The 113,248-nt window shown below is 63.9% G+C and carries 111 protein-coding genes, 2 tRNA genes, 1 other RNA gene and 1 pseudogene (1 of these 115 running past the window's edge); 51 read left to right on the top strand and 64 right to left on the bottom strand.

Going from position 1 to position 113,248, the window contains the following annotated elements:
• The first annotated feature begins 180 nt into the window (after positions 1–180).
• The gene (locus tag AAG591_RS01100; protein WP_342529055.1) at positions 181–399 is read left to right on the top strand and encodes a hypothetical protein; all 219 of its coding nucleotides are present in this window, start codon (positions 181–183) and stop codon (positions 397–399) included.
• Positions 400–606: 207 nt separating this feature from the next.
• On the opposite strand, the gene tatC is transcribed toward AAG591_RS01100, so the two are convergent.
• From tatC to AAG591_RS01055, 9 genes are all read right to left on the bottom strand, one after another.
• Positions 607–1,401, bottom strand: a complete 795-nt coding sequence (tatC, locus tag AAG591_RS01095; RefSeq protein ID WP_342529054.1) for a twin-arginine translocase subunit TatC — start codon at positions 1,399–1,401, stop codon at positions 607–609.
• Position 1,402: 1 nt separating this feature from the next.
• A complete protein-coding gene (gene tatB, locus AAG591_RS01090) occupies positions 1,403–1,864 on the bottom strand; it encodes a Sec-independent protein translocase protein TatB (RefSeq protein WP_342529053.1) in 462 nt (153 codons plus the stop codon).
• A gap of 36 nt (positions 1,865–1,900) precedes the next feature.
• Positions 1,901–2,161, bottom strand: a complete 261-nt coding sequence (tatA, locus tag AAG591_RS01085; RefSeq protein ID WP_342529961.1) for a twin-arginine translocase TatA/TatE family subunit — start codon at positions 2,159–2,161, stop codon at positions 1,901–1,903.
• Positions 2,162–2,257: 96 nt separating this feature from the next.
• The gene (gene scpB / locus AAG591_RS01080) at positions 2,258–2,860 is read right to left on the bottom strand and encodes an SMC-Scp complex subunit ScpB (RefSeq protein ID WP_342529052.1); all 603 of its coding nucleotides are present in this window, start codon (positions 2,858–2,860) and stop codon (positions 2,258–2,260) included.
• The gene (locus AAG591_RS01075; protein ID WP_425341621.1) at positions 2,857–3,684 is read right to left on the bottom strand and encodes a segregation and condensation protein A; all 828 of its coding nucleotides are present in this window, start codon (positions 3,682–3,684) and stop codon (positions 2,857–2,859) included. Before AAG591_RS01075 ends, scpB begins: the two co-directional genes overlap by 4 nt.
• Positions 3,681–4,703, bottom strand: coding sequence for a beta-N-acetylhexosaminidase (nagZ, locus tag AAG591_RS01070; protein WP_342529051.1), 1,023 nt, complete (start codon positions 4,701–4,703; stop codon positions 3,681–3,683). Before nagZ ends, AAG591_RS01075 begins: the two co-directional genes overlap by 4 nt.
• A gap of 97 nt (positions 4,704–4,800) precedes the next feature.
• Positions 4,801–5,862, bottom strand: a complete 1,062-nt coding sequence (locus tag AAG591_RS01065) for an SPOR domain-containing protein (protein WP_342529050.1) — start codon at positions 5,860–5,862, stop codon at positions 4,801–4,803.
• A 2-nt stretch (positions 5,863–5,864) separates the two neighbouring features.
• Entirely contained in the window at positions 5,865–7,625 is a 1,761-nt protein-coding gene (gene argS / locus AAG591_RS01060) for an arginine--tRNA ligase (RefSeq protein WP_342529049.1), read from the bottom strand.
• 66 nt (positions 7,626–7,691) lie between these two features.
• Entirely contained in the window at positions 7,692–8,342 is a 651-nt protein-coding gene (locus tag AAG591_RS01055) for a hypothetical protein (protein WP_342529048.1), read from the bottom strand.
• 85 nt (positions 8,343–8,427) lie between these two features.
• On the opposite strand from AAG591_RS01055, the gene ispH reads away from it, so the two are divergent.
• From ispH to rnhA, 3 genes are read left to right on the top strand one after another with little or no spacing between them, the layout of a single operon-like run.
• Positions 8,428–9,414: a 4-hydroxy-3-methylbut-2-enyl diphosphate reductase gene (ispH, locus tag AAG591_RS01050; protein WP_342529047.1), complete on the top strand. Its 987-nt coding sequence runs from the start codon at positions 8,428–8,430 to the stop codon at positions 9,412–9,414.
• Positions 9,415–9,433: 19 nt separating this feature from the next.
• Positions 9,434–10,405, top strand: coding sequence for a homoserine kinase (thrB, locus tag AAG591_RS01045; protein ID WP_342529046.1), 972 nt, complete (start codon positions 9,434–9,436; stop codon positions 10,403–10,405).
• Positions 10,402–10,836, top strand: coding sequence for a ribonuclease HI (rnhA, locus tag AAG591_RS01040; RefSeq protein ID WP_342529045.1), 435 nt, complete (start codon positions 10,402–10,404; stop codon positions 10,834–10,836). Before thrB ends, rnhA begins: the two co-directional genes overlap by 4 nt.
• Here rnhA and AAG591_RS01035 read toward each other — a convergent pair.
• The 3 genes from AAG591_RS01035 to AAG591_RS01025 all read right to left on the bottom strand — a co-directional run bounded on the left by AAG591_RS01035 (position 10,833) and on the right by AAG591_RS01025 (position 13,150).
• Positions 10,833–11,009, bottom strand: a complete 177-nt coding sequence (locus tag AAG591_RS01035) for a YegP family protein (protein ID WP_342529044.1) — start codon at positions 11,007–11,009, stop codon at positions 10,833–10,835. The genes rnhA and AAG591_RS01035 overlap by 4 nt on opposite strands.
• Before the next feature lie 65 nt (positions 11,010–11,074).
• Complete coding sequence (locus AAG591_RS01030; RefSeq protein WP_342529043.1) at positions 11,075–12,172, bottom strand: NAD(P)/FAD-dependent oxidoreductase; 1,098 nt, start codon at positions 12,170–12,172, stop codon at positions 11,075–11,077.
• 9 nt (positions 12,173–12,181) lie between these two features.
• Positions 12,182–13,150: an alpha/beta fold hydrolase gene (locus tag AAG591_RS01025; protein WP_342529959.1), complete on the bottom strand. Its 969-nt coding sequence runs from the start codon at positions 13,148–13,150 to the stop codon at positions 12,182–12,184.
• 97 nt (positions 13,151–13,247) lie between these two features.
• Between AAG591_RS01025 and AAG591_RS01020 the strand changes: the two genes are divergently transcribed.
• The 7 genes from AAG591_RS01020 (at position 13,248) to AAG591_RS00990 (ending at position 20,574) form a co-directional block, all read left to right on the top strand.
• On the top strand, positions 13,248–13,739 hold the full coding sequence (locus tag AAG591_RS01020; RefSeq protein WP_342529042.1) for an A24 family peptidase: 492 nt from the start codon (positions 13,248–13,250) through the stop codon (positions 13,737–13,739).
• A 98-nt stretch (positions 13,740–13,837) separates the two neighbouring features.
• Positions 13,838–14,923 (top strand): Flp pilus assembly protein CpaB, encoded by a 1,086-nt coding sequence (cpaB, locus tag AAG591_RS01015; RefSeq protein WP_342529041.1) that lies wholly within the window; start codon positions 13,838–13,840, stop codon positions 14,921–14,923.
• Between the two features lie 20 nt (positions 14,924–14,943).
• Positions 14,944–16,512 carry a type II and III secretion system protein family protein gene (locus AAG591_RS01010; protein ID WP_342529040.1) on the top strand — a complete coding sequence of 523 codons (1,569 nt, stop codon included), beginning with the start codon at positions 14,944–14,946 and terminating at the stop codon, positions 16,510–16,512.
• Positions 16,513–16,526: 14 nt separating this feature from the next.
• Positions 16,527–17,168 carry a CpaD family pilus assembly protein gene (locus AAG591_RS01005; protein ID WP_342529039.1) on the top strand — a complete coding sequence of 214 codons (642 nt, stop codon included), beginning with the start codon at positions 16,527–16,529 and terminating at the stop codon, positions 17,166–17,168.
• A gap of 25 nt (positions 17,169–17,193) precedes the next feature.
• A complete protein-coding gene (locus tag AAG591_RS01000; protein ID WP_342529038.1) occupies positions 17,194–18,513 on the top strand; it encodes a pilus assembly protein CpaE in 1,320 nt (439 codons plus the stop codon).
• A 61-nt stretch (positions 18,514–18,574) separates the two neighbouring features.
• Positions 18,575–19,546, top strand: coding sequence for a type II secretion system F family protein (locus AAG591_RS00995; RefSeq protein ID WP_342529037.1), 972 nt, complete (start codon positions 18,575–18,577; stop codon positions 19,544–19,546).
• Positions 19,546–20,574 carry a type II secretion system F family protein gene (locus AAG591_RS00990; protein ID WP_342529036.1) on the top strand — a complete coding sequence of 343 codons (1,029 nt, stop codon included), beginning with the start codon at positions 19,546–19,548 and terminating at the stop codon, positions 20,572–20,574. The genes AAG591_RS00995 and AAG591_RS00990 overlap by 1 nt, the downstream gene beginning before the upstream one ends.
• 155 nt (positions 20,575–20,729) lie before the next feature.
• On the opposite strand, the gene mtnP is transcribed toward AAG591_RS00990, so the two are convergent.
• The 4 genes from mtnP to AAG591_RS00970 form a co-directional block, all read right to left on the bottom strand.
• Positions 20,730–21,599, bottom strand: coding sequence for an S-methyl-5'-thioadenosine phosphorylase (mtnP, locus tag AAG591_RS00985; protein ID WP_342529035.1), 870 nt, complete (start codon positions 21,597–21,599; stop codon positions 20,730–20,732).
• The gene (locus AAG591_RS00980; RefSeq protein ID WP_342529034.1) at positions 21,596–22,483 is read right to left on the bottom strand and encodes a crotonase/enoyl-CoA hydratase family protein; all 888 of its coding nucleotides are present in this window, start codon (positions 22,481–22,483) and stop codon (positions 21,596–21,598) included. The genes mtnP and AAG591_RS00980 overlap by 4 nt, the downstream gene beginning before the upstream one ends.
• 242 nt (positions 22,484–22,725) lie before the next feature.
• Entirely contained in the window at positions 22,726–23,511 is a 786-nt protein-coding gene (locus tag AAG591_RS00975) for an SDR family NAD(P)-dependent oxidoreductase (protein WP_342529033.1), read from the bottom strand.
• Positions 23,512–23,639: 128 nt separating this feature from the next.
• On the bottom strand, positions 23,640–24,812 hold the full coding sequence (locus AAG591_RS00970; protein ID WP_342529032.1) for an acetyl-CoA C-acetyltransferase: 1,173 nt from the start codon (positions 24,810–24,812) through the stop codon (positions 23,640–23,642).
• A 423-nt stretch (positions 24,813–25,235) separates the two neighbouring features.
• On the opposite strand from AAG591_RS00970, the gene AAG591_RS00965 reads away from it, so the two are divergent.
• The gene (locus AAG591_RS00965) at positions 25,236–28,439 is read left to right on the top strand and encodes a TonB-dependent receptor (RefSeq protein WP_342529031.1); all 3,204 of its coding nucleotides are present in this window, start codon (positions 25,236–25,238) and stop codon (positions 28,437–28,439) included.
• A gap of 194 nt (positions 28,440–28,633) precedes the next feature.
• Here the strand turns inward: AAG591_RS00965 and AAG591_RS00960 are convergent, their stop codons facing one another.
• The 3 genes from AAG591_RS00960 to AAG591_RS00950 all read right to left on the bottom strand — a co-directional run bounded on the left by AAG591_RS00960 (position 28,634) and on the right by AAG591_RS00950 (position 33,872).
• Complete coding sequence (locus AAG591_RS00960) at positions 28,634–30,088, bottom strand: tetratricopeptide repeat-containing sulfotransferase family protein (RefSeq protein WP_342529030.1); 1,455 nt, start codon at positions 30,086–30,088, stop codon at positions 28,634–28,636.
• 60 nt (positions 30,089–30,148) lie between these two features.
• A complete protein-coding gene (clpB, locus tag AAG591_RS00955) occupies positions 30,149–32,728 on the bottom strand; it encodes an ATP-dependent chaperone ClpB (protein ID WP_342529029.1) in 2,580 nt (859 codons plus the stop codon).
• 76 nt (positions 32,729–32,804) lie between these two features.
• Positions 32,805–33,872: a glycosyltransferase gene (locus AAG591_RS00950; RefSeq protein ID WP_342529028.1), complete on the bottom strand. Its 1,068-nt coding sequence runs from the start codon at positions 33,870–33,872 to the stop codon at positions 32,805–32,807.
• 355 nt (positions 33,873–34,227) lie between these two features.
• Between AAG591_RS00950 and AAG591_RS00945 the strand changes: the two genes are divergently transcribed.
• The 5 genes from AAG591_RS00945 (at position 34,228) to AAG591_RS00925 (ending at position 41,547) form a co-directional block, all read left to right on the top strand.
• Entirely contained in the window at positions 34,228–35,163 is a 936-nt protein-coding gene (locus AAG591_RS00945) for a hypothetical protein (RefSeq protein WP_342529027.1), read from the top strand.
• The gene (locus AAG591_RS00940) at positions 35,160–37,385 is read left to right on the top strand and encodes an acylase (protein ID WP_342529026.1); all 2,226 of its coding nucleotides are present in this window, start codon (positions 35,160–35,162) and stop codon (positions 37,383–37,385) included. Before AAG591_RS00945 ends, AAG591_RS00940 begins: the two co-directional genes overlap by 4 nt.
• Before the next feature lie 55 nt (positions 37,386–37,440).
• Complete coding sequence (locus AAG591_RS00935) at positions 37,441–40,275, top strand: M16 family metallopeptidase (protein WP_342529025.1); 2,835 nt, start codon at positions 37,441–37,443, stop codon at positions 40,273–40,275.
• A 70-nt stretch (positions 40,276–40,345) separates the two neighbouring features.
• The gene (locus AAG591_RS00930) at positions 40,346–40,651 is read left to right on the top strand and encodes a hypothetical protein (RefSeq protein WP_342529024.1); all 306 of its coding nucleotides are present in this window, start codon (positions 40,346–40,348) and stop codon (positions 40,649–40,651) included.
• A 131-nt stretch (positions 40,652–40,782) separates the two neighbouring features.
• Positions 40,783–41,547, top strand: a complete 765-nt coding sequence (locus AAG591_RS00925) for an SH3 domain-containing protein (RefSeq protein ID WP_342529023.1) — start codon at positions 40,783–40,785, stop codon at positions 41,545–41,547.
• Here the strand turns inward: AAG591_RS00925 and AAG591_RS00920 are convergent.
• From AAG591_RS00920 to rpsU, 11 genes are all read right to left on the bottom strand, one after another.
• A complete protein-coding gene (locus AAG591_RS00920) occupies positions 41,537–42,019 on the bottom strand; it encodes a tRNA (cytidine(34)-2'-O)-methyltransferase (RefSeq protein ID WP_342529022.1) in 483 nt (160 codons plus the stop codon). The two genes, AAG591_RS00925 and AAG591_RS00920, sit on opposite strands and share 11 nt — an antisense overlap.
• 43 nt (positions 42,020–42,062) lie before the next feature.
• A complete protein-coding gene (locus AAG591_RS00915; protein ID WP_342529021.1) occupies positions 42,063–42,929 on the bottom strand; it encodes a hypothetical protein in 867 nt (288 codons plus the stop codon).
• An 87-nt stretch (positions 42,930–43,016) separates the two neighbouring features.
• On the bottom strand, positions 43,017–43,886 hold the full coding sequence (locus AAG591_RS00910) for an AraC family transcriptional regulator (protein ID WP_342529020.1): 870 nt from the start codon (positions 43,884–43,886) through the stop codon (positions 43,017–43,019).
• 85 nt (positions 43,887–43,971) lie between these two features.
• Positions 43,972–44,691 (bottom strand): hypothetical protein, encoded by a 720-nt coding sequence (locus AAG591_RS00905; protein ID WP_342529019.1) that lies wholly within the window; start codon positions 44,689–44,691, stop codon positions 43,972–43,974.
• A 35-nt stretch (positions 44,692–44,726) separates the two neighbouring features.
• On the bottom strand, positions 44,727–46,226 hold the full coding sequence (gene gatB / locus AAG591_RS00900; protein ID WP_342529018.1) for an Asp-tRNA(Asn)/Glu-tRNA(Gln) amidotransferase subunit GatB: 1,500 nt from the start codon (positions 46,224–46,226) through the stop codon (positions 44,727–44,729).
• Positions 46,226–46,402, bottom strand: a complete 177-nt coding sequence (locus AAG591_RS00895) for a hypothetical protein (protein WP_342529017.1) — start codon at positions 46,400–46,402, stop codon at positions 46,226–46,228. The genes gatB and AAG591_RS00895 overlap by 1 nt, the downstream gene beginning before the upstream one ends.
• Position 46,403: 1 nt before the next feature.
• On the bottom strand, positions 46,404–47,885 hold the full coding sequence (gatA, locus tag AAG591_RS00890) for an Asp-tRNA(Asn)/Glu-tRNA(Gln) amidotransferase subunit GatA (RefSeq protein ID WP_342529016.1): 1,482 nt from the start codon (positions 47,883–47,885) through the stop codon (positions 46,404–46,406).
• A gap of 127 nt (positions 47,886–48,012) precedes the next feature.
• Positions 48,013–48,315: an Asp-tRNA(Asn)/Glu-tRNA(Gln) amidotransferase subunit GatC gene (gene gatC, locus AAG591_RS00885; protein WP_197636814.1), complete on the bottom strand. Its 303-nt coding sequence runs from the start codon at positions 48,313–48,315 to the stop codon at positions 48,013–48,015.
• 57 nt (positions 48,316–48,372) lie between these two features.
• The gene (locus AAG591_RS00880) at positions 48,373–50,115 is read right to left on the bottom strand and encodes a DUF4153 domain-containing protein (RefSeq protein ID WP_342529015.1); all 1,743 of its coding nucleotides are present in this window, start codon (positions 50,113–50,115) and stop codon (positions 48,373–48,375) included.
• A gap of 38 nt (positions 50,116–50,153) precedes the next feature.
• A complete protein-coding gene (locus tag AAG591_RS00875; protein WP_342529014.1) occupies positions 50,154–50,741 on the bottom strand; it encodes an FKBP-type peptidyl-prolyl cis-trans isomerase in 588 nt (195 codons plus the stop codon).
• A gap of 145 nt (positions 50,742–50,886) precedes the next feature.
• Positions 50,887–51,090, bottom strand: coding sequence for a 30S ribosomal protein S21 (rpsU, locus tag AAG591_RS00870; protein WP_342516902.1), 204 nt, complete (start codon positions 51,088–51,090; stop codon positions 50,887–50,889).
• Positions 51,091–51,329: 239 nt separating this feature from the next.
• On the opposite strand from rpsU, the gene crcB reads away from it, so the two are divergent.
• The 6 genes from crcB to AAG591_RS00840 are packed head-to-tail and all read left to right on the top strand — an operon-like array spanning position 51,330 to position 55,083.
• Positions 51,330–51,740 (top strand): fluoride efflux transporter CrcB, encoded by a 411-nt coding sequence (gene crcB / locus AAG591_RS00865; RefSeq protein WP_342529013.1) that lies wholly within the window; start codon positions 51,330–51,332, stop codon positions 51,738–51,740.
• A 3-nt stretch (positions 51,741–51,743) separates the two neighbouring features.
• Positions 51,744–52,916, top strand: coding sequence for an RluA family pseudouridine synthase (locus AAG591_RS00860; RefSeq protein ID WP_342529012.1), 1,173 nt, complete (start codon positions 51,744–51,746; stop codon positions 52,914–52,916).
• Complete coding sequence (locus AAG591_RS00855) at positions 52,916–53,512, top strand: FMN-binding negative transcriptional regulator (protein WP_342529011.1); 597 nt, start codon at positions 52,916–52,918, stop codon at positions 53,510–53,512. The genes AAG591_RS00860 and AAG591_RS00855 overlap by 1 nt, the downstream gene beginning before the upstream one ends.
• Positions 53,512–54,165 carry an HAD-IA family hydrolase gene (locus tag AAG591_RS00850; RefSeq protein ID WP_342529010.1) on the top strand — a complete coding sequence of 218 codons (654 nt, stop codon included), beginning with the start codon at positions 53,512–53,514 and terminating at the stop codon, positions 54,163–54,165. The genes AAG591_RS00855 and AAG591_RS00850 overlap by 1 nt, the downstream gene beginning before the upstream one ends.
• The gene (locus AAG591_RS00845) at positions 54,155–54,385 is read left to right on the top strand and encodes a hypothetical protein (protein ID WP_342529009.1); all 231 of its coding nucleotides are present in this window, start codon (positions 54,155–54,157) and stop codon (positions 54,383–54,385) included. The genes AAG591_RS00850 and AAG591_RS00845 overlap by 11 nt, the downstream gene beginning before the upstream one ends.
• A complete protein-coding gene (locus AAG591_RS00840) occupies positions 54,382–55,083 on the top strand; it encodes an ATP12 family chaperone protein (RefSeq protein ID WP_342529008.1) in 702 nt (233 codons plus the stop codon). Before AAG591_RS00845 ends, AAG591_RS00840 begins: the two co-directional genes overlap by 4 nt.
• Positions 55,084–55,092: 9 nt before the next feature.
• Here AAG591_RS00840 and AAG591_RS00835 read toward each other — a convergent pair whose 3' ends face one another.
• The 4 genes from AAG591_RS00835 to AAG591_RS00820 are packed head-to-tail and all read right to left on the bottom strand — an operon-like array spanning position 55,093 to position 58,685.
• Positions 55,093–55,692 (bottom strand): ABC-type transport auxiliary lipoprotein family protein, encoded by a 600-nt coding sequence (locus AAG591_RS00835; protein ID WP_342529007.1) that lies wholly within the window; start codon positions 55,690–55,692, stop codon positions 55,093–55,095.
• Positions 55,693–55,697: 5 nt separating this feature from the next.
• The gene (locus AAG591_RS00830) at positions 55,698–56,651 is read right to left on the bottom strand and encodes an MlaD family protein (RefSeq protein WP_342529006.1); all 954 of its coding nucleotides are present in this window, start codon (positions 56,649–56,651) and stop codon (positions 55,698–55,700) included.
• A gap of 10 nt (positions 56,652–56,661) precedes the next feature.
• A complete protein-coding gene (locus tag AAG591_RS00825; protein ID WP_342529005.1) occupies positions 56,662–57,576 on the bottom strand; it encodes an ABC transporter ATP-binding protein in 915 nt (304 codons plus the stop codon).
• The gene (locus AAG591_RS00820; protein ID WP_342529004.1) at positions 57,573–58,685 is read right to left on the bottom strand and encodes an ABC transporter permease; all 1,113 of its coding nucleotides are present in this window, start codon (positions 58,683–58,685) and stop codon (positions 57,573–57,575) included. The genes AAG591_RS00825 and AAG591_RS00820 overlap by 4 nt, the downstream gene beginning before the upstream one ends.
• A 97-nt stretch (positions 58,686–58,782) precedes the next feature.
• Here AAG591_RS00820 and AAG591_RS00815 point away from each other — a divergent pair, with 97 nt between their 5' ends.
• From AAG591_RS00815 to AAG591_RS00800, 4 genes are all read left to right on the top strand, one after another.
• Positions 58,783–61,644, top strand: a complete 2,862-nt coding sequence (locus AAG591_RS00815; RefSeq protein ID WP_342529003.1) for a valine--tRNA ligase — start codon at positions 58,783–58,785, stop codon at positions 61,642–61,644.
• A gap of 6 nt (positions 61,645–61,650) precedes the next feature.
• A complete protein-coding gene (locus AAG591_RS00810; RefSeq protein WP_342529002.1) occupies positions 61,651–62,148 on the top strand; it encodes a DUF2262 domain-containing protein in 498 nt (165 codons plus the stop codon).
• Between the two features lie 94 nt (positions 62,149–62,242).
• The gene (locus AAG591_RS00805) at positions 62,243–63,058 is read left to right on the top strand and encodes a M90 family metallopeptidase (protein ID WP_342529001.1); all 816 of its coding nucleotides are present in this window, start codon (positions 62,243–62,245) and stop codon (positions 63,056–63,058) included.
• A gap of 181 nt (positions 63,059–63,239) precedes the next feature.
• A complete protein-coding gene (locus AAG591_RS00800; protein WP_342529000.1) occupies positions 63,240–63,974 on the top strand; it encodes a 7-carboxy-7-deazaguanine synthase QueE in 735 nt (244 codons plus the stop codon).
• 45 nt (positions 63,975–64,019) lie between these two features.
• Here AAG591_RS00800 and AAG591_RS00795 read toward each other — a convergent pair whose 3' ends face one another.
• The 5 genes from AAG591_RS00795 to AAG591_RS00775 form a co-directional block, all read right to left on the bottom strand.
• Positions 64,020–65,711 (bottom strand): ATP-binding protein, encoded by a 1,692-nt coding sequence (locus AAG591_RS00795; protein WP_342528999.1) that lies wholly within the window; start codon positions 65,709–65,711, stop codon positions 64,020–64,022.
• A 114-nt stretch (positions 65,712–65,825) separates the two neighbouring features.
• Positions 65,826–66,602 (bottom strand): TIGR02186 family protein, encoded by a 777-nt coding sequence (locus tag AAG591_RS00790; protein ID WP_425341620.1) that lies wholly within the window; start codon positions 66,600–66,602, stop codon positions 65,826–65,828.
• Positions 66,599–67,513: a sulfite exporter TauE/SafE family protein gene (locus tag AAG591_RS00785; protein ID WP_342528998.1), complete on the bottom strand. Its 915-nt coding sequence runs from the start codon at positions 67,511–67,513 to the stop codon at positions 66,599–66,601. Before AAG591_RS00785 ends, AAG591_RS00790 begins: the two co-directional genes overlap by 4 nt.
• 73 nt (positions 67,514–67,586) lie before the next feature.
• On the bottom strand, positions 67,587–68,213 hold the full coding sequence (locus tag AAG591_RS00780) for a hypothetical protein (protein WP_342528997.1): 627 nt from the start codon (positions 68,211–68,213) through the stop codon (positions 67,587–67,589).
• Between the two features lie 614 nt (positions 68,214–68,827).
• Positions 68,828–70,225, bottom strand: coding sequence for a glycosyl transferase family protein (locus AAG591_RS00775; RefSeq protein WP_342528996.1), 1,398 nt, complete (start codon positions 70,223–70,225; stop codon positions 68,828–68,830).
• Between the two features lie 88 nt (positions 70,226–70,313).
• Here AAG591_RS00775 and nhaA point away from each other — a divergent pair, with 88 nt between their 5' ends.
• The 3 genes from nhaA to AAG591_RS00760 all read left to right on the top strand — a co-directional run bounded on the left by nhaA (position 70,314) and on the right by AAG591_RS00760 (position 73,814).
• On the top strand, positions 70,314–71,546 hold the full coding sequence (gene nhaA, locus AAG591_RS00770) for a Na+/H+ antiporter NhaA (protein ID WP_342528995.1): 1,233 nt from the start codon (positions 70,314–70,316) through the stop codon (positions 71,544–71,546).
• Between the two features lie 110 nt (positions 71,547–71,656).
• Positions 71,657–72,478: a metallophosphoesterase family protein gene (locus AAG591_RS00765; RefSeq protein WP_342528994.1), complete on the top strand. Its 822-nt coding sequence runs from the start codon at positions 71,657–71,659 to the stop codon at positions 72,476–72,478.
• Between the two features lie 13 nt (positions 72,479–72,491).
• Complete coding sequence (locus tag AAG591_RS00760; protein WP_342528993.1) at positions 72,492–73,814, top strand: UDP-glucose dehydrogenase family protein; 1,323 nt, start codon at positions 72,492–72,494, stop codon at positions 73,812–73,814.
• Here the strand turns inward: AAG591_RS00760 and rnpB are convergent.
• From rnpB to AAG591_RS00740, 4 genes are all read right to left on the bottom strand, one after another.
• An RNA gene (rnpB, locus tag AAG591_RS00755) (RNase P RNA component class A) lies at positions 73,815–74,198 on the bottom strand. It abuts the gene before it with no gap.
• 54 nt (positions 74,199–74,252) lie between these two features.
• The gene (locus tag AAG591_RS00750; RefSeq protein ID WP_425341619.1) at positions 74,253–74,972 is read right to left on the bottom strand and encodes an N-acetylmuramoyl-L-alanine amidase; all 720 of its coding nucleotides are present in this window, start codon (positions 74,970–74,972) and stop codon (positions 74,253–74,255) included.
• A 10-nt stretch (positions 74,973–74,982) separates the two neighbouring features.
• A complete protein-coding gene (locus tag AAG591_RS00745; protein WP_342528992.1) occupies positions 74,983–75,630 on the bottom strand; it encodes a histidine phosphotransferase family protein in 648 nt (215 codons plus the stop codon).
• Positions 75,631–75,759: 129 nt separating this feature from the next.
• Positions 75,760–76,146, bottom strand: coding sequence for a M67 family metallopeptidase (locus AAG591_RS00740; RefSeq protein ID WP_342528991.1), 387 nt, complete (start codon positions 76,144–76,146; stop codon positions 75,760–75,762).
• A gap of 72 nt (positions 76,147–76,218) precedes the next feature.
• Between AAG591_RS00740 and AAG591_RS00735 the strand changes: the two are divergent.
• From AAG591_RS00735 to rpoH, 3 genes and pseudogenes are all read left to right on the top strand, one after another.
• A pseudogene (locus AAG591_RS00735) lies at positions 76,219–76,380 on the top strand (GIY-YIG nuclease family protein); the annotation flags it as partial.
• A gap of 204 nt (positions 76,381–76,584) precedes the next feature.
• Positions 76,585–77,529, top strand: coding sequence for an RluA family pseudouridine synthase (locus AAG591_RS00730; protein WP_342529956.1), 945 nt, complete (start codon positions 76,585–76,587; stop codon positions 77,527–77,529).
• A 134-nt stretch (positions 77,530–77,663) separates the two neighbouring features.
• Complete coding sequence (gene rpoH / locus AAG591_RS00725; protein WP_342528990.1) at positions 77,664–78,569, top strand: RNA polymerase sigma factor RpoH; 906 nt, start codon at positions 77,664–77,666, stop codon at positions 78,567–78,569.
• 68 nt (positions 78,570–78,637) lie between these two features.
• On the opposite strand, the gene AAG591_RS00720 is transcribed toward rpoH, so the two are convergent.
• Entirely contained in the window at positions 78,638–79,381 is a 744-nt protein-coding gene (locus tag AAG591_RS00720) for an SDR family oxidoreductase (RefSeq protein ID WP_342528989.1), read from the bottom strand.
• Positions 79,382–79,505: 124 nt separating this feature from the next.
• On the opposite strand from AAG591_RS00720, the gene mtgA reads away from it, so the two are divergent.
• The 5 genes from mtgA to AAG591_RS00695 all read left to right on the top strand — a co-directional run bounded on the left by mtgA (position 79,506) and on the right by AAG591_RS00695 (position 83,411).
• Positions 79,506–80,177, top strand: a complete 672-nt coding sequence (mtgA, locus tag AAG591_RS00715; protein WP_342528988.1) for a monofunctional biosynthetic peptidoglycan transglycosylase — start codon at positions 79,506–79,508, stop codon at positions 80,175–80,177.
• Between the two features lie 294 nt (positions 80,178–80,471).
• Positions 80,472–81,389, top strand: a complete 918-nt coding sequence (locus tag AAG591_RS00710; protein ID WP_342528987.1) for a cation diffusion facilitator family transporter — start codon at positions 80,472–80,474, stop codon at positions 81,387–81,389.
• 4 nt (positions 81,390–81,393) lie between these two features.
• Entirely contained in the window at positions 81,394–81,963 is a 570-nt protein-coding gene (locus tag AAG591_RS00705) for a sigma-70 family RNA polymerase sigma factor (RefSeq protein ID WP_342528986.1), read from the top strand.
• Positions 81,960–82,721, top strand: a complete 762-nt coding sequence (locus AAG591_RS00700; RefSeq protein WP_342528985.1) for an anti-sigma factor — start codon at positions 81,960–81,962, stop codon at positions 82,719–82,721. The genes AAG591_RS00705 and AAG591_RS00700 overlap by 4 nt, the downstream gene beginning before the upstream one ends.
• Before the next feature lie 99 nt (positions 82,722–82,820).
• Complete coding sequence (locus AAG591_RS00695) at positions 82,821–83,411, top strand: fasciclin domain-containing protein (protein ID WP_425341618.1); 591 nt, start codon at positions 82,821–82,823, stop codon at positions 83,409–83,411.
• 151 nt (positions 83,412–83,562) lie between these two features.
• Here AAG591_RS00695 and AAG591_RS00690 read toward each other — a convergent pair whose 3' ends face one another.
• The 3 genes from AAG591_RS00690 to AAG591_RS00680 form a co-directional block, all read right to left on the bottom strand.
• On the bottom strand, positions 83,563–84,426 hold the full coding sequence (locus AAG591_RS00690) for a glycosyltransferase family 8 protein (protein ID WP_342528984.1): 864 nt from the start codon (positions 84,424–84,426) through the stop codon (positions 83,563–83,565).
• 182 nt (positions 84,427–84,608) lie between these two features.
• Positions 84,609–85,880: an ATP-dependent Clp protease ATP-binding subunit ClpX gene (gene clpX, locus AAG591_RS00685; RefSeq protein ID WP_342528983.1), complete on the bottom strand. Its 1,272-nt coding sequence runs from the start codon at positions 85,878–85,880 to the stop codon at positions 84,609–84,611.
• A gap of 199 nt (positions 85,881–86,079) precedes the next feature.
• Entirely contained in the window at positions 86,080–86,766 is a 687-nt protein-coding gene (locus tag AAG591_RS00680; RefSeq protein ID WP_342528982.1) for an ATP-dependent Clp protease proteolytic subunit, read from the bottom strand.
• A 148-nt stretch (positions 86,767–86,914) separates the two neighbouring features.
• Here AAG591_RS00680 and AAG591_RS00675 point away from each other — a divergent pair, with 148 nt between their 5' ends.
• From AAG591_RS00675 to AAG591_RS00660, 4 genes are all read left to right on the top strand, one after another.
• Positions 86,915–87,538, top strand: coding sequence for an ATP-dependent Clp protease proteolytic subunit (locus tag AAG591_RS00675; protein WP_342528981.1), 624 nt, complete (start codon positions 86,915–86,917; stop codon positions 87,536–87,538).
• 226 nt (positions 87,539–87,764) lie between these two features.
• Positions 87,765–88,493: a TonB-dependent receptor plug domain-containing protein gene (locus AAG591_RS00670; RefSeq protein WP_342528980.1), complete on the top strand. Its 729-nt coding sequence runs from the start codon at positions 87,765–87,767 to the stop codon at positions 88,491–88,493.
• A gap of 45 nt (positions 88,494–88,538) precedes the next feature.
• Entirely contained in the window at positions 88,539–89,891 is a 1,353-nt protein-coding gene (locus AAG591_RS00665) for a TonB-dependent receptor domain-containing protein (RefSeq protein WP_342528979.1), read from the top strand.
• 72 nt (positions 89,892–89,963) lie between these two features.
• The gene (locus tag AAG591_RS00660; protein ID WP_342528978.1) at positions 89,964–91,523 is read left to right on the top strand and encodes an amidase; all 1,560 of its coding nucleotides are present in this window, start codon (positions 89,964–89,966) and stop codon (positions 91,521–91,523) included.
• On the opposite strand, the gene AAG591_RS00655 is transcribed toward AAG591_RS00660, so the two are convergent.
• The 3 genes from AAG591_RS00655 to AAG591_RS00645 all read right to left on the bottom strand — a co-directional run bounded on the left by AAG591_RS00655 (position 91,524) and on the right by AAG591_RS00645 (position 94,133).
• Entirely contained in the window at positions 91,524–92,156 is a 633-nt protein-coding gene (locus tag AAG591_RS00655) for a CPBP family intramembrane glutamic endopeptidase (protein WP_342528977.1), read from the bottom strand.
• A 174-nt stretch (positions 92,157–92,330) separates the two neighbouring features.
• On the bottom strand, positions 92,331–93,989 hold the full coding sequence (tig, locus tag AAG591_RS00650; RefSeq protein WP_342528976.1) for a trigger factor: 1,659 nt from the start codon (positions 93,987–93,989) through the stop codon (positions 92,331–92,333).
• A 59-nt stretch (positions 93,990–94,048) separates the two neighbouring features.
• A tRNA-Leu gene (locus AAG591_RS00645) sits at positions 94,049–94,133 on the bottom strand.
• A gap of 190 nt (positions 94,134–94,323) precedes the next feature.
• Here AAG591_RS00645 and AAG591_RS00640 point away from each other — a divergent pair.
• Together AAG591_RS00640 and AAG591_RS00635 are read left to right on the top strand one after the other, a co-directional pair.
• On the top strand, positions 94,324–94,551 hold the full coding sequence (locus AAG591_RS00640) for a hypothetical protein (RefSeq protein WP_342528975.1): 228 nt from the start codon (positions 94,324–94,326) through the stop codon (positions 94,549–94,551).
• A 60-nt stretch (positions 94,552–94,611) separates the two neighbouring features.
• Positions 94,612–94,944 carry a DUF3297 family protein gene (locus tag AAG591_RS00635; protein ID WP_342528974.1) on the top strand — a complete coding sequence of 111 codons (333 nt, stop codon included), beginning with the start codon at positions 94,612–94,614 and terminating at the stop codon, positions 94,942–94,944.
• Positions 94,945–94,977: 33 nt separating this feature from the next.
• Here the strand turns inward: AAG591_RS00635 and AAG591_RS00630 are convergent, their stop codons facing one another.
• Entirely contained in the window at positions 94,978–95,784 is an 807-nt protein-coding gene (locus AAG591_RS00630) for a CHAP domain-containing protein (RefSeq protein ID WP_342528973.1), read from the bottom strand.
• 141 nt (positions 95,785–95,925) lie between these two features.
• On the opposite strand from AAG591_RS00630, the gene der reads away from it, so the two are divergent.
• Together der and AAG591_RS00620 are read left to right on the top strand one after the other, a co-directional pair.
• Positions 95,926–97,320, top strand: coding sequence for a ribosome biogenesis GTPase Der (der, locus tag AAG591_RS00625; protein WP_342528972.1), 1,395 nt, complete (start codon positions 95,926–95,928; stop codon positions 97,318–97,320).
• Entirely contained in the window at positions 97,320–97,805 is a 486-nt protein-coding gene (locus AAG591_RS00620; protein WP_342528971.1) for a DUF2721 domain-containing protein, read from the top strand. The genes der and AAG591_RS00620 overlap by 1 nt, the downstream gene beginning before the upstream one ends.
• Position 97,806: 1 nt before the next feature.
• Here AAG591_RS00620 and bfr read toward each other — a convergent pair whose 3' ends face one another.
• The 5 genes from bfr to AAG591_RS00595 all read right to left on the bottom strand — a co-directional run bounded on the left by bfr (position 97,807) and on the right by AAG591_RS00595 (position 101,822).
• On the bottom strand, positions 97,807–98,310 hold the full coding sequence (gene bfr / locus AAG591_RS00615) for a bacterioferritin (RefSeq protein WP_342528970.1): 504 nt from the start codon (positions 98,308–98,310) through the stop codon (positions 97,807–97,809).
• 154 nt (positions 98,311–98,464) lie between these two features.
• Positions 98,465–98,653, bottom strand: a complete 189-nt coding sequence (locus tag AAG591_RS00610) for a (2Fe-2S)-binding protein (RefSeq protein ID WP_342528969.1) — start codon at positions 98,651–98,653, stop codon at positions 98,465–98,467.
• A gap of 111 nt (positions 98,654–98,764) precedes the next feature.
• On the bottom strand, positions 98,765–99,145 hold the full coding sequence (locus tag AAG591_RS00605) for a hypothetical protein (protein WP_342528968.1): 381 nt from the start codon (positions 99,143–99,145) through the stop codon (positions 98,765–98,767).
• Positions 99,142–100,470 (bottom strand): DUF418 domain-containing protein, encoded by a 1,329-nt coding sequence (locus tag AAG591_RS00600; protein WP_342528967.1) that lies wholly within the window; start codon positions 100,468–100,470, stop codon positions 99,142–99,144. Before AAG591_RS00600 ends, AAG591_RS00605 begins: the two co-directional genes overlap by 4 nt.
• A 113-nt stretch (positions 100,471–100,583) precedes the next feature.
• Positions 100,584–101,822 carry an SPOR domain-containing protein gene (locus AAG591_RS00595; RefSeq protein ID WP_342528966.1) on the bottom strand — a complete coding sequence of 413 codons (1,239 nt, stop codon included), beginning with the start codon at positions 101,820–101,822 and terminating at the stop codon, positions 100,584–100,586.
• A gap of 279 nt (positions 101,823–102,101) precedes the next feature.
• On the opposite strand from AAG591_RS00595, the gene AAG591_RS00590 reads away from it, so the two are divergent.
• From AAG591_RS00590 to AAG591_RS00580, 3 genes are read left to right on the top strand one after another with little or no spacing between them, the layout of a single operon-like run.
• Positions 102,102–102,815, top strand: a complete 714-nt coding sequence (locus AAG591_RS00590; protein WP_342528965.1) for an AAA family ATPase — start codon at positions 102,102–102,104, stop codon at positions 102,813–102,815.
• A gap of 13 nt (positions 102,816–102,828) precedes the next feature.
• Positions 102,829–103,419 (top strand): hypothetical protein, encoded by a 591-nt coding sequence (locus AAG591_RS00585; RefSeq protein ID WP_342528964.1) that lies wholly within the window; start codon positions 102,829–102,831, stop codon positions 103,417–103,419.
• A 4-nt stretch (positions 103,420–103,423) separates the two neighbouring features.
• Positions 103,424–104,782, top strand: a complete 1,359-nt coding sequence (locus tag AAG591_RS00580) for an SPOR domain-containing protein (RefSeq protein ID WP_342528963.1) — start codon at positions 103,424–103,426, stop codon at positions 104,780–104,782.
• Between the two features lie 21 nt (positions 104,783–104,803).
• Here the strand turns inward: AAG591_RS00580 and AAG591_RS00575 are convergent, their stop codons facing one another.
• Both AAG591_RS00575 and AAG591_RS00570 read right to left on the bottom strand, forming a co-directional pair.
• Entirely contained in the window at positions 104,804–106,033 is a 1,230-nt protein-coding gene (locus AAG591_RS00575) for a dihydroorotase (RefSeq protein WP_342528962.1), read from the bottom strand.
• A 10-nt stretch (positions 106,034–106,043) separates the two neighbouring features.
• Complete coding sequence (locus AAG591_RS00570; RefSeq protein ID WP_342528961.1) at positions 106,044–107,087, bottom strand: aspartate carbamoyltransferase catalytic subunit; 1,044 nt, start codon at positions 107,085–107,087, stop codon at positions 106,044–106,046.
• Between the two features lie 136 nt (positions 107,088–107,223).
• Between AAG591_RS00570 and sppA the strand changes: the two genes are divergently transcribed.
• Together sppA and AAG591_RS00560 are read left to right on the top strand one after the other, a co-directional pair.
• Complete coding sequence (gene sppA, locus AAG591_RS00565) at positions 107,224–109,122, top strand: signal peptide peptidase SppA (protein ID WP_342528960.1); 1,899 nt, start codon at positions 107,224–107,226, stop codon at positions 109,120–109,122.
• 61 nt (positions 109,123–109,183) lie between these two features.
• Positions 109,184–109,258: transfer RNA gene (locus AAG591_RS00560), tRNA-Val, on the top strand.
• 357 nt (positions 109,259–109,615) lie between these two features.
• Here the strand turns inward: AAG591_RS00560 and AAG591_RS00555 are convergent.
• The 6 genes from AAG591_RS00555 to AAG591_RS00530 form a co-directional block, all read right to left on the bottom strand.
• On the bottom strand, positions 109,616–109,963 hold the full coding sequence (locus tag AAG591_RS00555) for a hypothetical protein (RefSeq protein WP_342528959.1): 348 nt from the start codon (positions 109,961–109,963) through the stop codon (positions 109,616–109,618).
• 288 nt (positions 109,964–110,251) lie between these two features.
• Positions 110,252–110,659 (bottom strand): hypothetical protein, encoded by a 408-nt coding sequence (locus AAG591_RS00550; RefSeq protein WP_299309320.1) that lies wholly within the window; start codon positions 110,657–110,659, stop codon positions 110,252–110,254.
• A 14-nt stretch (positions 110,660–110,673) separates the two neighbouring features.
• Positions 110,674–111,345 carry a DUF2231 domain-containing protein gene (locus AAG591_RS00545; RefSeq protein ID WP_299309321.1) on the bottom strand — a complete coding sequence of 224 codons (672 nt, stop codon included), beginning with the start codon at positions 111,343–111,345 and terminating at the stop codon, positions 110,674–110,676.
• 231 nt (positions 111,346–111,576) lie between these two features.
• Positions 111,577–112,308 (bottom strand): PepSY domain-containing protein, encoded by a 732-nt coding sequence (locus AAG591_RS00540; protein WP_299309322.1) that lies wholly within the window; start codon positions 112,306–112,308, stop codon positions 111,577–111,579.
• A gap of 27 nt (positions 112,309–112,335) precedes the next feature.
• Entirely contained in the window at positions 112,336–112,854 is a 519-nt protein-coding gene (locus AAG591_RS00535; RefSeq protein WP_299309324.1) for a YybH family protein, read from the bottom strand.
• A 24-nt stretch (positions 112,855–112,878) separates the two neighbouring features.
• A protein-coding gene (locus tag AAG591_RS00530; RefSeq protein WP_299309325.1) for a copper resistance protein B crosses the window boundary here: on the bottom strand, positions 112,879–113,248 show its 3' portion. It continues 944 nt past the right edge of the window; the window shows 370 of its 1,314 coding nt (coding positions 945–1,314); its start codon lies beyond the right edge, outside the window — the gene reads right to left on this strand; it ends in the stop codon at positions 112,879–112,881.

The following is a 113,248-nucleotide window of genomic DNA, read 5'->3' as shown; positions in this document are numbered from 1 at the left end:
TTTGCACATTTGATCTGGTGGCTCGCGTCGACAGATCACCCCCTTCACGCGTTGCCATTTCGCTACACCTTCGCGGTCGTGGCCAACTGCCTTGCCCGTTCGACTTGTAAAGAACGGCCAACTCGGCCAGATGGTATCGAGACACGAATCACGTGGTCAGGGGCCACTAGGAGACTATAGATGAAAGCTCGCAACATTCTTGCCGGTGCCGCTGCACTGACTCTGGCCGCTGCGCCTGCAATCGCTGAGGTCAATCTGGATCGTGCGGCCGCTCCGGTTGCTGGTGAAAGCGAAGCGACTGGAACCGGCATCGTGCTCGGTATCCTTGCCCTCGCCGCGATCATCGCGGGCATCATCATCGCTGCTGACGGCAGTGATGACGTCCCGACCAGCGCATAAGCTGGTCGTACCAAGAGATTTCACGAAGGGCTCCCCTCGGGGAGCCCTTTTTTATGCTGGGTAACGCCCTTCTGGAGCCGACAAGACTCGATCGAATGATCAAGCTCCGCGCCTTCGTCTTCCTCGCTCGTCACCACTGCACCGGTGATCGCGACCTATAGGATGCAACCCACCAGCAGCGGATTCTGAAAGCCCGCAGCTGCGGACTCAGACCGGATCGGATGCTCCAGCATCCTCACCGTCAGGCTTGCGCTCGCGACGTTCGAGGATCAGCATCAAAAGAAGCGAGCCCTCGAATAGCAAGTAGAGCGGCACCGCGAGGATCAGCTGCGATCCGGGGTCAGGCGGGGTCGCCACGGCCGAAACGGCGAGCACCCCGACCACAACGTACGAGCGGACCTTCGACAGCGCCTTGCGGGAAACCAGCCCCGCCCTCTCCAGCAACAGAAGCAGGACGGGCAGCAGGAAGCACACCCCGAACGCCAGGATGAACTGCATCACCAGGCTCAGATAATCGCCTGCACTCGGCAGTGCCTCAATTGCCAAGTCGCCCGCATTTCCCTGAAAGCCAAGGAAAAAACGGAAGGCCGTTGGCATAACGACAAAGTACGCGAGGCTCGCGCCCGTCAGGAAAAGTACCGGCGTGGCAATCAGGAATGGAAGGAAGGCCTTCTTTTCCTTCGCATAGAGGCCCGGAGCCACGAAGGCCCACAGCTGGTTCGCGATGAAGGGAAAGCTGACGCAAAAGGCCGCGAACAGCGCGACCTTCATCTCTACGAAGAAGACTTCGTACAGCTTGGTGTAAACCAGTTTGCCTTGGCCGTCTGGAAAGGCGTTCGCTAGCGGGCGGGCCAGGAAAGCCAGGATCGGATCGGCGAAATAAAAACATACCCCAAATGCGATCGCGAGGACGAAGACCGATCGCAGCAGCCGCGTCCGAAGCTCGGCCAGATGGTCCATCAGAGGCGCCTGTGTTTCGTCGATATCGCGCAGCACACCCATATCAGGCCTCGCCCTTCTTTGCTGGGGATGCATCTTCAGAGGCGTCCCCGCCGAGAGGCAGTTGCGGCTCTTCCCCGTCTGCCGGCCTGTCCGTCGGGGCGGCAACGCGCGATTCTGCCGACGCGGATGGAACTGCCGGTGCGGGATCATCGGCCGACGGGTCATGTGAAGATTCGCTGCCTGGCGTGCCATCGGGGGGAGGAGCCGGAAGCGGGGTCATCTCTTCATTGGGATGCGCGCGCATGATCTGAGCGTTACGTTCCTGCCACTTCTTCTCCATCTCCTCCATTTCGGCCTCGCGGATCATCGCATCGATCCCCGATCGGAAATGGTTGGACATGCGCCGCAATTGCCCGATCCAGCGACCGGCAGTCCGCAGCGCCATAGGCATGTCCTTGGGCCCGATGACGAGAATCGCGGCAATCGCGATCACCAGCAGTTCGCCAGCGCCGATGTCAAACATGGCACGTATCGCGCATGGAGGATGTGCCTTTTGCGATCAGGATGCGCGGTCGGTCGGTTCGGCCGGTTTGCTCTCGCTCACAGTCTCACCTGCGGGCTTCGCATCGTGGCTCGGCCCCTCGATCCGCGCAGCGGGCTGATCCGCGTCCTTCTTTTCTTCTTCGTTCAGGCCCTGCTTGAAGCTTTTGATGCCCTTGCCGAAATCGCCCATCATTTCCGAAACGCGGCCTCTCCCGAAGAAAACGAGAATAACCACGGCAATGATGAGAATCTGCCAGATACCGACTTGTCCGAACATAAGCGCCTTCTGCGTAAGCCTGCTCAACCTTGAGTGGGATCGCTATAGGGATTGTGCAAGGCAAGTTCCAGACGCGACCCGCGTGGGCGGTATTGATTAGCTGTCACTCTCGCCAACACTGTCGGCGGATCCTGCCTCTGCCATTTCCGCCTCGAACGCATCGTCGACCGGATCGAGCATGCCGGTGGCGCGCAATTCGTCGATGCCTGGCAGGTCGCGCCGCGATTCGAGCCCGAAATGGCGGAGAAACTCGGGCGTGGTCGCGTAGATGACGGGGCGACCTGGCACTTCGCGGCGCCCAGCCGGCTTCACCCAGCCTGCCTCCATCAAAACGTCGAGCGTGCCGCCGGATGTCTGCACGCCACGTATCGATTCGATCTCCGCGCGGCTGACGGGTTCATGATAGGCGATGATCGCGAGGACCTCGGTCGCTGCGCGGCTCAGCTTCCGCAGCGACTCGCGTTCCTTGCGCAACAGGTGGGCGCAATCGGGCGCAGTCTGGAAATGCCAGCGCTTCGCTCGCTCTACCAGATGGATGCCCCGGTCGGAGTAGAATTCGGCCAGACGAGCGAGAGCATCGCGCAATTCGCCCTTGTCCACATCGCCGAGATAGGTGGCCAGCTGATCGACCGTCAGCGCATCCTCCGCAGCGAACAGCGCGGCCTCCAGCGCACGGTCGAGGGATTCGGGCTGGCTCATGCGCTCGCCCGCACCCGCCGCAAGCGTAGCGGGCCGAAGATATCGTCCTGCGAGAGCTCTGCGCGACCCGTGCGGGCCAGTTCGAGCGCGGCGACAAAACTGCTCGCCATCGCGGACTTGCGCAGCCGGGCATCCGCACCGGGGGGAAGAAACTCGCGCAATTCCAACCAGTCCAGACTCATCCCGAGCATTCCCGACACACGATCCAGCGCGCTTTCCAGCGTCATCACCTGCCGGTCCCGCACGGTATGGAAAGCAGGCGCATTGCGTGCCTTCACCTGTCCGTAGGCGCGGACGAGACCGTACCAGTCCGCCTGCCAGGCAATCGAGCGATCGATTCGCAATCCCTCCGGCGCACCGCGTAGAAAGACGTCGCGACCTACGCGATCGCGCGCCATCAGGCGGCTTGCGGCCTCTCGCATCGCACCCAGCCGCTGGAGCCGCAGGTGGAGGCGAAGCGCCAGTTCCTCGGGGCTCGGGTCTTCCTGCTCGTCCTTGGGTAGCAGCATCGCCGATTTGAGGTATGCCAGCCAAGCGGCCATCACGAGATAATCGGCTGCGATTTCGAGCGGCAGCTGCTCCGCACCGTCGATGAATTCGAGATACTGGTCCACCAGGTCGAGGATCGAAATCTGCCGTAGATCGACCTTCTGCTTGCGCGCCAGCTCCAGCAAAAGGTCGAGCGGCCCTTCCCAACCGTCCAGCGAAAGGTTCAATGCGGTTTCATCGCGTGCAGTGGATGCGGCTATTCCCTGCCATTCGCCGCCCGCTCCATCGAGATCGGCGAAGTCGGCCACGGTGCCGCCCTCGGGCAAGTCCGTCACAGCGAGAGCCCGGCTGCAGTAAACAGAGCATCGCGCATGGCGACCAGCGCATCGATGTCTGCAGGTTCGGCGGGGATGTCGACGCTTGCGAGCGCACGCTCCAGCCGCGCCGCGCTTTCTTCGCGTATAGGGCCGCAACGCTCGACGATGCCGGTCATGTCGTCGAGCTTGGCCCAACAGTTCAGCACCAGGTCGCACCCTGCGTCCAACGCACGCACCGATCGTTCGGGGATGCTTCCATCGAGCGCCTGCATGTCGATATCATCGGTCATCAGCAGTCCGTCGAAGCCGATCCGCTGGCGGATGATGTTCTCGATCACCCAGGGCGATTGCGTGGCGGGTCGATCCGCATCCCAATCGGTGAACACGATGTGCGCCGTCATGCCAACCGTCGCGCGACCCGCCAGGCTTTCAAAGGGCGCAGTGTCGATCTTCAGGTCCGCATCCGGCGCCTCGACCACGGGCAGGTCCTTGTGGCTGTCGGCGGTCGCGCGACCATGGCCCGGCATGTGTTTGAGGCAGCCGACGACACCCGCAGAGGCCATCCCTTCGAGGATCGCCCGCCCCAGGGCGGCAACCTGCATCGGCTCAGCACCCAGCGCGCGGTCCCCGATCACATCATCGGTTTCGGACCGCGCAACATCGCACGGCGCATGATAATCGACCGTAATTCCGGCTGCCGCCAGTTCCGTCCCCATCGCCTCGCTGTTGAGACGCATCGCCTCGATGCCCGATGCGGGTGCGTGTTCGAACAGTTCGCCAAAGCGAGCAGGTGCAGGCCACTTGCGCCAAGCTGGCGGACCGAGCCGGGCGACCCGCCCGCCTTCCTGGTCGATAGAGACCAGCAGCCGATCGCGACCGTGGATTTCGCGCAGGCTGTCCGTCAGCCGGCGCAGCTGTTCGGGGCTCTCGCAGTTTCGTTTGAACAGGATGTAGCCCGCAGGGTCGGCCTCGCGGAAGAACGCGCGTTCGTCGGCGGTCAATTCGAGGCCGGAACAGCCGAAGATTGCTGGCGTCATGACAATGGGAAGGTGGCGGGAAAACACACCCGCGGCAAGCACTTGGCCATCCGTGACGGTGGAAAGCCGGGCGAGTGCTCGCCCGCCCGGCTATCGCTTACTGCTTGATCTGGCTTGCCACACCGTCAGCCTTGAGCGCATCGCTCAGGCGGCGTGCGGCGGCCATGTCACCCGGCAAGGCCTGCAGTCGGTAGACGGTGCCGATATCGGCCTCGCCCTTCACGATCCGGTATTTCACGCCGGAAAGCGCGTCGGTCTGGCGAGAGAGCTGACGCCAGCCCGCCTCCGCAGTCGCTTCGTCGCGATAGGCGCCAACCTGCACCGCTATCCGGCTGTCCTGCCCACTCGAAGCACTTGGCTCGGGAGCGGGCTTTGCCGCCGGCTCCTCGCTTGCCCTGGCGACCGGCTCGGGCGTAGCGGAACTCTTCGCAAGGCGCCCTTCTCTGGTTTCGCCATCGCCGACTGCGGGGGCCATGTCGCCCGTGCCCTCGAATGTCTTGCCGCCGGGGTCTTCGGGACGTTCCTTGTATGGGCCTTCCGGCGCTTCGATCGTGCTGCCGTCGGCGAGCGGCGTGCCGTCGTTGCTGCGACTGGTGAAGTACCAGATTCCTCCAACCAGCAAGGCGAGCACGACCAAGCCAAGTACGACAAAGCCGGTAATCCTCCACGCATCGACGCTCTCGATCTCTTCGTAGTCCGAGGATTCGAGCCACGGCAGGGCGTCGTCGTCGCTCACCAGGCCCAGATCTTCGCCTTCGAAAGCGTGCTCGTCTTCTTCCTCGTCGAGAGCAGCGCCGTCGAACTCTCCATCTTCGGCGAGCGTTTCGGCTTCGGCCGTCCCTTCGGATTCGTCGCCGACTGCGGATTCTTCGGGAGATTCCGGCATATCGTTCCGGTTTTCCGATTGTTCATCGGGAGTATTGGCAACCGTCCCCCCCTCGTCGGAGCCAGCCTCCAGTTCCATCGCGGGCTGTTCTTCGGCAGGAGCCTGCGCGTCAACCGCCGGATCGGAATGATCCTGCCGGGCAGCCTCCTCGGGCCGATCGTCCACCGTCGTGTCACCCGCGTCAGTGCGGGATTCTTCGGCTGGTGGAGCCCCCTCCTCCGTGCGCGCCTCAGGATCGCGCCGCGCTTCGTCGTGATCGTCCCCATCGATCATCGTCACATCTCCTCAACGGCCTCCACACCGAGGAGACCAAGTCCATTCCGGATTACCTGACCTATTTGCGCGACCAGATAAAGCCTTGCACCGCTCAGGCTTCGATCCTGTGTCAGTATGACCCTTTTCGAAGGATCATCGTTGCCGGCATTCCAGAAGGCATGAAACGCGGCTGCGAGATCGTAGAGATAAAAGGCGATCCGGTGCGGTTCGCGTGCCTGCGCGGCCGATTCGACCAGCCGCGGATACTGCGCCGCCAACTTGACAAGCGCGATGTCGTCTTCGGTCAAGCTGTCCACAGCTTCGTCCGATGGCGCGAGGCCTTCTTCCGCCGCCTTGCGCATCGTGGAGCAAATGCGGGCATGCGCGTACTGCACATAGAAGACAGGGTTGTCCTTCGATGCTTCGACCACCTTGGCGAAATCGAAGTCCATCTGCGCTTCGGGCTTGCGCGTCAGCATGGTGAAGCGGACGACGTCTTTCCCCACCTCGTCGACCACGTCGGCGAGCGTCACGAAGTTGCCCGAGCGTTTCGACATCTTCACCGGTTCGCCATTTCGCATCAACTGGACCATCTGGACCAGTTTGACGTCGAACGGCACCGGCGTGCCCTTCCCCTCGCCCAGCGCGGCGACGGCGGCCTTGATCCGCTTCACCGTGCCCGCGTGGTCCGCGCCCCAGATGTCGATCAGCGCGTCGGCATTCTCCGCCTTTTGCATGTGATAGGCGAGGTCGGCGCCGAAATAGGTCCAGCTTCCATCCGACTTCTTGATCGGGCGATCCTGATCGTCGCCGAATTGCGTGCTGCGGAACAGCGGCAGCTCGACCGGCTCCCAGTCGTCTGGCGTTTTGCCCTTGGGCTTCTCCAGCTCGCCATCATAGACTAGGCCCTGTTCGCGCAGCCATTTCTCGGCTTCGGCGGGTTTGCCCGCAGCCTGTAATGCGGCCTCCGACGCGAAGATGTCGTGTGCGATGCCCAGCTTGGCGAGATCGGCGCGGATCAGGTCCATCATCGCCGCTACCGCCCGGGGGCGGAACAGCGGCAGCCAGTCGCTTTCGGGTGCAGAGACGTATTTGCCTCCGAATTCCTCGGCCAGCGCCTTGCCGACCGGGATCAGGTAGTCGCCGGGATAGAGCCCCTCGGGAATCTCCCCGACATCCTCGCCAAGCGCCTCGCGATAACGGACGTGTACGGAACGAGCGAGGACATCGACCTGCCCACCCGCATCGTTGACGTAGTACTCACGCGTAACCTTGTGACCGGTCGCAGCGAGCAGGCTGGCAAGCGCATCGCCCACCACCGCTCCGCGACAATGGCCCATGTGCATCGGCCCGGTCGGGTTGGCGGAAACATACTCGACATTGACGCGGGTGCTCTCGCCCATTGCGGACTGGCCGTAACCCTCGCCCAGCGTCGCAACCGCGCGCACTTCGTCGATCCAGGCGCGCCCGGCGATGCGCAGGTTGATAAAGCCCGGCCCGGCGATTTCGGCACTTTCGATATCGGGATCGCGATTCAGATGCGCGACGATCTTCTCGGCGAGCGCTCGCGGATTGGTTTTCGCCGCCTTGGCGAGCACCATGGCCGCATTGGTGGCGATATCGCCATGCGAAGGATCGCGCGGCGGCTCGACCGCGACATTGGCGCGGTTCGTATCTGCAGGCAGCGCGCCCTCCATCTCGAGCGCGTCGAGGATGGCGTCGATGCGCTCCGCAAAGGCGGCGTAGATGGTCTTGCTCTCGGACATGTTCGTATCGGTCATGCCCGACCGCTTAGCCGGTTTGTCCGCGCCCGCAAGGGAGCGCGCACGCCGGCTGCCCTTCGAAGATCAGCGAGTGGCGTTGTAGGCCAGCTGTTCCTCGGTCAGCTGGAAGCCGACCAGCATCTCGAACGTGGCGGCCTGCACCGCAGCGCGGACTTGCGGGTCCGCCATCGGGTCGAGTGCGGCATCGACGTCGCCCGCCTTGCGGCGGCGGGTGATCTTGTCGCGAACTTCGTCGGGCAAGGTGGCATCGGCACGGTTGATGAAAGCGCCAGCCTGGCCCTGTGCCGTCGCGCGGTCCTGCCCATCAGCAAAGGTCACACTTACGGTGCCAACGCGTTTGGTCACGACCGAACTGCCACCGCGCAGCACGACCGAGAAATAGGGCAGTTCGACTGTCCGGGCGCCACGCGTGTCGGCACGGCTGGCGTAAACGTCGAAGGTCGCATTCGCGTAGACTTTCTCTCCCGCCTCGTCACACGTCGTGCGCAGATTGGTGATTGTCGCCTCGATATCGAGATCGCTCGCCAGACGGCTATCGGGTGAGCGGAACGTCGTGATATCGCCGGTATAGTCCGGAATTCCCACGGCCGGGCACAGCGTCCTGACTGCCTGCACGCCGACGCCCTGGTCGAGCACCAGATCGCCTTTCTTCGAGCACCCGGTCAGCGCGAACACTGCGATGGCGGGGGCGGCGTAACGGAGCGCAGGATGCATCTTGGTCTGGTCCCTGATCGGTCTTTTCGTCGAACTCTTCCCGGCCACCTAGCGGCGCGCGAACAGAATGGCTAGATAGGGTGGCATGAACGCCGCCTTTCCCGCCGAGCAAATCCCTTCCGCTTCAAGATCGGACCTTCCGGGTCTGACGATCCTGATCGCTGCTCCGCGCGGGTTCTGCGCCGGGGTCGACCGCGCGATCGAGATCGTCGAGCGTGCGCTGGAAAAGTACGGCGCGCCAGTCTACGTCCGCCACGAAATCGTCCACAACCGCTATGTTGTCGAAGGCTTGAAGGCCAAGGGCGCGATTTTCGTCGAGGAGCTGGATGAAGTGCCCGACGACGCGCCGGTGGTCTTTAGTGCACACGGCGTGCCCAAGGCCGTCCCGGCAGAGGCTGAACGGCGCAAACTCCTCTACGTCGATGCCACCTGCCCGCTGGTGAGCAAGGTTCACCGCCAGGCGGAGCGCCTGCTCGAAAAGGACAGGCACATCCTCTTCATAGGCCACCGTGGCCACCCCGAAGTGATCGGCACGATGGGGCAGGTCGAACCGGGTCAGATGACGCTGGTCGAAACGGTTGAGGATGTCACGAACCTGCCGTTCGATAGCGAAGACAATCTTGCATTTCTGACCCAGACCACACTCTCGGTCGACGATACCGCGGAGATCATCCGCGCATTGCAGGAACGCTTCCCCTCGATCGCTGCACCGAAGGCGGAAGATATCTGCTACGCGACCTCCAACCGGCAGGCGGCGGTCAAGGAACTGGCGCCGGGCAGCGATCTGGTGCTGGTGATCGGCGCGCCCAACTCATCCAATTCGCTGCGGCTTGTCGAGGTCGCCGAACGGTGCGGCACGCCCGCACGGCTGATCCAGCGCGCGCAGGAAATCCAGCCCGAATGGCTCGAAGGCGTGGGCACCGTAGGGCTGACCGCGGGTGCATCTGCCCCGGAAACACTCGTGCGTGAAGTGGTCGCAAAGCTCTCCGAATGGCGCGAGATCGAGGAACGGCCGATCCTGGTCACCGAAGAAAAGATGACCTTCAAGCTACCTCGCGAACTGGTCGACTGACGCGCGCGGGGGGCGCGACATGGCAGTCTATACGCATCTCACAGCGGCCGAAATCGCGGAGTTTCTCGACGCATACGACGTTGGTGACCTGCGTTCGGCCAAGGGCATCGCGGAAGGCGTTTCCAACTCCAACTGGCTGATCGAAACCGAGCGCGCGCACGCCTCGCAGAGGTTTATCCTCACCGTGTTCGAAGCGCGCACCGAAGCGGACGACCTGCCCTACTTCCTATCGCTGCTCGATCATCTGGCAGCGAAAGGCCTGCCCGTCCCCCGCACGATCCACACGCGCGACGGCGCGCTAATGCGCGAGGCTCGCGGCAAGCCATGCGCGCTGATCGAATTCCTGCCCGGTGTCTCGGTCGACGAACCCGAACCGGCGCAAGCGCGTGCGGTCGGCATCGCGCTGGCCGACCTGCATCTCGCTGCGGAGGACTTCCCGCAATCGCGCGCCTCCAGCCTGTCCCTGCCCATCTGCGTCCAAATGCTGCGGGATAACGCGGCCAAGTTCGACGAGATCGATCCGCAGCTTGATACGATCATCCCCGATTGCGGCGCGGGCGTTCTGGAGCACTGGCCCGTGGATCTGCCCGCAGGGACGATCCATTCCGATCTGTTCCCCGACAACGTGCTGTCCGTCGGCGACCGGGTGACCGGCCTGATCGACTTCTATTTCGCGTGTTCGGGCATTCTCGCCTACGATCTCGCGGTCACGCACGCGGCGTGGAGCTTCGACCTCGCCGACAATGCATTCCGGCCCGATGTCGGCCACGCACTGATCGAGGGTTACGAAAGCTGCCGCCCGCTTTCGGATGCCGAGCGCGGCGCGCTACCGCTGCTGGCCCAAGGGGCTTGCCTGCGGTTTGTCGCGACGCGGGTGGAAGACTGGTTTGCCACACCGGTTGACGGGCTCGTCCGCAGGAAAAACCCGATGCAATTCGCACACCGGCTTGCATTCTACCGCGCGCAAGGCGAAGCCGCGTTCACACTATGAGCGATGTACAGATTTTCACCGACGGGGCCTGCAAGGGTAACCCCGGCCCCGGCGGCTGGGGTGCGCTGCTGCGCAAGGGCACAACCGAGAAGGAAATGTCGGGCGCAGAGGCCGACACGACCAATAACCGCATGGAAATGACGGCAGCTATCGAAGCGCTGTCAGCGCTCAAGCGCCCGTGCACGGTCGATCTCTACACCGACAGCAAGTACATGATCGACGGGATCACCAAATGGCTGCCGGGCTGGCAGAAACGCGGCTGGAAAACCGCGGACAAGAAGCCGGTCAAGAACGAAGACCTGTGGCGCACGCTCGCTTCGCTCAATGCCAAGCACACGATCACCTGGCACTGGGTAAAGGGCCATTCGGGCCATGCCGAGAACGAGCGGGTCGACAGGCTCGCCAGCGAGGCGGCGGCCGCGATCCGCTAGGTATTGTCAACGATGTCCGCGTCGGGGCCGTTCGTCTTGATCGAGTCGATGGCGTTCTGCGCACTCGCCTTGCTCGAATAGCCTTCGGTCGAGAACATGATCTCGGAATTGTATTTGAAGCGGACCCGGTATTCGCCGGCCTTGTCCCTGTACATTTCGAAGGTGTGTGCCATCGCGCGCTCTCCTGTCTGTTGATTGTGCGATTCTGGCCCAGCCTAACGGATCGGCTGGCGCTTCTCTACCCGAAGCGGGCAGGTGCAAAACCTTCCGCATCGAGCGGGTCGGTCATCGCATCACGCGGTATATCGAGGAAAACTTGGCTGCCCAGACGCGCGGTTGCTGGTGCGGTCTGGATGCCGAAACCGCCCTGCCCTGCAAACCAGAAAAAGCCTGGCACGCGCGCATCCCAGCCGATCACCGGCTTGCGGTCGGGCGCGAAGCTTCTCAGGCCCGCCCAGGTCCGCTCAACCTTCAGCGTCTTCAAGTCGATAACTTTCTCGAGCCGGTCGAGACCTTCGGCCACCGCCAGCTCGTCGGGCGCAGCATCGCATGGGGGCATCGGCGTTTCGTCATGCGGGCTAAACCACATTGAACCGCCGCTCTCCGGCTTGAAATAGAACTTGCCCGAGATGTCGAGCGTCAGCGGCCCGCCGCGCGGCAATGCAGGTTCTGTCTTGAGTTGCAGCATCGTGCGTTGCAGCGGCTGGACGCCCAGTGCCCGCGCACCGGCCAGTTCGGCAAACGTATCCGCCCATGCACCTGCAGCATTGGCGATCGCCGCGGCCCGCCATTCCCGACCATCTGCGGATCGTAGCAGCCAGCCTTTTCCGTCGCGTTCTACCGTTTCGATGCGCGCACGCGTGACCAGGACCACCCCGGCAGCCTTTGCTGCCCGGAGGTAGTGCTGGTGCAGCGCGGCCACGTCGATATCGGCGCATTGCGGTTGCCAGATCGCTTCGCACCATTCTGGGCGCAACAACGGCACCTGCTGCTGCGCCTGGCCTGGCGCAAGCCGTTCCAGGTGCGCACCGGTTTCGGCAAATCGCGCTTCGAACGCATCCAGCGCCGCTGCGTCTTCCTGACGCCCGACATACAGCGCTCCGCGCGGGGCGAGGAAGCCCCCGTCCCGAAGATGAGCCGCAGACGCACGCGTCAGCGGAACGATCTCAGGCCCGCCATAGCATTCTTCCCAGAACGCCGCTGAGCGCCCGGTCGTGTGATATCCCGGCAGGTCTTCCGCCTCCAGCAGGAGAACGCGGGCATGCGGGGCGATTTCTGCGGCAAGGCTCGCCCCCGCAATACCGGCCCCGATAATCGCAACGTCGTAATCGGCCATCGCGCCGATTTAGGCTCTTTGTGGCGCTTTGCGATCCAGAAAGTCGGCAATCGCACTCATGGCCCGCCCACGCACTTCATCTACCTCGCGAAGTATTTCGTGGTGCGCCTCCTTGCCGAAGGGGACAAGCTCGGCATTGGGCAACCGGTTGGCGGCGCGTTCGATGGCGGACCACGCGACCAGCTGATCGTTCGTGGTTCCGAAAAGCATGACGGGCGTCTGCACGCCCTCCATCGCACCCTTTTCTTCGATCACCTGCATGGAGCGGATTGCAGCGGCGACCCAGCCCCAGCTCGCCGGGCCCATGGCGACATCGGGGCGCGCATTGCGCCACCACAATTCGTCTTCGTACCGATCGACATCGTGCGTCAGCAGCGCGCCGCGATCCTCGGGCAGCGCACCGGGCTTCTCACTCGTCTTCCAGGCTGGACGGCGCGCATCGCCAAAACCGGCGAGCAATTTCGAAGTCGGCCCGAGCAGCCATAGCGGAGCGGGCATGCCGACGAGGCCCAGCATGGGTGCCGAAAGCACCGCCGCGTCGGGCGAGACACGCTTCTCGATAAGCGCGCGGAGCACGAGGTGCCCGCCCATCGAATGGCCGACCAGCACATGCGGGCCGGGCGTTTCCTTGATCCACTTGCTCCACAATACGGCGAGGTCGGCGGTCCAGGTGCCGAAATCGTCGATATGGCCGGTAAGACCATCCTTCCCCAGACGCCCCGAAATGCCCTGCCCGCGCCAGTCGCTCGCGGTTACACGCCATCCGTCGCGCGCCCATTGATCCAGCGTTTCGAGGTACTTTTCGTAGTGGTCTCCGCGCCCCGGCATGAACAGGATCGAGCCGCGCGCAGGGCCCTCCCCCCCAGATTGCCAGTCGATCCTGCGAATGTCCGCACCATCGCCCGCCTGCCAGTGGCTTTCGGTCGCAACCGAAGGGATGACGCGGCGGTCGATGGGGGTTGCGGTCTCGTCTGGCATATAGGTCACTCTCGCATTCCGGTTTCTCTTGGTTACTTTTTGGTAAGCGCCAGCGCGTAGCACGTTCCGAGAAAGTGGGATTTGGGGCCCAATATCAATGGACGACTACCTGCAATATGCACTGCTGGTTGGACTGGCAATCGCGCTGGTCACGGCGGCGATTACCGATCTGCGTTCGCGCCAGATTGCGAACTGGCTGACCGGCACTGTCGCGCTGGGTGCCCCGCTATTCTGGTGGGCGAGCGGTCTTTCGTTTTGGCCTGGCGTAGCACTTCAACTCGGCATCGCCGCGCTCGCGTTCGCCATCCTCGCGGTGCTGTTCGCACTGCGCGCGATGGGTGGTGGGGACGTCAAATTGCTTACTGCGCTGGCGCTGTGGATCGCCCCCTTGCAGTTCGGCCAGCTGATCGTGCTGATGGCCTTGCTGGGCGGAGCGCTAACGCTGGCATTCGGCGCGTGGCACATCATGCGCCGCCGCAAGGACCGCCTTGCCATCCCCTATGGAGTGGCGATTTCCGCCGCGGGATTGTGGATCCTTGCCGCGCACTATTTCCCCGCTGCCGGGCGGGCGATCGGACTTACTGCCTGATCTAGCAGTGAACTTCATCTTAACCATTCGGCTCATAAACGTGGAAACCATGTCGGCGAAAGGTCGGCGCAATTTCGATCCTGGGGGTCCACTAAGTCATGGATAGGAAAAAGCTGGTACTGTTGCTGGCAGCACTGGTCATCGCGGCAGGAACGGCCTTTATCGCCCGTTCGATGTTCGCGGGTTCCAGCGCGCCGGAGGCGGTCGCCGCCACGGCAGATGCCCAGCCCACCGGGCCGCGCGTACTGGTCGCCAATCGCAGCCTGCCGGTGGGTACGATCATCACCCAGGATGCCATCGGGTTCCAGGCCTGGCCCAACGAACTGGTGCAAGACGCCTATTTCATCGACGGCGAATCCGACGTGAGCAAGCTTCTGGGCACCGTCGTCCGTTTCCAGATCACCGCCGGAGAACCGGTCACACAGGGCGCGCTCGTCGCGCCGGGCGATCGCGGCTTCCTTGCTGCGGCGCTCGCTCCGGGCATGCGTGCGGTCACGGTACCGGTCAACGCGAACACGGCCGTCGCCGGGTTCGTCTTTCCGGGCGACCGGATCGACCTGATGATGACCCACGATGCCAACGGCCTGAAGGCGACCGAAACGATCCTGCGCAACCTGCGCGTGCTCGCGACCGACCAGTCGACCAGCCAGAACACCGTCGATGGTCAGACCGTGGCGCGCACCGTCAGCACCGTGACGCTGGAAGTGACGCCCAAGATCGCGGAGAAGATCGCGGTCGCGCAAACCGTCGGTACGCTCAGTCTCTCGCTGCGGTCCATCGCGGACAATTCGACCGACCTGGAACGCGCGGTTGCATCGGGTGACATCAAGATTCCCGACAACGCGACGCCCGAAGAGGAAGCACGCCTCCTCGCCCGCGCTCGCGCCATGCCGAGCGACACCGGGTCGTCCTACGTCACTGGAGCCGACGTATCGCGCTTTGCGATCCGTTCCGCCACGCAATCGAGCCCCTCGGGTCCGTCGAACAATGTCGGTGAAGGTTCGTCCCCCATGCCGATAATCCAGGCTTCGAACGGGGTCCCAGTGCAGTCAGCTCCCGCCGCCCCTTCCGGCCCCACCGTGCGGGTCATGCGCGGTGAACAAAGCACCAGCGTAGCCGCCGGAAAGACTGGGGGCGTCAAGACCGACACCGCACGAGCCACCGCGATCGGGGGGCGTGAATGATCATGGAAAAGGCAATAGAAATGACCGCCAAGCATTGCACCGCTGCGCCCGCTCGGGCCAGGCGCAGGCTCCGGCCGACGCTGCTCTGCGCAGCGCTGTTCGCCGCCCCGCTTGCTTCGATGCCGACGATGGCCGACGCGCAGACTGTGGTACGCCCGACGCAGGATATCGTCCTGTCGATCGGCAAGGGCGAACTGATCACCGTGCCCGGATCGATGAGCGATGTGTTCATCGCCAACGACTCGATTGCGGATATCCAGGTCAAATCGCAGCGCCAGCTGTACCTGTTCGGCAAATCGGGCGGCGAGACCACCGTTTATGCCAGCAATTCGGCGGGCGACGTCATCTGGGCGGCCAATATCCGCGTGGGATCGAACATCGGCAGCATCGATCAGATGCTGGCGCTGGCAATGCCGCAGGCGAAAATCTCCGTCGCGACGATGGGCAACAACACCGTGCTGCTGACGGGCACCGTCGCCAACCCGGAAGATTCGGCTGAGGCGGAACGACTGGTTCAGGCCTTCTTGGGCGATGAGACCAACGTTATAGCGCGCATCACGACTGCGACCCCGCTGCAGGTCAACCTGCAGGTGCGTTTCGCGGAAGTCAGCCGTTCTCTGGTCCGCGCGTTGGGTGCGAACCTGACCACGATCGACGGCAGCAGCGGCTTCAAATTCGGGGTTTCGCGCGGTCGCGGTGCGTTCTCGCAGAGGGTCCCGGGCGGACCGCTCGCGACGGGACAAAACTTCGAAGGTGCCGGCTACAACATCGCCGACGGGCTTGAGGGAGGCACGACGCTCGCGGGCGTGGGTCGCCTGCTCGGCCTCGATATCGGTGCGGCGCTCGATCTGGCGGAGACCAATGGCCTCGTCACGACCTTGTCGCAGCCCAACCTCACCGCGCTCTCAGGCGAGACCGCAGATTTCCTCGCGGGGGGTGAATTTCCCATCCCGATCAGCCAAGGCCTGGGCGCGACCTCGGTCGAGTATCGGAACTACGGTGTAAAACTGAACTACACCCCCACCGTGCTTGCCAACGGGCGCATCTCGATCCGCGTAGCACCCGAGGTTTCCGAGCTTTCGACGCAGGGTGCGGTCACTCTTAACGGCTTCCAGATTCCGGCGCTGATCACGCGCAAGGCCTCGACCACGGTCGAGCTGGGATCGGGCCAGAGCTTCATGATTGCCGGCCTGATGAGCAATAATGCGCAAAGTGCGATCGACAAGGCCCCTGGCCTCGGCGACGTGCCGATCCTGGGCAACCTGTTCCGCTCGACCAACTTCCGCAGGGGAGAGACCGAGCTGGTGATCGTCATAACGCCCTACCTGGTCAACCCGGTCAACGGCAACGACATCCGCCTGCCGACGGACGGCTACAACAGTCCTTCGACGCTCGAGCAGCTTGGCATGAAGGAAGCCCGCCCCGCACCGCAGGGTCAGGAGGTACGCCCGATGCCGCGCACCAGCGACCGCCAGTCCGCAGAGCCCGGCATCGCCCAGACCGGGGCGGATACGGAACGTCGTGCGCAGCAGCCGCGCCGCAAGGAACGCAGCGCCTCCGCCGCTCCCGGCTTCAGCATCAACCAGTGAGGGGACATCTGGCCATGACCAATACAAAACACCTTGGCGTCGCCCTGATCGCCTCCACCCTCGCCCTGTCGCTGAGCGCCTGTGGGGGGCCCATGAACCACAGCCTGTATTCCACCGCGCAGCCGGTGGTCGAGCGCACGCATTACACCTTCGATCTCTTCGGTGGGCCAGGCGGGCCTTCGATCCCCGAACAGCGTCGCCTGGCGGGCTGGTTCGAGGCACTCAACCTGAAATACGGCGACCGCGTCTCGATCGAGACGGATGGGACCGATCCGGCAACGGTGACCGCAGTGGGCAAGATCGTCGATCGATATGGCCTCGCCCTCAGCGAGCACGCACCGGTAACCGAAGGCTTCGTTGAACCCGGACGTACCCGGGTGGTTGTCACCCGCTCGGTCGCGACTGTGCCGGGCTGCCCAGACTGGTCGGACGATTACGATGGCAACTACGCCAACGCCACCAGCCGCAACTACGGCTGCGCAACCAACAGCAATCTTGCTGCGATGGTCGCCAATCCGGAAGACCTGGTCCGCGGACAGGAGGTCGAAGGCAGCGCCGTAATCACGAAGTCGAACAGCGCGATCGAAGCCTATCGGTCCGGCAATAACGGTTCCGGCGGCGGCGCTGGCGCAACCACCACCAGCAGCCCCGACTGATAGCGCGAATGAACGAGGAAGCACGATGAACGCACCGTGGAATTCAGGCATGTCGGGTAATCGGGACCCGTTCGCCGCATTCATTTGCGACGATACCGCGCTCGACACCTTGCGTCCGGTGGTCGCCGAATTGGGCTGGGCGCCCGAGAAATGCGCGAAGGGCGGATTGCGCAACGCGATCCAGAGCCTTTCGGTCACTTCGAGCCCCAATATCCTGGTGGTCGATCTTTCCGAATGCAGCGACCCGCTGACCGAAATCAACGGTCTTGCCGAGGTTTGCGAACCCGGAACGGTCGTGATTGCCATCGGGCAGGTCAACGATGTGCGCCTGTATCGCGATCTGCTTGCCAGCGGGATCCACGACTATCTGCTGAAACCGCTCGCGACAGCGCAGGTGCGCGATGCTCTCAACGACGCGCAGACAGTGTTCAACACCCCCAAGGCCGTCGATGCGCAGACTGCCAAGCGCCACATCTCCACCGCGGTCGTAGGCACGCGAGGCGGCGCGGGCGCATCGACCATTGCTACCTCGCTCGCATGGCTGTTCAGCGACGAGCAGAAACTGCCGACCGCGCTGCTCGATCTGGATGTCCATTTCGGCACGGGCGCGCTGACGCTCGATCTCGAGCCGGGCCGCGGCCTGACCGACGCGATCGACAATCCAAGCCGGATCGACGGGCTGTTCATTGAACGCGCGATGATCCGCGCGAACGACAATCTCGCCGTGCTTTCCGCCGAGGCGCCGATCAGCGCTCCGCTGATGACCGATGGCGCGGCATTCGTTCAACTGGAGGAGGAATTCCGCCAGGCGTTCGAGATTACCGTCATCGATCTGCCGCGCAACATGCTGATCAACTTCCCGCAATTGCTTGCGGATGTGAACTTCATCACCGTCGTGTGCGAGTTCACCCTCGCTTCGGCGCGTGATACGATCCGCATACTGAGCTGGCTCAAGACATACGCCCCGCATGCCCAGCCGGTACTGCTCGCCAACAAGAGCCAGAACGGCCTGGCAGAGATCAGCCGTGCCGATTTCGAGGCATCGGTTGAACGGAAGGTCGACTTTGTCATCCCTTACGATGCCAAGGCCGCAACCAATGCCGCGAAACTGGGCCAGGCCTTCGTCGAAGCGAACAAGACCAGCAAGGTGGCCGCACAGATGCGCCAGATCGTCAGCCACATTCTTTCCGCTGGCGACGAGGTGCTCGAAACGGCCGAACCCGCAGGCAAGAAATCGCTGCTCGGTTCGCTGGACCTCAAGTCCATTATGTCGACAAGCAAGAAATCGAAGCCGTCCGGTACCAAAAAATCCAAGACCAAGGGGGCAGCGAAAGCCGACGCCTGATCGTGCTGCCAAGCCCTGACGGGTAATTCGGCACCTATCGGCCAGGACTCGAAAGATACCGATGGATATCATCCAGCTCTCCCTCGTGTTTATCGGATGCTTTGCGCTGCTCGGCATTGCGATCGCTGGCCTGAGCGGCCCGTCGATGCACAAGCAGGTGCAACGACGCCTGAGCGGCGTGCGCTATCGCCATTCGGAAAGCACCGAGGCGCGGGTCGAATCGCAGATGAAAAAGGCGATGGCCGCCCGCAAGCCGAAGGTCCAGCGTGTCGCCGGTGCCGGTTCGCGCACGGAAGCGCTGGCGCTGCGTCTCGAACGGACCGGCAAGCGCTGGACCGTGTCGCAGTACCTTTACGTCAGTCTCGGTCTCGCGCTGGTCGTTGGTCTGATCCTATACCTCCAGAGCGGCGTGCCGCTGCTCTCCTTGATTGGCGGACTGATGATCGGTGCCGCGATCCCGCACATGCTGGTCAATTTCTTCATCAAGCGTCGCACCGCGCAGTTCATCGCCAAGTTTCCCGATGCGATCGACCTCCTGGTACGCGGCCTTCGGTCCGGTCTTCCGGTAACGGAAACGCTCGCAGTGGTCGCCCAGGAAGTTCCGGGCCCCGTTGGGATCGAGTTCAAGGGCATCATCGAACGGATCAAGATCGGCCGATCGATGGAGGAATCGATGCAGGTGAGCGCAGACCGCCTGAACATCGCCGAATTCAACTTCTTCACCATTACGCTGGCGATCCAGCGCGAAACCGGGGGCAACCTGGCGGAAACGCTGTCCAACCTGTCCGACGTGCTGCGCAAGCGGTCGCAGATGAAGCTGAAGATCAAGGCGATGAGCTCTGAATCCAAGGCTTCCGCGTATATCGTCGGCGCGTTGCCGTTCCTCGTGTTCTTCATGATCTTCTGGATCAACCCCAGTTACATCGGCGCTTTCTTCCAGGACGAGAGGCTGATCGTGATCGGCCTGGGCGGGCTCGGCTGGATGGGTCTCGGCGTATTCATCATGTCCAGAATGGTGAGCTTCGAAATCTGATGGACCATTCCAGCATCCTTGCATCTGGCCTGATCGCCGGAGCCCCGGGCGGCCCCACCCTGCTTGGCGTAAACGTCATCATGGTCGCCACCGTGATGGTCGGCATTGCCGCGATGGCAGTGATGACCGCGATCTATGCCGCGGTGACCGTACGCGATCCGATGGCGAAGCGCGTCAAGGCCCTCAACGCCCGGCGGGACGAGCTGAAGGCTGGCATCGTCAAGGAACACGGCCGCAAGCGAAAGAGCCTCGTCCGGCGGACCGAGAAGACCGACCGCGTCAAGGATGCGCTCAACAGTTTCAACGTCCTCCAGCCAAGCCAGCTCGCAGCGGTGCAACAGAAGCTGGCGCACGCGGGCATTCGCAACAAGGAATACGCGGTCTACGTCATCGGTGCGCGCGCGATCCTGCCGATCGTGCTGGGTCTGCTGGCGTTCTATGTTTTCTACATGTCCGACATGTTTGCCGACTGGGGCAGCTTCAAACGTCTCGGCGCGCTGTCGCTCGTGGTGTTCCTCGGTTACAAGGGGCCCGAACTCTACATCGGCAACAAGGCCAAGAAGCGCACCGACGCGATCCGCAAGGGCCTGCCCGACGCGCTCGACCTGCTGGTCATCTGCGCCGAAGCCGGCCTGACCGTCGACGCCGCCTTCAACCGCGTCGCGAAGGAACTGGGCCGCGCCTATCCCGAACTGGGCGACGAATTCCTGCTGACCGCCATCGAACTGTCGTTCCTCAACGAACGCAAGAAGGCCTTCGACAACCTCGCCTATCGCGTCGACCTGGAAGCCGTGAAAGGCGTCGTTACCACGCTGATCCAGACCGAACGCTACGGTACGCCGCTGGCCAGCGCGCTACGCGTCCTCTCCGCCGAATTCCGCAACGAGCGGATGATGCGCGCGGAGGAGAAAGCCGCTCGACTGCCCGCGATCATGACCGTGCCGCTGATCCTGTTCATCCTGCCGACGCTGTTCATCGTCATCCTCGGCCCAGCAGGCTGCTCGATCGCCGACGCGTTTTCGAACTAGGTCGAGGTTCGCTGACCCATTGCAAAGATGCGTCATTGCGAGGGGCGAAGCCCCGAAGCAATCCAGTGCGGCTTTGCGACACGCTCCGGATCGCTTCCCCCGGATCATGTCCGGGGTCGCAATGACGAACCGCGCTTGACCGAGTTCGGCTGACCCTACCCCAGCACTCTTCCGGCGACCGCGTCCAGCTTGGCCATCAGCGTCTTGTCGCGCCTTTCGGGGGCGGTGATGATCGCGTGTTCGAGCGCGGTGTCCACCGGGCTCGGCGCGCGGGTGTCGGGCAAGGTCGCAACCAGCTCGTCGAGCATGGCGCGCGCGCGGTCCGCATTGCCTTTCAGCACGGCGAGGATGTCGAAAGCTTCGACGCCCGCCTCTTCATCGCGCCAGCTGTCATAGTCGGTGACCATGCCGATCAGCGCGTATGGCAGCTCTGCCTCGCGGGCGAGCCGCGCCTCGGGCATCCCCGTCATCCCGATCACGTCCCCGCCCCAGCCGCGATACATGCGGCTTTCGGCGCGGGTCGAGAATTGTGGCCCTTCCATCGCGATATAGGTTCCGCCGCGATGCACAATCGATCCGCTCGACTCCGCCGCATTGGCGACCAGCGCGGCGAGGCGCGGACAGACCGGATCGGCCAGTGAGACATGCGCCACCAGCCCTTCACCGAAAAAGCTGCTCGCGCGCCCGCTGGTCCGGTCGATGAACTGGTCCACGCCCACGAAATGCGTCGGCGCCATTTCCTCGCGCAGCGATCCGATTGCGCTGATCGCGATCAGGTCGGTCACGCCGCAGCGCTTCATCACGTCGATATTGGCGCGATAGTTCACCGTGTCGGGCGACTTCGCGTGCCCCGCCCCGTGCCGCGCCATGAAGGTCAGCCGGACATGGCCGACCGTGCCGGTGGTCACCGGACCCGAGGGTTCACCGAAGGGCGAGGAGACCTCGATCAGCTGCTGGTTCTCCAGCTCGATACCTTCGTAGAGGCCCGAGCCGCCGAGGACCCCGATATGCCATGCTTCGCTCATTTATATTCGGGCTCCTGCCACCAGGGATAGAAATCGGGCATGTCGGTGCTGACCTTGCCGGTGAAGTCGGGCGGGCGCTTTTCGAGGAAGCTGGCAATGCCTTCCTTCGCATCGGCCCCGCGAGAGAGGCGGTAGATCGATCGGCTGTCTATCCGGTGCGCCTTCATCGGGTGATCTTCCGCAGATAGCCGCCACAGCATCGCCCGCGTCATCGCAACCGAGATAGGCGAGGCGTTCTCGGCAATCTCACTCGCAAGTGCGCGCGCGGCGTCCATCAACTCGCCCTGCGGGTGGACCGAACGGACCAGGCCCGCATCGAACGCTTCGGACGCGTCGAAGATGCGCCCCGTCATGCACCACTCGAGCGCTCTCGACATGCCAACAAGGCGCGGCAGGAACCAGCTGGAGCAAGCCTCCGGCGTGATCCCGCGCTTGGCAAAGACGAAGCCAAACCGCGCATGGTCCGAACACAGCCGCATGTCGAACGGCAGCTGCATCGTCGCGCCCACGCCAACCGCGACCCCGTTGCACGCGCCGATCAGCGGCTTTTGCGAATTGAACAGCCGCAAAACCAGCCGCCCGCCGCCATCGCGCACCAGCGGATCGGACAGATCGTCGACGGTAGTGGGGTCCGAGAACACGTGCTTGCTCGTGCCATCCGGGTTCTTCGGCGGTGTCAGGTCCGCCCCGGCGCAAAAGGCGCGCTCCCCGTCGCCGGTGACGATCACCGCGCGCACGGCGTCGTCGGCATCGGTGATGTCGATCGCTTCGATGATCTCGTCACGCATCTGGTGCGTGAAGGCATTCATCTTCTCGGGCCGAAAGAGCGTGATCGTCGCAATCGGACCGTCGATATCGAGCTTGATCTGGGTGAAGTCAGGCATCCGCATAATCTCCTCGCTGACACACTTGACACAGTGTCCAGGGGCAGAAAACAGGCCGGTGCCGTTCCATGCCCGATTGATCGTCTGAAGAGGTGCCGGCAGCGCGCGTCATGCCACTGCGATAGAGCAGGCGCCACCCGGTAGGAAAGGCAGGAGCCAGCCACGGATGCCGCCGGAAATGAATGGAAAATGGGCCCCCGCAACACAGCGAGGGCCCATTCAATTCACGAACCTTCCGCCGCTTACCGCGGTGCCATGCGGATCGCGCCGTCGAGGCGCACGTCTTCGCCGTTGAAGTAGGTGTTTTCCAGCATGACCATCGCCAGCTTGGCGTATTCTTCCGGATTGCCGAGCCGCTTGGGGAACGGCACCGAGGCGTTGAGCGCTTCGATCGCCTTCTCGGGCAGGCCCATGAGCAGCGGGGTGTGGAAGATGCCGGGCAAAATCGTGTTCACGCGGATGCCCTCGCCCATCAGGTCGCGCGCGATCGGCAGGGTCATGCCGACGACGCCGCCCTTCGATGCCGAGTAGGCGGCCTGGCCGATCTGGCCGTCTTCCGCGGCGACGCTCGCGGTGTTGACGATCGCGCCACGCTCGCCATCCTCGTTCAGCGGGTCGAGCGTCAGCATGCCCGCCGCCGAGTGCGCGATGCAGCGGAAGGTGCCGACAAGGTTCACCTGGATCACGAAGTCGAAGGCCGACAGCGGAAAATGCTTGATGCTGCCGTCTTCCTTGGAGCGGCTGGCGGTCTTGATCGCGTTGCCGATGCCAGCGCAGTTCACGAGGATACGCTCCTGTCCGTGCGCCTCGCGCGCTTTGGCGAAAGCGGCGGCGACATCGTCTTCGCTGGTCACATTGACCTTGCAGAAGGTGCCGCCCAGTTCTTCGGCGACCTTCTGGCCTTCGTCTTCCTTCATGTCGAAGATCGCGACCTTTGCGCCCTTCGCCGCAATCGCGCGTGCGGTGGCAAGGCCGAGGCCCGATGCGCCGCCGGTGACGACGGCCGGGGTATTGCTGCTGATTTCCATTCTAGAACTACCTCTCTTCTCCGTTCGCCCTGAGCTTGTCGAAGGGCTGTCCTTATCTTTCAATCCCGCGCTCTCAGAAAGAGCAGGGCTTCGACAAGCTCAGCCCGAAGGGGTGTGTCAGGTGATGCTCAAAGCGCTTCCACGATGGTGACGTTGGCGACACCGCCGCCTTCGCACATCGTCTGAAGCCCGTACTTCTTCCCCCGCGCCTTGAGCGCGTGGACCAGCGTCGACATCAGCTTGGTACCGCTCGCGCCGAGCGGGTGGCCCAGCGCGATCGCGCCGCCGTTGACGTTGAGCTTGTCCGGGTCGGCGCCGGTGTGCTTCAGCCACGCCATCGGCACAGGGGCGAACGCCTCGTTGACCTCATAAAGATCGATGTCGCCGATGCTCAGCCCCGCTTTCTTGAGCGCCTTGTCGGTCGCGAACAGCGGCTCTTCCAGCATGATCACCGGGTCGCCTGCAGTCACCGTAAGGTCGACGATCCGGGCCAGCGGGGTCAGCCCGTGCTCCTTCAGCATCGCTTCGGACACGATGAGCGCCGCGCTCGACCCGTCGCAGATCTGGCTCGCCAACGCGGCGGTCAGGCGCCCTTCGGGGCTGAGCAGCTTGACGCCGGCAATGCCTTCGAGCGTAGCATCGAACCGAATGCCCTCATCGACCGTGTGCATCTTTTCGCCATCGGGCGTTTCGACCGGGATCGGCACGATCTCTGCGTCGAATGCACCCGCCTTGGTTGCGGCCACTGCCTTCTCGTGGCTGGCGAGCGCGAAGCGATCCATCTCGTCCTTCGAGATGCCGTGCTTCTTCGCCATCATCTCCGCACCGACGAACTGGCTCCACTGGATGCCAGGGTATTTCTCTTCGAGGCCCGGCGACTTATAATTGCCAAGCCCTTCCTTCATATGAAACATCGCGGAGCTGCCCATTGGCACGCGCGTCATGCTTTCGACGCCGCTGGCGATGACCACATCCTGCGTCCCGCTCATCACCGCTTGCGCCGCGAATTGGATCGCCTGCTGGCTGGACCCGCACTGGCGGTCGATCGTGACGGCGGGCGTGCTTTCGGGAAGGTGCTTGGTGGCGAGCACGGCGTTGCGCCCCACCTGCATCGCCTGCTGGCCCGCCTGACTGACGCAGCCCATGATCACATCGTCGACCGCCTTCGGATCGATCCCGGTGCGTTCGATCAGCGCGTCCAGAGTCTGCGCCGCCAGATCGACCGGATGGACCCCGGCCAGCGCCCCACCGCGCTTGCCTCCGGCGGTCCTCACCGCATCGATTATATATGCATCAGCCATGCCTTGCTCTCCCAAGTTTCATTTCGAAACCGAGGTGGCGGGGAGGCGGGACAGTGTCAAGCGAGGCTGTGTCCCAACGCGCGACTCGGAGCGCCCCTCAATACGCCACCCCACCGGAGCGCGGTCGAGCTCCCAGCGCCTTCGTGCGGTTAACCATGTTTCCGGAGACCAGGACCGATTGGTGCGTCATGTTAAAAGATTATTGCGCTGCAACGCACCACTGTCACCGAACTGCCACACGCGATACGTTTCGGCACGAACGGGGACTATAGCTTTTGCAAAATGTCCCTGTGCCGTCCATCAGGAGCTCCATTCCATCTTCCGGTGGCTTTTGCGCGTGGCGTGAAATCGCCGGCAGTGGGGGAATGGACCGGGGGCGCCTTGGTGCTCCCTTGGACGAGCAACTAGAGGGAAATGCTCACAATGAAAAACAACAGCTTTCAAAAGCGGCTTCTGGCGTCGGGTTCGGCGCTGCAAGTCCTGGCGATGGCAGGTGGCGGCCTTGCCGTAGCCTCGATCGCCGCTCCTGCCGCTGCGCAGGACTATACCGCTGGTGCCATCAGCGGTACGGTCGTCGACGATGCCGGTGCTCCGGTTGCGGGCGCGACGGTTTCCGCCACCTCGGTCTCGCAGGGCTTCACCCGCACGGCGACCACCGGCGCGAACGGTAGCTTCAACTTCAACTCGCTTCCTTCGGGCAGCTACAACATCACGGTTACCGGTAGCGGCATCGCCGACTACACCGCCGAAAACGTTCGCGTCCTCGGTGGCCAGTCGGTCAACGTCGAGCTCGCCGTTTCGGCAACCAACGTGATCGTCGTCAGCGGCCAGTCGATCGTGAAGGCCTTCGAAGGCACCACGACCGGCCTGAACGTCGACGTGACCGAACTGTTCACCACCACGCCGATCAATCGCGACCTCACCTCGGTCGTGCTGCAGGCTCCGGGTACCACCCGTGGCGACTCGGCGTTCGGTAACCTGGCTTCGGTCGGCGGTTCGTCCGTTGCTGAAAACGCCTATTACCTCAACGGCCTGAACATCACGAACTTCGACAACTACCTGGGTTCGGCACGCGTTCCGTTCGAATTCTACAAGTCGATCGAAATCAAGTCGGGTGCGTATCCGGCCGAATACGGTCGTGCGACCGGCGGCGTCATCAGCGCGGTGTCCAAGTCGGGTACCAACGAAGTGACCGGCGCGGTGCACGTGAACTGGGAACCCAACTTCCTGCGTTCGCCTGGCAAGAACTTCCAGAGCTGTTCGTACAACGACCTCAGCAACCCGGCGGCGGGCATCGCCTGCACCCCGTCCACCAACCGTGCGCTCGACGAATACGACTCGCTTTCGGTTGTTGGCGAATTGGGCATGCCGATCATCAAGGATCGCCTGTTCGTATACGGCCTGGTCGAACTTCCGCGTACCGAATCGACCACGATCAGCCTGAGCTCGGGCCTCGCCATTCACGACAAGCAGGACGATCCGTTCTGGGGCGTGAAGGTCGATGCGTATCCGATCGACGGCCAGCACCTCGAACTGACCATGTTCGACACCACGCGTACCACGCGTCGTGACTACTACTCGTACAGCCCTGCCAACGGGATCGGCCTTGCCGGTTCGGTTCAGGACTTCAACTTCGGTGGTCTGAGCTACGTTGGTAAGTACACCGGCAACTTCACCGACTGGCTGACCATCTCGGCCGCCTACGGTAAGATGAAGGACAACTTCGAAAACGTCGGCGTGGCCGGTGATGCCGCCCTTCCCGACGTGCGCAACGTCGGCGGTGCGACCAACACCTACGCTCCGGGTACTCCGGGCACGGGCAACTTCGCCACGGACGGCGCGGGCAACCCGATCCTGCCGTACCTCGCGTACACCAACGGCCAGGCTTCGGCTTCGACCAGCAGCCCGTACACGACCGAGCGTGAGTTCTATCGTGCCGACGTCGACCTGTTCTTCAACGCGCTGGGTGAACACCACATCCGCGCCGGTTTCGACCAAGAAGACAACACGCTGGAAGAAGCGGCGGTTCGCACCGGCGGCCAGTATCTGCTCGATAACGGGATCCTTACTCCCGAAGCCTTCAACGCCGGTTACGGCAATGCTGGCCTGTATTATCAGCTGATCAACTCGTCGATCCTGCAGATCAACTACTTCAACTCCTCGGGTGCGTTCAAATCGCGCAACCGCGCGTTCTACATCCAGGACGAGTGGCAGCCGTTTGATGGCCTGACCCTGAGCCTCGGCGCCCGTCGCGACGACTTCGTCGTGAAGAAGGCCGACGGTTCGGACTACGTGACGCAGAAGGAAAACTATGCGCCGCGTATCGGCCTGACCTACGAACTGTTCCCGGAAAGCAATGGTCGCGTTAAGGCGTTCTACGGTCAGTATTACCTGCCGTTCGCTTCGAACACCGCGTTCCGTCAGGTTGGTTCGGAAATCTACATCCGTGAACGCTTCTACTACGACGGCTTCAACGGTGACGGCGTTCCGATCCTGACCGGTCAGTTCACCGGTAGCTCGACCTATCAGAACAACTGCCCGATCCAGCTGACCACCTATCCGTTCTCGGACGGTCAGCACTGTAACGTGACCGGCAATGGTGATGTTGCAGCGTCGGACGCGCTGATCGATGCCAACCTTAAGGCAACCAAGGAAACCGAATGGGTCCTGGGTTACGAACAGGATGTCTTCGGTCTTCGCCTCGGGTTGAACTACATCCACCGTGAACTGAACCGCACCGCGGAAGACGTTGCCATCGACGAAGCAGTGAACAACTACTGCGCCGCCAACGGCATCACCGGCTGCTCGTCCACCTGGACCGGCTTCCACCAGTACGTCATCACGAACCCCGGTTCGGACATGACGGTTGCGCTGGATGCCTTCAATCCGGCTCTCGATGGCCGCGTCGTGACGTTCACGGCCGCCGAACTGGGCTATCCGAAGGCGAAGCGTACCTACGACGCGGTTGAATTCACCTTCAATCGTCCGTGGGACGGCGTGTGGACCCTCTCGGGCAGCTACACCTGGTCGAAGAGCAAGGGTAACTCGGAAGGCTTCGTGCAGTCCGACTTCGGTCAGGATGACGCCGGCATCACGCAGGACTTCGACCAGCCGGGCTTCACCGATGGTGCGTACGGCTATCTGCCGAACGACCGTCGCCACCGCTTCAAGCTGTGGGGTTCGTACCGCTTCGACGAGAAGTTCACCGTTGGCTTCAACGCCACGCTGGACTCGCCGCGTCCGCTTAGCTGCTTCGGCTACAACCCGGGCTCGGATCCGTTCGGCAGCGGCCCGTACACGGACTTCGGCAATGCGTACGGCGCTGCGTCGCACTACTGTAACGGTGTGCTCTCGCCGCGTGGTACTGCTCAGGAAAGCGACTGGGTCAGCCAGCTCGACCTGAAGTTCGCTTACGACGTCAAGATCGATGCGGACCGCAAGGTCACCTTCCGCGCGGACGTGTTCAACCTGTTCAACTCGCAGGCTGTCATTTCCCGCAACGAAGTTGGCGAAATCGACGACGGTTCGGGTGCGGCAGACTCGTACATCCTGTCGCCGAACTACGGCAACCCGACGGGTTACCAGACGCGCCGCTACGTGCGTCTCGGTGTGGACGTCGCCTTCTAAAGACGACGGCCCAAGGCCAAACAAAGAGGGGGCGGACTTCGGTCCGCCCCCTTTTTTGTGTGCCGATTGCACGTGCGGCCAGGGCCTCGGCGTCGGACGAACGGAAGCACCCTCACCCTCCGATTGGCGGCGAGGCATTGCTTCGTCAGGCTTTCAGGTTGTCTCCGCCAGCTACGCCGACGAAAATCCGGCGATCAGCCGTAATAGGCATCCCTGAAAGGCGCGAGCTGATCAGCAAAGCGATCCGACTTGCCGATCGCATCGGTCGAAATCGCCGATCGCACCTGCTTCACGCTGGCCGTGCGAACCTTGCGCCGGTTCTTGTGGAACTCGAACACCTGCGGTTCCAGCTCCAGCCCGGCATGGTCGAAGATGCGCCCGATCCATTCTTCGGGCGACTGCACCAGCTCTTCGTAGGGGACCGTCAGGATTTGCTCGGGAAACAGCTCAGCCCAGTGCCGGTAGAGCCTGTCTTCGAGCCGCATCTGGTGCGCGATGTCCGTCATCGACCAGCTCCACGTCACCGACGAAGTGAAGAATGCGCGGTAGCTCGACAGCGCGATATCTTCGGGCCGACGGCGCATCCAGACGACCCGCGCATCGGGCATCATGTGGAGCAGCAACCCCATTACCATCGACTGGCTCAGCGTCTTGTCGACCACCAGCCCGCCCCCGGGGAAGCGCATCCGCAGCATCTTGTGATAATCGGTGGCGAGATCGCCCCACGGGTCCTTGCCAGAAACCCGGTCCTGATAGGCGAGCGCGCCCGCAAACGTCTGGTCCTGCGTCGGGATCAGCGAAGGCTGCACCAGATTGACCTCAGCCCCGTCGGACACGCGCGAGTGGCTGACAAGGATCGACTCGACCAGCGTCGTGCCGGAGCGCGGCATCCCGTTGACGAAAATGGAGCGCTGTCCAGCGAAGCGCGATGGGGCGAGCTGGGCCAACGATTCACGGCTGAAGTCGGCCAGTAACCCTTCGGCGAAGGCCGTCTGCGCCGCACGGTCGTACGGCTGGTCCTGCCGGCGCAAGGCCGCGCCTTTCTCGTACTTCGCGAAGCCCTGCTCCACTTCGCCCATGTCGACCAGCGCCTTGCCCAACGCGTAGTAATAGCGAGCGCGAGTGAGCGTATCGACCCCGCCCATCTGCGATTCGATCGCTGAGAGCCCGGCGAAGTCGGGGTCACCCGGCTCGAAGGTCTTGATCATCGACAAGGCAAACCAGCTCTGCGGCGAACCGGGCGCCAGCTGCAGCGATCGGCGCAGCAGCGCCTCGGCGCGTTCGAACTCACCGTTTTCGCTGGCTATCGTGCCGCGGAAATGCAGCACTGCGGGGTGGTCCTGCGCCTGCGGCGGGAGACGATCGAGCAGTTCGATACCCTGTTCGGAGCGGCCCACTTGCGCCAGCGATCCACAATGGCCCAGCAGACGGTCGAGCGAGATCGGTTCGGACATTGCGAAGCGCCGCGACGCCTCTATGCCGAGATCGATTTCCCCGATCTTGGTTGCGAGCTTGCTGACGCTGCCCCAGCGATCGCCGGTTTGCTCACCTGCGCGCAATTCCTGCGCTATGAGTGCCGCAGCGCGCCGTCGGTCACCGGCCTCAAGGGCCGCAACTGCATCCAGAATTCGCGATTTTTTGACAGCCATCGTGGGGCTTCTAGCACCCGGTCGATGGCTGTCCATATCGGCACGCGCGCGGGGGTCCCGTCAGGAGACTTCCATCTCCAGTTGCCCGTCGCCTTCGTCGATCCTGACCGTGCTGCCATCGGGGATCTCTCCCTGTAACAGCTTCTCGGCGAGCGGGTCCTGTACGTAGCGCTGCACCGTCCGCTTGAGCGGGCGCGCGCCGTAAACGGGATCGTAGCCGACCCGGCCCAGCCAGCGTTTGGCGGCGTCGGTCAGTTCAAGCTCGATCTTGCGATCGGCGAGCAGCTTTTGCACGCGGGCCACCTGCAATTCGACGATCGGCGCCATGTCCGCCTGGCCGAGCCGGTGGAACAGGATGATTTCATCCAGCCGGTTGAGGAATTCAGGGCGGAAATGCCCGCGCACCACGTCCATCACCTGCGGCTCGACATCGCTGACCTGCTGGTCGTCAGTCATGTTGGAAAGGTATTGGCTGCCGAGGTTCGACGTCAGAATGATGAGGGTGTTGGAAAAGTCCACCACCCTGCCCTGCCCGTCGGTCAGGCGCCCGTCGTCGAGCACCTGCAGCAGCACGTTGAATACGTCGCTGTGCGCCTTCTCGACCTCGTCGAACAGGACGACCTGATAGGGTCGCCGACGAACCGATTCGGTAAGAACGCCGCCTTCTTCGTAACCGACATAGCCCGGAGGCGCGCCGATCAACCGCGCGACGGCGTGCTTTTCCATGAATTCGCTCATGTCGATGCGAACCATCGCATTGTCGTCATCGAACAGGAACTGCGCCAGTGCCTTGGTCAGCTCGGTCTTGCCGACGCCGGTCGGCCCGAGGAACAGGAAGCTGCCCAGCGGACGGCCCGGGTCTTTCAGCCCCGCCCGGGCGCGGCGCACGGCCTTGGACACCGCCTCGACCGCAGCGGTCTGGCCGATGACGCGCTTACCCAGCATCTCTTCCATCTTGAGCAGCTTGTCGCGCTCGCCTTCGAGCATCCGGTCGACCGGGATGCCGGTCCAGCGCGCGACAACGCCCGCGATATCCTCTTCGGTCACTTCCTCGCGCAGCAACGCGTTGGAGGTGTGGCCTTCGGCTTCCTTGAGCTTGTTCTCTAGCTCCGGAATGCGCCCGTATTGCAGCTCGCCCGCCTTGGCGAGATCGCCCGCCCGCTGCGCCTGCTCCAGTTCGATGCGTGCGGCATCGAGGTCTTCCTTGATCCGCGATTCGGCCTGAATCTTGTCGCGTTCGCCCTGCCAGCGGGTGGTCAGTTCGGAGGACCGCTGTTCCAGATTGGCGAGGTCTTCGCGCAGGTTTTCCAGCCGTTCCCGGCTCGCTTCGTCGCTTTCCTTGGCGAGCGCCTGCTCCTCGATCTTGAGCTGGATGATCCGCCGGTCGAGGCCTTCGATCTCCTCGGGCTTGCTCTCCACCTCCATGCGGATGCGGCTCGCCGCCTCGTCCATCAGGTCGATCGCCTTGTCGGGCAGGAAGCGGTTCTGGATGTAGCGGTTGGAAAGCTGCGCGGCGGCGACGATCGCGCCGTCGGTGATCCGCACGCCATGGTGCAGTTCGTACTTATCCTTGATCCCGCGCAGGATGCTGATCGTATCCTCGACGCTGGGTTCCTCGATATAGACCGGCTGGAAACGGCGCTGCAGCGCCGGGTCTTTCTCGACGTATTTCTGATATTCGTCGAGCGTGGTCGCGCCGATGCAGTGCAGCTCGCCGCGCGAAAGCGCCGGCTTGAGAAGGTTGGACGCATCCATGCTGCCTTCCGAGGCCCCCGCCCCGATCAGCGTGTGCATCTCGTCGATGAACAGGATGATCTGCCCGTCCGATCCCTTCACTTCGTCGAGCACGGCTTTCAGCCGTTCCTCGAACTCGCCACGGTATTTCGCGCCCGCGATCAGCGCGCCCATGTCGAGCGCCATCAGCGTGCGGTTCTTGAGGCTGTCGGGCACGTCGCCATTGGCGATGCGCAGCGCGAGGCCTTCGGCGATCGCGGTCTTGCCGGTGCCGGGCTCGCCGATCAGCGCAGGGTTGTTCTTGGTCCGGCGCGCGAGGATCTGCACCGTGCGGCGGATTTCCTCGTCGCGGCCGATGACCGGGTCGAGCTTTCCGTCGCGCGCCGCCTGCGTCAGGTCGCGCGCGTATTTCTGCATCGCATCGTAAGCCTGTTCGGCGTTCGCGCTGTCGGCGGTGCGTCCGCCGCGCAGGTCGGCGATCGCGCGCTCCAGCGCCTTCGCATCCACGCCCGCATCGGCCAGCGCAGCGCCAGCCTTGCTGTTCGAAGCGAGCGCAAGAGCGACCAACAGCCGCTCGACAGTGACGAAGCTGTCGCCGGACTTCTCCGCGATCTGCTGCGCCTGGTCGAGCACGCGCACCGAATCATTGTCGAGCCCCGGGCTCGCCTGTGCGCCGCCGCCGGTCACTGCCGGGATGCGCGCCAGCTCATCGTCGACCCGCTGTTCCGCTTTCACCGGATCGCCGCCTGCGCGCTGCACCAGCCCGGCCGCCATCCCTTCGCTGTCGTCGAGCAGCACCTTGAGGATGTGCAGCGGCGTGATGCGCTGGTGGTTGAGGCGGATTGCGGTGGTTTGCGCGGACTGGAGAAAGCCCTTTGCGCGGTCGGTGAAGTTTTCGAGGTTCATTCCGGTTTCCCTGTAAGAACGTGCCCTTCAGATAGTGCCGCCTTCGTACCCCACAAGATTTGAGAAGCCGTTTCGCCTACGACCCATGCCGTTGGTCGACCGCCTTGCGGAAGGTATCGATATAGGCCTGCGCGCTGGCCAACGGATCGGCGGCCTTGCCCGTCGGCGCCGGTCGCGGGCTTGCCAGCACCGCCTCTATCCCGCGCGCCACGGCTTTTGCCTCCCGGCTTTCGAGAAGGCGTCCCGATCCCGGGTCGACCAGCAATTCGCGCATTGCCACGCTGCTTTCTGTCGCGACGACGGGAGTACCTGTCGACAGGGCCTCTATCACCACGTTCGGCCGCCCTTCGTAGCGCGAGGTGAGCAGCAGCAGGTCGGCACGTTCGATGACTTCCTCCAGCCCTTCGACGAAGCCCGGCAGGAACACCTGCCCGGTCAGGCCCAGACGTTCGATCAATGCGGTCAGCTTGGCGCGCTCGCTCCCCTCGCCATAGATGATCAGCGGACGACCGCCGGTGTCGGCCTGGGCATAGGCACGGATCGCCACATCCCATGCCTTTTGCGGTTCGAGCCGCCCGATGCCGAGGATGTAGTTGGGAGCAAGCGGCAGCGCGGCGGGTCCGCCGCCCACGGCGAGGTGCGGATTTTCGATAATATCGATCCGCTCTCGCGGAACTCCGGTGCGCGCCACCGCATCTTCCGCCATCGCGCGCGACATCGCCACCACCCGATCGGCAAAGCGGTGATGCTGGCCGACCCACACCCGGTTGGCGACCTGCATCGGCCACGACATGTCCTTGCGCGCAAGATCGTTCGAAACCTTCCACACGATCGGCGGGCTGCGATCCTTGAGATGCAGGCGAATCCGCGCCGCAGCAGAAGTGTAGTGGTTGCCAGGGCAGAAGAAGATGTCGGGCGCCACCTTGCCGATCGCCTCCGCCGCAGTCTTGCGGCCGCCGAAATGCGGCACCCACTCGACATCCGTCGGCAGGTCGACGCGCAATTGCCGTTCGACCGGTGAAGCCAGGATCGCGACCTGGTGGCCAAGCTCCATCCAGTCGTGCGCGAGCCGCACCGCGACCCGCTCTACCCCGCCGCCCTTGTAGTGTTCGAGCCAGGTTGCGATTTTGAGCGGGCGGCTCATTCGGCGACGAGCTTTGTGTTCACCGCCCCGGTCTCACCCGCGATGGGGTCCCAGCCGGGCGGGCCACCCCGTCGCTCCGGCCTTGCAGTCGATCGCGTGGGCTGCCCCTGCGCAGAGATAATTGTGGGCGCGCAGCTGTGGACATGCCGAGCGCGCAGCCTGGCGATCAGCCGCCTGGCACTGCGCGCGCAAGCCACCGGCGACACCCGAGGCGGCATCGCCATGGAGCGGGCGAGGTTTGCTGCGTAATCGCAATGGTCCGTGGCGATAAGGGCAATCTGCATAGCGCGGCAAATGCCTCTAGCTGCCCCCGGCAACGATTGACAGTGCTTCCAAAGCGTTCATAGCACCGCCCATGACGGAGAGGCCGGAAGGCGAAAGCAGTTTCGCTGCAAAAGCGATGCCGTGGTTGAGACGTGCCTTCAGTGTCGGCATCGTCTGCTACGTGCTGTGGCGGCTGACGCAATTCGGTTGGGGCGAACTGCTCGCCAACCTCCCCCAGAACCCTGCATTCTATGTCGTACAGGTGCTTGCCTACACCGTTCTGCCGGTGTGCGAGATCGTCATTTTCAGCAAGCTGTTCCAGCGCAATCTGCGCTCTCAATGGCCGGTTTTCCTGCGCAAGAGGGCGCTGAACAACTCGGTTCTGGGCTATTCGGGGGAAGCATTCCTGGTTTTCTGGGCGAAGGATCGCCTGGGGCTGCGGCGGCGTGATGCGCTGTCCTACATCAAGGACAACGTACTGCTTTCGGGCTTCACCACCGCTGCCTTCGCGATCATGGCGGCGGGCGCGCTGATCCTGCTGCATCCCAAGCTGCTCGCAAAAAACGAACTGATGCAGACGAGCGAAAAATCGTTCCTGCTGTTCGCAGTCCTGTTCGGCGTGGCGCTGCTGGCGGGGCATCTTTTTCGTCGCAAACTGTTCGGAATCGGGACGAAACTGATCCTTCTGGTCGTGGCGATCCACGCCACGCGGCTGGTGATCAATTATTCGCTGCAGATCGTGCAGTGGGATATCGGCATTCCGGAAGGGTCGCTGATCCTGTGGTTCACGCTGATCACGGTGCAACTGGTGATCTCGCAATTGCCGCTTTTGCCCAATCGCGACCTGCTGTTCGTCGCCTTCATCCTTGAGTTCGCGCCCGCGAGTGGCGTCGACCCAGCGGCACTGCGGGCAATGATCCTTGTCATTTTCCTGATTTACCAGTTATTTAATTACACAGTCCTCCTCGCAACAATGGCGCTGCCCTCGGCACGCGCATTCGAGGAGGCAGAGGGGGAGCCGGCATGATTCGCATTCTCAAATGGACCGGAGCAATCGTGGTCCTGTTGCTGCTGATCGCAGCGATCGGTCTGATGACCTGGGAACCGTTTTTCGCCACCAAGGGCACCCCACCCGCAGGGAACCGCACCTACACCGCTGAGATCATCCGCGACGATTTCGGCGTCCCGCACATCTACGGCAAAACCGACGCGGACGTCGCCTATGGCGTCGCCATCGCGCATAGCGAGGACGATTTTACCACCCTGCAGGATGTCGTCGCGATGAGCCGCGGGCGCTACGGCGCAATTGCGGGGCAGGAAGGCGCGGCGGTCGACTATGCCTACCACCTGCTCGACGCGCGCGGCACGGCGGAGCGCAAATGGAAAACGCTGCCCGCTGATACGCGCGCGCTGCTCGATGCCTATGCGGTCGGCCTGAACGATTATGCGCGGGACCATCCGGGCGAGGTGAAGCTGGGCAACCTGTTCCCGGTCAACGGGATAGACATCGCCGCGGGCTTTGCGCTGCGCCAGCCGTTCTTCTTCGGCCTCGACCGCTACATGGGTCCGCTGGTTGCGGGCGATCCGCTGCCGCCCGAGTACGGTCCGTCGCTGGACGGCAAGACGCCCACCGATGCGATCGACGACGCACCGCGGATCATGGACGACGATGCGAAGGCACCGGGCAAGACCGCGTTGGCGCGTCCCTTGCCGATGGGTGAAGATGCGGAATACGCGGGCTCCAATGCCTTTGCCGTCGCGCCCGAGAAATCGGGCGGGCCAACCATTCTCGTCTCCAATTCGCACCAGCCCTGGCGCGGCGGGGTCGCGTGGTACGAACTGGTCGTCGAAAGTGGAGACGGCTGGCACTATGCGGGCGCGAACTTCCCCGGCAGCCCCTTCCCCTTCCTGGGCCATAACGAGGACCTGGGCTGGACCAACACGGTCAACACGCCCGACATGATCGATATCTACAAGCTGGAGCTGGACGACAGCGGCACGCGCTATCGACTCGATGGCAAGTGGCACGATCTCGAAGCGACCAGCTTCACACTCCCCGTGCGCTTCGGCCCCTTCACCCTTCCGATCCGGCGCACGGTCTATCGCAGCGTCCACGGTCCGGTGATCAAGAACGATCAGGGCGCGTTTGCGCTGCGTTACGGCGGGATGGGCAGCATCGCACAGCTCGACGCATATTACCGGCTCAACAAGGCGAAGAGTTACGACGAATGGCGCGCGATCATGGCGCGCGGCCAGGTACCCTCGACCAACTTCATCTACGGCGACAAGCAGGGCAACATTGCCTACATCTACAACGCCGCCATCCCCCAGCGACAGGAAGGCCCCGACTGGCGGCACGTCCTGCCCGGCAACGACAGCAAGCTGATCTGGCAGCGCACGGTCGATTACGACACCCTGCCGCAATATTTCGACCCGGCGAGCGGCTGGCTGATGAATGCGAACAACACGCCGTTCGTCGCCGCGGGACCGGGCAGCGACCTGTCGCCCGACAGCGTACCGCCGGTGATGGGGGTCGAACTGAAGATGACCAACCGCGCGCGGCGCGCATGGAAGCTGATGAACGAGGCGAGCCCGCTCGACAGCGATACGCTGATGCGGATCAAGTTCGACACCGGCTATGAAAACGCAGGCTACATCAAGCGGATGCTCGACGATATTCGCGCGATCGACCCGAGTGAGCATCCCGATCTCGCCGAAGCGCGCAAGCTAATGCTCGACTGGGATTTGACCTCGGACAATATTGGCCAGTCGGATGCGATCGCGCTGCTGATGGTCAAGCCGTACATGGCCGCGAGCTACCAGAAGTCGGCCTGGCCCAATGCTGTCGAGGAGCTCACGCGTTCGAAAGACCACCTTCAGAAATACTTCGGCACGCTGACTCCGCGGATGAGCGATCTGCTGCGCTTGCGGCAGGGCGACGTCGATCTGCCGCTCGACGGCGGATCGGACACGCTGCGCGCCTCGACCACGTGGGACATCGACGACGACGGTCGTCTTTCGGTCAAGCATGGCGACAGCTTTATCCAGTGGGTCGAATGGCTCGACGGCAAACGGGTCACCTCGCGCTCCATCCAGCCCTATGGCGCGGCGATCACGCGGCCCGACAGCCCGCATTTCGCAGATCAGGCTCCGCTGTTCGTCCAGCACCGCTTGAAGCCGGTCCATTTCTGGCGAGACGATGTGGTAGCATCTGCCGCATCTAGGAAGACGGTTTCCAGCAAGCGCTGACCACGCCATTTCAGTATTCGATTTCAGACATTTAGTCGCGACAAGGGAAAGAATCATGTTCCGTACCACTAAGACCAGCCTCACCGCGCTCGCCGTAGCGCTCGCCACCCCCGCCGTGATGGCGGTTCCGGCCCAGGCGCAGGACGCGGCCGAACAGCCCGCTCCGCTGGAGAACCTGGTCGAACAGGTCGCGATTCCCTACGACCAGTTCCAGCTCGACAACGGACTGACCGTAATCGTCCACGAAGACCGCAAGGCGCCGATCGTCGGCGTCGCGGTGTGGTACAATGTCGGTTCGAAGGACGAGCCCAAGGGCGAAACGGGCTTTGCCCACCTTTTCGAACACCTGATGTTCAACGGCAGCGAAAACGCGCCGGACGATTTCTTCAAGTACCTGCAGGAAATGGGCGCGACCGATTACAACGGCACGACCGATTTCGACCGGACCAACTATTTCGAAACCGTCCCCACCGGCGCGCTGGAACGCGCACTGTGGCTGGAAAGCGATCGCATGGGCTATCTGCTCGGCGCGATCACGCAGGAAAAGCTCGATAACCAGCGCGGCGTCGTCCAGAACGAGAAGCGGCAGGGCGACAACCAGCCCGGCGGCCTGGTGTTCTACGAAATCATCAAGACGCTCTATCCCGAAGGGCACCCCTACGATCACAACGTGATCGGTTCGATGGCCGACCTCGACGCGGCGACGATGTCGACCGTGCAGAACTGGTTCCGCGACAACTATGGCCCCAACAACGCCACGCTGGTGCTCGCAGGGGATATTTCCGCCGCCGAAGCCAGGCCGCTGGTCGAGAAATATTTCGGTCCCATCGCACGCGGTCCGGTGAACGACCCCGCGCAGGCCGACGTCCCTGTGCTGAAGGAAAACGTCCGCACGGTGATGAAGGATCAGGTCGCGGCGACCAGCATCGACAAGTATTACTCCGTTCCCGGCATCACCGACCGCGACCTGACCGCGCTCAACGTAGGCGCGCAGATCCTCGGAGGTCTCTCGTCGAGCCGTCTCGACAACGCACTCGTCCGCGACGAACAGATCGCGATCAGCGTGAACGCAGGCAACTACGCGTTCCAGCGGGTCGGCATCCTCGACATCGGCGCAACCGCGAAGCCGGGCGTCGATCCGGCCGTGGTCGAGAAGCGGCTGAATGAGATCATCGCAGATTTCATCAAGAACGGCCCCACCGAAGACGAAGTACGCCGCGCAGCGACCTCCAGCCTTGCCGGAACGATCCGCGGGCTGGAAGAGGTCGGCGGTTTCGGCGGCAAGGCGGTCACGCTGGCCGAGGGCGAAGTCCTTGCCGGCGATCCCGGTTTCTTCGAGCGTCAGATGAACATCCTCGCCACCCTGACCCCGGGTGACGTGAAGGCGGCCATGCAGAAATGGATGACCCGCCCGGCGATGACGCTGGTGCTGGAACCGGGCGAACGAGAAGGCGAATACGAAGAGGCCGCAAGCGTTGCTGCCGCAGACGATGCGACCGACGCCGCACCCGCCGCCAACGAAATCACGGTGACAAAGGTTCGCCCGGCTCCCGAGATTTCCCAGCTCACTGCGCTCGATTTCCCGGACGTAACCGAAACGGCGCTGCCCAACGGGATCAAGGTCTATTACGCGCAGCGTGATGCCGTGCCGGCAACCCGCGTGACGATCAGTTTCGATGCGGGCTCCGCCGCAGATCCGATCGACAAGCGCGGTCTCGAAGGCCTGACGTTGGGCCTGATGGACGAAGGCACCACCAGCCTCAATTCGCGCGAGCTGGCCGAAGCGCAGGAGCGCCTCGGTGCCAATATCAGCACGGGTGGCGGGGTCGACCGGTCGACCTTCACGCTCTCTTCGCTGAGCGCGAACCTCGAGCCCTCGCTCGAACTGCTGGCCGACGTCGTGCGCAACCCGGCCTTCGATCCGGCGGAGATCGAACGCGTTCGCACCCAGACCGTCACCAGCATCCAGCAGAGCCTCAAGAGCCCCAGCGGCCTTGCCTATTATGTCGCCTCGCCGCTCGTTTACGGCGCCGACAACCCCTATGGCGGCTCGGGCACGGTGGAGTCGGTCGGCTCGCTGACCCGCGACGATCTGGTGAACTTCAAGCAGACCTGGCTGCGGCCGGACAACGCGACGGTGTTCGTGGTATCCAACCTGCCGCTGGCCGACGTCATGCCCGACCTGGAGGAAGCTTTCGGCAACTGGGCCGCGCCGGCGACGCCCAAGGGCCAGAAGGACTTCAGCTCGCTCGCAGCGGCGCCGGAATCGGCCCGTATCGTGCTGGTCAACCGGCCCAACTCGCCTCAGAGCTTCATTGTCGGCGGCGAGATCACGCCGTACTCCGCCAGCGATGAAACGATCGTCGATCTCACCAACGCCAACAACGCGCTGGGTGGCAACTTCCTCGCCCGGCTCAACATGAACCTGCGCGAGACGAAGGGCTGGAGCTACGGCGTGCGCGGCGGACCGTCGATCAACGAAGGCGCTGTCGCATACTTCGTCCAGGCCCCGGTGCAGGCCGACCGTACGGGCGACGCGTTGGCCGAAATCATCAAGGAAGTCGGCGAGTTCGTCACCACCCGCGGCGTGACCGATGAAGAGCTGACCCGCAACGTGAACAACGAGATCCGCCAGCTTCCCGGCCAGTTCGAAACGTCGAGCGCGGTGCTCGGCGCGATGCAGAACAACGTGAAGTACGGCCGCCCGATGGATTACTACGAAACGCTGGCAGACAAGTATCGCGGCCAGACGGTCGAAAGCCTCGACGCGGCAGCGCGCAAGGCGATCAGCCCCGATCGCTTCGTGTGGGTCGTAGTCGGCGATGCGGAGAAGGTTCGCCCGCAGCTCGATAAACTTGGCCTGCCGATTGAAACCATCGAGGTGGAATAAGCGTTATTGACACGAGTGTAGGTGCGGGCAATGGCCCGCCCTACCGAACCACACGAGAGGAGATGCGCAAATGTCTGTAGCAGGAACCTATGATACCGTCGTGAAGAGCCCGATGGGCGACCAGAAGGGCACGTTCACCGTCGTCCCCGGTGACGATGGCAACACTTTCACCGGCTCGATGGCCGGCGGCATGGGCTCGATGGACGTCAAGGACGGCACCATCGATGGCGACACGCTCAAGTGGAAGATGGACATGACCGTGCCCATGCCGATGGAACTCAACTGCGAAGCGACCGTCGCTGGCGACCAGATGACCGGCAAGGTCAACGCCGGCGCCTTCGGCGACATGCCGCTTACCGGCGAACGCCAGGGCTGAAGCCGGGCATCTTAGCCGCTATGAAGGGGGCCGCCGGAGACGATCCGGCGGCCCTTTTGTTTTTCTCTTGGCGATCGGGCGAAAGCGGGCAAGATAAGCGGCATCGCCAGACTTGCAGGGGGGGTGTTGCGATGAACCGCACGATGGTTGGACTGATCGCCGTGATCTTATTGCTGGTGGGCGCGGTCGCCTTCCTGCTCGGCCAGCGCAACACCGATGCGGATTCGCAGGAGCCCGCGAACGACGAGACCGTCATCGTATCCAGCGACGACGATACCGGCGCCGAGGAACAGCGAGCGTCCGCCACTGCCGCGCCCAAAGCGCTAGCCGTACGCATTGGGCGGGATGGCCCGCACGCCAGCGCCTGCGACAGGATCGGCCGGGTCGCGAACCTGCCCGGCGGGTCGGACGATTTCCTCTCCGTGCGCGAGGCCCCGAGCATCGATGCGACGCGGATCGACAAGCTGGACGACGATGCGCCCTTCTTCGTGTGCGACCGGCAGGGCCAGTGGTACGGGATCGTCTACCTTCCCGATGGCACGCTGGGCGAGCCGGGCCAGTGCGGGCTCGAAAATTCGGTCGGCGCTCCGCAGCCTTATTCGGGCGCGTGCCTGACCGGCTGGGTATCCAGTCGCTATGTCGACGCCAGCGGCACACAGGATTCGGACGAGCCCTATGTGGAGGAAGGCGACGATGCCGGTGGGCCACGTGTCGTCCAGGTCAGCGCAAGCGGCCCCTCGCAGGTAATCGCGGTAACCCGGCTCTCCGCCAAGGCCGAGAGCGAATATGACAAGCCGGTAGGCCAGCGGCCCGACGGCAACCGGGTCAGCTGCCGCGAAACAGGCACCGGCGATGCCGCGTGGACCTGCTCGGCAACCTACACGCTCACGAACTAGGCCGCTCGAACCCGCCGCGCAGCGCCTGATAGGCCGCCGCGGCGACGGTATTGGCGAGATTGAGCGAGCGGACCTTGTCGCTCTTCATTGGCAGGCTGACCATCTGCGCGCGGTGAGCTTCCACGATCTCCTCTGGCAGCCCCTTCGTTTCGCGCCCGAACACGAGGTAGGCATCCTCCGGATACGCGGGCTCGTAGAAACTGCGCGGCGCGTATTCCTCGAACAGGAAAAGCTGGTCGGCGCGCGGCATGCGTTCAGCCAGGAAGGCCTCCCAGCTGGGAAATTCCGCCAGCCGGATATGCTGCCAGTAATCCAGCCCCGCCCGCTTCAGCCGCGTATCGGTGATTGTGAAGCCGAGCGGGTGGATCAGCACCAGCTCCATGTCCAGCGCCACGCAGGTACGCCCGACCGCGCCGGTGTTACCGGCGATCTCGGGGTTGACGAGGACGATGCTGAGGCGCGGGTCGATCATCGCCCGCGCCTAGCCAAAGCCGCCCGATCGGCAAAGCTTTCGGTTATTTCTCGATCGAAAAGTCGAAGATCCGCGATGTCTGTGCGCCCACTGCTGCGGCGCCCGTGCCACCGCCGGTAGAGGAGGAGTAGATGAAGCCATATTCCCCGGGCTGCAGGTCGGCCTGCGGGGTCACTTCGAACACGCCGGGGGCAATCCGCTCATAGTCGAAACCGATCTGGTCCTTGTCCATCACCCCGGCCTTGGCGCCGCCGATGTTGAACTTGCCCACCTTCGCCTCGCGCCGGTTCTTCTTCACCTTGAATTCCACCAGACTGAATTCGGCGGGCGACGTCACCGCACCCGCCACCCAGAAATTGCCACCGCCCCTGTTGGAGAGCGAAGTGTCTGCCTGATCGAAATAGAAGTAGAATGTCGGTCGCTTGTCGCTTGTCTGAACTCGCGCTTCGGAATTTGGGATGACCGCCTTGAAGCTCATCGAGGCAATCCCGCCGGTCAGCGCGTATCCCAAGAATCCGCCGGTCTTGGTCTGGTTGCTGGTGGTCGCATCGATCACCAGCATCTTGGGCTCTTCAAGCCAGTCGGCGAGCATGTAGACACCTGAGGGATGCGGCACCATCGGATCGGGGCTGTCGATCGACCCTGCGACCGAACTGGAAGCCTTGGTGGTGTTCGAAGCCTCGATCATCGCCGCGATCACCGCCGAGGAGACCCCATCCTGCTTCAGCGCGATAAGCGCATCGGTGGTAACATCGAAATTCGCTGGCGAAGCCTGAATCTTGGCAATGATCGCCTCGTCACCCAGCCCGATCGAAGCAAGTTGCACGACCGTTGCGTTGTCGAGCGTCTCCGCCGCCGCAGGAACGGCGGTCGCGAGCGCGACAGACGCCAGAAGAATGCGCAATTTCATCTCAATCCCCCCCAAGTAAACCCCTGCGGTTCTAGCGAAATAGCGAGGGCTGGCAATTGCGATCGCGACCAACCCACGCAGTATTGCCTAGGCCAGCGGAAGGAACAGATCCGCCACCATTTCGCTCTCTGGCAGACCGGGGCCGAAATTGCTCCGCTCGCAGAACAGCGGGTAATCGCGCAGCGTCTCGCCGCTTTCGGGGAGCCAGTTGCGGTAAAGCCAGGTGGCCGGCGCTTCCAGCTCGTCGTTCACACCGACAAGCCTGAGCCGCGCGCAGCGCCCGGCGGGGATGCTCGCGCGCTCCATGCCCTCGCCCGGTTCCAGCCCGGGCATCGCCTGACAGGCAAGGTCGACGCGGACATCTTCGGGTTCCACCCCATGGAAGACATTGAAGGTCCGCGCGACCTGCGGGCCTACTCTGTTCGCCTTGCGCCATGCGATGAAGCGCGAGATCGACCCGTTCAGCGCGGCGGGGTCGCCATGGTGGGTCAGCCGAATGATCGGCACCTCGGAAAAGTCGACGATCTCCAAATCGGCACGATGGAAGTCGGCAGTCATTATCTGTTTCCTTGCGTTGTCATACGGCGTGATTGCCGTCTGCCACGCAGCCCAGTCCGGAGCCTTCCTGAACGCGCTGGGGCTGGTCCCGAATTCCGCGCGGAATGCCTTCGCGAACGAATCCGGTGACTGGAAACCCGCCGCCAGCGCGATCTCGATCACCGGCATCTCCGCCCTGCACGCCAGCGCGAACGCCGCACGCTTCATGCGTGACAGGTTCACGTAGCGCTGCACGGAAATGCCGAAGGTCGCCCCGAACTGGCGATGGAAATGAAACTTGCTGAACGCCGCGATGCCCGCGAGCGTCTCCAGCCGCAGGTCGCCGTCGGGGTGCCGGTCGATATGATCCAGCACCCGCGCCATGCGCCTGCGGTAGTTTTCGGCAGCAGTCTCGTTCATCCCATCATCCGTGGCAGGAGGATAGCTAGAGCGCGAGCGTGCGCGGTGCCCGACCGATCTTGCGGTTCAAGTATGATCTTGGCCGCTAATAAAGAGGTTTAAGGTCCCAACCGGTGAGCGTCAGCATCTCAAGTGCAACGTCGTGGACCACCCCTTTCTCGGGAGTCCACCGCTCGAAAAAGGCATATTTGCCACCGGCTACGACTTCGAGGATCCACTGCGCACCGTCCATTCCCGCATCACATTTGGCAGCAGGTTCGTTCGAAAGTCTACTGCGCCCTAACAACGCCTTGAACTCGCGAAACTCGGTCGGTGTAAGTTCGCGGTTCAGGTGTTCGGCGATTTCGCCCGGCTCGTAGCCGCCCTCACCCGACAGACGCTTGGCTTCGATCACCGCCCCGCCATTGGCCTGCTCGTCTATTCGCACGACCATCGGATGATCGAACGACCGCAGCCAAAGGAACCGGATATGCAACTGCTCAGGCGTCGCGGCAGCCAGGTCCGGCAAGGGTCGCTCCTTCGCGGCCTTGAGATGCGAGGTGTACCAATCCGACGAGTTTTCATCGAGCAAAGACGGATTCTTGATGGCCGGAAATCCGCATCCCCGCGGGGTGGTCTCAAGAAAAGCCGGGAAGATCTTCCCGGCATCAGCCGATGCATCAGCCAGCGCGACAGGTTCAACGATTGCCCCGCGGAAATCGAAATCGAAAGGCGATGACTCAGCTGAATCACCCTCGTTGCAAGCCGTGAGAAAAAACACGCTTGCGAGAAGCAATGCCGAAAGTGAGCAACCAGAACCTCTCATGGCCTATGCATACCATGCGAGGCTGCAGAAGCGAATTACCCCAGCTTATCCTTCAGTATCTGGTTGACCACCGCCGGGTTGGCCTTGCCCTGCATCGCCTTCATCGTCTGGCCGACGAAGAAGCCGAACAGCTTGTCTTTCCCGCCGCGATATTCGGCCACCTTGTCTTCATTGGCGGCGATGATCGCGTCGATCGCTTCCTCGATCGCGCCGGTGTCGCTAACCTGCTTGAGGCCTTCGGCATCGGCGACTTCTTCGGGGTCGCGACCGGTCTTGAGGACGATTTCGTAGATTTCCTTGGCCTGTCCGCCCGAAATCTCGCCCTTGTCCTGCATCGCGAGAATGCTCGCCTGTGCCTCTGCCGTCGCGTTCGCGGGATCGGCTTCTTCGCCCAGTGACTTCATCACACCCGGCGCCACAGACAGCGCCCAGTTGGCGACCTGCGTGGCGACGGCCTTTTCGGGCTTGCCGATCTTCGCCGCAGTGGCGGAGAGGAGCGTTTCGAAGCGGCCGAAGGTCTCGACCTCGGCGGTCAGTTCGCGCGCGTTGTAGGGCGTCAGGCCCAGCTCGCCTTCGTAGCGCGCGCGCTTGGCGTCGGGCAGTTCGGGCAGGCTCTCGCGGCATTCGGTGAGGAAGGCATCGTCGAGTTCGAGCGGCAGCAGGTCGGGATCGGGGAAGTAGCGGTAATCGTGTGCGTCTTCCTTGCTGCGCATGGTGCGCGTGGTGCCGGTGGCGACATCGAACAGGCGCGTTTCCTGGTCGACCGTGCCGCCGCTCTCGAGCACATCGACCTGGCGGTTCGCCTCGTATTCGATGACCTGCATGACGAAGCGCACCGAGTTGACGTTCTTCGTCTCGGTCCGCGTACCCAGCTCGCTATCGCCGACCTTGCGCACCGAGACGTTGACGTCCGCACGCATCGATCCTTCTTCCATATTGCCGTCGCACGACCCGACATAGCGCAGGATCGACCTGAGCTTGCGCACGTAAGCCCCTGCTTCGGCTGGCGAAGTCATGTCCGGCTTGCTGACGATTTCCATCAGCGCGATGCCCACGCGGTTGAGATCGACATAGGACATCGTCGGGTGCTGATCGTGCATCAGCTTGCCCGCGTCCTGCTCCACATGAATGCGTTCGATCCCTATGATCTTGTCTTCGGGAATGCCCGCCTTCTCGTCCGCCTCGATCAGCAGCTGCCCCTCGCCCACGATCGGGTGGTAGAGCTGGCTGATCTGGTAGCCCTGCGGCAGGTCGGCGTAGAAATAGTTCTTGCGGTCGAACCGGCTCCACGCGTTGATCTGCGCTTCGATGGCCATGCCGGTGCGCACCGCCTGCCGGATGCACTCTCGGTTGGGCACGGGCAGCATGCCGGGCATCGCGGCGTCGATGAGCGAGACCTGCGTATTGGGCTCCGCCCCGAACGCGGTCGACGCGCCGCTGAACAGCTTGGCGTTGGAGGTGACCTGCGCGTGGACTTCGAGGCCGATCACGACCTCCCATTCGCCCGTGGCGCCCTGGATGCGATAAGTGCTCATCAAAATACCTCTAAAACTCTTGCCGCGACCGGAAGCCCGGCCGCCCTGCCCGCCTGATCGCTCGCCGCGTCGGTCGAGTTGCCACCGTCCCTGATCCAGCCGATCAGCGCGAGGACGATGAAGACCGCCACCGCGAGGATCACGAGAAACGTGAGCAGGTTCAGGCAGCCTCTCATCTCACCACCACCGCTCCGGTGTCGCATCGAACCCGCTGCGCTGCTCGATCGCCAGCCCGGCGTTGAGCACGCCCTGCTCGTCGAAGGCCTTGCCGATGATCTGCAGACCCAGCGGCAGGCCCTCGCCGTTGAGCATCGCGGGCACGCTCATCGCGGGGAGGCCCGCCAGCGAGGCGGGCACGGCGAACACGTCGTTGAGGTACATCGCCAGCGGGTCGGAGTTCATCTCGGCCAGCGGGAATGCGGCGGTTGGCGTGGTCGGGGCGAGGATCAGGTCGCACTGGCCCCAAGCCTTCTCGAAGTCCTGCGCCACCAGCGTGCGGATTTTCTGCGCCTGCGTGTAATATGCGTCGTAGAAGCCCGCGCTGAGCACGTAGGTGCCGATCAGGATGCGGCGCTTCACCTCGTCGCCGAAGCCCGCCGCGCGGGTTGCGGCGTACATATCCTGCAAACCAGCCCCCTCGGGCAGATCGCGCAGGCCGTAGCGCACGCCGTCATAGCGCGCGAGGTTGGAGGAGGCTTCTGCCGGGGCGATGATGTAGTACGCGGGCAGCGCGTATTTGGTGTGCGGCAGGCTGATATCGACGATCTCCGCGCCCGCATCGCACAACCATTCCTTGCCGCGTTCCCAGCTCGCGTCGATCTCGCCGTCCATCCCGTCCATGCGGTATTCGCGCGGGATGCCTACCTTCTTGCCCTTGAGGTCCGCGCTCAGCCCCGCTTCCCACTCGGGCACGGGCATATCGAGGCTGGTCGAATCCTTCGGATCGAACCCGGCCATCGCCTCCAGCATGATCGCGCAATCGGTGACGTCGCGCGCCATAGGCCCCGCCTGGTCGAGGCTGGACGCGAAGGCGACCACACCCCAGCGGCTGCACCGCCCGTAGGTCGGCTTGATCCCGGTGATGCCCGTCACGGCGGCAGGCTGGCGGATCGAACCGCCGGTATCGGTGCCGGTCGCTGCCGGAGCGAGCCGCGCGGCAACGGCGGTGGATGAACCGCCCGACGAACCTCCGGGGATCAGCGCGGCATTGCTGCCCGCCTTCTTCCACGGCGAAAGCACGTTGCCGAAATAGCTCGTTTCGTTCGACGAACCCATCGCGAACTGGTCGAGGTTGAGCTTGCCCAGCATTCCCGCGCCCGCCTTCCACAGGTTGGCAGAGACGGTGCTTTCGTACTGCGGCACGAAGCCTTCGAGGATGTGGCTGGCAGCCGTGGTCTGCACGCCGTCGGTGCAGAACAGGTCCTTCATGCCGATCGGCACGCCGCCCATTTTGCCCAGTTCCTCGCCCTTGGCGCGCTTCGCATCGATAGCGTCTGCGGCTTCGAGCGCCTTTTCAGGCGTGGCGACGATGAAGGCGTTCAGGTCCTTCGCGGCGGCGACATTGGCGTTGAAAGCTTCAGCCACTTCGCGCGCGGTGAAATCGCCTGCGGCGACCCCGTCGCGGATGGCTTTGACGCCGAGATTGGTAAGATCGGTCACAGTTTAAACCCGTTCGCCCTGAGCCTGTCGAAGGGCTGTCCTTCTTCAAATGCCCGGGTCCAAGAAGAGAAATGCAGGGCCTCGACAAGCTCAGCCCGAAGGGAACATAAAATGACGGTCGAGGCGATCACTCGATCACCTTGGGCACGCCGAAAAATCCGTGCTCTGCCGCGGGTGCATTGGCGAGCACGTCTTCGCGCCGGCCACCGGCGGTCAGCGGATCGGCATCGACCACATCGTCGCGCAGCCGCATGGCTTGCGGGATCACGGCGGTCATCGGCTCGACTTGCGAGGTATCGACCTCGCCCAGCTGCTCGACCCAGCCCAGGATATTGTTGAGTTCGGGGACCATGCGATCGAGCTCCGCGTCATCCATGCGGATGCGCGCGAGGCTCGCGATCTTGGCCACTTCTTCGCGGGTGATTGACATAAGGGATGCGTTAGCCGCGCCGCACCGCAGCATCAAGCGGCAGTACGGCCTAAAACGTCACTCGAACGGTTCGCCCACCGGCTTGCCATCGACATAGAGCTGACGGCCCTCGAAGGGGCGGATTTCGAACTTGCGATCCCCGTCCTTGCCCTCGGCCTCCATCGAGCGCGCCCGACGATCCTCGTCGGCGACGAAACGCCCCTGTTCAACGAAGTACTGCGTCACCTTGCCTTCACGATCCGCGCCATAGAACTGCGCGCTCCCACCATCGGATACGACCACGAGCCGCGAGCCATCCGGCAATTCTCCGGCGATAATTGCGGTACAGGTGGTATCTCCACCACAGTACGCGCGATTGGCGATGAGATATTCCTCGACCGACGAACGGAGCGCGTCGTCCCCGCCCTGCCACGTTATCGAGAGAGTCTCTGGCGCCTGTCTCTCCCCTGCCCAGCGATAGGGGCGCATTTCCTGCAATTGCGCCTGACGTGCGCCGTTGGCGATTGGCTCGTCCTTCGACTTGGCCAATCGGTCGAGGGCCCTGCGTCCCGGTGCCCCGAAATCCCACTTGAGTGCGCTGAAATCGAATTCCTCCGCCGAAATCGCGCCCGATTGCAGCCGCGCGAGCTGGTCGCGGGTCGAGATTGCACCGAAATTGAGGATCGGCAGCGCGAGGAACAGTGCGAACAGCGCAGTCGCCAGACCCAGTCGCAGGTTCGATGCGCGCAGCCGGTCGCGCCAGCTCCCGCGCGCACCCACCAGAGCGTCGACGAAATAGGCGAGCCCGAAGGCGACCGCGACAATCAGCGAACACAGCGCCCACAGCCTTTCTGGCGAAAGCCCGTGCTGGTCGATCCGCACGCCGGTGGAAATCGCGGCGAACACCGTCAGCGGCAGGATGCCGAGCGCCAGCGCATAGCCCGACCACTTGAGCACCGCCCCGCCGACCATGTCCGCATCCCGGTCGCGCAGCACCGCGTTCGCGAGCACGTAGGCGCCGATCGCGATAGATAGCAGCACCGGGGTCGCGCTATCGGTGGCGTTCCACAGCACGCTCGGCCCCGAGACGACCACCGCGCCAAGGAACACCGCGATCGCCACGGCAAGCGGCAGCGCCAGAATGGACAGCACCAGCAGAACCACCGATTGGAGCGTGCCGATAATCTTCAGCTGGTTGCGCAACGTGCCCAGCCCCGCGCCCAGAGTCAGCCCGATGAACAGCGCCGCAAACCAGTCTTTCTGGATCAGATCGCGCAGCGGGATTCCCACCAGGTCGAGCAGCGACGCCACCAGCCAGATCAGCAGCCAGGACAGCCCCATGAAGGCGATGGCACCCGCACCCGTGATCGCGTCGGTCCAGACGAAATAGTGGATGTCCTTGTAGTCGGTCCGCATCCGACGATGCAGGAAATCGGCCTGGAACAGCGGCACCGCCAGCAGGCAGGCGAACAAGCCCGCCGCCACCGCATAGCCGCCATCCGCGATATCATTGCCCGCGCCCACCGCGCGCCAGGTCAGCCCGCCGACGACGAGCCCGGTGACGAGCGAGAAGATCGCAGGCGCGAGCAGGCGGCCGCGTTCGAGGGTGAAGACCAAGGCACCGGCAGCGAAAGCGATGAATGCAGCGGCCGCCATGCGCGGGCCGCTGTCGTTTGCACCGTCGATCAGGAAATGGATCGCCAGCCCGGCGAGGCCGAGCCACCCGGCCGAAAGCCAGGGGCGTAGCGGCCACACGGTTTCGACCCGACGGCGCGCAGAATTCTCGCCCGCCCCGGCAGCCTCGAACGGTTCGTCTTCCATTCTGCCCTCCCCCAGGCTTCCGGCGAGACGATCGCGCCCTATTGCGGGGGCGGAGCGGCTCCGTCAGGCGGGCCCATCATGCCGCCCTGCTGCTGCATCATCTGGGTAATCACCTGTACGCGGCGATCGAATTCGGCGCGGGTCATGAAATCGATCATGTCGACGTCGAAAATCAGGTCGCTGTTCGCGGGAATGACGACCTCTCCGGTCTGCGGGTTGGTCTTTTCCTCGTCGCCATACGCCATATTGGCGGGGATACGCATCTGGTACTTGCCGCCCTTCTGCATCTTCGTGGCGCCTTCGACGAACCCGGGGATCATGTTGTCCAGCGGCAGCGGATTGCCTTCGGGGAACAGGCCCTGCGCCTGCGGCGGCAGCGGGAGCGGTTGCGACTGGTCGAACACCGTCCCGTCTTTCAGCTTGCCGGTATAATTGACGAAAATCACGTCGCCTGCGCTCGGGCTCGGCCCCGAGCCCGGCTCAAGCGTGGTCACTTCGACGCCCTTGGGTGCGAGGCTCCACGCGAGCAGCACTGCCAGCGCGACAGCCACGATCACACCGATCCACAGTTTGGCCAGCGAGCCCTTCGCAATCGGGCGGAGGGGAACGCGCGTGATTTCTGTCATCGACTGGATCCTGAAAGGCTCTGGAGAGGAAGTTTCGTGATGGCCTGATACGCCAAACGGCTCGCGACCATCTGGCGCAAGCCGTTCGTCAGTTCAAGACTGAGGTTGAGTGGGGCGCGGCGGAACGCCCACCCCTATGCGCGTTCTAGCGACCGTCGCGCTCGGCGCGCTTGCGTTCCATCTTGCGCGCGCGGCGAACGGCGGCAGCCTTTTCACGGGCGCGCTTTTCGCTGGGCTTTTCGTAATGGCGACGCAGCTTCATCTCGCGATAGACGCCTTCGCGCTGCAGCTTCTTCTTGAGAGCCCGCAACGCCTGGTCGACATTATTATCGCGCACGATGATTTGCATACTGGTCTAACGCCTTTCAGTTCATAGCCTTGCGATTCGCGAAATGAAGCGCGAAAGGCCCGGAATTATAACGTGGAAGAGGCCGGCAACGCCCCGAAAAGAGGGATGCGGCCAGCTCCGTTGCGCGCTTTATAGGCAAATCGAGCCCGGCACGCAAGAAAAACCCGCCCATATTGCGCTGATGGGCGTGGATGGCCGCTTGGCGCGACGCACAAGCCGCTATAGGGTCGCGTGTGAAAATGACCAGTCTTTCCCCCGTTGCCGCATCCCTGGGCGTCGCCATCGGCGGCGCGGCGGGCGCCGTGCTGCGCTATCAGCTCGGCCGCGCGATAACCTCATGGATCGCCATTCCGCCGGTGGGAGGGTTCCCGTGGCCCACGCTGGCGGCCAACACGATCGGCGGGCTCGCGATGGGTCTGCTCGTCGGTTGCCTCGCGCGCGGGCTCGGTGGCGAGTTCGAACAGCACGCTCGGCTGATGCTGGGCGTCGGCCTGCTTGGCGGGTTCACCACCTTCTCCTCCTTCAGCCTCGAAACATGGTTGCTGATAGAGGACGGCCGCCTGGGGATCGCGCTGGTTTACATATTGGCCTCGGTTCTCGCGTCGATCTTCGCGCTGGTCTGCGGCCTCACCCTGACAAGAGTATTCTGAGCCATGACCGATGACGAACAGCGCCCCGCGAAGGGAGAGGTCAGGCAATACACCGTTGCCGAGGACGATGACGGCATCCGGCTGGACCGCTGGTTCAAGCGGCACCTGCCCGAAGTGGGCTTTGCCGCCGTCGCCCGCTGGGCGCGCACCGGCCAGGTGCGGGTCGACGGGTCGCGCGCCAAGCCCGACGACCGACTGACGACCGGCCAGGTCCTGCGCATCCCGCCGGGCAACCCCGAACGGGCCAAGGCTCCACGCAAGCGACCGGAACTGAGCGAAGACCAGCGCGCACAGGCGCTTGGCATGGTGATCAAGGAAACGCCTGCCGCGATCGTGCTCAACAAGCCGGCGGGCCTTGCCACACAGGGCGGCAGCAAGACCTACAGCCATGTCGACGGTCTGCTCGATGCTTTCGTCGAAGGCGACGGGCCCCGCCCCCGCCTCGTCCACCGGCTCGATAAGGACACTTCGGGCGTCCTCCTGATCGCGCGCACCCCGGGCAGCGCGGCGGCATTCAGCAAACGCTTTTCCGGGCGTAGCGCCAAGAAGGTGTACTGGGCGCTGGTGGTCGGCGTGCCCGAACAGCACGCGGGCGAGATCGATGCCCCGCTGGCCAAGCAGCCCGGCACCGGCGGCGAGAAAATGCATGTCGACATGGAGAGCGGACAGCCGGCCAAGACGCGCTACCGCGTGGTCGAGCGTGCAGGCAACCGCGCCGCGTGGCTCGAGCTCGAACCGCTCACCGGCCGCACCCACCAGCTGCGCGTGCATTGCGCGGCGATGGGACACCCGATCGTGGGCGATGGCAAATATGGCGGGCAGGAGGCTTTCCTGACCGGCAGCATCAGCCGCAAGATGCACCTCCACGCGCGCCGCCTGATCATCAGCCAGCCTGGTGGCGGGCAACTGGACGTCACCGCCGAACTGCCCGAACACTTCGCAACGACGATGGAGCAGATGGGCTTCGACCTGTCGCTGAGCGATGCGGAGCCGCTGCGCGAGGAAGCACCGCCCAAGACCAAGGCGGAAAAGAAGCAGGACGCGAAGCAGCACGCAAAACAGTACCGCAAGGCCCGCCGGGGAGAGCGGCGTTCGCGCACGATCTCCAAGCCCGCCGCAAAGGCAAAGGCCCGCGCCAAAGGCAAGCCGAAAGGCAAAGGTGGGGGCAAGCGCTGATGCACCCCAACCCGCTGTTCCGTTCCGATGATCGCCAGCTGTTCGAGACGCTGATCGACCAGATCGGCTTCGGGATGGTGTTCCTGACCACGCCCGACGGCCCGCGCGTGGCGCATACACCGCTGCTGTCGACTGGGGATGGCGCGGTGCAGTTCCATCTCGCGCGCGGGAATGCACTCACTCGCCATCTCGACGGGGCGACCGCGCTGGTGACGGTCAACGGACCCGACGCCTACGTCTCGCCCCGCTGGTACGATAACCGCGACACGGTGCCGACGTGGGATTACGTCGCGCTGGAGATGGAGGGCCGCGTACGGCGCATGGCGGACGAGGGGTTGGAAGCCTTCCTCCATGCCGTGATCGGCAAGTTCGAAAGCCGCATCGAGGGCGAGCCCTGGCGCGCGGCAGAATCGAGCGAAGCCATGTGGAGCAAGCTGTTCCGGGGCATCGTCGGTTTCGAAATGGAAGTGCAGGCGTGGCGCCCCACCCTGAAGCTCTCGCAGAAGAAGAGCGCGTCCGAACGCGAATCGATTGCCGCCGGGCATGAAGCAAATGGCAACGCAGCCATCGCCACGCTGATGCGCGGGCTCGCCTGATGCGTTGCGCGGTGTTCGATTGCGACGGCACGCTGGTCGACGGGCAGGCGGCGGTGTGCGATTCGATGGTGGCCGCCTTTGCCGAGGCCGGGCTGCCCGAACCGAATCGCAACGCCGTACGCCGGATCGTCGGGCTCAGCCTGCCGCAGGCGGTGATGCACCTTGCTCCCGAAACGGAGAAGGACGCCAGAGCCGCCGTGGTCGAAGCCTACAAGGCCCATTTCCGCGCCACGCGCGAAAGCGGCGCGCTGCGAGAAGTGCTTTACGACGGTATTCGCGAGACCTTGCAAGCGCTGTACGATGCCGACTGGATGCTCGCCGTGGCGACCGGCAAATCGCATCGCGGCCTCACCGCAACGCTCGCAACGAACCGTCTCGCCACGCTGTTCACCAGCCTGCAGACCGCCGACGGGCACCCATCGAAGCCGCATCCCGCGATGCTCGAAGCGGCGCTCGTCGAATGTGGGGTCGCCCCCGCAGATGCGGTGATGATCGGCGATACCAGCTTCGATATCGAGATGGCGAAGGCCGCCGGTGCGACGCCGATCGGGGTCGCCTGGGGCTACCACGAGCCCGAAGAGCTGCTGCGCGCGGGTGCGGTCGTGGTGGCCCAAAGCCCCGCGCAACTGACGGAGATCCTGCTTGACCGATAGTACCGAAGCCGAACGCGCGGAGTCGATTGCGGCGCGTCGTTACTGGATGCTCCAGTTCATTCGCCTGGGCGGCATCTTCGTGACCTTCACCGGCGCGATGATGGTGGCCGGCCGTATCGACGGCGGCGAGCTTGGCCCGGTACTGTTCGTGGCAGGGCCGCTGCTGTTCTTCGCGGTGCCCGTTCTGCTTGCGAAACACTGGAAGCGTGAAAACCGGTGAAGCGCTTCTGGAAGAATGCCGAACTGAATGAAGCGGCTGGCGGGTGGCAGGTTGCGCTCGACGGGCGAGCGGTGAAGACTCGCGCAGGCGCGCCGCAGATCGTCCCGGCGAAGGCGCTGGGCGAATTGCTGCGCGCGGAATGGGCCGACGCGCCGCAAGAGGTCCTGCCCGAGCATCTGCCGCTGCGCGATCTAGCAGACCGGGCTATCGATACGATTTCCGCCGAGCCCGAGCCGATCATCACGCGGCTGCTCGGCTTCGCCGACGGGGACACGCTCTGCTACCGCGCCGAGCCCGACGAACCTGTCGCCCATCGCCAGAACGAGTTGTGGGAGCCGATCGTCGCGGGAATCGAAGCCGAGCATGGCATCGCCCTCACCCGCACGCACGGCATCCTGCACCGGCCGCAATCGGAGGAAAGCCTCGGCGCACTGCGGCAGCGGTTGGAAGGCGAGAATCCCTTCGTTCTCGCCGGGCTCGACACCGCCGCCTCGCTCGCCGCGTCGCTATGCGTTGCGCTGGCCGGATTGCGCGAGGATGCGGACCACGCGGCGCTCTGGTCGGCGGCAAACCTGGAACAGGACTGGCAGGCCGAAAGGTGGGGTACGGACGAGGAAGCCCTGGCCCGAAGGAACGAGCGCGAAGCCGACTTTACCCGGGCGCTGACCTTTGCCAGCGCCGCACGGGCCGCAAATTAGGCCTTAGCCCTATCCGCCGACCCACGCCGCAACGTCGATGGCGACCTGGTTGGCAGCTTCGTTCAACGCTGCACCGACCGGGGCCGCTTCGGCAGTCACGTTGGGAACGCTGGCGGTGAAGCGGCGTGTTTCCAGCCGTCCGTTGCTCTCACGGATCGCTTCGTAGGTGACCACGGCCGAATTCGTCTGCGCGTCGTAGCCGAAATCGCGCAAGGTGCCGCGAAGCGTCACGTCGGTACCGCTGCGACTTTCGACATCGTCGAGCACGAGGCGGCCGGTCCGCTGGCGGATCGTGGTCACCAGCAGCTGCTGGAACAGTTTGGCCGGGCGGTCGACCCACACGGCATCCTTCAGATAGGCGATGGTCGACGCATCCACCTGCACAGGAACGCGCGTCACACCCAGGCTGCCGGGCACCTGCGGCCGCATCACGGTCAGCGCGCTGGTCGCCTCCGCAGTCACGCCGCTGCCGCTCGAAACCGGTGCCTCGGGCGTTAGCGTGAGCAGCGCGGGCGGCGGGTCTTCGCCGAAGCTGATGCAGCCCGCCAGCAAGAGCGGAGCAGCCAAACAAGCCGGAAGGCGCATGATCGCCAGGCGGGAAAGGTTCATCGCTCTCAATCCTCGGGTTCGTAATCGGGCAGCTTGGGCGAGGAGATCAGGTCGCTCGCGCCCTTGTCTTCAAGCCGCTCGGTCAGTTCGCGCAGCGACCGGCTGGTCGCCTGCAGGTCTTCGAGTGTCGTGTTCGCCGCCGGCAGCGTGCGATCGTTGAGCGTGCGAACCGCAGGCTGCGCCTGCTCGAGCGTCGCGTTCAGCGTCTCGGCGGTCTTGTTCGCCTTTTGCAGCGTCTTGCGCAGTTCGTCGGCGATCGATTCGCCTTCGCGATTGATAAGCTCGTTGGTGGAATCGGTTGCCTGCTCGAACGCGTCGAGCGCCTCGCTCGCTTCGCGCAGGGTGACCTGCAATTCCGCAAGGGTGCCCTGCAACTGCGGCGATGCATTGGCGACGTTGCGGGAAATCTCGTTGGTGTTGCGCAGGATCGCGCTCAGCTGGTTCTGGTTGTCGTCCGACAGGACCATGGTCAGCCGCTCGGTCAGCGTCGCCAGGCGTTCGAGCAACAGCGGCGCGTTGGCGAGGATTTCGCCGAAACCGCCCGCCTTCGGCGGGATGACCGGCACGCCGTTGGGGCACGCGGTGGTGTCGCAATCGATCGGCGGACGGCCCTTGCGTGCGCCGTCGAGCATGATCGTCGAAACGCCGGTGAAGGAGCTTTGCACGGTCGCGGTGGTCCCCACGAGTACGGGCACATCGGTCTTCACCGCCACGCGAACGCGGACGAATTCGGGGTCCTTGTCCCACAGCACGATCTTGCGCACCTGCCCCACGGGCACGCCCGCGAAGGAGACCTGGCTGCCTTCGGCGAGCCCGGCGACCGACTGCTTGAAGAAGATGTCGTATTCCTTGCGGTCGCTTTCGCCCAGTCGCGCAATCCACACGATGAACAGCGCCAGCGCGGCGAGCAGCACGAGCGTGACCGCCCCCACCCAGACATGATTGGCCCGTGTCTCCATAGATTTACGCCTATGCCTCGTCTTCGTCGGACTTGTCCAACGCTTTGACCGTCGCCGCAGCGATCGGCAGGTCCATGTGTTTACGCAATTCGTCGAGCGCCTGCGCCGTCAGCGCGGCACGCCCGCGCGGCCCGTTGAAGTATTCCTGTATCCACGGATGGTCGAGCTTCATCAGGTTGGGCACGGTATCGACCGCGATCACCCTGTTATCCGCCAGGACCGCAACCCGGTCGCAGATTTCGTGTAGCGTATCGAGATCGTGAGTGATCAGGAACACCGTCAGCCCCAGCGTTTCCTTGAGGCTTCGGGTCAACTGATCGAACGCCGACGCACCGATCGGGTCGAGCCCGGCGGTAGGCTCGTCGAGGAACAACAGTTCTGGGTCGAGCGCCAGCGCGCGCGCCAGCCCGGCGCGCTTCCTCATCCCGCCCGACAGTTCGGACGGATACTTGTTCGCTGCCTCTTCGGGCAGGCCCGACATCACCACCTTGTAACGGGCAATCTGGTGGGTCACCTCGGGATCGAGGTCGGGGTAGAACTGCTTGATCGGCACTTCCACGTTCTCGCCCACGGTCAGGGTGGAGAACAGCGCCCCGCCCTGGAACAATACGCCCCAGCGGTTGCGCACACCCAGTGCCTCGTCAGGCTCGGCGTCGGTCATCGACTGGCCGAACACCTCGATCTGCCCGGCGTCGGGCTGTTGCAGGCCGATGATCGAGCGCATCAGCACCGATTTGCCCGTGCCCGACCCGCCGACCACGCCGAGAATTTCGCCGCGCTTCACGTCGAGATCGAGATCCTTGTGGATCACCTGATCGCCGAAGCTGTTGGCGAGGCCGCGCACGCGCACGGGATATTTGCCCCGAAACCGCTCGTGCCGCTCCGGCTTGTCCTCGCCGAAAATCTCGTCGACCAGACGGTTCATCCCCAACCTACCTTGGTGAAGAACACCGCGAAAAATGCATCGAGCACGATGACGGTAAAGATCGCCTGGACCACCGCCTTGGTGGTCCGCTGGCCGACTTCCTCGGAATTGCCGTGGACCTGCATCCCCTGATAGCAACCCGAAAGCGCGATGATCAGGCCGAAGACCGGCGCCTTTATCAGCCCCACCCACAAGTCGTACGTCGGCACGACCTCCTGGATACGGTAGAGGAAGGTCCAGAACGGGATATCCAGCATCAGGTCCGCGATGACCGCGCCGCCGATGATCGACATGATCGAAGCGTAGAAGCCCAGCAGCACCATCATGAACACGCAGGCGAGGATCCGCGGAATCACCAGCGCCTCGACCGGGGCGATCCCGATCGTGCGCATCGCGTCGATTTCCTCGGTCAGCTTCATCGTCCCGATCTGCGCGGCGAAGGCGCTGCCCGATCGGCCTGCGACCATGATCGCGGTCATCAGCACGCCCAGTTCGCGCAAGGTAATCCGCCCGACAAGGTTCACCGTCAGCGATTCGGCCCCGAAGGCCTGCAACTGCACCGCCCCCTGCTGCGCGATCACGATCCCGATCAGGAAGCTCATCAGGCCGATGATCGGCAGCGAGTTCACGCCGACCTTCTCGATCTGCGAAATCAGCGCGCGATAGCGGAACCGGCGCGGATGCCGGGCCAGCGCCGCAAAGCCAAGCAGCACCTGCCCCATGAAACCGACGACGTCGCGAACCCCGTAACCGGCGTTGAAAATCTTGGTGCCCATCGATTCGGACACGCGCTGGAACAGCGGCAGGCGGGGCGCGTCGATCGGGGTATCGCCGTGGCTGTCGCCGACTGCGTCGATCAGCCGCTCGGCCCGCTCGCTCGCGTTGATCACCTCGACCGAGTTCTTACGCGCAAGCTGGCAGGCGAACCACGCGCCGACCGTATCGATCTCGGTCACGTCGGCCAGGTCTACCGCGTCATATTCCGCATCGAGCTTGCGCAGCTCGCTGTCGATCTGGCTCAGATTGGATAGCAGGTACGGCCCGGCGAGCCGCAGGACGGTGCGCCCATCCTCGTTTTCTTCGAGTGTATACTGCGCTGCGGTCCCCATTGCGGCTGCTATGCGGGCAAAGCGACGCCATCACAAGCCATTGGATGACAAAGAATCGCTTGAAGGGAGCGGGTGACAAGCGCGCGGCGTCCTGCTTATGGGATTCGCCATGACGAACACGCTCTCGACCACCTTCGACCCAGCCGATATCGAAGCGCGCTGGTACGCGCATTGGGAACAGAACAACTGCTTCCGGCCCGAACGCGCGGATGCGGAAGCCTTCACCATCGTCAACCCGCCGCCCAACGTCACCGGCAGCCTGCATATCGGCCACGCGCTGGACAATACCTTGCAGGACATCGTGATCCGTTACGAACGGCTGCGCGGCAAGGATGCGCTGTGGGTGGTCGGCATGGACCACGCCGGGATCGCCACCCAGATGGTGGTCGAACGCCAGCTCGAAGCGCAGCAGGACAAGCGCACCAACTACACCCGCGAGGAATTCGTGCAGAAGGTGTGGGACTGGAAGGCCGAAAGCGGCGGCGCGATCACCGGCCAGCTGCGCCGTCTGGGCTGTTCGATGGACTGGAGCCGCGAACAGTTCACGATGGACGAGCATTTCAGCAAGGCCGTGATCAAGGTGTTCGTCGATCTCTACAACGACGGCCTGATCTACCGGGACAAGCGGCTGGTGAACTGGGACCCGAAGCTGAAGACCGCGATCTCGGACCTCGAAGTCGAACAGCAGACGATTTCGGGCAGCTTCTGGCATTTCAAATATCCGCTCGCCGACGGGGCGACGCTGGATAGCGGCGAAGATTACATCGTGGTTGCCACGACGCGCCCCGAAACGATGCTGGCCGATATGGCCGTGGCGGTCCACCCGACCGACGAGCGCTACAAGAGCGTCGTCGGCAAGCACGTGATCCTGCCGATCACCGGTCGCCGCATCCCGATCGTGGCGGACGAGCACGCCGACCCCGAGCTGGGTTCGGGCGCGGTGAAGGTCACCCCCGGGCACGACTTCAACGATTTCGAGGTCGGCAAGCGTGCCGGCTTCGCGCCTGCCGAGATGCTCAACATGCTCGATGCCGAGGCGAACGTCTGCCAGACCGCCGACGGCCTGGTTCCGCAAGAATTCATCGGCCTGCACCGCTTCCGCCGCGACGAGCTGAACGGCGCTCGCGAGGCGGTCGTCGCGCGGATGAAGGAAGAAGGCTTCCTGATCCCGCACATCGCCAAGACCAAGAAGGGCGAGGAAGTCGAACACGACGCCGAGCCCCGTCAGATCGCGACGCCCTTTGGCGACCGTGGCGGCGTGGTGATTGAGCCGTGGCTGACCGACCAGTGGTATGTCGATGCCGAAAAGCTGGCGGTGAAGCCGATCGAGGCGGTGCGCAGCGGCGAGGTCGAGATCGTCCCCAAGACCTGGGAAAAGACCTTCTTCAACTGGATGGAGAACATCCAGCCGTGGTGTGTCAGCCGCCAATTGTGGTGGGGGCACCGGATTCCGGCGTGGTACGCCGACGATGGTCGCGTGATCGTGGCCGAAAATGCCGAGGCCGCGCAAAGCCTCGCCGGGCCGGGCGTCGCGCTGGTGCAGGACGAGGACGTCCTCGACACATGGTTCTCCAGCGCGCTGTGGCCGTTTGCCACGTTGGGCTGGCCGGAGAAAACCGACCTGCTCGAAAAGCACTATCCCAACAACCTGCTCATCAGTGGGTTCGACATCCTGTTCTTCTGGGACGCGCGGATGCTGATGGCGGGCTATTTCAACACCGGGCGCAAGCCATGGGAGAAGCTCTATCTCCACGGCCTCGTGCGCGCTGCCGACGGCTCCAAGATGAGCAAGTCCAAGGGCAACGTCGTCGATCCGCTGATCCTGATCGACCAGTACGGCGCCGACGCGCTGCGCTTCTTCATGGCGGCGATGGAAAGCCAGGGCCGCGACATCAAGATGGATGAAAAGCGGGTCGAGGGATATCGCAACTTCGCCACCAAGCTGTGGAACGCGGTCCGCTACTGCCAGACCAACGGGATCGGCGCGTCGCAATCGATCGCGGCTCCGGAGGCGAAACTCGCGGTCAATTCGTGGATCATCGGCGAGGTGATCGAGACCAAGGCGACGATCGAGAAGGCGCTGGCCGACCTGCGCTTCGATGCCGCCGCCAACGCGATCTACCACTTCGTGTGGGACCGCTTCTGCGACTGGTATCTCGAACTGATCAAGCCGGTGTTTGCTCCTCCCCAAAATGGGGAGGGGGACCATGCGAAGCATGGTGGAGGGGCACCCTCTGCCGATAACGAGCCCCTCCACCGTCCTGCGGACGGTCCCCCTCCCCGTACCGGGGAGGAATGGAGCCCCGCTGAAGAAACCCGCGCTGTGGCAGGCTGGGCGATCGACCAGATTCTTGTCATGCTCCACCCTTTCATGCCCTTCGTCACCGAAGAGCTGTGGCACGCGCAGGCTGAGTTCCAGGGCGGTGAGCGCCCCTACGAACTGATGCTGGCCGCATGGCCCGATCCGCAAGCCGAGCTCGACACCGACGCGGTTGCCGCGATCGACTGGGTCGTCGCGCTCACCACGGCAGTTCGGGGAGCCAAGAACGAGCTGGGCATTGCGCCCGGTGCCAAGCTGGAGGCGTGGCTCCCCGCCCCCTCCCCGCTCGGCACCCGCGTAGTGGAGCGCAGCGCGGCGGCGATCGAACGGCTCGCACGTCTCACTCCGCTGCATTTGGGCGAAGAGGCTCCTGAAGGCCCGGCAATGCAGGTCGCTGCAGGCGAAGACGCGTTCATCATCCCGCTGGAAGGCCACGTCGACGTCGAGGCGGAAAAGGCGCGTCTGACCAAAGCGATGGAGGCGAGCCAGAAGGAGTTCGGATCGCTCGACAAACGGCTCTCCAACCCCTCCTTCGTCGAAAAGGCCAAGCCCGAAGCAGTCGAGAAGGCGAAGGCCGATGCCGCCTTCCACGCCAGCGAGATCGACCGGTTGCGCGCTGCTCTGGCGCGGCTGGGGTAAGTCGGAATGAGCCTGATCGGCTTCGCAATCGACAGGCTCTTCCCGCCACCTCCCACTGAGTTCGAGCACCCGGAGATCGGGCGGCTCGAACAGGATCGCCATCGGCCCAATTGCTATGCCGGCGCGGTCGACTGGCCGGTGGGCACAATGCATGGCGGGCAGATCACGCTGATCCTGCATGGCGACAAGCCCACCAGAGGCGGGCTGCAGAGGGCTGCGAAGCATTTCCTGGCCATGCGGGCCAACGCTCAGCGCGTTGCGTCCAAGGCAGCCGATTGCGCGGGCGAGTATCTTTATCCCAAGTGGCGCGACGAGTGGTTCGGTGACGATGAGGAGATTCCGCTCGATGCGTGGAAAGCCGGGCTGGAGATAGAGCGCATCTGGGTCGATCCGCTGGGACAGATCGGGATCGACTATCGTTTCGGCCAGCCCTTCGCCGGTCATCACGCAACCGTTTCCGGCGTCGCGCCAGACCGCTTCGATTACGCGAGCTTATCTGTCTGATCTGCGGCGAGCCACCGCGTCCTGGCGCACATGCCCATCGCATGGGGAGATGCGCCTTCTACCAAAACCGTAACCACGATCTTACCTGTGCCCCATGGCCCCCTGGATCATTCTTGGCACCGCGCTGCTCTTTGCCGCATTCCTCCTTTTCCTCCGCCATCTGAAACAGCGGAGGCGCGAGCGGATAATGGCGTCTTCGCTCACGCGGGAGCAGCGGGCCACGGTCGAAAGGCTGGTCCCGCTCGTGCGTCGATTGCCCCCGCCCGTCCGCGCGAGCCTGGAGGGGAAGATAAACCTCTTCCTCGACCAGATCACCTTTCGCGGCCAGAACGGGCTCGAAGTGACCGACGATATGCGGCTTTCGATTGCGGCGCAGGCCTGCCTGCTGATCGTCAACAGCCCGGTCTGGTACGATACGCTCAGGAACGTGCTGATCTACCCGTCGGCCTTCCTCACCAACCGCGACACGCACGACGGCCAGTTCGTGCATGAAAACAGCCACGCGACGCTGGGCGAAAGCTGGGCACGCGGCCCGGTAATCCTGTCCTGGGACCACGCGCTGCACGGCGGGCTGGACGCCGAAGATGGGCACAACGTGGTGATCCACGAATTCGCGCACCAGCTGGATGGCCTCTCGGGCCACACCAATGGCATTCCGCTGCTACGCAAGGGGCAGGCCTATGCGGGTTGGGAAAGGGCCATGCTCGACGCATTTCAGGATCAGGTCGAACGGGTCCAAAATGGGGAGCCCACGCTGATCGACCCCTATGGCGCCACCAGCCATCAGGAGTTCTTCGCCGAAGCCATCGTCACCTTCTTCGAACGGTCCCGCGCGATGCGCGACCAGATGCCCGCGCTGTACGAGCAACTCGCCACGCTGCTCGCGCTGGACCCCGCACAATGGCACTGATTCTGCGTTCGAGCAGGTCCGATCGAACGAGTATCGGCGAATTTCCTACCGCCCGCATTTCTGCCATGACCACCCTTATGACTGCCTTTCGCACAGCCTGCCCCGCCCGCGTTTCGCAAGCCTGCGCGGCGAGACATTTTTTCACCCCTGGACACTGTGTCAGGTGTGTCAGGGGCCTCGCATGAACCTCGTCCTCGCCACCGACGATTCCGGGGGGCCGGAGATTTTCGCGTCCGTACAGGGCGAAGGACCAAGCGCGGGCGAACCGACCGCATTCGTCCGCCTGTCGCGCTGCAACCTCGCCTGCGTGTGGTGCGACACAGCCTATACGTGGCACTTCACCGGCGACGAGCGCCCCCATCGTTCGGGCGAATTGTTCGACCGCAAGGCCAATCAGGTGACGCTTGAGGTGGCCGACGTCGCCGCACGGATCGCAGCACTTGGCCAGCGACGCCTGGTAGTGACTGGGGGCGAGCCGATGTTGCAGGCCGCCGCACTGGCCGAGCTGCTCGCAGCGCTGCCCGACACGACCGTGGAGATAGAGACCAACGGCACCGCCTTCCCACCGCCCAAGCTCGAGGTGTGGGTCGACCAGTTCAACATCAGTCCGAAACTGGCGCATTCGGGCAATGCCCGCGAGCTGGCGATCGTCCCCGGCGTGCTGCGCCGCTACGCCAGCGACGGGCGCGCCTTCTTCAAGTTCGTGGTGGCAGAGCCTGCCGACGTCGACGAAGTGCGCGAACTCGCTCGCGCGCATGCGTTGCCGCGCGGCCGGCTGTTCCTGATGGCCGAAGGCACCGACGGCGCGACCTTGCGTGCCCGGCAGGAATGGCTGGTGCCGCTCTGCCTCGAACATGGCTTCCGCCTGTCCGACAGGCTGCACATTCACCTGTTCGGCGATACGCGGGGGACGTAATTCGTCGGTGCAGACCGCCCGGTTCGTACTAGCGAACCCGAAAAGCTACGCGTGGGTTCGCCACCGGTGGACGATCCTCTCGATCGCTTCCTCTTCGCCGCCGGTCTCGCGCCATAGTGCGCTGAAACTCGGATCATCGGAGGCCGGACGCTTCGCCTCTTCAAGCGTGTCGAACGTGACGCGCATCGGCACCGCGGTCCCCTCGCCGCAGATGATGCACTCGCGGTTGCGCAGCGCGGGGATCGTGTCGAGGAAACTGCGCGCACCTTCGGGCATGGCCGCCTTGACGAAGGCCTGGTCGCGCTCGTTGTTGAGGCGCATCGAGATGATGGTGCCGCATTGCGAAAGCACGCCTTCGGCCAGGTCAGACGGGCGCTGCGTCACCAGGCCCAGAGCGATACCGTACTTGCGGCCTTCCTTGGCAATCCGGCTGAGGACCCTGCCGACCGAAGATTCGTCAAAGTGCTTCTCGTTGGGGACGTATCGGTGCGCTTCTTCGCACACCAGCAGGATCGGCCGCGTGCGCTCCTCGCGCGCCCAGGTGGCATAGTCGAACACCAGCCGGCTGAGCACCGCGACCACGGTGCTGGTGATGTCGGAAGGGACGCCCGAGACGTCGATGATGGAGATCGGCTTGCCATCGGTCGGCAGGCGCAGGATGCGGGAAAGGAATTCGCCCATCGTGTCGCCCACCAGCATGCCGGAGAACATGAACTGGTAGCGCGGATCTGTCTTCAGATCGTCGAGCTTGGTCTTGATCCGCATATAGGGCGCAATGCCGGTGGTTTTGTCGAGATCGCCCATCTCCTTCACCAGCTGGGCGGACAGGTCCGACAGGAGGTAGGGTATCGGCGAATCGACGGTGACCTTGCCGATGCTCTCGGCCAGCCGGTTCTTGCTGCGCGCCGCGTGCAGGCATTTCGCAAGGATATCCGCATCCACCTGCCGCTCGTTGCCGCGGCTGGTCAGCAGGACTTCGCAGTGCTCCTCGAAGTTCATCAACCAGTACGGCATCCGCAAGTTGCCCACATCGAGGAGCGCGCCATTCGATCCGAAAGCACTGGCATATTCGCCGTGCGGATCGATCATGATGACGTGTCCCTGCGGCGACGCCTCGCAAATCCGGTGCAGCATCAGCGCGGTCGTGGTCGACTTGCCGGTGCCGGTGGAGCCAAGCAACGCGAAGTGCTTGCCCAGCAGCTGGTCGATATAGAGCCCGGCGCGGATGTCGCGCGTCGGGAAGACGGTGCCAACTTCGACGAAGGCACGTCCGTCGCTCGCGAAGACCTGCTTCAGGTCGCTGCTGCTGGCAGCAAAGACCATGCCGCCGGGTGTGGGATAACGGGTAACACCGCGCCGGAAATCGCGGATGCGGCCCGTCAGCCTCTCCTTCGCCCCTTCGCCGAGAAAATCGATTTCAGCGATGATCCCGCCGGTTCCGCGTCGATCCTGCCGCTGGTTGCGAATGTTCGCGAGCAACCAGTTGTCGCCCGCGCGAATCTTGATCTGGCTGCCGACCTGGCCCGCCAAAGCGATCGCGAGATCTTCGTCCGAGGCGCACTGCCCCAGACGCTCAGTATCGAGCGCAATAGTCGCGCCAGCGCCGACCACGTCGAGCACGACGCCGATCGGCTGATCCGCATTGCCAGGCGTGGGCGTTACCTTGCGGTCGCCGTCATCGGCGTAGGGTGCCGCGTCGATCGCTTCCCTGAAACTCTGCCCCGCGATGTCCGTCATGAGAAATTCGTCGCCCCTCTGGCCGTTCCGTTATGCGTTCGGCCACGGCTCGACCTACCCGGAGCAGGGTTAAAATCGCGTCAATTCGAATACATAGCTGCGATCATCGAGCCGTCAGCCACGGTTGAAAAGTCGTCCGGCGAACCACCCCATGAACAGCGAAAGCATGATCGCGACCATTCCGTACAAGAACGGCTGCCGGTCGGCGAAAACCTCCACGAAGCGCTCGAAACCGACCTTGCGTACTTCCACGTCCGCGACCGCCGATGCGAGCACACGGCCATTGCGCACCGCGAAGGTCTCGGCGGTGTAGTTGCCGGTCTGCACGTTAGAGGGCAGACGGATGCGCGCCTGATAGAGCACGTCTTCGCGCAGGCTGACCCCGTCTTCTATCGTCTGGTAGAGCCCCTGCTGCTCGCGCAAATCGACCAACCCTGCGCGAAACCGCGCCTGTTCTTCGAGGTCGATCGACCCCGACGGGCTGAGCTGGATAAAGTCGGTCCCGAATTCGAATATGGCGGCGGTGCGTTCGTCGACGATCTGATCGATCGGTCGGCTGGAAGCGACGGCGAAAAAGCTCGGCGCAGAGCGGAATGCGGTGCTGTCTGCGTTCATCCAGATGCCGCCAATCTGGCGCTTCTCACGCAGCCGGATCGGGCCCGCCGGGCCTTTGAGAACCACGATGACATCGAACTTTCCGGCCCGCTCCTGCGGGTCGATCACCGCCCCAAACAAGAGCAGATCGGTACCGGTAAAGCCTTGGCGGACCTGCACTTCCTTCTGCGAGACTTCCGGCACCAGAACGGGGTCGCGCTGGGCCTGCGCGCCCGGCGTCCAGCCGATCACCACCGCCAGCGCCAAGGCGAGGCGTAGAGGCCGTGCGATCCTCACAGATCGATCACCGAATAGACTTCGGTCGGCTGTATGCTGAGGCCGTAGAACATCAGGAAAGCCATCACGAGCACGGTGGTGGCAAGCGCGAGGCGGAGCAGGTCCGGCTTGAACATCAGCGCGATCTTCGTGCCGAACTGCGCGCCGAGCACCGACCCCAGAAGCAGCATCGCCGCGAGCACAAGGTCTACCGCCTTGGTCGTCAGCGCGTGGGTCATCGTGGTGACCATGGTGACGAACAGGATGTTGTAGAGCGACGTACCGACCACAACCTTGCCGCTCATCCCGAGGATGTAGAGCATGGCCGGGACCAGCAGGAAGCCGCCGCCCACGCCCATCAGCATCGTGAGAATGCCCACGCCCGTCCCCAGCAGGAGCGGTGCGAGCGGGGAGATGTAGAGACCTGAAGCGTAAAATCGCCAGCGATAGGGCAGCGCGGCGACCAGCGGATGGTGCCTGCGCTTCGCGGCGCGCTGCTGGCTCTTCGACTGGCGGATATTCAGGCCTGCCAGCGCCTCGCGCATCATCAGCGACCCGATCGATCCGAGCATGAAGACGTAGAGAATGCTGATGACCACGTCGATCTGGCCGAGCGACTGGAACAGCCGGAACAGCAGCGATCCGATCAGTGCACCGATGATCCCGCCGACAACCATCACGCTGCCCATGCGATAGTCGACCCCGCCCCTGCGATTATGCGCAAGCACGCCCGATACACTGGCACCCGTCACCTGCGTGGCGGCGGATGCAGCGGCCACGGTTGGCGGGACGCCGCAGAAAATCAGTAGCGGCGTGGTCAGAAATCCGCCCCCGACCCCGAACAAGCCCGACAGGATGCCTGTCAGGGCGCCGAGAGCGACAAGCAGCAGTCCGTTGACCGACATATTCGCGATGGGGAGGTAGACGTCCATGAGCGCTGCGAGCCGTAGCCTTTTCGCCACCGCTCATAAAGCGCGCAGGCGGAGAAATTCGCCGCTAATCGCTTCAGAACGAAGCTGCCAGCGTCACCACAACCCCGTTCCCCGGTCTGGCGTCTCCGGCGACCCTGATTCGGTAGTCGGCCGAAGCGCGCAAAGTCGTGCCGCCGGTCGACAGGTTGACGCTCGCGGTTGGGCCGACATCCAGCCTCGACGCATCGCGCTGAGCCCCGCCCCAGGCACCGCCGCCGATGGTGAAACGCGAACTTTCACCGCCAAGGACGGAAGCCTGCAGCGTGGCCTTGCCGTCGACGAAGCCCGTGTCGAACTTTCCGCCGACATAGCCTGCCTGAAGATAGGCTTCGGCCTCCAGTGTCGGCCCGACGGGGCGTCTCGGCAGGCCGGTTACGACGTAGGCGGCAGGCCGGACTTCAGCACCTCCTGTTCGATCTGTCACCCGCACTTCGCCATGCACCCGTAATGGAAAGCTGCGCGCCAAGTTCAGGCTGGCACCAGCGGCAGCCTCGCTTTCTCCCCCCGAAACCAGCGCCTTGCTTGCCCGGCCATAGATCTTCGGAGCGAGCCGCGAATTGGGTGCCAACGCATAGCGGACGACCGCGCCCGTCTGATCTCCGCCGTAGCTGGCAGGATTTACGCCTGTCAGCCGGGGGTAGGCCCGTCCTTGCCGGATCAACAACCACGCGTCGCCGGACCATCTCCCGGGCTCGCCCGGCCCCACGCTGGACGGAGGTGCCAGCGGTGTGCTTGCTGCAATGTCGTAAGTTCCGGCTCGCCCTCCCAGAGGGAACCGGCCGCCACCCTTGCCCGGTGCGATCAAGGCCGGGTTTGCGAGACTGGGAAGAATTGGCATGCCGTAGCCTGGCGCGTAGGACATAGCCGAGGCGAACAATGCCTGGTGACGGGCCATCACACCCGCCCTCGCCGAGATCGCCGGACCGCTGGGCCCGCCGGAGGCGAAGACCGCCCTAGCCCCCCCGTCATGCCCCTTGGCATCAGTGCCGAGGCTGCGAGAGCCGAAGATCAGAGCACCCAGCTCGTAGTGAAGCGGCTTCAGCGGGCGTGCATGACGCGCATTGCCAACCGAGCTATCGGGACCGGCGTCCGCGCGGCTTACCCCGGACCGGGTCGGCGCGCTTAGTTCGGCCTGCGCAAACAGAGCCTCGCTTGCGGGAAGCGGGAATGGCGGCTCCCAGGTGCTCGCCCTGATTGCCACCCAACCGCACAGAAGCGCCATCGCCGCTATCAGTGGCCGCCCCACGCCGCGCCCGTTCGACCGCTTGCCCGGGTTCATGCAGGTGCGCCGGGCACAAGAGAAGGATGACCGCGATGCTCGGTCTTGTCCCAAGTCAGCATGGTGCCGCGCAGGCTTGCGACATACTGAACCACCGCACGGCGGCCTGCCAGGATCGCGATGAAATTGCCCAAAGGTATGCGAAGGACAGCCCGAATGCCTTCCTCCAACCCGTATTCGCGCGCAGTGAAGATGCCACGAAACGCAGATCGCCAGACGAGGCTGATGGCATTGGCGACCAGCAGGGTCCCGATAAGCGGTGTAAGCGCCAGCGAACGTGCCAATCCGAGCTGCTGCGCGACCAGCAGAACGGCGCTCAACACGAGCAGGAGATAGGCGGCAAACAGGACCAATGCAGCCATCGGTCCGCGTCGGTCGCGCAGCCGCATCCAGCCGTCGATCACGCCGCCGCTCCAGCCCATGCGATCCCACCCTTGCAGCGCGATCCCGCAGACCCAGCGGGTCTTCTGCCGCACCGCAGTTTCAAGCCGTCGGGGAAAGAAGGCGCGGGTTGCCACCAGCCGCCCGTCGTCGCCGCGGACCCTGAGAAACGCGACCTTGGCGCCCGCTTCCGCCACTCGCAAACCCAGTTCGTAATCCTCGGTCAGACTGTCGGCATCGAACGGGCCGCGCCAGCCCGATCGCGTATCGAGGATCGCCAGACGATCGCGCGCAATCGCGCACCCGACCCCTGCCGATGGGATCCCGGCACCCAGCCAGTTTCGCACGACCATCGCCTTGGCGTGGGCTTCGGCAAACTCGTCCATATAGTGTCCCGATACCCAACGCGACGGCGCCTGAGGTGACGGCAGGACGGGTATCTGCAAAAGTTCAGCCTTCGCGATGGCTGCGTCGAACAGCGGCAGTGCGGCCGGATCGACCATGTCTTCGGCATCGTGGATCACCACCATCCGGAACCGGACATCCTCGCGCCGCTCGTCTTCTTCAATTGCGCGATAGACGCGGTTCATGCAGTCCGCCTTGGTGGTCGGGCCGGGTCCGGAGTGGATCACAATGCGTGCTCTGGCGCGCCCCCGCGCCGCGCGAGCCGCAGCCTCGATCGTCGCCGGGTCATTGGCATAGCAGCCGACATACAGCCGCACCTGTTTTTGCGGCCACGCCGCCAGAAGATGGCGCATGGTCGCGCCGATCACCTCTTCCTCGCGCCAGGCCGGCACGATCACCGCGACAGGTCCGGAAAGGTCGCGACCCTCCACAGCCTGACGGTCGATCACGGGAGTTCGGATACGCCCGCTCAGCCGTCCGACCAGGTAAAGTACGTCGATCGCGAATTCGTCGAGCGAGCCGAGCGCGAAGAACAGACACGAAAAGAGGAGAAGTTCGCGATGAACCACGGCCAGCCAGTCGAGTGGCGTAAATGCCGCGCCTAGCATCTCACGATACCCCTTTACCCCCGTAGATGCAGCCTATCGAAGGCAGCGGGGCCTTGCAACGCGCGAGAGTTTGATAAAGAGGTGCCGCATGCTCGAACCGATCCGCAAACCCATTCGCCGCGCCTTCGCCCCTGTCCGCGCGCTGTTCGTCAGCGACGCATCGGCGGGCATTCTCCTGATCCTTGTCGCTGCCGCCGCGATGGTCGTCGCGAATTCGCCGCTGGCCGAGGATTACGAAAGGCTGTTCAACGGCTATTTGTGGTCGAAAGACACCTTCTACCTCAATACTTTACATCTCTGGATCAACGATGGCCTTATGGTCATCTTCTTCTTCGTCGTCGGTCTCGAGGTAAAGCGGGAACTGATCTGCGGCGAGCTGTCGAGCGCGGACAAACGGACCCTCCCGATCATGGCTGCCGCTGCGGGCATGGCCGCTCCGGCGCTGATCTACGTCACCATCGCGGGCAATGCCGACCCTCAACTTATCCGCGGCTGGGCGATACCCGCCGCGACCGACATCGCGTTCGCGATGGGTGTGCTGGGCCTCCTCGGCAGCCGAGTACCGGCCTCGCTACGTCTGTTCCTCCTGACGGTTGCCATCGTCGACGATATCGGCGCGGTGCTGGTGATTGCGATCTTCTACACCGCCCATCTGGACGTGATGTGGCTAGCCGTGGCGATCGCGCTGTTCGGCGTCATGGTTGGCATGAACAGGTTCGGCGTGAAGCATTTCTGGCCCTTCATCCTGATGGCCGTCGCGCTCTGGTTCGCGGTGCTGTTTTCCGGGGTTCATGCGACCATCGCCGGCGTTCTCGCGGCGCTGACCATCCCGATGCGCAGTTCCGACGGGCACTCCATGCTGGAAAAGGCCGAACACGGGCTGGCACCTTGGAGCGCCTATCTCGTCGTCCCGATCTTCGGTTTTGCGAATGCCGGCGTGCACTTTCTCGACATGGGTATCGAACAGGTCTTCGCGCCGCTCCCGCTTGCGATTGCTACCGGTCTGTTCGTGGGCAAGCAGCTCGGCATTTTCACCATTATCGTCGTGGCGGTGAAGCTGGGCATCGCGAGGAAGCCGGAAAACGCAAGCTGGATGGAAATCTGGGGCGTCTCGATCCTGACCGGGATCGGCTTCACAATGTCGCTGTTCATCAGCGAACTTGCATTCCAGGGTAACCGGCTGTTCGTGGAAGAAGCCAAGATCGGCATCCTGCTCGGCTCGATCGTGTCCGCCGTCATCGGCTATATCGCCCTGCGGATCACCACGAAGCACCCGGAAGAGAAGCAGATTTACGAAGACGCGCGGTCCAGCACGCCCTGATCTCCGGGTTGCGGTTGCGGCCACTACATCCTATCTGCCGCCACACGAGCGCGCTGTCGATAAAGTGCACGGACACGCCTGCGAACCTCTGACAGTCCAATCGCGAACTCATGCTGAAGCCCTTTCGCAATCTTTTCCGCAAAGCGCCCGACGCTCCGCGACCCTCGGTGCCGGAGGGTACGCGCTATTATGCGATCGGCGATATCCACGGATGCTACGACCTGTTCGAAGCGCTGATCGAGGCGATCGAAGAGGATGATGCGAACGCGCCTGCGGCGGACACCACGATCATCCTGCTCGGCGATCTGGTCGACCGCGGAAAGCAAAGCGCCGAAGTTGTGGCGCGCGCACGCGGTTGGGGCAAACAGCGCAAGGTCCGCTATCTCGCCGGGAACCATGAACAGATGTTCCTGGACAGTCTCGACGATCTCAAGGTCCTGCGACAATTTCTGAAGCACGGAGGTCGTGAGACGATCCTGAGCTACGGGATCACACGTCGCGATTACAACAAGCTTTCCCTCGAAGAGCTGCAGGAGCGCGTCCGCAAGGCGGTGCCTCGCAAGCATCGGGAGTTTCTCGCCGGCTTCGAGGAACTGATCATTGCCGGCGACTATGCCTTCGTCCACGCCGGTGTCGAACCCACCCGCACGCTAGACGATCAGACGCGCAAGGACCTGCTCTGGATCAGAGGACGATTCCTCGGCCACGATTCGCCGTTCGAGAAGGTGATCGTCCACGGCCACACGATTTTCGAAACGGTCGAGCATCGGCCGCATCGCATCGGCGTGGATACAGGCGCATTCCGTTTTGGGCGCTTGACTGCGCTGGTGCTGGAAGGCGAGACGCAGCGCTTCATACAAGCAAGCCAGACCTCAGACGACGAGGTGGGCAAAGGCTCCGTGTCGATCGAAAAATGGGGCGACGAGACATGAAAGGTCTAAACGCATGAAAATCGCAATGGTCGGGTCGGGCTACGTCGGCCTCGTCTCGGGGGCCTGTTTCGCCGATTTCGGCCATGATGTCGTGTGCATCGACAAGGACGCCTCGAAGATCGAGCGCCTCCGCGAAGGCATCATGCCGATCTACGAGCCGGGGCTGGACGCCCTGGTCGAAAACAATGCGCGCGCAGGGCGCCTTTCGTTCACGACCGACCTCGCCGAAGGGATAGAGGGGGCTGGCGCCATCTTCATCGCGGTGGGTACCCCCAGCCGTCGCGGCGATGGCCATGCAGACCTGTCTTTCGTCCATGCGGTTGCCCGCGAAGTCGGCGAATCGCTGGTCAACGACGCGGTCGTCGTCACCAAATCGACCGTGCCCGTCGGCACCGGCGACGAGGTCGAGCGGATCCTGATGGAAAGCGCAGCGGTGCGAGATCGCGGCCTGAAGGTTGCGGTCGTCTCCAATCCCGAATTCCTGCGCGAGGGCGCCGCGATCGGCGACTTCAAGCGCCCCGACCGGATCGTAATCGGGGCCGAGGACGATTTCGGGCGGGACGTGATGCGCGAAGTCTATCGCCCGCTGTTCCTAAACGAATCGCCGATCCTGTTTGTCGGTCGCCGCACGAGCGAACTGATCAAGTACGCCGCCAACGCCTTCCTCGCGACGAAGATCACCTTCATCAACGAGATCGCCGACCTGTGCGAGAAGGTCGGCGCGAATGTGCAGGACGTTGCTCGCGGGATCGGGATGGACAACCGCATCGGTTCCAAGTTCCTTCACGCCGGCCCCGGCTATGGCGGTTCCTGCTTCCCCAAGGACACGCTCGCGCTGCTCAAGACTGCCGAGGATTACGATAGCCCCACGCGGATCGTGGAAGCCGTGGTGAAGGTCAACGACAGCCGCAAGCGCGCGATGGGCCGCAAGGTGGTCGAAGCGCTCGGCGGGCTCGACGCTGCGCGGGGCAAGCGGGTCGCCATGCTCGGCCTGACGTTCAAGCCGAACACCGACGACATGCGCGACTCGCCCGCCATCGCGGTAGCGCAGACGCTCGCCGATGCGGGGGTCGAGATCGCCGCCTACGACCCCGAAGGGATGGAGATCGCCGCTCCGCTGATGCCCGAGGTTGAGATGAAGGACGATCCCTATGCCGCGATCGAAGGCGCAGACGCGGTTGTCATCGTCACCGAGTGGGACGTGTTCCGCGCGCTCGACCTCACACGGGTCAAGCAACTCGCCAAGTCGCCCGTGCTGGTCGACCTGCGCAACATCTATACGCCCGCCGACGTTCGCGAAGCGGGGTTCCACTACACCAGCGTCGGCCGGGAATAGGGTGCCAGGAGGCCTGTAAGCCGGGTTCTGTCCCTGCCACAAATGGCAGGGGGCAGCCATTCATCTAGGCGCGCCGTTGCCGGCACGCTCGAGCAGCCAACCCGGACCTCCTCGGAAGCGAAGCGCTCCTGCCATTTCCGGCGCGGGGTCCCTATTCGGCCTTGCTCCGGGTGGGGTTTGCCGTGACGGGACCTGTTACCAGGCCCCCGGTGCGCTCTTACCGCACCCTTTCACCCTTGCCCGCTCCCTTGCAGGAACGTCGGCGGTTTGCTCTCTGTGGCACTTTCCCTGTGGTCGCCCACGGCGGGCGTTACCCGCCACCCTTACTTCGTGGAGCCCGGACTTTCCTCGGCACATAAGTGACGCGGCTGCCCAGCCTCCTGGCACCGGGCGAGATAGGCAAGCCAGCCCCGATAGCCAAGCGCAATCGCGCCGCAGCTACCTCGCCAGCCCCCGGTCGCGGTCGAGCAGCAGCTGAAACAGGATCGCGCGGATTTCACCATCGATCACGCCGTCGATCAGTTCGGGCCGCCAGCGCCGCTGGAAGGCCTCGACCGATTTGCGCCCGTCGCTGATGTCGTACCCGAACCGCTCCATCGCCAGGTAGAAGGCACCGTCATTGTCGAACGGATCGCCCAGCTCCAGCTTGGTCGGCCGCGGCAGACACAGGCCGTGTTCGGCCAGCTTGGCCCACGGAAACAGCTCACCCGGGTCGATCTTGCGGTGCGGGGCGACGTCCGAATGGCCGACCACGTTGGCGCGCGGCACGTCGTGCCGCTTCACGATCGAGTGCAATAGCGGCAACAGCGCTCCGATCTGCGCTTCGGAGAACTCGCGATAGCCCAGCGCATGGCCGGGATGATCCAGCTCGATCCCGATGCTGATGCCGTTCACATCGGATTCGCCGCGCCAGTAGGAAACGCCCGCGTGCCATGCGCGCTTGTCTTCGGGCACAAGCCGGGTCACCTCGCCCCCCTCGCTGATGAGGTAATGCGCGGAAACCTTGGCCTCGGGATCGGTCAGCCGGTCGAGCGCCGCGCTCGCGCTTTCCATCTCGGTATAGTGGACCACCACCGTGGAAACAGGCGCGTGACGTTCGTCGTAGTTGGGCGAGAGCCTCTCGTGATGAACCAGCTCGCTCATGCCCTCTCCCATCATGCCGCTCCGCTCAATCGACGTGCGGCAGCGTGGCGCCGAGCAGCAAGGCGTCGGCTTCGGCGTGGGTCTGGATCTGCCCGCCAGAGCGTTCCGCGATCAGCGAGAGCAGGTGCGCAGGCGCAGTGCGGCCAGTGAGTTCCGCAGGATCGAGCTTGCCGCCCAGCGCCTCGCCGATGGTCGGGTCGAAGGCGATCCTGGGTCCGGTGGCGCGAACGACGATTTCGGTCACGTCGTCGCGTTCCTCCACCCCGATGTCGAGCGTTCCGCCGCGCACCAGCGCGTCGAGCCCGATGTGCGCGAGGTTCAACATCACCTTGGCGGCGGACTTCGACAGGGTCGGTGCAGCCACTTGCCAGCGCAGGTCAATGCGTTTGGCATCGGCGGCCAGCGTCTCGATCACGGCCTTGGGCTCGTCGATGGAAACCTGCTCACCGAAACCACCAGCGGCCCCATAGGCGAGACGGAAATACTTGAGCTTGGCCGCGCTCGTTCGCGCGCTCTGTTCGAGAAGCTCGAAACAGCGCTGGCGCATCTGCGGGTCCTTTTCGTCGGCCAGCAGTTCGAGCCCGTTCGAAAGCGCACCCACGGGGCTGAGCATGTCGTGGCACAGCCGCGAACACAGCTGGCTGGCGAGCAGCAGAGGGTCGGTTTCGCTCATGCGGCAGCTCCGATTTCGTGTGCCCTGACACACCTGACACAGTGTCCAGGGGCGAAAAAGCGACCTCGCGCGATGCGGGTAACGGAACGGGCGTAATATGTGGAAGGGAGATAGATCATTGCCGCCTGCCTAGCGCGGCTCGACTTCGTAGGAAAGCGCCTCGAATCCGTCCTCCCCATCGCGGAAGAAGCGGACTTGCCCATTCGCGACGATTGCCCAGATTTTTCCGTCGTGCGCCGCGCTCTCGCGGTCGGTCGGCGAAGGTTCGGCTCTCCCGTTGGGATGCGAGTGGTAATAGCCCACCACGCGCGGCCCACCCGCACGCTCCGCCTTGTGCGCCGCGATCAGCGCGGCGGGGTCGATCCCGAAATGGGTTTCGGGGGCGGGATGGACGTTCTGGGTGGGTTGCGCGCGAGTAATCCTGGCATCCTCGCCCAGCAGCAGTCCGCAACATTCGTGGGGGTGGGCGTCGGCAGCATGAGCAAGCATTGATTGAACCGGTTCTCTCTCGATCACAACTCGTTCTTTCCCATCAGACCCGTTCGTCCTGAGCTTGTCGAAGGACTGCACTTCTCTTACTCCCGAGGTATGCCGTTCTGGACCTACATGCTCCATTGTCGGGCCGGAAAAATCTACACCGGGCACACAGACGATCTTGAGGGACGCGTTGCTCAGCATCTCTCAGGGGCAATCTCGGGCTTCACCAGCGATTTCGGCCCGTGTGAGTTGGTCTGGTCCAGCGAATTTCCCTCTCGCGTGGAAGCCTTGGAAGCGGAGAGAAAAATCAAGGGATGGTCGCGTGCGAAAAAGCTCGCTCTCATCCGGGGGGATTGGGATGAGATTTCAAAGCTTTCGAAAAGCAAGACCAGTGCTTCGACAAGCTCAGCACGAACGGGGCCAGAGGTGACTTCTAAGCCTGCTTTACCTGAGCCTGTCGAGAGGCCAACCCCATCCATAGGCACCTCCAACACGCTCACCGGGACCATCCCCGCCCCTTCCCGTCTCGACAAGGCGCTGGCCGACGCGACCGATCTTTCTCGCGAACGGATCAAGGGGCTCATCGCGGACGGGCAGGTGACGGTCGGCGGCAGGATCGCCACCTCACCCTCCGCCAAGGTCGAGGCTGGGGCCGCCTTCACGATTGCCCTGCCCGCGCCCGTCCCGCTCGAAGCCGAACCGCAGGATATCCCGCTCGTCATCGCGTACGAGGACGAGCATCTGATCGTGGTCGACAAGCCTGCGGGCATGGTAGTCCACCCGGCGGCGGGCAATCGCGACGGCACGCTGGTCAATGCGCTGCTTTATCACTGCCGGGGCCAGCTTTCGGGCATCAACGGGGTGGAGCGGCCGGGCATCGTCCACCGAATTGATAAAGATACCAGTGGTTTACTGGTCGTAGCGAAGACCGATTCTGCGCACGAAGGGCTCGCAAAACAATTCGCCGATCACAGCATCGAACGCCGCTATATCGCTATCTGCGCGGGGCGCCCGAAACCCGCCGACGGTACGATCGATGCGCGGCTCGGTCGGTCAGATCGGGATCGCAAGAAGATGGCGGTTCTCCCCTCCGATGCGTCGCGCGGAAAGCACGCGGTAACGCATTACCGGACAATCGATTCTTGGGGGGTCGCAAGCAAACTTGAATGCCGGCTGGAAACCGGCCGCACGCACCAGGTGCGCGTTCACTGTGCGTCAATAGGTCATCCGTTAATAGGAGACCCACAATATGGACGCGATCCCAAGGCCTTGCGGCCGATCCTCGAGAAACTGGGCTTTCATCGGCAGGCGCTCCATGCCGCCAGCCTCGGCTTCATCCATCCCGCAACCGGCGAACGGCTCGATTTTCGGGCTGACCTGCCCCGGGACATGGGGGAACTGATCGACGAAATCGCTCGTTGAAATCGATGAACAGAACTCGAAAAATTCCGGGAAGCAGCCTATATGGAAAGGTGTGGCCCAAGCATCCCGAATGCCCAGCAGGGGTTCGGGTCCCAAACGGGGGGATGGGCTGACACAGAAAGGTTAGGGACGAAGTGAGTAAAAGCAAGGCAGTAGCCATCCCGGCACTGGGCGGAGAGCAGAGCCTCAACCGCTATTTGTCGGAAATCAAGAAATTCCCCGTGCTGACGGCAGAGCAGGAATACATGCTCGCCAAGCGGTACGAAGAACACGAAGACCCCGAGGCGGCGGCACAGCTCGTGTCGAGCCACCTGCGGCTCGTGGCCAAGATCGCGATGGGTTATCGCGGCTATGGCCTGCCCGTGTCCGACCTGATTTCCGAAGGGAACGTCGGGCTGATGCAGGGCGTCAAGAAGTTCGAACCCGATCGCGGTTTCCGCCTCGCGACCTACGCGATGTGGTGGATCAAGGCGAGCATCCAGGAATATATCCTGCGCTCGTGGAGCCTCGTGAAAATGGGCACCACCGCCGCGCAGAAGAAGCTGTTCTTCAACCTGCGGCGGATGAAGAAGAACCTCGACGCGTACGAGGACACCGATCTGCATCCCGACGATGTGAAGAAGATCGCGACCGATCTCGGCGTGCCCGAGCAGGAAGTGATCAACATGAACCGCCGGATGCTGATGGGCGGCGACAGCTCGCTCAACGTGTCGATGCGCGGGGAGGAGGAAAACGCCAGCCAGTGGCAGGACTGGCTGACCGACGATCGCCCCCTGCAGGACGAGACCACGGCCGACACGCAGGAGGCGCAGGTGCGCCACGAAATGCTGCTGGAGGCGATGGATTCGCTCAACGATCGCGAGAAGCACATCCTGACGGAACGCCGCCTGACCGAGGACCCGCAGACGCTCGAAGAGCTGAGCAAGGTCTACGACGTGTCGCGCGAACGCATCCGCCAGATCGAAGTGCGCGCGTTCGAGAAGCTGCAGAAAGCGATGCAGCGGATCGCAAGCGACAAGATGATGGCGATCGCGGCGTAAGCCACCCCGGATAGCCACTGGCAAGATAGAACGCCGCCCCGCCATCGTGCAGGGCGGCGTTTTTCGTCTCAGCGGTTCGCGAGCATTTCCATGAAGTCGTCGACCTTGCCGTCTTTCTCAGCGTTGCGGAACGGGCGGACGAACTCGACGCAGATTTCGCGCGGGGTCGGCTGCTGCTGGAACAGCGACATCGTCTCTTCGATATAGGCGTCCAATGGCATGTACCCCTCGCGCTCCGACTGGCCGGGGGTCAGCTCGGTCTGCACGCCCGGAGGCGCGAGTTCGATAACCTCTACGGTGCCCTCCAATTGCTGACGCAGCGACAGCGTATAGCTGTGCAGCGCGGCCTTCGTGGCGGAGTAGGTGGAGGCCTTGGGCTGGGGCACGAAGGCCAAGCCTGAGGTGACATTGACGATCACCGCATCGCCCCGTGTCTTGAGATGGTCGATCAGTGCGTCGGTCAGGCGGATCGGGCCGAGCAGGTTGATCGTCACCTCCGCCGTCGCATCGGAGAGGTCACGCGAGGCGGTGATATCCTCGTATTTCATGATCCCGGCGTTGTTGAACAGCACGTTCAAGGCAGGGAAGCGTTCGATGATGTCTTTCGCGAACCGCTCAACGCCTTCTGGCTGGGCGACGTCGAGGGTTACGGGATGGATATTCTCGTAGCCCGCGGCAGTCTCTTCGAGCGCGTCGAGCGTCCGCCCCGCGACGATGACCGTATTGCCCAGATCGTGCCATTTGCGCGCAAGCTCGCGCCCGATCCCGCTGCCGCCGCCGGTGATCAGGATGGTGTTGCCGGAAATCTTCATGCGCCGTGCCTTTCGTGGATTGCTTACTCGCGGCTATGTAGGCTGCGAAAGGCGCTGCGCCATATTGCACCGCAAGGAATCCGGACGATTGTCGGCGCGCCGCGGACGCCCTAGATAGCCGCCCGTGCTCTTCCGCGTCCTCCAGATCCTCACCGCCCTCGTCGCGACCTTCATCGGGCTCAGCCTGTTCCTGACGCTCGCCTTCCGGTTTGTGCCCGTCCCCGTCACGTGGACAATGATCCTGGACGAGAACGGCTACGCGAAGGACTGGCGCAGCCTTGACGATATCGACCGCAACATGGTGCGCGCAGTGATCGCGTCGGAGGACCAGAATTTCTGCGAGCACAACGGGTTCGACTACGCCGCGATGCAGGCGGCGATGGAAAACAACATGAAGGGCGGCAAGCAGCGCGGCGGATCGACCATCAGCCAGCAGACCGCCAAGAACGTGTTCCTGTGGCAAGGCGGCGGCTTCTTCCGCAAGGGGCTGGAGGCGTGGTTCACCGTGCTGATCGAGAACCTGTGGCCCAAGCGGCGGATCATGGAAGTCTACCTCAACGTCGCCGAAACGGGCATCGGCACCTACGGGGTGCAGGCCGGTTCGCTGCGCTATTTTGGGCATGGTGCGGACCGCCTGACGCCGAGCGAGGCGGCGCGCATGGCGGTCGCCCTGCCCAGCCCCAAGAAGCGCGAGGTCAAGAACCCGCAAGGCTGGCTGCGCCGCCACGGCGACCGGATGGCGCGATCCGTCGGTACAATGGCGCGCGAGGGCCTCGACACCTGCGTCTATGAATAGCCTGCTTTGCGCTCCGATTCGGAGCGCATGACTCGAGTTTGGAGGAGGCATCCCAGTTCCTGATGCTCGACGGCATCCACGGCCGGGTCGACTGGAACGTGATGCACGCGCCCGCCGATTAGCGTGCAACATCCGATACTTGTCAGCGGCCTGCACGATGATATGATATCCTATATATCCGTTATGGTATGGCATATCATGTTGAAAACATAGAAAAAGTTTGGATGGACGGCTCGGTCGCGATAGGACGCGCGGGCACTTTTCCGCGATCGGTCGCGACGACGAGGGGGCACATTGGGTCACGATCACTCACACGACCACAGTCATGGGCACGGGCACGGGCACTCCCACGCACCCGCCGATTTCGGGCGCGCGTTTGCCATCGGCATTGCACTCAACACCGCGTTCGTCGCGGTCGAGGCGGTGTTTGGCTATATCTCGGGTTCGATGGCGCTGGTCGCCGATGCGGGCCACAACCTGTCGGACGTGCTCGGCCTGCTGATCGCTTGGGGCGCGGCTGCGGCGGCCAGGCGGCCGCCCTCCCCCCGGTTCACCTACGGGTTGAAAAGCTCCACGATCCTTGCCGCGCTGGCCAATGCCGCGCTGCTGATGATCGCCATCGGGGCGATCCTGTTCGAGACCATCGACCGGCTGATGAACCCGGTGGAGCCTGAAGGCTGGACGATGATCTGGGTCGCGGGCGTCGGCATCCTCATCAACACTGTCACCGCCCTGCTGTTCGTGCGGGGGCGCAAGGATGATCTCAATATCCGCGGCGCGTTCCTGCACATGGCCGCGGATGCTCTAGTCTCGGTCGGAGTGGTGATCGCAGGTGTGGCGATCCTGCTGACCGGCGCAGTGTGGCTCGATCCTGTGACCAGCCTCGTGATCCTCGCGGTGATCGGCTGGGGCACCTGGGGGCTGGCACGCGACAGCCTGAAGCTCGGCCTCAACGCCGTTCCCGAAGGGGTAGATGAGTCCGCCGTACGCGCCACGCTGGAAAGCGAGCCCGGCGTCGCCGAGGTGCACGACCTGCATATCTGGCCCATGTCGACCACCGAGACCGCACTGACCGCACATCTGGTGATGCCCGATGGCCATCCCGGCGACGCGTTCATAGCGCAACTCGCACAAAGGCTTTCGCACGATCACCAAATCGGCCACACCACCCTGCAGATAGAGCGCACACGCGATTGCAAGGCTGGATGTTAATCGAATGCAGGAATCGAGCCCCGACGCCAGAAACCGCCTGATAGCGGCGATGGAGCGGCTGGCCGGCGGTGATCGGGCAGCGCTGGAAGTCGTCTATCGGCTCACCAATGTGAAGCTTTTCGGCATTTGCCTGCGTATCTTGCACGACAGGAAAGAAGCCGAAGACGCCTTGCAGGACGTTTACATCACTCTCTGGCGCAACGCCGCCCGCTACGACGCCAAGCGCGCCAGCCCGATTGCGTGGCTGGCGACCTTCGCGCGCAACCGCGCGGTCGATCGCCTGCGCACGGGCAAGGTGCGGCGCGGCGCGGTTCCGGTCGAGGCGGCGAAGGAGCTGCCCGATGGCGATCCCGCCGCCGACGCGATGCTGATCGACGCGGAGCGGACGGCACGGGTCCACACCTGCCTCGATCACCTCGACGAACCGCAGCGCAGCGCGATCCGCACCGCCTTCCTCGACGGGTATACCTATGCCGAGCTGGCGGAACGCAGCGATGTGCCCCTTGGCACGATGAAGAGCTGGATCAGGCGCGGGCTGGCGCGCCTGCGCGAATGCATGGAGCGCGGCGAATGAGCGCCGATGACCACAACGGCCCCGAAATGACCGGCCCCGAGCTGGAAGGCGACGAACGCCTCGCCGCCGAGTACGCGATGGGCCTGCTCGAAGGCGAAGAACTGCTCGCCACGCGCGGACGCATGGCGAACGAGCCTGCCTTTGCCGGGCTGGTTGCCCGGTGGGAACAGCAACTGATGCCGCTGCTCGATGATGTCGCAGACGCCGCACCCTCGCCCGAGGTGTGGGAGCGGATTGCAAGCGAGTTCGAGCAGACAGCCGGGGAGGATAGCCCTGTGGTCATCCTCCAACGCCGGGTGACGCTGTGGCAGCGGATTGCAGCAGGCAGCGCCGTCGCTGCTGTCGCCGCGCTCGCACTGCTCTTCGTGCCGATCGCGAACACGGTCGACGATCGGCCTGCACCGGCTTCGGATGCGCCGCCGCTGGTCGCTTCGATCCCGATTGCCGACACCCCTCTTCGCATCGGCGTTACCTTCCTGCCCGATCGCGACGATATGCTGGTGGCTGCGGATGGACTGACCACCGACGGTGTCCACGATCACGAGCTGTGGCTGGTGCCACCAGGCGAAGGCGCACAGGTGCAGTCGCTGGGCGTTGTCGCTCCGGGAACGCAGAAACGTGTGCACCTTGACGCAGGGCTGGCGCAATCGATGCGCGATGGGGCGCAGATCCTGCTCAGCCGTGAACCGCTCGGCGGCGCACCCGACAAGTCCGCGCCCGGCCCGGTGGTGGCCGAAGGGACGCTGCAGAAGACCTGAGCCTGAAAAAAGATTCCGCGTCGCGCTGCATCCACGGCGCGGCGCGCTCCGTAACTCCTCACCGACGGGACAGAGACCTGTTGAAAGAGGAGATCGACGATGTTCGCCAAGAAGACACAAGCCGCGCTCATACTGGCTGCAAGCGCTGCCCTGCTGGGAGGCTGCGCCACGTACGGCATGGATGATGGCGCGATGGCCAGCGCCGACAGCACCGTGATGGTCGGCGGCGCGGCGATGTACCCGACGCGCAATATCATCGAGAATGCAGTCAATTCGAAAGATCACACCACGCTGGTCGCCGCCGTGAAGGCCGCCGGTCTGGTCGATACGCTGTCAGGCCCGGGCCCCTTCACCGTCTTCGCGCCGACCAATGCCGCCTTTGCCAAGCTGCCCGCAGGCACGGTCGACACGCTGCTGAAGCCTGAGAACAAGGCGACGCTGACCAAGATCCTCACCTATCACGTGGTCCCCGGCCGCGTTTCCGCCGAAGACCTGATGATGAAGATCAAGCAGGGCGGCGGGATGGCCAAGCTGACCACAGTGGAAGGCGGTACGCTGACTGCCAAGATGATGGGCGGCAACGTCGTACTCGTCGATGAAAAGGGCGGCATGGCCACGGTAACGCAGGCCGATGTCTTCCAGTCGAATGGCGTCATCCACGTAACCGATACGGTTTCGATGCCGGGCTGATCGCAGTTCCCCTAGCGGCACCGGCGTCTCCACCCCGGTAACCCAGCCCGGTGCCGCGCCAGGGCCCCGCTCGGTGAGTCCCCTCGCCGGGCGGGGTTTATTGTGCCCTGCGGTCTGCGACTGGAAGGGTGACGGCTGGCCTGGCTTGGCTTCAGTCCGCGGGATCGCGGAGTGCCCCGACCTTTTGCAAGTGGAGGTCTGCAAGGCAGGCCTCGAGCGCCTCGTACCATTGGATGCAGGCCCTCGTGAACGCAGGCTGCCGCACACCGTTCAGCAGCACCTGATTGCCGTCCCACGGCTTGTGACGTCCGTTGAAGTGCAGCACGCGCGCGTCTGCGGGGGACAATCCGGTCGCCTCGCGGATCGCGTGCTCGTGCACGAACAGGTAATTGTACTGGGGCACTGCCATGCTCGCTTTCCCAGCAAAGTGGATGTTCAGGACCAGCTGGTCGGTCAGATGCATGATCGGCACATCCGGGTCGTCGTATTCGATCAGGTCCAGCAGCCCCCGGTAATGGCCTTCCTCGATCAGCGATCCAGCAATCGAGATCACGCCTGAATTGAATGTCGAAATGGTTTTCGTTGCCGGCATCCAGCTGCGCCGCTTGCCCTTGTAAAAGGCTCCATCCCCGCACGCGACGAGCTGTCCCTCGTGCGACAGGAGCCCTTCGATCGACCCGCGAAAGAGCAGGTCGCTGTCGATGAACAGAACCCGCTCGTAACCCTCCAGCCGGAACGCCTCGATCGCATGGAAGCGGGGCCGCTTGCGGACCATCTTAGGATCGCTGGCATAGAGCATGTCGAGACGCGCATTAAGGTCGTGCGACGGTGCATGATAGCGGGCCTGCGGGACGACGGCTTCGATATGCGCCTTGCTCGATGCGTTCAGGCCCTTGGTTATCAGCACCACTTCGCCATCGAACCATGGGTTGGTCGCGAAGAACGAGTGGAGCGTGACGAGCGTGCCGACCAGATAATTGTCGGTCGTCACCGTCGCGAGACAGAGCCGTTTCATGCGGACCTCTGTACCGCGCGCGGGAGGACCCGCGTGCAAGGAGGATGGCGGCCATTCATCGTGCCGACGGTAATGCAGCCGCGCGAATAGAAAAAGCTCTCAGTCCGCACCAGCCTCCCGGATACGAAAAGCGGCGCGGGGCTGGGCCGCCGCGCCGCTCCTCTCTTGCAATCCTGCTCAGATCAGGCGGCGTCCGACGCGGTGCGCTTGCCCTCGCCGTCGAACACCCGGATCGGTTCCTTGCGGCCTTCGACTACGTCCTTGTCGATCACGACTTCGTTACAGCCTTCAAGGTCGGGCAGGTCGTACATCGTGTCGAGCAGCAGGCCCTCCACGATCGACCGCAGGCCGCGGGCACCCGTCTTGCGCTCGATCGCGCGCTCGGCGATCGCCTTGAGCGCATCGTCGGTGAAGGTCAGCTCCACGCCTTCCAGGTCGAACAGTTTGGCGTATTGCTTGATCAGCGCGTTCTTCGGTTCCTGCAGGATCGTGACCAGCGCATCGACATCGAGGTCGTTGAGCGTCGCGATCACCGGCAGGCGGCCGACGAATTCGGGGATCAGGCCGAACTTCAGCAGATCTTCCGGCTCGCTCTTTTCGAGCAGTTCACCGATGCGGCGCTTGTCCGGATCGGCGACGTGCGCGCCGAAACCGATGCTGCGCTTCTGCAGGCGGTCGGCAATGATCTTGTCGAGGCCGGCAAAGGCGCCGCCGCAGATGAACAGGATGTTGGTCGTATCCACCTGCAGGAATTCCTGCTGCGGATGCTTGCGCCCGCCCTGCGGGGGCACGCTGGCCGTGGTGCCTTCCATCAGCTTGAGCAGCGCCTGCTGCACGCCTTCGCCCGACACGTCGCGGGTGATCGAGGGGTTTTCCGCCTTGCGCGTAATCTTGTCGATCTCGTCGATATAGACGATCCCGTGCTGCGCCTTCTCGACATTGTAGTCGGACGACTGGAGCAGCTTGAGGATGATGTTCTCCACATCCTCACCCACGTAGCCCGCTTCGGTCAGCGTGGTCGCATCGGCCATGGTGAACGGCACGTCGAACGTGCGCGCGAGCGTCTGCGCGAGCAGCGTCTTGCCCGAACCGGTCGGCCCGACCAGCAGGATGTTGGACTTCGCCAGTTCGACGTCGCCCTGCTTGCCCGCATGCTTCAGCCGCTTGTAGTGGTTGTGCACCGCGACCGAGAGCACGCGCTTCGCGCGGTCCTGCCCGATGACGTAATCGTTGAGCGTGGCGCAGATCTCGGACGGCGAAGGCACTTCGCCTTCCTTGCGCCCCGTCAGGCCCGCCTTGGTTTCTTCGCGAATGATGTCGTTGCACAGCTCGACACACTCGTCGCAGATGAAGACGGTCGGCCCGGCGATCAGCTTGCGCACTTCGTGCTGCGACTTGCCGCAGAAGCTGCAATACAGCGTGCTCTTGCTATCCGTTCCGCTCAATTTGCTCATATCCTGTAGTCCTCGAATCCCCGCAGCGGCGGGGAACCTATCGAATGTAACTTTCGTGCACGCCAATGCAACCAGTGGCGATCATGCATGAAGATGCTTGCGAAGGCCTGAAAATCGCCTCCGCATTGTTCCGCAGGCGGATTTGCGCCCGGAATATCAGTTACCTGTGGCGAACACGCCACGCGAATGAATGTGCTGGTCAGGACGGCGCGCCGCCCGAACCTTCGGCCTCGCCGGTCGAATCGCCCGATCCGTCGCTTTGGGGGCGGGATTCGAACACCTTGTCGACGATCCCGAACTTCATCGCTTCCTGCGCGTCGAGGAATGTGTCGCGATCCATCGCTTCCTCGATCTTCTCCAGCGGCTGGCCGGTGTATTTGGCATAAAGATCGTTCATGTTCTTGCGAATCCGCAGGATTTCACGCGCCTGGATCTCGATGTCCGAGGCCATGCCCTGCGCGCCGCCCGAAGGCTGGTGGATCATGATGCGCGCGTTGGGCAGCGCGATCCGCATGCCCGGCTCGCCCGCCGCCAGCAGGAAGCTGCCCATCGACGCCGCCTGGCCCACGCAGACCGTGGAAATGCGCGGCTGGATGTACTGCATCGTATCGTGGATCGCCATGCCGGCCGTCACCACCCCGCCGGGCGAGTTGATGTACATGCTGATCGGCTTGGAAGGGTTTTCACTTTCAAGGAACAGCAGCTGCGCCACCGCCAGGCTGGCCATGCCGTCTTCCACGGGCCCGGTCAGAAAAACGATGCGTTCGCGCAGCAGGCGGCTGAAAATATCGAAGCTGCGTTCGCCACGGCTGGTCTGTTCGACCACCACGGGCACCAGGGCACCGGTTGCAGGATCGCGGAAGTAGCCGGATTCGTCGAATTGCATGGAGGGTCCTTATCTCTCGTCGGCGCCTATATCTGTGCTCACCCTTTCATCATCAAGGCTTGAATGGAAAGCCCGCGCGCGCCAGTTGTGCCGCAACAACATGCGCGATGCCCAAATTGTAAAGGCGATGCGCCGAAGGAGCCCGATTATGCCGATGCCCAGCAACCCCCTTCCTTTCCGCGCAGACGACGAAGAGGAGAAGGACAAGGACATCTCCAATGCCGGCGCGGCGATGATGAACAAGTTTCTCGACGCGCGCACCGTGCTGATCTTCGGCGGTGTCGACCAGAAGATGGCAGAGCGCATTTCGATGCAGCTGCTCTACCTCGACCATGTCAGCCACGAACCGATCCGCGTGATCGTCAACTCGCCCGGCGGCCACGTCGAATCGGGCGATACGATCCACGATCTCATCAGCTTCATCGCGTCGCCCGTCGCCATGATCGGCACTGGCTGGGTTGCCAGCATCGCGACGCACATCTTCCTGAGCGTTCCGGCGGAGCGCCGCTTCTGCCTGCCCAACACGCGCTTCCTGATCCACCAGCCCTCCGGCGGCGCGCGCGGCATGGCCAGCGACATCGCGATCCAGGCAAAGGAAATCGTGAAGATGCGCGAACGCATCGCGCACAAGATCGCCGATGCGACCGGCCAGCCCTTCGAAAAGGTGCTGAAGGACATTGACCGCGATTTCTGGATGAACACCCAGGAAGCCAAGGAATACGGCATCCTCGGCACGGTGATCGACAGCGCCAAGGACGTCACCTTCGGCTGAGCGAGCTAAGGGGCGCGCCGTTCGTACAGCGCGCCTGAGCGTCCGTTGGGCGGGCCGATCGCAACGCTGATCCATGGTTAGGTTGCAGCCTACAACGCGACTTGTCGCTAGTCGGATCGATATGTCGTTTTGTCGACTACGACTGTAAACGAAAAGCTCCCTCCCCCACTCCTGTCGTCAACGGGGGCGTTGAGGGAGACAGATCATTCGTACATCCGGTCGCATTTTGGCGCGCGCCAGCCTCGCAGCTCTGCTGGCGGCATCCACATCTCACATTGCCTACGCGCAGGACGCGAGCGGCGATGCCCCACCGCCGGGCGGGACGGTGGTCATCGAGCCCGACGGCAGCGACGAGCATGTCTATACGCCGGAGGATTTTGCACGCTTCAAGCCGAACACCGCGCTCGACATGCTGGAGCAGGTGCCCGGGTTCCAGATCAGCCAGCAGAATCAGGGGCGTGGCCTTGGTCAGGCATCCGAGAATGTGCTGATCAACGGGGAGCGGATCGCCAGCAAGTCCGACAGCGCGGTCGACCGGTTGTCGCGCACCTCGGCAGCGCGCGTGCAGCGTATCGAGATCGTCGACGGTGCATCTTTCGGTATTCCCGGCCTTTCCGGCCAGGTCGCCAACGTCATCATCGAGACCGGCGCCATCAGCGGAAATTTCCGCTATAACCTGCGAGTTCGCCCCGAATACGCCGCCCCCAGCTGGGGCAGCGGCGAGGTTTCGCTGAGCGGGGCGAGCGGCAATATCGAATGGAACGGCGCATTCCAGCTCGGCAGCAATCGCGGCGGCGCAGGCGGTAGACCGGGCGTGCGAATCTACGATGCCGACGACAACCTGCTCGAAACGCGGCGGATCCTCATCAAGAATGTCGGCGAATACCCGCGCGTGCGCGGTGGCCTGAAGTGGAATGGCCCGGGCAGCATGGTCGCCACGATCAATGCGGATTAGGGCCAGAACTACAGCAAGAACTACAATTACGAATGGCGCACCCCGGTGGGCGACGTCCCCTACTTCAGGGACTTCCTCAATCGCGACGAGGGATACGATTACAACATCAACGCCGATGTCGACTTCGCATTCGGCCCCGGCAGGCTGAAGCTTATCGGGATCGAACGCTTCGAGCAGAGCGACGGGCCTGCCACCTCGGTCGCGATCTATGAAGACGGTCGCCCCGACGAGGGGAGCCTGTTTTACACCGACAGCAAGTACGGCGAACGCATCGGCCGCGCCGAATACCGGTGGGACATGCTCGGCGGCAACTGGGAACTGGACGCGGAAGCGGCCTTCAACCGGCTGGACCGGGATGCCGAAGTGGGGGTGCTGGTGCCCCCGGCCAGTGGAAACTCCGACATTCCGCCTGAGGAACGGGTGTTCGATCGGGTCCCCTTCCCCGGCGGATCGGGCGGCGTGACCGAGGATCGTTACGAGATGATCCTGACGCACAATCGCACGCTGGCCGAGGGACTGACGCTGCAATTCGGAGGCGGCGCGGAATTCTCCCGCCTCTCGCAGACGGGCACGGGCGGTGTGACGCGGGAATTCTGGCGCCCAAAGGGTTCGGCCAACCTCGCCTGGTCGGTCAAGCCTGGGCTCGACGTCTCGCTCAAGCTGGCGCGTACCGTCGGCCAGCTGTCCTTCGGGCAGTTCCTCGCCACCGTCGACCTCGACGATAACAACAACAACGCGGGCAACATCAAGCTGGTGCCGCAACAGGCGTGGGAAGCCGATCTGGAGGTCAAGAAGAACCTCGGCCCATGGGGTTCGGCAACGGTGGGGGCCTATGCCCGCCTGATCGAGGATTACATCGATATCGTGCCGGTCCCCGGCGGGGAATCGCCCGGCAATATCGACGGCACGGCACGCCTGCTGGGCCTGAGCCTCAACGCGACGATCAATTTCGATCCGCTGGGGTGGAAGGGTGCCAAGCTGACCACTAGCAACGCCTACGAGGCAACGTCGCTGAAAGACCCGCTGACGGGCGAGGATCGCCCGTTCAGCGGCCACACCTGGTACAGCAACGAAACCACGCTGCGCTGGGATATTCCGAACAGCAACTGGGCGATCGGCACGGGCATCGATATCAACGCCAACGAGCGTTACGTGCGGCTCTACGAGACCGGGCGTAACTGGGAAGGCCCGGTCTATCAGTTCTTCTTCGTCGAGAACAAGGACGTGCTGGGCCTGACCGTGAACCTCAACGTGCTGAACCCGACCGGCGGCGGACACGCGTTTGGCGAGCGCTACGTCTACACCGACCTGCGCGATCGATCGCCGCTGCTGTTCCGCGAGGAGATGGAGGCTGAAGTCTCGCAAATCATCCGTCTGTCGGTCAGCGGCAAGTTCTGACGCCCGGCCGGAACCCACGACGGGCTTTCGGGCAATTGACGGGGGCGCGGACCTGACGCAGGTTCGCGCCCCATGACAACATTCTCCTCGATCGCCGTCCTTGCGCTCGGCCTTGCCGCCGCCTCGCCCGCCTTTGCCCAGACGTCGATGGAGGACGACGAGACGATCGTCGATACCGCCGCAGACGCCGGAGCAACGGCCAGTTGGCAGCTCCAGCGGATTGCGAAGCTCGACGACGCCGGGCCGACGCTGAACGCGGTGATCGCGATCAATCCCGATGCCCCGGCAGAGGCGCTCGCAGCGCAGCAGGCGGGCCTGCCGCTGATGGGCCGCACGGTCCTGGTGAAGGACAATATCGAAACCCGCGAGATGCCGACCACTGCGGGCAGCCTCGCTCTGGCAGGCAACATGACCCGCCGCGATGCGCCGCTGATCGCCAACCTGCGCGACGCGGGCGGCGTGGTGCTGGGCAAGACCAACCTTTCCGAATGGGCCAATATCCGCGATTTCAGATCGACCAGCGGGTGGAGCGCGGTGGGTGGGCTCACCCGCAATCCGCACGCGATCGACCGCAACACCTGCGGTTCGTCCTCGGGCAGCGGCGCGGCGGTTGCCGCCGGGTTCGCGTGGGCGGCGATCGGTACCGAGACCAACGGATCGATCACCTGCCCCGCATCGATCAACGGCATCGTCGGGTTCAAGCCCACTGTCGGTCTGGTCAGTCGCACGCATGTCGTGCCGATTTCCAGCACGCAGGACACCGCGGGGCCGATGACGCGCACCGTCAAGGATGCGGCAATGCTGCTCACCGCAATTGCGGGCAGCGATCCGGCTGACGATGCCACCGCCGAGGCCGACACCCACACCCGCGACTTTACCGAGGGGCTGGAAAATGCCTCGCTCGTTGGCGTGCGGATCGGGGTGATGCGCAAGCAGGTGGGCGACCGCGACGATGTGGCCGAACTCTTCGATGCCGCCCTCGCCGATCTTAAAGCGGCGGGCGCAGAGCTGGTCGAAATCGAGTTCGAACCGAACGAGGAGATGGATCGCGACAGCTTCACCGTGCTGCTGTTCGAACTGCGCGAGGAAATGGGCAAATACCTGCGATCGATCCCGCCGGTAACGGGGCGCGAGCAGATGACCCCGCGCAGCCTGGCCGATCTGATCGCCTTCAACGAACGGCACTCCTATTCGGAACTGCGCTGGTTCGGTCAGGGCATCTTCGAGCTGGCCGAACAGACCACCGATCGCGCCGCCTACGAAGCCGCGCGGGAGAACGCGGTGCATCTGGCGGGCGAACGCGGGATCGACATGCTGCTTGCAAAGAACGGCGTGCAATTCCTCGTCGCGCCGACGATGGGCCCGGCGTGGACAACCGACCTCGTCAACGGCGACAATTACAACGGCAGCATCGGCTTCGGCAGCCCGGCGGCCATTGCGGGCTATCCGCATCTGACCGTGCCGATGGGCGGAGTCGAGGATTTGCCGATCGGCCTCTCCATCATCGGCGCGAAGTGGCAGGACTGGGACGTGCTGAAAGCTGGCGCAGCATACGAACGGGCACGCACTGCGGCGATCCCCACGCCCGACTTCAAGCGGTGGATGGAACAGTCCGGCCACCCGGCGGAATAGTCAGTCCGAAACAGCCTCGCGATTGCGGCCCGGCAACAGCGCGATCGCTGCAAAGATGGCGAGATGCACCAGCGCCGCAGCAAGGCGCATGGCGGTCTCGTCGACCCATTCCACGGGCCAGACAGCCCCTGCGAGAGCATTGGCGAGGTTCCAGCCCCAATGGAGACCTACCGCCGCCCACAGGCTGCGCCAGCGCCAGCACGCCGCGGCGTAGGCAAGACCCATGCACATCAGGCGCACCTGCTCGGTTACGCCCCAGTCGAACCGCCAGAGGTGATTGGCAGTGTAAATCAATGCGCTGATGGCCGCGAAGCGAACGAGCCGCGACTGATGCAGCCGCGAGGCGAGCGGAATGCCCCGCGTCATGATGTCCTCGACGATAGAGGGAATAAAAGTGATCGCCATCAGTGCCGCCAAGCCGGCCACGCCGGGAAACGCTGTCGGAGCGGTCGTCGTGGCGCGGCCGAGCCACACTCCCCCCGCGACGCTGCCCAGTTTGGCAAGGAGCGCGACGCAAAGGCCTGCGAGTAACAACTGCCACCATCCGCGCCGCATCGCGAGACCGTAGGCTGGATAAGGGCGGCCGCGAATGAGCCATGCGGCGGGCAGGCACGCAAGCAGCGCAACCAGCATCAGAGCTGGACCTACGGGACTCTCGGGCGCGAACCGCTCCTGAAGGCCCACGGAAGCCTGATAAGGAAGGGCAATTAGCGCAAACGCAAGCAGCAGGCGCACACTGGCGCCTGCCTGCCCACGTTTCCCGCTGGTGGCGAACCCGTGCTCGCCGTCATCCACGCGCGGGTTGCCTTACTTCTTGGCGGGAGCCTTCTTGGCAGCAGGCTTCTTCGCCGCAGGCTTTTTCGCCGGAGCCTTCTTCGCAGCCGGTTCCTTGGCGGTTTCGCTCGCAGCCTTCTTTGCGGCGGGCTTCTTCGCCGGTGCCTTCTTGGCCGCAGGCTTGGCGTCGGCCTTCGTGTCAGCCTTCTCCGCTGCCTTCTTGGCGGGCGCCTTCTTCGCTGCGGGCTTCTTCGCGGCAGGCTTGTCGTCCGCCTTGGCGTCGTCCTTCTTAGCGGCAGCCTTCTTTGCCGGAGCCTTCTTGGCAGGGGCCTTCTTCGCCTTGGCCGCTTCCGCTTCGGTGCTTTCCTCTGCCTCGATCGCGGCTTCCAGCTCTTCGCGGGTCACTTCGCGGTCGGTGATCTCGGCCTTGTCGAACAGGAAGTCGACCACCTTGTCTTCATACAGCGGGGCACGAAGCTGGGCGGCGGCCATGGGATCGTTCTGGATGAACTGCATGAACCGCTCGCGGTCTTCGGCCCGGTATTGCTGCGCAGCCTGCTGCATCAGCATCGACATTTCCTGATTCGTGATCTGGACGTTGTTCGCCTGCCCGATCTCGGACAGCAGCAGGCCCAGACGCACGCGCCGTTCGGCGATGCTGCGATAATCGTCGCGCTCCGCTTCGATTTCCTTCATCGCGGCTTCGGGATCGTCCTCACGCGAGGCTTCCTGAGTCAGTTGCGCCCAGATCTGTTCGAACTCGGCGTCGACCATCCGCTCGGGCACGGGGAAGTCATGGCCCGCGGCCAGCGTGTCGAGCAGCTGGCGCTTCATCTGGGTGCGGGTCAGACCGGCAGTTTCCTGCTCCATCTGCGCCTTGACCAGTTCGCGAAGCTTGTCGGCACTTTCCAGCCCCAGCGTCTTGGCGAAATCATCGTCGATCTTCGAATCGGCAGGCGTCTTGACCGCCTTCACGGTGACAGCGAACTCGGCGTCCTGACCCTTCAGATCTTCGGCCTGGTAGTCGTTGGGGAACGTGACCTTCACGGTCTTCTCGTCGCCCGCCTTCACGCCCTTCAGCTGATCTTCGAAGCCGGGGATGAAGGTACCCGAACCGATCACCAGCGGCGCGTCTTCCGCCTTGCCGCCAGCGAACTCGGTGCCGTCGATCGAGCCCACGAAATCGATGATGACCTGATCGCCTTCAGCCGCCTTCTTGGTCTTGGGCGCATCCTTGTAGGTCTTGTTCTGGTCGGCGATCCGCTGCAGCGTTTCGTCGATCTCGCTATCGGCCACGGGGACGGTCAGGCGTTCGAGCGTGATCCCGTCGATGTCGGGCGCGTCGATCTTCGGCAGCACTTCGAGCGTGACGTCGATTTCAGCATCCTTGCCTTCTTCGTACTCGTCGCCGAGCGAGATGGCGGGCTGCATCGCCGGGCGCAGTTCCTTGTCCTTGATCAATTCGTCGACCGAGGACTGGACCGTATCGTTGATCACCTGCGCGTGCAGCTGTTCGCCGTGCATCTTGCGCACGAGGTTGGCCGGCACCTTGCCCGGGCGGAACCCCGGCATGCGGACCTGCGGCGCAATGCGCTTCACCTCGGCCTTGATCTTGTCGTCGATCTCGCTCGCGGGGATCGTGATGCGATAGGCGCGCTTGAGGCCTTCGTTGGTGGTCTCGGTGATCTGCATGCTGTGGTCTTTACGTGCTTTCCGACAGTGGTGAGAGACTGCGATGTGTAGCGAGAGCCTGGTGCGGGCGAAGGGACTCGAACCCCCACATCTTGCGATACTTGGACCTAAACCAAGCGCGTCTACCAGTTCCGCCACGCCCGCAATCCGAACGAGGTCGCGCGCATGGCGGATGCCATCCACGACAGACCGGCGCGTCTAGAGCCTCTCGCACGAAAGGGCAAGCACTCCGCCAACCCCCGGCTGGACACATAGCCCGGAACCGTATTATGACGGTTTCGTTACAATTTAGGGATCAACTGTAACGCAGATGTCAAACTTGGATGGGTCGACCATGAAAAAGAGAGCTACCATGCTCGGCAAACTGCTCGCTCCGCCGGTCAATCCGGCCAACGGGCGGCTGTCTTCGAAAGAGCTGGAGAAGGACGGCCCGGGCGGCAATCCGCTGCTCGAGCGCAGTTCGTGGACGAGCGAGATCGATCGCGAGTTGTGCGATGCAGGCGTGCGCTCTGCGAAATCCCGTCGCTTTTCCCTTTATAGGTCGAGCCTGGCACCCGATTGACCAGTTCCGCCGCTTGAGCCGTATTGTCAGGCAGGACCCGGGTGGCTATCGGCCAGCGTCATGAGCGACGAAACCCCCGCAAACCCGCCCGAAGACACGCCCGAAGCGGCCGGCAGCGCAGCCGCCGAACTTCCACCAATGCAGCTTTCGGTCAATCCGCGCAGCCCGCACTTCGATCAGGACGTGCTCCAGCGCGGCGTGGGTATTCGATTCAAGGGTCGCCAGCGCACCGATATCGAGGAATACTCGATCCCCGAAGGTTGGGTGCGCGTACAGGCCGGGCGGACAATGGACCGCAAGGGCCAGCCACTGACGCTCAAGTTGAAAGGCCCGGTCGAGGCGTGGTTCGAAGATCTGGGCGAGGACGCCCCGGTCGCCAAGCTCGACAGCTGAGGCCTACAGCCCTTCCCCTTTCCGTCTTACACCTCAGTCGTAAAGGGCGACCGCGCGTGCCGCGACATCGCCGGAGCCCCTTCGTGCGCTCGTGCCGGTGCTGCGCGGAGGCGGTGACAGAGGCGGTGCCGACGCATAGCTGACTTGCTGGCGCGTCGTTCTGGGCGGCGTCGCAAGCAAAGCGCCTGCCTGCCGCGGGGTCGGTGTTGCCTCGAACGCGGCAAGGAAGCTTCGCGATGGCTGCGAACGCGTCGGCTGCGGGCGGACAGGCACAGGGGCAGCCTGCGCCAGGCGCTGCTGCGGTCGCGGTTTCGCCTTGCCGTCTGGATAGATGAATCCTTGCACCGGCCATCGGGTCGTGCCGAGCGCTTGTAGCGGGTCATACCATACGCGCACTTCGCTCCAGTCGTTGGCCGGCGAAACGTCGACCGCCTTCACCCCCCGCTCGATCTGGCCTCGTGTTCCGTTGATCGGCGACCAGTTGGCATGGTCGAGCAGGACGGTGCGCGAATCGATTACCCGCGACACTGCCGCAACGTGGCCGAGGCGCATCTTGTCGTTGGGAACGAACGCCATGACCGCGCCGACGCGAGGCTTCCGGCCCCGCTCGTAACGACCGGCAGCCTGTTCCCACCAGGTCAGCGCATCGCCGTAAATGTCGATGCCCGTCAACTCGCGTGCATACGGCACACATTGTAGGTAAGGCGGCAGCTCCTTGCCGGACGTTGCCGCTTCCTGCGGCGAATACGTCTGCGCCTGGGCGGACAAACCCACAGGAAATGAAAGACTTGCCGCAGCAACCGCGATAGCGAAGGCGGACGTATGGGGGGAGCTGTTCATGCGGCAAGTATTTGCCGCTTCCTCTTTCGATCGCCCTTGCAACTCTGGTTAACGGCGCATTTACCCCTGTGTGCCCGGTACGGGGCCAGATACGCGCGGAGCTTGCCAAGCGGATGCCGAAGCGCCACTTGCGCAGGACTTATGCTCCCACGCGTCATCATCATCGGCCGCCCCAACGTGGGCAAATCCACACTGTTCAACAGGCTGGTGGGCAAGAAGCTCGCGCTGGTCGACGATCAGCCAGGGGTCACGCGCGACCGCCGCTTCGGCGACGTCGAGTTGGCGGGTATGAAATTCACCATCGTCGATACGGCGGGCTGGGAAGACGAGGACCCGAGCACCCTGCCCGGTCGCATGCGCGCACAAACCGAAGTGAGCATATCCGATGCGGACGCGGTCTTGTTCGTGATCGATGCGCGTGCCGGGCTGACCCCACTCGATAACGAAATCGGCAATTGGCTGCGCACTGCCGATGTCCCGGTGATCGTGGTCGCGAACAAAGCCGAAGGCCGCAGCGGCGATTCGGGAATTCTCGAGGCTTTTTCGCTGGGCCTGGGCGAGCCGCTGGGCATTTCGGCCGAGCATGGCGAAGGCACCGCCGACCTGTTCGAAGCGCTTTGGCCGATCATTGGTGAGAAATCCGAAGCGGCAGAGGCCCTGGTCGCGCTGGACGAGGACGAGGAAGACGAAAACGGCGTGCCTACCGGGCCGCTCAAGCTCGCCATCGTCGGTCGTCCCAACGCGGGCAAATCGACCCTCATCAACCGCTTGCTGGGCGAAGACCGCCTGCTGACCGGCCCCGAAGCCGGGATCACCCGCGATTCCATCGCCATCGACTGGCAATGGCCCGATCCGCAGAGCGGGGAAACGCGCGAGATTCGGCTGATCGACACCGCAGGGATGCGCAAGAAGCGCAATGTCGTCGAAAAGCTGGAAAAGCTCTCCGTCGCCGATGCCCGCCGCGCGGTGGATTTCGCCGAAGTCGTGGTGCTGCTGCTCGATGCGACCAAAGGCCTCGAGCATCAGGACCTCAAAATCGCCAGCCTCGCGATCGAGGAAGGGCGCGCGCTGATGATTGCGATCAACAAGTGGGACGTCGCGGCGGAACCGAGCAAGCTGTTCAATGGCATCAAGTTCGCGCTCGACGAAGGACTTGCGCAGGTGCGCGGCCTGCCGGTGATCGCGGTCAGCGCAAAGACCGGCAAGGGTCTCGACCAGATGATCGCCGCCGCTTTCGAATTGCGCGAGACCTGGAGCAAACGGGTCTCCACCTCGGCGCTCAACCGCTGGTTCGACGACGCGCTGGAGGCCAACCCGCCTCCCGCGCCCGGCGGCAAGCGGATCAAGCTGCGCTATATCACACAGGCCGGCACGCGCCCGCCGCGCTTCGTGGTGTTCGGATCGCGGCTGGACATGCTTCCGACATCCTACGAGCGCTATCTGGTCAACGGCATCCGGCGCGAGCTGGGCTTCGGCGCGGTGCCCGTGCGTGTCGTACTCAAGGCCTCGAAAAACCCCTACGCGGAGGGTTGCTGATGGTACACGCCCCGCAGGCTGCGCTCGACATCATCGAGATGACATCCAGCACGCCGGGCGTGATGCAGATGCTGCAGTTCAGCCTGGCCCCGGCCTTCCTGCTGGTCGGCATCGGTTCGATCATGAACGTGATGATGTCGCGCCTGACCTGGGTCGCCAACCGCATCGAGCGGCTGGAATTGCAGGCCGAGGAAAAGCCGCAGAATTCCTACGAGGATGAACTGGCCTGGCTCGCCCGCCGCCGCGCGATCGCGCAGCGCGCAGTGATGTTCTCCACCGCCGCCGCGGGGCTGATCAGCGTGCTGATCGCGGCGCTCTTCATTTCGGCCTATATCAGCCTGAAGATCGGCACGGTGATCGCCGTGCTCTGGGTCGCGACGATGGCGCTGCTGATCACCGGCCTTAGCCTGTTCTTCAGGGAAACCGCCATCGCCGCGAAGGGACCGGCGAGCAGAGGCTCCACCAGCCGCAAACTCGAGGGCTGACCTAGGCCGCGCCCGCCTCCGTCTCGCCCTCACCCGCCGGGCGGCTTTGCAGCTGCACGTAGTTCTGCAGGCCCATCCGTTCGATCATGTCGAACTGGGTTTCGAGGAAATCGACGTGCTCTTCCTCGCTGGCGAGGATGTTTTCGAATAGCTGGCCCGAGGTAAAATCGCGGACTTCCTGGCAATACTCCGCCGCTTCCTTGAGCAGCGGGATCGCCTCCATCTCGATCGCGAGATCGGCCTTGAGGATTTCCTCGACCGTCTCCCCCACCTTGAGCTTATGGATCGCCTGGAAGTTGGGGAGCCCGTTGAGGAATAGGATTCGTTCGGCCAGCCAGTCGGCGTGCTTCATCTCGTCGATCGATTCGTGCCGCTCGTAATCGGCCAGCCGGGTAACGCCCCAGTCGGCCAGCACGCGGTAGTGCAGCCAGTACTGATTGATCGCAGTCAGCTCGTTGGTGAGCGCCTTGTTGAGATAGTCGATGACCTTGGGGTCGCCCTTCATGGCACTGTGCTCCTGTCGCTGCCGATCAAACGTGACTTAGGCGCCCATCGGTCGGGGACGCAAGGGCTTCAGCCAAAAAAAACGGCGGAATTCCGGGATTTTGAGAGCGCCTCGCATTGGCGCGTAGATGTTGCGAATGGTTCTGCCCAGCAGTCTAGGCGGCTGCTCTGGTGCAGCCCATTTCCTGCTCTTCGAACACGATCGCATCCGCATCGCACAGGCAAGATCCGCACTGCGGATTCTTGCCGAGCATTGCGTAGCACGCTTCTGCATCGCCCGCACAGTGCCGCGCCGCGCGACGCAACTCGGTTTCGCGGATGGCATTGCAGATACAGACGTACATTGCGGGCACTAACTCCTGCGAGTAATTCGCAGCAGTATTGTTAATGCGACTTGTTCTCACATGCAAGTGCCGCCCGGCCGATTTTCTCGTCCATAAGATGGGAGTCCCAACTTAAGGCTGCTTTACGAACTCGTACCTCGCGCCGTCCTCATTTTCGAACGCAAGCCGGACCGCCCCGGCTTTCCCGCGTTCGGCATCGGCTTCGTAGGTTTTGCAATTGCCGTCAGCGGCGACGCACAGCAGTTCGAAACGGATGACCAGCCTCGCGCCCAGCTTCACGACCTCATAATTTCCGGCAAACTCGGGATTGGCGCACTGCGCATCGTCCGGCCGACAGAAGCGATAGTCCAGCGTATCGCTCAATTCGAGGCGATAAGGGCGCCCGTTTTCCAGGCGCCCGGTGTAGACACCCGAAATGTCGCCCCCGCCCGGAGATTGCGAGCACCCGGCAAGCGCAAGAGCGAGGACAGTCGCAATCCCGGTGCGGATCATCCTGCGGTGCTCGTCCGCCGGATCGGGAACAGCTTTCCGTAGGTGAGGCAGCGCCACACCCATTCGAGCGGTCCGAAGCGGAACACCGAGAGCCACGCCTTCGACCACAGCAGCATCACCAGCCACATCGCGACGACGATGCCCAGCAGCTCCAGCCGGTGCAGCTTGCCGAACAGACCCCCCGCCCAGCCGTGGAAGACGAACATCATGACGATCGACGTGCCGAGGTAATTGCTGAATGCCATCCGGCCAGCAGCGACGAACCTCTGCCCGAGCCAGCCCTTGGCCGCGCTCGGCCCCCAGAGCGCGAGCAGGAACAGCACGCCGAGCACGGTCATCAGGTGCGGCAATTGGCCCAGCCCGTTGAAGACGAACAACGTGGTCATGAAGGGGAAGCCCGCCGAATAGGCCATCTGCCCGGCGAGGAAGGACGTCACGAGCCCCACAATGAGCCCGATCCAGCCCCATATCAGCAGCTTGCGCCTTGATATGCCGCCGGTGAACAGCCCCATACGATACAGACCCATGCCGATCAGGATCAGGCCGATCGTTTCGACCGGGCCGACCAGCAGCAGCTCGCTCAGGAGCTGCCCCCAGTCGTTCTTGACCGCGCTCTCCACGATCTCGCCATAGGAGCCGTCCTGGTAGAGCGCGATTTCCTCCTTCGCGCTGGCCAGGGTGTTCGGTTCGACGTTCTCGATCTGCTCGCGCGCCTCGGGCGGCATGTTGTCGCGGACTTGCGGTATCTCGGCGGCGGCGAACTGAAATGCCATCAGCGCAGCCATCAGCAGGCCGCCCAAAGTGGTCGCGATCAGCCCGACGACCAGTTGCGTCTTCGCCTTCCAGCCGATCATCAGCAGGGCGACGAGGCCCCATACCGCGTACAGCGTCAGGATATCGCCGCGCCAGATCAGGAAGTAATGGACGAGGCCGAAACATAGCAGGAATAACAGCCGGCGCGCCTGCAGCCCCTTGCCCTGTCCGCGCGCCCAGGCGCGTTCCATGAATAGGTAGATGCCCGCACCGAACAGGATGGTGAACAACCCGCGGAACTTGCCGTCGACCAGCACGAACTGGAACAGCCAGATCGCCTGATCGCCCTCGGTCATCCCGCCCGACATCGCCGGAGGCCAAAGATACGCAACATAGGGTTGCCCGAAGGCCGTGATATTGGCGAACAGGATGCCCAGAACCGCGATACCGCGAATGAAATCGAGGCTGAGGACGCGATCATTGCTGCTCGGCTGCACCGGGCCCGCGCTCTCTTCGATCGGAGTGTCGCGAACCGCCTGATCGGGCGTCGCGGCGATATTTGATTCGGTCATCTGGCATGTCCCCCTGAACGACGAACCTATCATCGCCGGTAAAACAGGGGAAACGACTTCGACCGGCCGTCAACCGGCGTCGATAAATCGCAGGACCATTATGCGCGCAGCGCCTAGCGGGTGACGAGGCAATCCTGCCCGCTGCGCTTCAGCGCGTTGCAGGCGTTCTGCGCATCCGCCCGGCTTTCATAGCCGCCCGCCAGCAACACATTCACCCGCCCGGACGGCTTGATGATGCGCGAAGCTCCCGCCAGTTCCGACCTGCCGGAAAGGCGCGCCCACAGCTTCTCGGCATTGCCGTCGACCGCGAATGCACCGAGCTGCACTTTCCATGCGCCCGTCCCGGCGCGAGGCTCGCTCGAGGTAGATGCAGCTGCCGCGGCAGGGCGAGTCTCGGGACGCGAAGCCGGGCGTGTTTCCGGCTGGGCTTCGGGTTTGCGTTGCACCCGCATGACCAGCGGGGTGGTCGGCTGCGCTTCGACCCAGCCCGGCTCGGGCGCGGATGTGGAACGACTTGCAAAACTTGCCCCCGCATCGGCAGGGCTTTCGGTGCCGGTCACCCGGCTCGCCTCGGCAATTGCAGACTGCGCGGCAGCCACCGAGGGCGCGACCCGGGTTTCGGTAACCTCACGCGGAATACGCGATGCGCGGTTCGTGGCCAGCGCCCCGGTCGGCGCAGCGGAAGTGCCAGTATCGCTCTCCGAATCCGCCCGCATGGTGGCGCTCGTGTCGAGATCGGCTGCGGCAAGGCGCGATGTGCGGCGCGCATCGGCTTCGCGCTTCAGTTGCGGTGCGAGGACCTGCGCCTGCTGACGCTGTTCCATCGGGATATATCCGTCCATCTGGCGCACCGCGCTGGCCGCCTGGGGCAGGCCTGCGGAGTTGGCGAGGGTCAGCAAAGCATAGGCGCGCACCCAGTCACGCTCTACGAGGTCGCCGTTGAAATGCGCGATACCGAGCAGGTATTGCGCGCGCGGATCGCCCCGGCTTGCGGCATCGAGAACGTAGGGCATCGCCTCTTGCTGGCGCCCGCCCTGGAACAGCAGCAAGCCCAGATTGTCGGCCGCCTTCAGATGGCCCTGCGCCGCCGCCTTCGCGTAATAGACTTCGGCCTGGCGGGTATTCTGTTCGACCCCGCGCCCCAGCCGGTACGCCTGGCCCATGTTGAACTGCGCATCGGCATCGCCCTGTGCGGCGGGGTCACGCCATTCGGCCACGGCAGCGGCGTAATCGCCCTGCTGCCACGCGGCGACCCCGGCGTTGACATCGGCGAGCGCCATTCCCGGCATGGCCAGCAGGCCCGCCGCGACGATCGCTTTCAGACTGTTCGTGCGCGCATTTCGCGTGGTCATAGTGGTTCCCATCCTTAGCCAAGCGCAAGCTTACAGGTTCGCGCTAATGCTGTTTGGTTAACGCCCAATTACCATCGCGGTGCCCGTGCCGCCACGGATTGCGCAACGCGCGCCCCGTTTCGCGACGGGTTCTGACCAAATGCGACCCTCGCCGGTCAGCGGCGGCACGCGACCGTTTAACTCAAAATAAAGGGTATCCTGCAAAGTATTGCGATGCATCGGGCCATCTACGGCCACGCATGTATCGACGGTGACGCTTATCTTTGGGGGACACACCCGGTGCGGGTATTGGCATTGGCATCACAGAAAGGTGGATCGGGCAAGACCACGCTATCGGGCCACCTATCGGTTCAGGCCCAACGCGCAGGCGCAGGCCCGGTCGTGCTGATCGACATCGATCCGCAAGGTTCGCTGGCCGATTGGTGGAACGAGCGCGAGGCGGATTACCCAGCTTTCGCACAAACCACCGTCGCCCGCCTCGCCCACGATCTGCACACGCTGCGCGGCCAGGGCTTCAAGCTTGCCGTGATCGACACTCCTCCAGCGATTACCATGGCCATCCAGTCCGTTATCTCGGTCGCCGAGCTCATCGTCGTGCCGACGCGGCCCAGCCCGCACGACCTGCGTGCGGTGGGCGCGACAGTCGACCTGTGCGAACGCGCCGGCAAGCCGCTGGTCTTCGTGGTCAACGGCGCGACGCCAAAGGCGCGGATCACCTCCGAAGCCGCCGTCGCGCTCAGCCAGCATGGCACGGTCGCCCCCGTCACATTGCACCACCGCACCGATTTCGCCGCCTCGATGATCGACGGGCGAACGGTGATGGAAATCGACGAGAATTGCCGCTCCTCGGCAGAAGTCGTGGCGCTGTGGAACTACGTCGCCGACCGGCTGGAAAAGAATTTCCGCCGCACCGTCTTCTCCGTTCCGGGTGCACCGGCCCACGTACAGTATGCCCCGCGCCAGGGTGGCTTCGGCCGCCGGATCGCGCAGTAAGGCGACCCGGGCCATGAGCGATATGAACTTCGCCTCCCTCTCCCCCACGTTGCTCGCCCGCAAGGGCGGCGCAAAGCCCGCCATGCGGCGGCAGTCGATCGCGATCGCGGGATCGGTCTCGCAAGACCCCGGTTTCCCCGGAAGCCTGCCCGAGAGCGCGCTGGAAGATCTCGGCTGGAACGATCTGGGTGACGATCACGCAGACACCGCCGAGGCCGCACCCAGCGACGATGCCGAAGAGACTTCGGGCGACGAGACGCAATTCGCAAAGCTCGATCGCCATGCGGCCAGCACCTCGGCAGAGGATGTTTCAGCCACCAAGGTGACGCCAATCCACACGAAGGCCCCGCGCCTCCCCCGCCCCAGGCTGGCCGCTTCCAATCCCACCGGGGGCAGTGGCAACAGCCATGCAACGGGCAAGCGCACCGCCTTCACGCTGCGCCTCGACGCGGAACGCCACCTCAAACTTCGCATGGCATCCACCCTTGCCGGACGCAGCGCGCAAGCACTCGTGACCGACGCGGTCGACGCCATGTTCGCCCAGACACCCGAACTCGACGCGCTCGTCGCGCGCGCCAAATCGCGACCCCACAAGGAAGGATGACTCGATGATCCGCCAGAACATCTATCGGTCCATGCTGATGGCCACCGCACTGGCTGCGCTGCCTCTGACCGGCTGCGCCAGTATCGCGGGGGGATCGCGCACCGCGTCCGTATCCGATGCGACCGAGGCGCGCACTTCGGGCAAAACGGAAAAGGCGGTTGCGCTGGCCGAACAGGCTGCCCTCGCCGCCCCGCAAGACCCGGCCGCCAAGGCCGAGCTCGGCAATTCCTATCTCGCTGCGGGCCGGTTCGCTTCGGCACGGCAGGCGTTCGACGACGCGCTGGCGCTGGGCGATGTGAGCCCGCGCACCGCGCTCGGCTTTATCCTCGCCTCGATCGGCGTGGGCGACAACCGCGCGGCGATCGAGACGCTGGACCAGTGGCGCGATGCCATGTCCCCGGCCGACGCCGGTCTCGCCTACGCGCTTGCGGGCAACCCGGCGATGGGCGCGCAAATCCTGACCAACGCGCTGCGGTCTGGCGACAACACCGCCACCGTGCGGCAGAACCTCGCCTATACGCACGCGCTGGGCGGACAGTGGGCGACTGCGCGCATTCTCGCCGCAGAGGACGTGCCCCCGGCCGAACTCGATGAACGTATCTCACAATGGGCCAGCGTTGCGCGGCCCGAAGACTATACCGCGCGTGTTGCCGCGCTGATCGGCGTGCAACCGCAGGCCGACGCAGGGATGCCCGCACAGCTCGCATTGGGTGCGAACAGCACCGAGGCATTGATGGCCGAAGCGGCGGCGAAAGCGCCTGCCGTAGCAACGTCCTCGGGCGAATTGCCGCCAGTAGACCTGCTCGCAGCCAACACTGCCAGCCGCGAACTCAAGCCGCTCGACCAGCCGTTTGGCGCGCGCAGCATTGCCGCTTCGGCACCCGCCAATTTCGACAGCGCATTTGGTGCCACCGGCAAGACCCCTCGCACGCAGCCAGCGGGTGCCCCGATGGCTCAGCCTGCGCCCGCAAAGAGCGCGCCGGTGGCCAAGGCAGCGGTCGCCGTATCGACGCCCAAGCCCGCGACGCAGCCGGGCCGCGAAACCCGCAGTGCATCGAGCGAACTCGCCGGTGGGTCGCATCTCGTCCAGCTCGGCAGCTATGGGAGCGAGGCGGATGCCAAGCGCGGATGGGCGATCTTCTCGAAGCGTTACCCGCAGATTTCCGACCGTGAGCAGGTAATTACCCGCGCCAAGGTCAACGGCAAAATCTACTATCGCCTGTCGGCAGGCAACCTCGCCGAGGTAAGCGCACGCTCGGTCTGCGAGGCGGTCAAGGCCAAGGGCTATGGCTGCATCGCGTGGGAAGAAAGCAAGCCGCTGCCCGGTACGCTGGACGCGCGTAGCCGTGTCGCAAGCAGGTAAGCGGGCGCGCTTTCCAGCGCGCTAGTCCACTCTGGCACCGCCCTTCCACAGGCCCAGGACTCGGCCTTGCATCGGTTGGCCATCGAACGGCGTATTGTCGGCGGTGGCGGCCATCTTGCGCCGGTCGACAACCCAAGGCTTCTCCGGGTCGACGAGCGCGATATCGCCCTCGTAGCCCGCACGGATCGCCCCGGCCTCCACGCCGAGAATGCGCGCGGGCGCCCCCGCGAGCAGATCGAATGCACGCGCCAGGTCGATCACCCCGTCGCGCACCAGCGTGAGCGTGGTTGAGAGCAGCGTTTCCGCCCCCGCCATCCCCGGCTCGGCATCGGCGAAGGGCAGCCGCTTGTCCTCCGGCCCGCGCGGGTCATGCCCGCTCGAAATCACATCGATCGTGCCGTCCGCAATCGCAGCGACCACCGCGTGGCGATCCTCCTCGCTGCGCAGCGGCGGCGATAGCTTGCCGAAAGTGCGGAAGTCGCCGATCGCGAGGTCCGAAAGCATGAAATGCGCAGGCGTGACACCCGCCGTGACGGCAACCCCTCGCGCCTTGGCGCTGCGCACCAGGTCGAGTGCGGCGCCAGTCGTTACCTGGCGGAAATGGATGCGCGCGCCAGCCATCTCGGCCAGCGCAATGTCGCGGGCCACCGCCAGTGCCTCGGCTTGCGGCGGGGCGCTCGGCAGGCCCAGCCGGGTCGCCATCTCGCCCGCGCTTGCCACCGCGCCGCCCGCCAGCCCGCCATCCTCGGCGTGCGCGACGACCACCATGTCGAGCATTGCAGCATAGCTCAGCACGCGTAGCATCACGCCGCTGTCCGCGATCCAGCGTCTGCCGGTGGCGATCCCGCGTGCACCAGCCTCGCGCATCAGCGCGACTTCGCCCAGCTCTTCGCCTGCCAGCCCGCGCGTCGCGGCGGCGAGCGGGTGGACCCAGAAATCGGGCTTGCCGCTTTTGGCGATGTAGTTGACCCTGCTCGGCAGATCGAGCGGCGGCGACTGATCGGGCATCAGCGCGGCGCGGCTGATCCCGCCGAAATGAAACGCGGGCTTGTCGACTGCGAACACGCCAAGGTCGACGATGCCCGGCACGACCAGCTTGCCCCTCGCGTCGACAACCTCGTCATCGGGCTGGGCTTCCCCTGCCCCGATCGAGGCAATCATGCCATCTGCGATCCGCAGAGTGGCTTCGACGACATTCTCCGGCGTCACCAGCTTGCCGTTCACAAAGGCGATGGGTCGGGTCTGTTTCATTGCCGCCCCCTCACTTCCACTGCCCTTGGCCCAGCGGGCGTTCCCATCCGGGAACCCCGCGCGCCCGGCGCGTCAGCACATCAAGACATGCCATCCGCACCGCCACACCCATCTCCACCTGCCGGGTGATGATCGACCGGTCGAGCATGTCGGCCACGTCGCTGTCGATCTCCACGCCGCGGTTCATCGGGCCGGGATGCATCACGAGCGCATCGGGTGCTGCGCGGCGCAGGCGCTCCTGCGTCAATCCGTAAAGGTGGTGGTATTCGCGGGTCGAGGGGATGAACTGCCCGCTCATCCGCTCCGCCTGAAGGCGCAGCATCATCACGACATCCGCCCCTTCCAGCGCGGCATCGAAATCGACGAAGGGCTTCGCGCCCATCATCTCGATCCCCGCAGGCATCAGCGCGGGCGGCGCGCAGACGCGCACGCTCGCGCCCAATGCCTGGAGGCACAGGATATTGGACCGCGCGACACGGCTATGCGCGATGTCCCCGCAGATCGTCACCACGAGCCCGGTAAAGTCCTCCGCGCCCTCGCCCCGCTCGTCGAGCGCCTGGCGCAGCGCCAGTGCGTCGAGCAAGCCTTGCGTGGGATGCTCGTGGCTGCCGTCGCCCGCGTTGAGCACGGGGCAATCGACCTTGCCATCGATCAGGTCGACCGCGCCGCTGGAGGCATGGCGGATCACAATCGCATCGGCGCGCATCGCATTCAGCGTGATCGCCGTGTCGAGCAGCGTCTCGCCCTTCTTCACGCTCGACTGGGCGGCGTGCATATTGACCACGTCCGCACCCAGCCGCTTGCCTGCGATCTCGAAGCTCAGCAGCGTGCGCGTGGAATTCTCGAAGAAGGCGTTTATGATCGTCATGCCCGCCAGCAGGTCGCAGTGCTTTTCCGGCTGGCGGTTGAACTCGACCCACTGCTCCGCCTCGGCGAGCAGGTAGAGGATTTCGTGCCGCTCAAGCTGCGCGATGCCGGTCAGGCTGGGGTGCGGGAAGGCCTGTCCGCCCGCCGGGAAGCGACCGGAGCCTGAGGATGGACCATCGACTGTCATTGCAAGGCCATGTCCCTAGTCGAGGCACATATGCCGCTCAAGCACATTCGGGTGGCGGGCTCGTCTATCCCCCGTTAGGTGTGGAAAAATTCGACTTCGGCCCGTCCGGCACGGGTCAACGACAAGGGATCGTCCAATGGAATTCGCGAAAAAGGTCTGGAAACTGCTGGTCGCCATCAAGGATGGCCTCTCGCTGGTATTCCTGCTGCTGTTTTTCGGCCTGCTGTTCGCGATCCTGACCGCCCGCCCCAACCCGGCCGCGGTGAAAGACGGTGCGTTGGTGCTCGATCTGGAAGGGTTCATAGTCGAGGAAAAGACCCCGATCGACCCGTTTCAGGCGCTGTTCTCGGGCCGCGCGCCCACGGGCGAGCATGACGTACAGGACGTTGTGCACGCACTCGAAACCGCAGCCGACGACGACCGGATCAAGGCTGTCGTGCTCGACATGCGCGGCTTCCTGGGTGCAGGCGCGGTCCACTTGCGCGACGTCGGCGAAGCGATGGACAAGGTCCGCGCCGCGAAGAAACCCATCCTCACCTACGGCAATGCCTATGCCGACGATGGAGTCCGCCTCGCCGCGCATGCCAGCGAGGTCTGGCTCGATCCGCTGGGCGGGACTTTGGTGACCGGCCCCGGCGGCAAGCGGCTCTATTATGGCGACCTGCTCGACAAGCTCGGCGTGGATGCGCATGTCTTCAAGGTCGGCACCTACAAGTCGGCGGTCGAACCCTACATGGGCAATTCGATGTCCGCGCCCGCGCGCGAGAACGCCGAAGCGCTCTACGGCGAATTGTGGAGCGAGTGGCAGGCGCAGGTGAAGAAGGCCCGGCCCAAGGTCGATCTCGACCGGGTGGCGAAAACGCCTGCGCAATGGGTCGCCTCCGCCAACGGCGATCTCGCCAAGGCGGCGAAGGACGCAGGCCTGGTCGACCGGCTGGGCAGCTGGACCGCCTTTGGTGACCGCGTGGCGGAAATCGCGGGCGAAGACCGCGCCGACAAGACACCCGGGTCCTTCGCGCAGACCGACATGGCCACCTGGCTGGCGGATAACCCCTACGATAGCCACGGCGATGCCATTGGCGTGGTGACCATCGCGGGCGAAATCGTCGACGGCGATGCCGGCCCCGGCACTGCCGGCGGCGACCGGATCGCCAACCTGCTGGACGATGCGCTCGACGACAATCTCAAGGGTCTGGTCGTCCGTGTCGATTCGCCGGGCGGTTCGGTGCTCGCATCCGAAGCGATCCGCGAGGCGATCCTGCGGCACAAGGCGATGGACATCCCCGTCGCGGTCAGCATGGCCAATGTCGCGGCGAGCGGCGGCTACTGGGTCTCGACCCCGGCCGACCGGATCTTCGCCGAGCCCGAGACGATCACCGGCTCGATCGGCATCTTCGCCGTGTTGCCCACGTTCGAGCGGCTGACAGAGAAGGTCGGCGTTAGCGCCGATGGCGTCAGCACAACGCCGCTGACCGGCCAGCCCGATCTGATCGGCGGCCTCAACCCCGAGACCGAGCAGATTCTGCAAGCCTCGATCGAGAACGGCTACGACCGCTTCCTGCGGATCGTCGCCAAGTCGCGCGGCAAGACCACCGCGCAGGTCGATGCCATCGGTCAGGGCCGCGTGTGGGATGGCGGCACCGCGCGCCAGAACGGACTGGTCGATCAGTTCGGCGACTTGGGCGATGCGCTCGCGTGGGTCGCAGGCAAGGCCGGGCTCGAAGATGGCGACTGGCATGCGCAGTATCTGGGCACGGGAGAGACCGAGGTTCAGACCCTGCTGCGCCAGCTGCTGATCGGCGGCGACGATGCCGATGCGAAGGCGAAGGGCGGCGACATGTTCGCGCTCACCGCGCGGCGCGAGGCGGAAACGCCTGCCCGCATGGCGCGCGATCTGCAGCGGCTGGTCCAGACCCCCGGAATGCGGGCCTATTGCCTCGGTTGCCCCGAACCGGCGGCGGCGGTGCGCCCCCTGCCCGGCGCTGCGGGCAACTCGGATTGGCTGGCGATGATGACCCGGCTCTTCGCCGATTAAAGCCCTTGCGCTGACGCGCGAGGATTGGCAAAGGCCCCGCTCGGCGCTTCGACAGCGCGCCGGGCGCGTAGCTCAGTGGTAGAGCACACCCTTCACACGGGTGGGGTCGCAAGTTCAATCCTTGCCGCGCCCACCACGATTTCAACGACTTAGCTGATCTCGTAAACCACCGTATGAAAAAAGTATGAAACGGATTTCCCGGGCATTGCTTGGTCGTCGGGAGAAAGTTCGGGACTCTGCTCCAATCGGTTCAAAGTTTTGACGGAACCTCATGTCGGGGAGCGCAGGCGGGGTTGCCATCGGTTTACCTGTCAAATGACAGGTGCTCGAGCCAAAGGCCGAGGTCGACAGCAAGATTGCCGACCTAACGTCGTTGCGCGCCGAACTGCGAGGTCAGCAAAATCGTCTCGATCAACCTGATGCCTCCGTTAATCGTCTGAGGCGCTCTCTGAGGCGAACAGAAACATGCGCATTGTAGGGTTTGGTTAAAGGCTCAACTGCTGGAAGCCTGAATTCGTCGGGCGCGCTCGACAAAGTGCTCCATCTGTGTAGCAGCATGCAAGGTAAGCGGATGAGGCTTCGCATCGGCATGTGGGGATATGAATTCCGCCATTTCTTCGATTGCTGCCAGCTGATCGGCGCTAGCCCTCGACATAAGGCCGAGCACCATGTTCTCGAGGGCGATCACCCTGATGCGCAATTGGATGATCTCGGCATCGGAAAGCGGCGGAATATCCCACTTCTCGCAATCGGCCGCGAGCGCTTCCTGCGGCCCGCAGGGTAGTGCCCCGCCTTCGTCTTCCCAGCGCGACAGCGCACCGGCTTTTCCCGTTTCCGACATATGCGGTTCCTTTCATAACCATCGAGGCGATCGTCTGCGCGCTGCTCACATAGCACAAAGCCATGCCGGGAAGCGCCTGGCAGGGCGACGGCGAAGCCGGGCAAACGGAACCCCGCGCGTCTAGTTGGTCTTCACGCGGGGTTCCTGAACGGCCCCTTGGGGGCACCTGCGATCCGCAGGGCTTTGGGTGGGGAGGCGGGGCCGTCCTTTCCTGATCTTGCGTTGTTCGTTGCGATTTCTTGCCGAGGGTATCTCCTGAATAGCCGTGCCACTGGGAAACGCGCCCGATCACATGCCTTCCATGTCGTGATCGCCCATCGAGGACATGTCATGGCCCGCATGGGGGTCGGCGGGCGGGGTCGCCTCGCTCGCGGGTTGCGTGCGCGTCGGTGGCGCTGCGGGTGTCGCAGTTGCGCCTGATGCGGGAGAGGCGGCGCGCCGTGAGGCGGGCGTGGTGGCGTCATTTGTCGAAAGAGCGTCCTGCCGCGCGGTCGCTGCCTCATCTTCGGAGGGAGAGGCTGCCGGGTCTGCAAGACCCGCCTCGGGTGCCGAACCAGCCATCACCGCCGCTTCGCCCATCGGCGAAACCTCGGTGATCGGTGTGCTCTCCTGCGCCTCGTCGCAAGCAGCAAGAGCGGACATCAATGGCGCGATCGCGAGAAACCCGAATGCCACATTCAATCTGGAAGTACGCATGCTCTTCAACTCCTTCAGAGCCAGGAAATACCGAGGTGGTTCGACCCATGCGCGAGCTCGCCGCCAAGAAAGCCCTGAATGAGAACGAGTGCCGCCATGGAGAAGATCGACGCGCGCAACCATGCGCGGCTCTGGCTCGGCCTGCTCGCGAGGTATGCCATCGCAATACCGAGAACCGCGATCAGCATACCGGTCCATCGATGGACTTGCATGACAGTATCGCCGCCGAACCACAGACCGGTGTGAATCCATCCGAACAGAACTGCGACGACTGCGCCGATTGCTCCGCCGTAGACGAGTACGCGCACCGCACTTTCCAGGCCCGCTCCTTTCCGGCGCATCACGAACAATTCGGTGGCCGCAGCCATGAGAAACAAGGCGATCGGGAAATGGATCGTTGCCGGATGCAGCTTCTTCAGTACGGCCATGACGCCGGCTTCGCCCTCATCCGCATGGCCAACGGCCTCGTCATGACCTCCGCCCGCTTCATCGTGCGCGCCAGAGGATTCGCCAGCATCCGCAGCCTCACCCATCTGCGCCATGGCCGCCTGGTCGTGCGCATCGCCATTGGTGGCAGCAGGCGCGGCGCTCGCCTCTTCGCCATGTTTTTCGTCGCCATGAGCATGAACGGGTCCGACGAAGAGCAGGCTTGCGACGAGCAGCGCCAAGAATGAGGGGGCTTTCATGTCTCGTATGTCTCCCGACCCTGCAGTTAAAGTGCGACCTATGTGCCTGATACGCACCGCAGCCGCCTGCCCCTCACATTAATTTGATGGTATTGGCGCGACAGATGTGCGTCCGCCGTATCGCGTCTGATGGCGGCACCATCGCGATTGTCGAACGCAGTCGGCTCCTGGCCCCGTTCGGCCTGACGAACGGGGTTAAGGCGTTCGCCCACGCGCATTAGCCCCATGGGCTCAGGCGAGTTTGCTCTTCTTTGTGCGACGACGCAGCCGCGGCATCCGGTTCGCAAGCAGGACGAAACCCGACAGGGCTATGATCGTGCCGCCAATGCCGAACAGCAGAAGCCACCAACTGTTGATACGATCGCGCTCGGTCCAGTCCATGATGTGCAGGCCCCAGATGAAATCGAACAGGCGCCAAGTATCACTACGCGCCGCCCCGAGGGTACCGCTGCTGGCATCGATGTAGAGGCGCGTCGAAGCGTCGTCAGCATAGGCGACCTGCCAGGCCGGAAAAGGGCCGCGAAACTCGGTCCCCACCGGTTCGTGAACGAGCCGCGCGCCTTCGATCGTCGTGCGCGGTCCGGTCCATGCGCGCAACGCGATGGATCTTGCCGTCGCAGCCGAGATGGGGGGGAGTTTGCGCCCTGTCACCGGATCGTGGAGGCTCACGCTACCGTCGACCTTTCGGACCTCGGTCACGGCATCGCCGTCGAGCGAATGCGTCGACACCGCCGCAAGAGTACCGTCGTTTGCGACCCAGGCCGGGAGCGGGGCATCGGCAGGCAGCGCCTCTTGTTCACGCGAAACGACATGTTCGGAGCGAACTTCTTCCAGGTCGAGAAACGACATGAGGGCGCCGGTTCCCATCCACAAGAGAACCTGGACACCGACGAAAATCGCCAGCCATTTGTGGATCTTGCTGCCGAGCACATGCAGGCGCAGCTTCAGCGACGGCGTTGCCAACCGGTGCTACCTCTTCGAAAGCCGTAATCAGTTGCGCAGCGCGCGCGACGAGGAATGGTACTGGACGATTCTCCAGCCGTCCGCATCGTGAGCAAGCACCGATGTCGCCACGCCGTCGCGCTCTATCACCCGGCCATCGGTAAGTTCGATGCGATAGCCATACGTCTCATTAGCATGGGCCATGTGCCCCATCCGGGTGACGGTCAGCGTGGGGTCGGTAAAGGTGAAGCTCACAATCGCGTCGAGCTCGGGGCCCAAATGGTGCTCCATGTAATTGGCAAAGCTTCCTTCCGCCTTGCCATTCTCGAAGATCGCCGAGTTCTCGGCGAAGAGCGCGCGCATTGCCTGCGCGTCGCGCGCTTCAAGAGCGGTGCGATAGGCCTTGAGGGTTTCTTCAGCGCCCGCGACATCCTCCGCCGAAGCGTCCATCGCGTGCATCTGATTGTTCGCATGGGAAGAGTGGTCCATCTGCTGCGCGAAGGCTGGCAGCGGTATCAGCGCGGCAACAAACGCAGTCGCCGCGATGCGCGTCAAAGTCTTGGTCATGGAAGTTCTATCTTTTTTGAGATTTCAGAACCAGAATCGCACGCCGACGACATAATTGGTGACGCTCGGATCCTCTCCGGCGGCCCGCGCAAAATCCGCGCTGTCGCCGATGCGCCATTCCTGCGAAACGCCGACATAGGGTGCGAATTCGCGCGCGAACTCGTAGCGAAGACGCAGGCCCGCCTCGATCCGATCGAGCCCGGCACCGATGCCCAGCTCGGGAATGTCCTGCGCAGAAAGCGCGAGTTCGGCTCTGGGCTGGAGGATCAGCCGCTGCGTGATGCGCTGATCAAGTTCGCCCTCAAAACGCGCCGTCACATCGCCCTTGGTGGAGACGAAGGCCGCGGCATCGACCTCGAACTGGTAAGGCGCGATCCCTTGGATACCGATAACC

Origin of the sequence: Citromicrobium bathyomarinum (genome assembly GCF_038594485.1) — a bacterium.
Taxonomy (GTDB): domain Bacteria; phylum Pseudomonadota; class Alphaproteobacteria; order Sphingomonadales; family Sphingomonadaceae; genus Alteriqipengyuania; species Alteriqipengyuania bathyomarina_A.
This window is presented reverse-complemented; position numbering and strand designations above follow the sequence as displayed.

Coding starts and splice junctions, on each gene's coding strand:
- AAG591_RS00620 (WP_342528971.1), top strand. CDS start 97,320: ATGGTACACGCCCCGCAGGCTGCGCTCGACATCATCGAGATGACATCC.
- tatC (WP_342529054.1), bottom strand. CDS start 1,401: ATGGGTGTGCTGCGCGATATCGACGAAACACAGGCGCCTCTGATGGAC.
- gatC (WP_197636814.1), bottom strand. CDS start 48,315: ATGTCAATCACCCGCGAAGAAGTGGCCAAGATCGCGAGCCTCGCGCGC.
- AAG591_RS00585 (WP_342528964.1), top strand. CDS start 102,829: ATGAGCGATATGAACTTCGCCTCCCTCTCCCCCACGTTGCTCGCCCGC.
- AAG591_RS00905 (WP_342529019.1), bottom strand. CDS start 44,691: ATGAGAGGTTCTGGTTGCTCACTTTCGGCATTGCTTCTCGCAAGCGTG.
- AAG591_RS00680 (WP_342528982.1), bottom strand. CDS start 86,766: ATGCAATTCGACGAATCCGGCTACTTCCGCGATCCTGCAACCGGTGCC.
- AAG591_RS00945 (WP_342529027.1), top strand. CDS start 34,228: ATGACGGAGAGGCCGGAAGGCGAAAGCAGTTTCGCTGCAAAAGCGATG.
- tatA (WP_342529961.1), bottom strand. CDS start 2,161: ATGTTCGGACAAGTCGGTATCTGGCAGATTCTCATCATTGCCGTGGTT.
- AAG591_RS00675 (WP_342528981.1), top strand. CDS start 86,915: ATGCCGATGCCCAGCAACCCCCTTCCTTTCCGCGCAGACGACGAAGAG.
- AAG591_RS00950 (WP_342529028.1), bottom strand. CDS start 33,872: ATGAGCCGCCCGCTCAAAATCGCAACCTGGCTCGAACACTACAAGGGC.
- AAG591_RS00700 (WP_342528985.1), top strand. CDS start 81,960: ATGAGCGCCGATGACCACAACGGCCCCGAAATGACCGGCCCCGAGCTG.
- AAG591_RS00765 (WP_342528994.1), top strand. CDS start 71,657: ATGCTGAAGCCCTTTCGCAATCTTTTCCGCAAAGCGCCCGACGCTCCG.
- AAG591_RS00975 (WP_342529033.1), bottom strand. CDS start 23,511: ATGGAAATCAGCAGCAATACCCCGGCCGTCGTCACCGGCGGCGCATCG.
- AAG591_RS00940 (WP_342529026.1), top strand. CDS start 35,160: ATGATTCGCATTCTCAAATGGACCGGAGCAATCGTGGTCCTGTTGCTG.
- AAG591_RS00720 (WP_342528989.1), bottom strand. CDS start 79,381: ATGAAGATTTCCGGCAACACCATCCTGATCACCGGCGGCGGCAGCGGG.
- thrB (WP_342529046.1), top strand. CDS start 9,434: ATGGCAGTCTATACGCATCTCACAGCGGCCGAAATCGCGGAGTTTCTC.
- AAG591_RS00745 (WP_342528992.1), bottom strand. CDS start 75,630: ATGAGCGAAACCGACCCTCTGCTGCTCGCCAGCCAGCTGTGTTCGCGG.
- AAG591_RS00600 (WP_342528967.1), bottom strand. CDS start 100,470: ATGACCGAATCAAATATCGCCGCGACGCCCGATCAGGCGGTTCGCGAC.
- AAG591_RS00990 (WP_342529036.1), top strand. CDS start 19,546: ATGGACCATTCCAGCATCCTTGCATCTGGCCTGATCGCCGGAGCCCCG.
- AAG591_RS00960 (WP_342529030.1), bottom strand. CDS start 30,088: ATGGCTGTCAAAAAATCGCGAATTCTGGATGCAGTTGCGGCCCTTGAG.
- AAG591_RS00970 (WP_342529032.1), bottom strand. CDS start 24,812: ATGGCTGATGCATATATAATCGATGCGGTGAGGACCGCCGGAGGCAAG.
- AAG591_RS00750 (WP_425341619.1), bottom strand. CDS start 74,972: ATGATGGGAGAGGGCATGAGCGAGCTGGTTCATCACGAGAGGCTCTCG.
- mtnP (WP_342529035.1), bottom strand. CDS start 21,599: ATGAGCGAAGCATGGCATATCGGGGTCCTCGGCGGCTCGGGCCTCTAC.
- AAG591_RS00980 (WP_342529034.1), bottom strand. CDS start 22,483: ATGCCTGACTTCACCCAGATCAAGCTCGATATCGACGGTCCGATTGCG.
- AAG591_RS01055 (WP_342529048.1), bottom strand. CDS start 8,342: ATGCATCCTGCGCTCCGTTACGCCGCCCCCGCCATCGCAGTGTTCGCG.
- AAG591_RS00835 (WP_342529007.1), bottom strand. CDS start 55,692: ATGAACCTTTCCCGCCTGGCGATCATGCGCCTTCCGGCTTGTTTGGCT.
- AAG591_RS00660 (WP_342528978.1), top strand. CDS start 89,964: ATGACAACATTCTCCTCGATCGCCGTCCTTGCGCTCGGCCTTGCCGCC.
- AAG591_RS00640 (WP_342528975.1), top strand. CDS start 94,324: ATGAAAAAGAGAGCTACCATGCTCGGCAAACTGCTCGCTCCGCCGGTC.
- AAG591_RS01020 (WP_342529042.1), top strand. CDS start 13,248: ATGGACGACTACCTGCAATATGCACTGCTGGTTGGACTGGCAATCGCG.
- AAG591_RS00860 (WP_342529012.1), top strand. CDS start 51,744: ATGACCGATGACGAACAGCGCCCCGCGAAGGGAGAGGTCAGGCAATAC.
- der (WP_342528972.1), top strand. CDS start 95,926: ATGCTCCCACGCGTCATCATCATCGGCCGCCCCAACGTGGGCAAATCC.
- AAG591_RS00855 (WP_342529011.1), top strand. CDS start 52,916: ATGCACCCCAACCCGCTGTTCCGTTCCGATGATCGCCAGCTGTTCGAG.
- AAG591_RS01030 (WP_342529043.1), bottom strand. CDS start 12,172: ATGGCCGATTACGACGTTGCGATTATCGGGGCCGGTATTGCGGGGGCG.
- scpB (WP_342529052.1), bottom strand. CDS start 2,860: ATGAGCCAGCCCGAATCCCTCGACCGTGCGCTGGAGGCCGCGCTGTTC.
- AAG591_RS00630 (WP_342528973.1), bottom strand. CDS start 95,784: ATGAACAGCTCCCCCCATACGTCCGCCTTCGCTATCGCGGTTGCTGCG.
- AAG591_RS00825 (WP_342529005.1), bottom strand. CDS start 57,576: ATGAACCGTCTGGTCGACGAGATTTTCGGCGAGGACAAGCCGGAGCGG.
- AAG591_RS00760 (WP_342528993.1), top strand. CDS start 72,492: ATGAAAATCGCAATGGTCGGGTCGGGCTACGTCGGCCTCGTCTCGGGG.
- AAG591_RS00830 (WP_342529006.1), bottom strand. CDS start 56,651: ATGGAGACACGGGCCAATCATGTCTGGGTGGGGGCGGTCACGCTCGTG.
- AAG591_RS01010 (WP_342529040.1), top strand. CDS start 14,944: ATGACCGCCAAGCATTGCACCGCTGCGCCCGCTCGGGCCAGGCGCAGG.
- nagZ (WP_342529051.1), bottom strand. CDS start 4,703: ATGACGCCAGCAATCTTCGGCTGTTCCGGCCTCGAATTGACCGCCGAC.
- AAG591_RS00555 (WP_342528959.1), bottom strand. CDS start 109,963: ATGTCGGAAACGGGAAAAGCCGGTGCGCTGTCGCGCTGGGAAGACGAA.
- AAG591_RS00580 (WP_342528963.1), top strand. CDS start 103,424: ATGATCCGCCAGAACATCTATCGGTCCATGCTGATGGCCACCGCACTG.
- AAG591_RS00965 (WP_342529031.1), top strand. CDS start 25,236: ATGAAAAACAACAGCTTTCAAAAGCGGCTTCTGGCGTCGGGTTCGGCG.
- AAG591_RS01025 (WP_342529959.1), bottom strand. CDS start 13,150: ATGCCAGACGAGACCGCAACCCCCATCGACCGCCGCGTCATCCCTTCG.
- AAG591_RS00815 (WP_342529003.1), top strand. CDS start 58,783: ATGGGATTCGCCATGACGAACACGCTCTCGACCACCTTCGACCCAGCC.
- AAG591_RS00995 (WP_342529037.1), top strand. CDS start 18,575: ATGGATATCATCCAGCTCTCCCTCGTGTTTATCGGATGCTTTGCGCTG.
- AAG591_RS00695 (WP_425341618.1), top strand. CDS start 82,821: ATGTTCGCCAAGAAGACACAAGCCGCGCTCATACTGGCTGCAAGCGCT.
- sppA (WP_342528960.1), top strand. CDS start 107,224: ATGGAATTCGCGAAAAAGGTCTGGAAACTGCTGGTCGCCATCAAGGAT.
- nhaA (WP_342528995.1), top strand. CDS start 70,314: ATGCTCGAACCGATCCGCAAACCCATTCGCCGCGCCTTCGCCCCTGTC.
- AAG591_RS00575 (WP_342528962.1), bottom strand. CDS start 106,033: ATGAAACAGACCCGACCCATCGCCTTTGTGAACGGCAAGCTGGTGACG.
- AAG591_RS00690 (WP_342528984.1), bottom strand. CDS start 84,426: ATGAAACGGCTCTGTCTCGCGACGGTGACGACCGACAATTATCTGGTC.
- AAG591_RS01065 (WP_342529050.1), bottom strand. CDS start 5,862: ATGATCGATGGGGACGATCACGACGAAGCGCGGCGCGATCCTGAGGCG.
- AAG591_RS01000 (WP_342529038.1), top strand. CDS start 17,194: ATGAACGCACCGTGGAATTCAGGCATGTCGGGTAATCGGGACCCGTTC.
- AAG591_RS00920 (WP_342529022.1), bottom strand. CDS start 42,019: ATGATCGACCCGCGCCTCAGCATCGTCCTCGTCAACCCCGAGATCGCC.
- AAG591_RS00705 (WP_342528986.1), top strand. CDS start 81,394: ATGCAGGAATCGAGCCCCGACGCCAGAAACCGCCTGATAGCGGCGATG.
- AAG591_RS00795 (WP_342528999.1), bottom strand. CDS start 65,711: ATGACGGACATCGCGGGGCAGAGTTTCAGGGAAGCGATCGACGCGGCA.
- AAG591_RS00570 (WP_342528961.1), bottom strand. CDS start 107,087: ATGACAGTCGATGGTCCATCCTCAGGCTCCGGTCGCTTCCCGGCGGGC.
- tig (WP_342528976.1), bottom strand. CDS start 93,989: ATGCAGATCACCGAGACCACCAACGAAGGCCTCAAGCGCGCCTATCGC.
- AAG591_RS00850 (WP_342529010.1), top strand. CDS start 53,512: ATGCGTTGCGCGGTGTTCGATTGCGACGGCACGCTGGTCGACGGGCAG.
- AAG591_RS00610 (WP_342528969.1), bottom strand. CDS start 98,653: ATGTACGTCTGTATCTGCAATGCCATCCGCGAAACCGAGTTGCGTCGC.
- AAG591_RS00895 (WP_342529017.1), bottom strand. CDS start 46,402: ATGAGAGGCTGCCTGAACCTGCTCACGTTTCTCGTGATCCTCGCGGTG.
- rpsU (WP_342516902.1), bottom strand. CDS start 51,090: ATGCAAATCATCGTGCGCGATAATAATGTCGACCAGGCGTTGCGGGCT.
- AAG591_RS01100 (WP_342529055.1), top strand. CDS start 181: ATGAAAGCTCGCAACATTCTTGCCGGTGCCGCTGCACTGACTCTGGCC.
- crcB (WP_342529013.1), top strand. CDS start 51,330: ATGACCAGTCTTTCCCCCGTTGCCGCATCCCTGGGCGTCGCCATCGGC.
- AAG591_RS00820 (WP_342529004.1), bottom strand. CDS start 58,685: ATGGGGACCGCAGCGCAGTATACACTCGAAGAAAACGAGGATGGGCGC.
- argS (WP_342529049.1), bottom strand. CDS start 7,625: ATGACCGATACGAACATGTCCGAGAGCAAGACCATCTACGCCGCCTTT.
- AAG591_RS00810 (WP_342529002.1), top strand. CDS start 61,651: ATGAGCCTGATCGGCTTCGCAATCGACAGGCTCTTCCCGCCACCTCCC.
- AAG591_RS00655 (WP_342528977.1), bottom strand. CDS start 92,156: ATGCTGGTTGCGCTGCTTGCGTGCCTGCCCGCCGCATGGCTCATTCGC.
- AAG591_RS00910 (WP_342529020.1), bottom strand. CDS start 43,886: ATGAACGAGACTGCTGCCGAAAACTACCGCAGGCGCATGGCGCGGGTG.
- AAG591_RS00800 (WP_342529000.1), top strand. CDS start 63,240: ATGAACCTCGTCCTCGCCACCGACGATTCCGGGGGGCCGGAGATTTTC.
- AAG591_RS01035 (WP_342529044.1), bottom strand. CDS start 11,009: ATGGCACACACCTTCGAAATGTACAGGGACAAGGCCGGCGAATACCGG.
- AAG591_RS00785 (WP_342528998.1), bottom strand. CDS start 67,513: ATGGACGTCTACCTCCCCATCGCGAATATGTCGGTCAACGGACTGCTG.
- AAG591_RS00775 (WP_342528996.1), bottom strand. CDS start 70,225: ATGCTAGGCGCGGCATTTACGCCACTCGACTGGCTGGCCGTGGTTCAT.
- cpaB (WP_342529041.1), top strand. CDS start 13,838: ATGGATAGGAAAAAGCTGGTACTGTTGCTGGCAGCACTGGTCATCGCG.
- AAG591_RS01005 (WP_342529039.1), top strand. CDS start 16,527: ATGACCAATACAAAACACCTTGGCGTCGCCCTGATCGCCTCCACCCTC.
- AAG591_RS00930 (WP_342529024.1), top strand. CDS start 40,346: ATGTCTGTAGCAGGAACCTATGATACCGTCGTGAAGAGCCCGATGGGC.
- rnhA (WP_342529045.1), top strand. CDS start 10,402: ATGAGCGATGTACAGATTTTCACCGACGGGGCCTGCAAGGGTAACCCC.
- AAG591_RS00595 (WP_342528966.1), bottom strand. CDS start 101,822: ATGACCACGCGAAATGCGCGCACGAACAGTCTGAAAGCGATCGTCGCG.
- AAG591_RS00915 (WP_342529021.1), bottom strand. CDS start 42,929: ATGAAATTGCGCATTCTTCTGGCGTCTGTCGCGCTCGCGACCGCCGTT.
- AAG591_RS00545 (WP_299309321.1), bottom strand. CDS start 111,345: ATGAAAGCCCCCTCATTCTTGGCGCTGCTCGTCGCAAGCCTGCTCTTC.
- bfr (WP_342528970.1), bottom strand. CDS start 98,310: ATGAAGGGCGACCCCAAGGTCATCGACTATCTCAACAAGGCGCTCACC.
- AAG591_RS00880 (WP_342529015.1), bottom strand. CDS start 50,115: ATGGAAGACGAACCGTTCGAGGCTGCCGGGGCGGGCGAGAATTCTGCG.
- AAG591_RS00925 (WP_342529023.1), top strand. CDS start 40,783: ATGAACCGCACGATGGTTGGACTGATCGCCGTGATCTTATTGCTGGTG.
- clpB (WP_342529029.1), bottom strand. CDS start 32,728: ATGAACCTCGAAAACTTCACCGACCGCGCAAAGGGCTTTCTCCAGTCC.
- AAG591_RS00935 (WP_342529025.1), top strand. CDS start 37,441: ATGTTCCGTACCACTAAGACCAGCCTCACCGCGCTCGCCGTAGCGCTC.
- AAG591_RS00550 (WP_299309320.1), bottom strand. CDS start 110,659: ATGCGTACTTCCAGATTGAATGTGGCATTCGGGTTTCTCGCGATCGCG.
- AAG591_RS00805 (WP_342529001.1), top strand. CDS start 62,243: ATGGCCCCCTGGATCATTCTTGGCACCGCGCTGCTCTTTGCCGCATTC.
- AAG591_RS00605 (WP_342528968.1), bottom strand. CDS start 99,145: ATGATCCGCACCGGGATTGCGACTGTCCTCGCTCTTGCGCTTGCCGGG.
- AAG591_RS00875 (WP_342529014.1), bottom strand. CDS start 50,741: ATGACAGAAATCACGCGCGTTCCCCTCCGCCCGATTGCGAAGGGCTCG.
- clpX (WP_342528983.1), bottom strand. CDS start 85,880: ATGAGCAAATTGAGCGGAACGGATAGCAAGAGCACGCTGTATTGCAGC.
- AAG591_RS00635 (WP_342528974.1), top strand. CDS start 94,612: ATGAGCGACGAAACCCCCGCAAACCCGCCCGAAGACACGCCCGAAGCG.
- AAG591_RS00535 (WP_299309324.1), bottom strand. CDS start 112,854: ATGACCAAGACTTTGACGCGCATCGCGGCGACTGCGTTTGTTGCCGCG.
- gatB (WP_342529018.1), bottom strand. CDS start 46,226: ATGAGCACTTATCGCATCCAGGGCGCCACGGGCGAATGGGAGGTCGTG.
- tatB (WP_342529053.1), bottom strand. CDS start 1,864: ATGTTTGACATCGGCGCTGGCGAACTGCTGGTGATCGCGATTGCCGCG.
- ispH (WP_342529047.1), top strand. CDS start 8,428: ATGAACGCCGCCTTTCCCGCCGAGCAAATCCCTTCCGCTTCAAGATCG.